Source organism: Gelidibacter pelagius (genome assembly GCF_017581925.1).
In the GTDB taxonomy this organism is placed as follows: domain Bacteria; phylum Bacteroidota; class Bacteroidia; order Flavobacteriales; family Flavobacteriaceae; genus Gelidibacter; species Gelidibacter pelagius.
Map to the genome: position 1 here is coordinate 173,015 of NZ_JAGEVG010000001.1, position 115,343 is coordinate 288,357.

The window sequence follows — 115,343 nt, forward strand, 5'->3', positions numbered from 1 at the left end:
AAGTTTGAAATTACCAGATTCAATAGGATATAGTTGCATAATTGTTACTTTAGGCTTTGTTAAACTCGCAAATTACTAAAACACTTAAAATTTGACCGTTTTGGTCAATGATATTGGCTGTTTTTTAACATATTGAAGCTAACTTACGACTCTGATAATTTGAAAGCACTAAAAATTATTTTAATTTTATAAAAAAGATTTATGAAAAGAATTGTTCCAGCGTCTCTAAAGCTAAGCAAAATTAAACTTTTGAGGTTTGGACGGGATTTCAAACCAGATCAAGAGGTTATTTTAAGAGATTATTTGGCCATTGAACGAACGAGATTGGCTAATGAGCGCACTTTATTGTCTTATATCAGATCCTCGTTATATTTAATGTTGGGAGGCATTGCTTTTTTTCAGTTAAAAAACTTTCCTGATTTTAAATATTTGGCCGTATTGTCTTTAGTTTTTAGCGCCATTTTTTTCATTATTGGCATCTATCGCTTTACGGTACTCAAAAAAAGCTTAAAAAGATTATATTACAATTCAGAATCAAAACAGCAGAAGAAGTAGGGAAAATTTATTGCTGAAAAGCTAATTTCCTTGCGGTTTTAGCCCATCATTTTTAATTTTATGATATTATTTGCGCTGTTTGAGTCAAAAAAAATAACTTTACCATCTTTCCACAGAAAATAAGATAAACTAAGTATATGATTGAATTATCAGGAATTGTCATATTAGGTATTTTGGCACAGTGGGTAGCATGGAAGTTGAAAATTCCAGCTATTCTTCCGCTAATTTTAATAGGTCTTTTGGTAGGACCATTTGCCGCAGAATACCTTTCAAGCGACGGAACGAAATGGATCCAACCCATATATAATGGCGAAAAGGGACTTTTTCCAGGAGAAAGTCTGTTTTATTTTGTCTCCTTAGCCATAAGTATTATTCTTTTTGAAGGCGGATTGACCTTGCGCATGAAAGAGATCAAAAACATTGGACCGGTCATTACTAAATTGATCACTATCGGTTCAACCGTTACTTTTTTTGGAGGCGCAGTTGCAGCACATTATATATTTTATCTCAGTTGGGAAATGTCTTTTTTGTTTTCGGCATTGATTGTTGTTACAGGCCCGACCGTCATCACGCCTATTTTACGGCATATTCCCCTAAAACAGGATGTTTCTGCTGTTCTGAGATGGGAAGGCATCCTTATCGATCCCATCGGCGCCTTAGTGGCGGTATTGGTTTTTGAATTTATCAGTGTTGATGCTGGTGGTGCGTTTACTAAAACTGCGTTTATTGAGTTTGGAAAGATTGTATTATTTGGAAGTACTTTTGGATTTGCCTTTGCTCACGGACTAAATTTTATCATGAACAAACGCTTGATTCCTCATTATTTACTTAATGTGTTTGCTTTGGCGAGCGTGCTGGGTGTGTTTGTACTAGCTGATGAATTTGCACATGAATCGGGTTTATTGGCCGTAGTAGTCATGGGGATGGTCTTGGGCAATTCCAATTCGCCTTATTTAAAAGAACTTTTGTATTTCAAAGAGTCCTTGAGCATTCTATTGGTTTCTATCCTGTTCATCCTGCTTGCTGCTAACATCAATATGGAAGATTTGAGACTGGTGCTTAATTGGAACATGGTCGCGCTTTTCGCCGTGGTAGTCTTTATACTGAGACCGATTGGTGTTTTCTGGAGTACTTTTAATTCCTCACTAAAATTCAATGAAAAGATTTTTATAAGTTGGGTCGGACCACGAGGTATTGTGGCTGCAGGTATCGCTTCTTTATTTGGTTTGAAATTGGCAAAAAATGGTGTTCAAGATGCTGAATTTATCACACCTTTGGTGTTTATGATTGTGTTAGGAACCGTTATACTGAATGCTACAACTGCACGGTACATTGCAAAACTATTGGGGGTGTTTCTCAAAAAAGCAAACGGTATTTTAATTGTGGGTGCGTCCAAATCATCCCGACTTATTGGTAACTATTTACAGAAAAACGGAAGGCGCGTGGTGCTTCTTGACAATAATCAAATCAATATTTCAAAAGCAAAGGAATTGGGCTTAGAGGGTATTGTTTCTAATGTATACGAAGCCTCTTTGGAGGATAATATTGAGTTGAATGATATCGGTTATATTATTGCCTTGACTGGAAATTCTGATATTAATCAGTTTGCCATCAATAGATTCGGTAAAGAATTTGGTCAAAATGGTGTCTTTAGATTGATTACATCAGATGAATTGAGTGATCCTAATTACGTTCCAAAAGATCATATTTTTATACAAACCGATGATTTTATTTCCTTGACGGAGACGACAAGAAAACATCCTGCCATTAACGAAATAGATATACAAGATAAGGAGCATCTTAAAAGTTTGATAGAATTGAGTGGAAAGGATGATAACATCATTCCTATGTTTTTAAAGGATGAACAGGGTGTATTGCACATCATTTCAGATGTCGACCCAGATGAAGAAAAGTTTACCGAAGGATGGAAATTGGTTTATCTGGGAAAGACCTATGATGTTGAGAAGATTCAAAAGGAAAAGACCTTGACTAAGGAAAAAGAAGCTGCCCCAAATCCGGATGACGATTAGTTAAAAGATATATTTTGAAACTTAAGACACGAGTGGGTTCTGATTTTTCAAATCATGAAATCCGCCATTAATTCATCGCTTTAAAAAACCTAAAAATTTAAGTGGAATCGTTAAATTGAGCTCATTAATCCAACTAAATATTATGAAAATATTTTTTTCCCTCACTTTATTTTTATCAAGTTTACTTGTTTTTTCACAAAAGAAAATCTTAGATCATGCTGATTTGGACCTTTGGAATACTGTTGAAAATGAAAGTATCTCTCCTGATGGGACACATGTTGTTTATGCGCTCCAAAAAGGAGAGCAAGATCAAACTCTAAAACTTAAGACATCCCAAGGAAAACAAGTTTTTGAATACGCCAGAGGAGAAAAAGGTGGGTTCACCTACAATTCTAGGTTTATACTATTCACCATTAAACCTTATAAAGACAGTATAACCGCGCTAAAACAACGAAAAACCAAAAAAGATAAGATGCCTAAAGACACTTTAGGTATCTATAATATAAATACCGGTGATCTTTCAAAAATCGCCAATATAAAATCGTATAAAAAACCTGAGAAATGGTCTGGTTATATCGCATATCAACTTGAAGACATAAAATCTGAAAAAGAAAAAGGTGCTGATTCTATAAAAACGGAAAATAGAATTGATAAAAAGAAGATCAAAAAAGTAAGCAAGCAAAATGGATACCACGTCGTATTGCGTAATTTGATGACCCAGCAGCAGGACACCATTAAGTTTGTAACGAGCTACATCTTTGCTGAAAAAGGAAAATATTTTGCATATACAGCCACTGGAAATGATAAGGAATCTGAAACACGGGTTGTGGTGATGAACCTTGAAAAAAGTGAAACTAATACCATTTATCAAACCAAAAAGGCAAAATATTATCAACTCGCTTTTAGTGAATCGGGTAAAAATTTGGGTTTTGTAGTAGATACGGATACTACCAAAATACAAATCCGTCCCAACGCACTTTTTTATTGGAAAGAAGGCAGCACAATGGCTGAAAAATTAGTAAGTTCCGCGTCTGCTCCTAAAAATTACCTCGTTTCTTCTAATGGAGAGATCCATTTTTCAAAAGATGAATCGAAACTATTTTTTGGATTGGCAAAACCACCAATTATAAAAGATACACTATTAACCGATGATCAAACTGTAAATGTTGAGGTTTGGACCTATAATGAACCCAGACTATATACTGTACAAAAACTACAGGTTAAAAACGATACTGTAAGATCCTATAAAACACTGATTGATTTAAAAAACAATAATAAACTCGTACAATTAGCTACCGCGCAGTTTCCTGATGTAGAATTAGGTAATGAAGGAAACGCTAGTTATGCCTTAGTTGCAAACTCTGAACCTTATGAATTGGAAAGTCAATGGACGGGAAATAGGGCTAAAGATTATGCGGTTGTTAATACAAATACAGGAGAAACAACAGCAGCACTTACCAAATTTACATCTGCAAATTTGAGTCCCAATGCTCAATATGTATATGGCTATAACCCGATGGATACGCTTTGGTTCAGTTATAATATTTCCAATAAAAGTTATAAGACATTAACTAAAGGTTTACAGTTTTATGACGAATTAAATGATGCACCAGATTATCCATCTTCTTATGGTAGCGCAGGTTTTACAAAGGATGACAAGGCATTGATTCTTTATGATCGGTATGACATTTTTAAATTTAATCCTGATTCAGGAGCTTATACAAAACTGACCAATGGGAGAGCATCAAAAACAATTTATCGTTATGTTAAGACAGATGCGGAAGAGCGTTTTTTAGATGACAAAAAAGAATGGTTATTGAGCATTTTCAATGAAACTACCAAAGAAGCTGGATTTGTTTCTTACAATCCAAAATCTGAGAAAATTAAAGCTTTAGTTTCTGGTCCTTATAAATATTCAAAGCCTAAAAAGGCAACTTTATCAGATAAATTATTATTTACCAGAGAATCTTTTCAAGAATTTCCTGATTTAAGGGTCACTGATCCAGATTTTAAAAACGTGAAGCAAATAAGTACCGCTAACCCCCAACAATCGAGCTATAATTGGGGTACTGTTGAATTGGTCAATTGGATCTCGTTAGACGGTCTTGAACTTACAGGATTGCTGGTGAAGCCAGAAAATTTTGATCCTAATAAAAAGTATCCCATGCTGGTCAATTTTTATGAACGCAGTTCAGATGGTTTACATTCGCACAGAGCCCCAATGGCGGGCAGATCTTCCATAAACTATAGTTTTTATAGTAGTAGAGGATATGTGATTTTTGTCCCAGATATTCATTATCGCGAAGGTTACCCCGGTGAAAGCGCCTTTAATTGTGTGATTCCCGGTGTAACCTCAATGATAGAAAAAGGTTTTATTGATAAGGATAATATTGGTGTACAAGGACACAGTTGGGGTGGTTATCAAATAGCTTATTTAGTAACTAGAACCGATATTTTTAAAGCCGCTGAATCTGGCGCACCCGTTGTAAACATGCTTAGTGCTTATGGGGGTATACGCTGGTGGACGGGCTTGAGCAGACAGTTTCAATATGAACATACCCAAAGTAGAATTGGAGGAACACCTTGGGAATATCCACAGCGTTACGTTGAAAACTCACCTATTTTTAACATGGATAAAATAAATACACCTCTTTTAATTTTACATAATGATGCCGACGGACATGTGCCTTGGTATCAGGGAATAGAGTTTTTTATGAGTTTGCGTCGATTGGGAAAACCATCATGGTTGCTGAACTACAATGGAGAACCACATTGGCCAGTTAAATTGCAAAATAGAAAAGATTTTAATATCCGTATGGCACAGTTTTTTGATTATTATTTGAAAGGTGAAGCCATGCCTCTTTGGATGTATAAAGGCGTACCTGCAGTAGAGAAAGGGATTAATCAAGGCTTGGAGCTGATTGAAAACTAGGTTTTTATACTAATTTGACTATAAGATGTCGTTAATAGCAATATGATAATGCCAATTACTCGTGATTGATTTTATGGGTTCTTTCCTCCTGTTTTTACGGTTTCATGTAACCATTCTTTCATAGATTGAAATCTTTGATTTTTTAAGCTATTCTTATCTATTGCCAGACTCGTTCACAAGGATTGAGTTCAGGGCTATACTGTGTGAGCTTCTTAAAAGACATATGCTGTCAGGAACGGCGATGTTCTTAGTTGAATAGAATCCAGCATTATTAGTAACAACGATTTTAAAGCTCTGGTAGATTATCAGAACCAAAAGTTACGACCTGAATCCAATGTTCTTTCTGTTATTGATGTTGAACAAATTAACGGTAAAGAGGGATGAGTGTATCAGAATAAGCGACTGCAACAATTGACTAAAGAACGGATAGATGAACTCAGATTCAGCTTTATTGGCGGCGTATTTGGCTTTCAAAAAGACGGTTGTGGACAAAACCAACATTATCGATCCTCGTGACATTGAAGATGACGAGTTTTTAATGACTGCAAAGATTGATGGTCATCATCAACAAAAATGAAAATATTTTAATGGGAAATTCTGTGCTAAAAGTGGTGAAAATGAAATCATCTATTCTAGCAATCTTAAGAACCAAATAACATTTTAATTCCTTTTAAGGAAACTACAGCAACAACCGTAGGCAATATAGAAATCAACTATCAAAATTTCATGATCAATCGACAAATAAAGGCTAATGGGTGGATAAGCCTAAATAATAGGAAGATAAAAAATCCTGTTTATGAGCTATTTTACTATCTCGTGAACAGGATTTTATTAAGTATTTTTTATTTTCAGTAAAGACCACAACTACATTGTATACCGCGCTGTTTAGATGACCGTTCCATGCGGAATTGTCGCACCTTTTTTGATGACGATAATACCCTCTTTTATCGCATAAGTATCTGTTTCTTCATCTTTTGAATTTTCGTCCACATTGATTCTTACATCATTTCCGATACAGCAATTTTTATCAATAATGGCATTCTTTATAAAGCAACGTTTTCCAATACCCATAGGAATTGTTGATGTGGATGTTACTTCAGAAAGGGTTTGATAAATATCACTACCCATCATATAGGTATTGATAATTGTGGAATCATGCCCTATTCTTGCCCTAATCCCAATGACGGAATTTTCTATTTTTGCTGCGTTAATGATACAACCTTCTGCAATAACTGCTCTGTTGAGGGTAGTACCACTAATTTTTGTGGTTGGCAACATCCGTGCTCTAGTATAAATTCGCTTTTTATTGTTGAACAGATCAAATTCTGGGATTTCATCGGCAAGACCCAGATTGGCCTCAAAGAAGGAGTCAACATTTCCAATATCCGTCCAATAGCCTTCAAATGGATAGCTCAATGTTTTATGTTTGTCAATAGACTGCGGAATAATTTCTTTTCCAAAATCATTGGTATCTGGATTGTTCATAAGATCAATAAGCAGCTGTCTATTGAAGATATAAATTCCCATAGAAGCCAAATGGTTTCGTCCTTGAGCTTTCATTTCCTTGCTTACTTCAGACGTCCAATCGGGCAACAAGCTGGCATCAGGTTTTTCTATAAATGACGTAATGATGCTGTTCTCATCTGTTTTTAAAATACCAAAAGAAGTGGCATCTTTTTCTACTACCGGTAGGGTGGCAATGGTTATTTCGGCTTTGCTTGCCACGTGCGCATCCAACATCTTATTAAAATCCATTTGATATAATTGGTCGCCTGATAATATCAAAGCATATTCAAATTCATGATTCAAGAAGTGGTGCATATTCTGTCGTACAGCATCTGCGGTGCCCTGAAACCAATTACTGCTGGTCATCGTTTGTTCAGCAGCTAAAACGTCAACAAATGCCTGACTAAAGAAACTGAAATGATAAGTATTTTTGATGTGCTTGTTTAAGGACGCAGAATTAAATTGCGTCAAAACAAACATACGTTTGATTTCTGAGTTGATACAGTTGGAAATGGGGATATCTACCAATCTATATTTTCCTGCGATGGGAACAGCCGGTTTTGATCGTGTTGCGGTTAGTGGATAAAGTCGAGAGCCTTGTCCACCACCTAAAATGATAGAAATTACTGAGTCGTGGTACATAGTTATAGAATTAGTGAATTATAGAGATTAATATAAGCTTGAGCTGAAGAATCCCAAGAATGGTCGATTTTCATGATTAAGTTACGATTTTTTTTGAATCTATCGGCATCATTGTAAAAATTAATCGCTCTGTGGATGGCAAAACTACCTTCGTGGACAGTCGCACCATCGTGCAAAATACCAAAACCGTTATCATCAAAATCTTGAACCGTATCTTTTAGTCCGCCAACTTTGTTAACAATAGGCACGGTGCCATAACGTAAGGCATACATTTGGTTAAGACCACAAGGCTCTACACGTGAAGGCATCACTAAAAAATCGGCGGCAGCGTACACAATATGTGCCAAACGCTCATTATAGCCAATGTAGTTGTTGTAATGACCTGGGTGCTGATATTTCAGTTGGTCCAATTGATGTTCTACTGAAGAATCACCAGAACCTAACATGATAATAGATAAGTTTTTATGAACGAGCGAATTATGGAAAATCTGAGGTAATAAATCCGCGCCTTTTTCACCTACCAATCGCCCAATAAAGGCGAATAATGGAAGCTCTGGATTGAGATTGAATTCTTTGCATAACCATTGTTTATTGGCTTTTTTACCAGAAACTACTGTTTTTAATGAATAATTTTGGATTAAATTGTCGTCCGTAGCAGGATCCCATACCTTGTCATCAATGCCATTTAAAATCCCGACACATTTACCGCTTTCGTAGCGTAATAAATCTTCTAAGCCGTTGGCTGCATATTTAAGTTCCTCCATGTAGTTTGGAGACACTGTGGTCACTTTCCATGCACATTTTATTGCTGAGGCGAGCGGATTTATGAGATGTTTCCAATCTAATAACCCAGCTTTAGAAAAATCAAAAGGAGGGATGAGATGTATTTTATTGTGACTGAACCAGCCTTGGTATTGCCCGTTGTGAATGGTGACAACGGTAGGCGTCGTTCTCAATTTATGGTAAGCATAAGATTGTGACATCATAAAAGGAATTAATCCTGTGTGATGGTCATGGCAATGTACAATATCAGGTTTTTTCTCTAATTGTACCAACCAATCCAATGTAGCAATCTGAAATCCTAAAAAACGATTGGTATCATTGGAAGAATACACATAGTCTGTATAAAGTAATTCTGGAATATGAACGAGATAAAGATCATAACCCAAAGTGTTATCCTCAAGTGTGAGGATGTCAAAACCAAAAGGCCTACCTAGATTGAAGCGACCACTAAAGACTCTTTTGAACGTATGGGATTGGGTAAACTTATTATTATAAAATGGCATGATGACACTGCTGGTCTCACCTATTTTATTCTGGTATTTTGGAAGTGCGCCAACCACGTCCCCCAAACCTCCAACTTTGGCAATAGGATAACATTCTGCACTGATATGATATATGTTCATTGGTTAGTTTTATTAGTTCTTTAAAACTACAAAATATTTGAGCATATAGTATACGAATAAAAAAAATAAATTTTAAGGCTTTAGAAAATCAGTAAAATTTGATGTATTAATCAGATTTACTTTGATATGAAGTTTCGAATGATTTAGGAATCTTTACCTTAGCTTTTTTGCCCCACTTAAATTCAAAAGCAGAAATTTCATTGTTGGCTACTTCAACATAATCTATTTCCTGTTGGCTCGTCGTACGCCAAAAATAAGATGTAGCTAATTTTTTATGATAATTATTGAGTTTTAATCGTTAACTGATTAAGAAATTCTCCCATAAGTAACCTTTGTCCTGTCTGGAATTAATGGGTCTAAAATCGTTTATGACGGCATTTCGTATACCATTATCATAAAAGTATATTTTTTGATTACGTTTAATTTCGTTTCTCAAGTTCTTGCTAAAGCTTGGAAGTTTAAAAACGACATCATTGTTGACAAGAATGTCAATATAGGTGCTTACCGTATTTTTGTCAATGCCTAAAAGTTGCGAAAGTTCATTATAACTGACCTCTTGACCCATTTGATAAGCTAAGGCTTGCAACAATTTTTCCATTACTTCTGGTTTTTTTATTGCGTGAAAAACCAATATATCTTTGTATAGGTAACTATCAGAAAGCGATTTTAAGATTTCAATTTCCTCACCTAAATTTATGATTACATCCGGATACATACCAAATAATAGGCGCTGTTCTAATTGTTGTATTGCTTTTAAATGCCCATTATAGTTTTCAAATTCTTCCCATGAAATAAGATAAAGATTATACTGCCATTTTCTTCCTGTCAGGGGCTCGTTGGTCAAATTTTTGATTTCAAATGCAGAAGAACCGCTGACCAAGAGTTGGACGGTTTTAAATTGATCGGTGATGAGCTTTAAGGTTAATCCAATATTTTCAATTCGCTGAGCTTCATCAACGAACACTAAATTATGACTGCCTATAGTCGTTCTTAACTGTTCTGTGTTGGCATTTTGAAGTAGATTCCTAACTGTTGGATCATCGTCATTAAGAAATAAATGTGTTTCACCTTTTAGGATTGAATTCAATAATGTGGTCTTGCCCACTTGCCGTGGACCGATAAGCACAATGGCTTTTCCTTTGCCAATTTTATTGATAATAGATGATTTTATGACGCGCTCAATCATGAAAAACGATTTCAATTCACCAATATTGATGTATTGGAGCAGAAATCTTAGGCTTTTAATAAAAAAATGAAGTTAATTGGTGCCGTACAAATTAAGTATTGTCTCTCAATCATGAGGTTTCTGCCTACTCCACATTCCTGCGAAAGCAGGAATCTTTAGGTTCAACGTAGTTAATCTTATTGTTTTAAAAAAGAAATGAAGTTGATTTGTGCTGTACAAGTCAAGTATCCTCTATCCATTATGATGTTCAACAAAGTTAATTTGAGCCTATCAAAACAAGTACTTGCTCTCCATCATGAGGTTCCTGCCTGCGCCACATTCCTGCGAAAGCAGGAATCTTTAGGTTCAACGTAGTTAATCTTGATGTTTTATTCGATAAAAGGGGTTGGTTTGAGCGGTACAAGTCAAGTATCGTCTCTCCATCATGAGGTTCAACGAAGTTAATTTGAGCCTATCAAAACAAGTACTTGCTCTCCATCATGAGGTTCCTGCCTCCGCCACATTTCTGCGAAGGCAGGAATCTTTAGCTTCAACGTGGTTAATCTCGTTTTAAAAAAGAAATGAAGTTGATTTGTGCTGTACAAAACAAATATTCTCTATCCATTAGGAGGTTCAACGAAGTTAATTTGAGCCTATCAAAGCAAGTGTTGTCTTTTTTATCATGAGGTTCCTGCCTCCGCAGGAACTTTGGAGGGTTAATCGTTCAATTTCAAAACAGCCATAAATGCTTGTTGTGGAATTTCAACGTTTCCTACCAATCTCATACGTTTTTTTCCTTTTTTCTGTTTTTCAAGAAGTTTACGTTTACGAGAAATATCACCGCCATAACATTTCGCGGTCACATCTTTACGAAGTGCCTTAATGGTTTCTCTCGAAATAATTTTAGCACCAACGGCAGCTTGAATAGGGATATCAAACTGTTGACGTGGAATCAATTCTCTCAATTTTTCACACATTTTCTTGCCAATTTCCTGAGCATTATCAGCGTGAATCAAGGCCGAAAGCGCGTCCACAGGTTGCGAATTCAGTAAGATATCCAAGCGTACCAATTTGGAAGTTTTCATTCCCATAGGATGGTAGTCGAAAGACGCATAGCCTTTTGAAACCGTTTTTAATCGATCGTAGAAATCAAAGACAATTTCAGCCAATGGCATTTCAAAAGTCAGTTCCACCCGCTCTGGAGTCAAATAGGTTTGATTGATGACAATACCTCTTTTTTCAATACAAAGAGACATCACGTTACCAACAAAATCAGATTTTGTTATTATAGTGGCTTTAATGTATGGTTCTTCGACTCTATTGATGGTTGAAGGGTCTGGTAAGTCAGATGGGTTATTGACGATAAATGGAACATCCGGATTCTTATTGGTATAAGCGTTGTATGAAACGTTTGGCACTGTTGTAATCACGGTCATATCAAATTCGCGCTCCAAGCGTTCTTGGATAATTTCCATGTGTAGCATTCCCAAGAATCCACAACGGAATCCAAAACCTAAAGCGGCTGAACTTTCTGGAATAAAAACCAAGGAAGCATCGTTAAGCTGTAGCTTTTCCATCGAATTACGTAGCTCTTCAAAATCATCATTATCTACAGGATAAATTCCAGCAAATACCATAGGTTTAACATCTTCAAAACCTTCCACAATATTAGTAGTTGGTCTTGCAAAATCAGTTATGGTATCGCCTACTTTTACTTCTTTGGCGGTTTTGATTCCTGTGATCAAATAGCCCACATCACCTGCTTTAACGCTTTGTTTTGGGATTTGTGTGAGTTTTAACGTCCCCACTTCATCAGCAAAATATTCTTTATCTGTAGCAACAAATTTAATTTTCTGTCCTTTTTTGATTTCGCCGTTAAATACTCTAAAGTAGGTTTCGATACCTCTAAACGTATTGTAAACCGAATCAAAAATCAGGGCTTGCAACGGTGCATCGACATCACCTTTTGGGGCTGGAATGCGTTCAATAACTGCGGCCAGAATCTTATCCACCCCAAAACCGGTTTTTCCACTAGCATGAATGACATCTTCCGGTTTACAGCCCAACAATTCAACAATATCGTCAGTAACTTCTTCCGGATTGGCGCTAGGTAAATCGACTTTATTCAAGATTGGAATAATCTCCAAATCATTCTCTAAAGCCAAATATAAATTAGAAATAGTTTGTGCCTGAATACTTTGTGCAGCATCAACAATTAATAAAGCACCTTCACATGCTGCAATGGAACGTGAAACTTCATAGGAGAAATCAACGTGTCCAGGAGTATCAATGAGATTGAGAACATATTTTTCACCTTTATAGATATAATCCATTTGTATGGCGTGAGATTTTATGGTAATACCACGTTCACGCTCTAAGTCCATACTATCCAGTAGCTGATTTTGTTTTTCGCGTTCGGTTACCGAACCCGTAAAATCCAATAATCGATCTGCCAGTGTACTTTTACCATGATCAATATGTGCTATAATACAGAAATTTCTAATGTTCTTCATAAAAAAAGGGCTAACTAATTTGCAAATATAACTGATTTATTACGCTTTTAGGTGATTTTTATTTATCTAAAAACATTCAGAACTACGGGAATACCGTAATCTTAAGTCTAAAACAATTTATATATTGCATGTCTAAACCAAATTTGATTTGAAACGCTTTTTGAATACCTACTTGTTTTTAGCCCTTATTCTTTTATCTTCAATAGGTTTTTCTCAGGATTACACTATTTCTGGATTTACAGAGGATATAGAGGGACGGCCTGTTGCATTTGCCAATGTCATTGTAATGAACGCTGCAGATTCTTCGATTGTTAAAGGGATTTCAACCAATGATAAGGGTTTTTTTCTTCTCGATAAATTAGCTTCAAATACCTACTTAATAAGATTCAGCTTTATAGGCTTTAATGATGTTAATAAGTCGATTTTGTTGGATCAAGAGCTTGATTTGGGAACCATAGTATTATATGAATCTTCAGAAGAATTGGATGAGGTCAGCATTATCGTAAAAAAACCTACGCTTAAAAAAGAAGCTGATCGGTTGGTATTCAATATTGAAAATACGGCATTGATTGAGGGCAATATGTTTGATGTACTGAAAAGCACACCCGGTATTTTGGTGATGGACAATAATATTCAAGTAAAAAATTCCGCGCCTACGGTTTATATAAACGATAAAAAAGTGCATTTGAGTAGTGAAGAGTTAGTTCAATTGCTCGAAAGTTCATCGGCAAATTCTATAAAATCAGTTGAAGTCATCACCAATCCATCCGCTAAATATGATGCTGAAAGTGGTGCCGTGATCAATATTGTAATGAGTAAAAATTTGGTCACAGGATACCGGGGCAACGTTTTTGCGAATTTCACCCAAGGCGTCTTTCCGCGTTACGATGGAGGTATGAGCCATTTTTTTAAGAACGATAAGATTGACTTTTTTGCCAATTACACCTATTCGCATGACAAAATCAATAGAGGTCAAGTGGATGTGATCAATTATTTGGACGGTGCCAATACTATCGACCAAACTTTTAAGTCCGAAACCAACCGGAATACCTGGTCAAGAACGCATAATTTCAATTTCAATTTCGATTATAGCATTAACGATAAAAATACTTTGAGTTTATCTTCGAACATATTGGTTTTGCCTTATTTTGAATATAAGATTAAGAACAAGACCAATGTTTATGATGCCAACCAAAATTTGGATTATTATTTTGACGCCAATAATCTTTCGGATGATGATAAGTACAATTTAGGATTTGATCTGGATTTTGTACATCAATTTGAGAAAGCAGGGGAGAAACTCTCGGCTAACGCCCATTTCACAACGTATAATTACAACCGGAATCAAAATGTAAAGAGTAATTATTTTGATAAGGACAATAGCTTTTTGGCAACGACGGCTTTTAGAACCGATAACCATCAAGACACTAAAATTTATACTGCAAAAGTTGATTATAACCTGCCCATAGGTGAAGCATCATCTTTGGAGATGGGTGCCAAAGGATCGAATATTCAGAGTGCGAGTAATATCACACAGTTTGATATTGTTAATGGCACAGAAACTATTGATCCTAATAATACCAACGCCTTTGATTATGACGAAACCATTTATGCAGGCTATGTCAATTATGCTAAAGATTGGGAAAAACTAAGTCTGACAGCGGGATTGCGGGCAGAAAAAACATTGGTTGAGGGTCATTCGGCTTTAGATAATCTCACCAACAAAAATGATTATTTAGAATGGTTTCCAACGGCGAGTTTGAATTATGCGTTTTCAGATAATTTTTCGCTTTATACCAATTATAAAAGAAGCATTGGAAGGCCCGATTATCAAAGTTTGAATCCGTTTCAATTTTATTTAAACGATGTGACCATCGTTACCGGAAATCCAAACTTGCAGCCCATTATTGTCGATAATGTGGTCTTGGGGACTTCTTTAGGCCAAGGCGTGTATACGATTGAGGCTTATTATAAAACCTATAGTAATAATATCTTTGAGTTGCCACTACAGGACAATGTCAACAATATTGTGACCTACACACCTTTAAACCTTGATAAAACGGTCGAGTATGGCCTTGACTTCATTACCTATTTCAATATTATTGATCCCTGGTCGGTTTATTTTGTGACCTCATTCTATAACGCTGAAGATCAAGGTGTAATTGATGGTTCTGAGTTTAAGAAAAACCAATGGTCAAATTACAGTGTGTTGAGCAACGATTTGACCTTTCTTAAAGACCGCAGTTTAAATGCCAATTTCACTTTAGTTTATTTGAGCAAAAGTATTAGTGGCTTTAGAGAGGTCAAAGATTTGTTGATGTCCAATCTATCAATTTCGAAAACCATTTTAAAGGATAAGGCCACTATTTCATTAGTAGCTACAGATCTTTTCAATACGCAAGATTATGATGTCAGATCGCGATATTTGAACCAGAATAATTCGACCTTCTTTGATCAAGATACACGCACCATCAAGTTAGGGTTTCGATACAAATTTGGAAACACCAACTTAGAGACCAACCAACGTCGGGTAATTGAATCCGAAACGGAGCGTTTGGAGAAAAAAGAGAATTAAGTTATATAGCGAATTTTGCGTAATTTCAAATCTGTTTTCCATATTTTTATTGAAACTTAAATCATTTAATATGACAACGATAACTGTTAAAAATGGCAGAAAACTATCCAAGACAAATTTTGACTCTTGGGAAGAAGTGCAAGCAGAACTCATATTGATGCAAGAAGATTTTGAACTTGGTAAAGAACATGCGAAAATCTTAAAAGAGAGAGAAAATGAAGCCGATAATGCAGTTGATGATGGTTATTCTTGGGAAGAGTTGAAAGCTGACTTTCGAAGAAAAAATGCATAAACTTTCATTTAGACCACTTGCCAAAGATGATGTTCAAAGCATTATCGAATACTATGATCTCATCAACCCAAAACTCACAGAAGCTTTTCTGATCGAACTGGAGGATTCAATAATTCACATTAAAAGTAGACCAGAAGCTTTTCAAAAACGTTTTGGAGGAGATAAGATTGGTTTCTCTAAAACGCTTTAAATTCGGCGTGTTCTATAAAATGTATGGAGAGAAAATAGTAGTTATAGCTGTCCTTCATACAAGCAGAGATCCAATGATTTGGAAAAAACGCTGATCTCTTAAACGGTTCAGTCTTGCCATTCTGCAACAAATAAATTGGTGTCATGACCGCCACCATTGTGTCTATTGGAAGAGAACATGAGTTTTTTGCCATCGTTTGAAAACACAGGGAAGGCATCAAAGGTATCGCTGTGGGTCACACGCTCCAAACCTTTCCCATCAATTCCGATAATATAGAGATTGAACGGAAATCCACGTTCTGCTTCAAAATTTGAAGAGAAGAGAACACGTTCGCCATCCGGTAGAAAAAACGGACTCCAATTGGCATTTCCAAGGTTGGTCAACTGTCTTAAATCGCTGCCATCGGCATTACAGATATACAGTTCCATCTCAGTAGGCTGAACCAAACCTTCTTTGAGCAAGCTTTTGTATTCTGCAATTTCCTCATCAGTCTTTGGTCGTGACGAACGAAAGATGAGTTTTGACCCATTGGGCGAGAAGAAGGCGCCACCGTCATAACCCAACTCGAAAGTAATCTGTTTGACATCTGAACCATCAATATTCATGGTGTAGAGATCGAGATCGCCATTTCTGGTGGACGTGAATACAATTTTATCGCCTTGTGGAGAGACCGTAGCTTCGGCATCATATCCAGGTTCATTGGTCAATTGTGCAGTGATATTCCCTTCTAAATCCGCTACAAAAATGTCATAGGAATCATAGATGGGCCAAATATATTTACCATCTTTTTTTAAAGGTGCATCCGGACATGCTTCATCACCTAAATGTGTAGAGGCGTAAACAATATGCTTGTTGTCTGGTAAGAAATAAGCACAAGTTGTTCTACCTTTTCCAGTACTGATCATAGGTGGTATTTTATCCTCAAAAGTATCGTCAGCGTTCATTAAAAACATCTGGTCGCAATTGACGTTCCAGTTGGGATTATTGGACTGAAAGACCAATTGTTTATCGTCAAAACTCCAATACGCTTCCGCATTATCACCTCCAAAAGTGATTTGCTTTAAGGATTTGAAATGCTTTTCATCTGGAAAAATTAGGGAGTCTGTAGCTGATCTTTCAATATTTTCAACAACTTCAGGACTGGATTTCTTTTCGTCTTTACAAGAGGTAATGACGATGGATAGGAATAGAATAATAAATAAGCGATTCATAAAATGATTGTTTAAATCTGTGGTTTGAGAATGATCAATTAAATATCCCGCCAAATATCGGGGCTGAACCATCAAAACCTAAAATGTTTCATTTTTACAATTTAGGTTTCCATACTAAAACGACAAATAATGTCTAATTTTGTATAAAATTAACATATATAATCATGAAATCCATAATAGCACTAATTTTTTTCGTCTTTATCACATCTTGCAAACAAGATACCGTCAAAGAAATCGGCATCAAAGATGATATTGCCATCTTGGCTTCCGACACTTATGAAGGTCGAGAAACGGGCACAAAAGGTGAGCAGGAAGCCGCCGAGTACATCTCAGAGCGTTTCAAAGCATTGGGATTGCAACCTAAAGGAACAGATGGGTATTTTCAGAGGTTTAGTTTTAAACCGAAATCCGATCCACATGGAGAGGTAACTTTTGAAAGCAAAGCTACCGACAGCATGATTACGGGTACCAATGTCTTGGGATATATTGATAATAATGCGAAAAACACGATTATTATTGGCGCCCATTATGACCATTTGGGATATGGAGGAGAGGGCTCATTGTACCGTGAAAAGGATAAAGCCATCCACAATGGCGCTGATGATAATGCCAGCGGCGTAGCGGTAATGCTGAATTTAGTTGCTAAATTGAAAAAGACCAACACCAAAAACAATTACTTATTTATGGCCTTTTCGGGAGAAGAGATGGGATTATTGGGAAGTAATTATTTTGTGAAACATCCCACCTTTGATATCAAAACAGCCAATTATATGATCAATATGGATATGGTTGGACGCTTAAAAGCCGATAGTACTTTGGCGGTCTATGGGACAGGTACTTCTCCGCGTTTCAAACAAGTCTTGCATGCGGTAAACAACGGCTTTAAATTGGTTGAAGATGAATCTGGCGTTGGCCCATCTGACCATACGTCGTTTTATTTAAATGATATTCCGGTGCTTCACTTTTTTACTGGACAACATGAAGATTACCACAAACCGAGTGACGATGCCGATAAGTTGAATTATGAGGGCATGGAGCTTATTTCAGATTATATTTTTGATGTGATTGCAGAGCTTGACAATAGCGGAAAATTAGCCTTTAGAAAAACAAAGGACGACAGTGGAGAAATGGCGCGATTTAAAGTGGGCTTAGGCGTGGTACCGGATTATTTGTTTGATGGAAAAGGCATGCGGATTGATGGGCTGAGGGAAGATACACCCGCCTCAAGAGCAGGATTGTTAAAAGGTGATGTGGTGATTAAATTGGGCGACAGCACAATTACCGACATTTATGGCTATATGCGAGCACTTTCAGTTTTTGAGGAAGGCGATCAGACCAAAGTCATTGTGGATAGGAATGGCGAAAAAATTGAAGCGGATTTGGAGTTTTAGGAAGTCACCTTATCACCTAGAGAAAGATGCAAAGAGCCTATTAGTTATTTATATACGATTTCCATGGCCAAAATTCATTCGGCGCTCATCGTCATATTAACGGCGAAAGTATATAGGTTTAGTTATCAGAAAAACAAGATTGGTTAAGAGGATATTAGAACTCCACATATTCCTAAACTGATGACAAGGTAGATCACGGCCAAAATAAAAAGCACCTTTGCGGCTTTTTTCTTTTGATTGTAATTAAGAATGCCACCAATAATGGCCAATACAATTGAAGGCCCTACCATTATTATAATAAGCACGGTCAACAAACCATCTAAATTCGGTTCGATAAACATCATAAAATTTCAGGTTTTAATGTTTCTTGAGGTTTTTTGGTATGATTGAGGAATTCAAGAACCCATCCCGCCACAAATACTCAAACTGATAATAACATAAACAACTGCCATAATAAAAAGTACTTTAGCAGCTTTTCTTTTTTTAGCGAACAATAAAATAAAACCAATAATTGCAAACAAAATCGCTGGACCAAAAAGTAAAAGAACGAGAATACCGACTAACCCATCTAAATTCATAAGGCTTGAGCTTTTAAAATTTCTAAATAGTCTTTTTTGTCATCTCTGTAAAACAAGTTCATGGTTTCAAAAGGAATGATCTTATAATCTTTGTTGACGATATGCACACAGGATTTTTTTATGGCACGCACATCAAAATTATAGGCATCAATAAATTGCATGATGATCACCCTAAACAAGTTATCATAACCTAAATTAGGTGCTTCAATATTGGGCAGGCAGCACATAATCGATTTTAGATTTTCTTCTGCAACTTCTACGGAATTCCCGGTACTGAACAACTCGATCATTTTACCGTGAAGCATTTCATCCTGTTCATAAACTATAGTATTCTTACTATTGTCCAATAAATCATTCGGATTGATATATCGGGTCAAAGGAAAGACTTCGTCACCTAATTTTAAGGCATAGCCCATAACCAAAGCATCAGGGTTGCAAGGCACAGGTAATAAATCATCACTGTTGAAAATCGCTGTCTGTTCTAAAATCTTGCGTCGCACTTCCGTTAAGGTCATCCGATCGGTTTCAGGATTAAAATGTTCTAGTCGGCCAGCAATTTGTGTGGGTTGAAGCGTTACGCCCCTCACGCATTTTTGTTTTAGGGCAAAATCTATAATTTTTCCTATTTCATGATCATTCAATCCTTTTTGAAGGGTAACGACCAAGGTTGTCGAGAGATTCAGTTCATTCAAATTATCCAATGCCTGCTGACGAATGGCTGCCAAATCCGCGCCTCTAAGTTCGCGCAATACGCTGTCCTCAAAAGAATCGAACTGTAAATAAATTTCGAAGTCTGGTGCATAGGTTTTCAATCGGGCAGCGAACGCCTTGTCCTTTGCAATTTTTATTCCATTGGTATTGAGCATCAAATGTCGGATGGGTAATGTTTTTGCATAATCTAAAATCTCAAAGAATTGTGGATGGATGGTGGGTTCACCTCCTGAAATTTGCACCACATCCGGCTCTTTTTCGTTTTTGACAATGACGTCCAGCATTTTTTTGATTTCTTCCAAAGTCCGATGGCGCCCGTAAGTTGGTGAGGAGCCCGCATAACAGGTCGGGCAGGTGAGGTTGCACCGATCCGTAACTTCTACAATGCTCAAACAGGAATGTTGCTCATGATCGGGACACAATCCGCAGTCGTAAGGACAGCCATAATGCGTTTTGGTGTTGAAAATATAAGGCGTTTCAGAGGGTTTGTTGTAGTTGCGGATGTTCTTATAATACTCAATATCATCAGCAATCAATACCTTACTGTTACCATGTTCATTGCAGCGCTTTAGCATATACACATTCCCATCTTCAAAGACGATTTTAGCATCCACACGTTTTAAACAGATATGGCAAAGACTCAAGGTGAAATCGTAATAAGTGTATTTTCTAAGGGGCATATTGGAACAGATTTATGATGGTTTTGTGGTAATAGAGCAAACAAATTAGACAAAGAATTTGGATACTGCTCAATCCGATGACAAAAAAGATATTAGGTTTGATGAATTCGATGAAAAATCGGAAGCTGAAATAGCTGATCATAAAATATTGGAAGAGCATGCCACTTTCTAAATTTTTATGTTTTTGGAGCTGTTTTAGGAAGAGGAACAACAGTATTAAAAACATCAGTTCATATAAGGCAATGGGATGTCGATTTAAGCCATCACCTAAATCCATTCCCATAAAGAAGGTGGTCACTTTACCATAAGTGAACTCATTGATTCCAGATAGAAAACAGCCAATCCGACCAATAAATAAGCCAGCAATAATTGGAAACGTAAACAAATCGCCAGAAGAGCTGGTTTCGCCAATGATTTTTTTTACCAACTCAACACCCAATAAACCGCCAAAAAGTCCACCCATAATGGTTTTGGTATTTAGAAGCTGAATGAGGTTGACTTGAGTAAGTTCAATCATCGGATTTTCTAAAAACCCAACCAATCGAGACCCTATCAAAGCACCAATAACTGCACCCAAAATGATGGATAAGCGATTCATAGAAGAAATGGAATCTTCAGTCCCTTTTCGCAAATACAAATAATATCGGAAACCAATAAAAAACGCCAAATACTCCAATATCAAATGGATATTGATTTGGTAACCGAAAATGATGGGCTCAAAAGGGATGGTCAAAATAACAATGTTTAGAACTTTGAAATTTAGACCAAATTTTGAAAACCACATTGAATTCATCTAGTTCTTTCGAGATCATTCCATTCCTTCTTAATGGAGATTTCATGATAAAAAGTATCAAAAATTAATTGTGATTTTTAAGGGGAGGTAGTTTTAATCCCTGAAAAGGAATTAAAGACGGAAGGATTAGAACACATGATCACTTTTATTAAAAATAAGCATTACAATTTCAATGGAATTTTCATTTTTTAAACGGTATATTAAGGAAATATGCTTATTGACAACGCACTTATGTAAATCTTTGAATATCGATTTTGGGCATATATGATTATGGAAAGATAGGTTATGAAGCAAAAGATTGACCTGATTTTCAAATCTTTCAATAATGGTTAAATTCTATGTATCAAATAGTTGCTCAATAATATTTAAGTAAGAATTTTTGGCAGCAAGAGACCAAGTTATTTGCATCAATTACTTTTTGAGTTGCTCAATTTTCTGTCTTGCCGCCAGTATGACTTCATCGTGTGTAATGGTTCTGCCATTCTCTAAATCGTCCAGACCTTTTTGAATTTGCTTTTTTTGAACTTTGGAAAGTTGCTCATACCAATCAGAATTGCTATCATTTTTGATGGCATATAATTGGGCGATGATGGTATCATCTTGCAATGATGTCAGCCAACTTATTAAATCTAATTTTTTAGCTTCTAAAGTCATAATATCAAATTTATGAAATATTATTATAAGGAAAAGAATTAAACATGAAAGGGTTAAAAAGTAGAATCTATTACTATAAACCAAACAGGTTTCCAAATCCTGATTGGTCTTAAATAACTGCATTTGGAGAAAAATAGCTAATTTTGCACTAAAATTTCTACAGTGATAAAAATAGGCGACATACAACTTCCAAATTTTCCATTGCTTTTGGCACCTATGGAAGACGTCAGTGATCCACCATTTAGAGCCTTGTGCAAAGAGAACGGTGCCGATGTGGTGTACACCGAATTTATCTCCAGTGAGGGATTGATTCGTGATGCAGCAAAAAGCATCATGAAATTGGACATCTACGAAAAGGAACGTCCAGTAGGCATTCAGATTTTTGGAGCCAACTTGGACAGCATGTTGAAAACTATTGATATTGTCCAAAAATCCAATCCTGATATTATTGATATCAATTTTGGCTGTCCAGTAAAAAAAGTAGTCAGCAAAGGCGCTGGTGCAGGAATTTTGAAAGATGTGTGCCTGATGGAGAAATTAACGGAAGAAATGGTCAAACGTACCAATTTGCCCATCACCGTAAAAACCCGTTTAGGCTGGGATCATGACTCCATTAGAATTGTTGAGGTTGCTGAGCGTTTGCAGGATGTGGGTTGCAAGGCTATTTCCATTCACGGACGTACGCGGGCTCAAATGTATAAAGGCAATGCCGATTGGAGGCCAATTGCAGAGGTAAAGAACAATCCGAGGATGCATATCCCTGTCTTTGGTAATGGCGATGTAGATACCCCAGAGAAAGCCATGGAAATGCGTGATGCTTATGGACTCGATGGATGCATGATTGGCCGTGCCAGTATCGGCAATCCTTGGTTCTTTAAACAAGTCAAACATTTTTTCAATACGGGTGAACATTTGGATCCAGTTTCGTTGGAAGAACGCGTGGATGCCGCAAGAAGACATCTACAAATGGCCATCGATTGGAAAGGTGAAAAATTAGGGGTTTTTGAAACCCGACGCCATTATACGAACTACTTTAAAGGCATTCCGAATTTTAAGGAATATCGCACCAAAATGGTAACGAGTGATAACGCTTCAGATGTATTTGCTGCGTTTGATGAGGTGCTGGGAGCTTTTGCTGGCTATGAGTTTGTGTAAATAGCTGGAAGCTGGGAGCACGAAGTTTGGAGAGGGTAGTGGGTAGAGGGTTAGAGTATGTATGTTGGACTTATAAATATTGATCACGATTGATGTTTTTGAAGATTTAATCGTAAAAAAAACAGTACCAAAAGAATTTTACCTTCCATACAATTGGAAAGTAAATGGTAAGTTTTTCAGTACCAAGTCACGCTCGAGCCGATAAAATTTATCCTGAATCCTGAATCCTGAATCCTGAAACTTGAAACTCGAAACCCCGAACCCGAAGTCTAATTCTGCATCAACTTTTCATTGATCCGTCCAGAGGCAATTTTGGAAGCAATCAGACCTAAAACCGCAATGGTTACCAAAACCAGAAGAATATTCACAACTTGGACTTTAACGGGATACGGTAGTGAGGGCGTAATCATTACCAATGCGAATTGCTGTTGTAGCACCACAAGTATAAAACCTATCAAAACGCCGGCAAATCCACCTAAAACAGTCATTAAACTACCCTGAAGGAAGAACACACGACGGATATCTTTAGTCGTAGCACCAATATTATACAGCGTGTTTAAAGAGCCTTTTTTGTCTAAAATCATCATGATCAGGGCGCCAATCACATTAAATAAAGCGATGATGATAACTAAAGTGAAAATGAGATAGACCACCAAATTTTCGGTATTCAACATTTTGTAGAGTGAATCGTTCAACTGTGCTCTGTTTTTGACAATAACAGCCGTATTAAAACCTTCTAAAATCGCTTTTCTAACTGTTTTTTCATCGACGTTTGGCTGGAGTTTAATTTCAATGCTGGTCACTTGATTGTTGGCGTAATCCATCAAGTAGCGTGCGTTTACAATATCAGTATAAACATAAGTGCCGTTGAGATCTTCATTCACATCAAAAACGCCAATATTGACCATGTTTAATGAATTGAAAGCTCCTTTTATTGAAGTGATTTGCCCCACGCCCGGCTTTGGAACATAGATGTTCAGGGCTTTTCCATAATCCAATACCCCAAAAGATAGTTTGTGCGCAATGCCCCAACCGGAAACCAATTGGCCACTGCCTTTTTCAAACCATTGCCCTTGGATGAGCATGGAATCAATGCTGGTCACCTCCAAATAATGTTCATCCACCCCTTTTAAGGAAGCCAATAAATTCTTATTATCGAATTCCATAATGATGCGTTCCTCAATGATTCTGGAATAAGATGCAACTCCCTCGATTTTTGATAACGCCGTAGAGTCTTTTTCCGTAAGTAAAAATGATTTTCCTTGAGCAGGAAGAATTTTGAGGTCAGGATCTACAAAAGAGGAAAATTCAAGGCTAAAATCCTTTAGCCCAGCAAATCCTGAAAGAACAATAAACAAAGCCGCAGCGGCGACCACCACACCAGAAGCGGCAATAATGGTCATGATATTGATGGCATTATTACTGCTTTTGGTAAAGAGGTATCGCTTAGCGATGTAAAGCGAAAAATTCAATTACTTTTTTTTACGTTTATCCAGTAAATCAGCGTCTCTTATTGGATCTTCTTCGCCTCTTAAAGATTTATCAATGCGCTCAATATACTCAAGAGAATCATCAATAAAAAACTCCAAATTGGGCATTCTACGCAGTTGATGTCTCGTGCGTTGCGCCAATTCATGACGAATCAACGCCGTGTTGGAACGGATTCCGACCAGCAAATCTGCAGCTGCCTTATTAGGAAAAATACTCAAATATACTTTGGCCAATGATAAATCGGCCGTTACACTCACTTTACTCACCGAGATAATAATACCGCGCATACCACCTTTAGTTGCTGCACCTTGAAGCACGTCAACCAAGTCTTCCTGCAAAATGCCTCCTATTTTTTTCTGTCTATGACTTTCTTCCATGTTTCGTTTTTATAAAAAAGAGCATCAACTCTTGATTTAATTTATTAAATTAAAGCCAAATAGGGCTTATCACCTGCAAAAATAGAGCATATTTAAGGAATATTGTATTTTTGAAAGCATAAAGTTGGAATGAGTACTGTTGTAGTGCTATGTTTTTGACTTTTGATTAATTGAAATAGAATTCCACCACTGTTTGCTGAAAACAATGCGTGGGAGATTAATAAGATACCTGCCTTCGCAGGTATATAAAGAGATTCCCTCCCGATAGCTATCGGGATCGCGGGAATGACAAGCCTTCGCGGGCATTACTATGAAAAAAATAGAACATATAGGCATAGCGGTAAAGGACTTAGATGTCTCAAACGACCTATTCGCCGCACTTCTTGGAAAACCACACTATAAAATTGAGGCCGTGGAAAGCGAAAGCGTTCGCACCTCATTTTTTGAGGCAGGCCCAAATAAGATTGAATTATTGGAAGCAACTTCAGTTGATAGCCCCATAGCCAAATTTATAGAAAAGAAAGGGGAGGGGATCCATCATATCGCCTTTGCTGTGGATGATATCGAGGCGGAAATTGAGCGGCTTTCAAAAGAAGGATTTGTTGTATTAAATAAAACGCCCAAGAAAGGCGCAGATAACAAGTTGGTGGCTTTCTTACACCCAAAAAGCACCAATGGTGTTTTGATTGAGTTATGCCAAGAGATAAAATCTTAAAATTGTTGTAAGATTTTAAAATTAGTAGTAATATTGCATCCTCTTAGCCGGTCCTATAGCTCAGCTGGTTAGAGCACTTGACTCATAATCAAGTGGTCCCTGGTTCGAGCCCAGGTGGGACCACAATCTACAGTACCTAAAGCCTTGATTGTCAATTAGATAGTCAAGGTTTTTTTTGTTGAGCTAAAACATATGCTCAAACCTTTACCGAAACCCTTACTGTCATTGGCTTTCTACACATAAGGTAGTATCAAAAGATTATTATTATTATGAAGAAGTGATTAAGCTTTGTTGAAAGTAAATTTCATCGCTCCGCTTTAATATACTGTACCTAAAGAGGTGTAGAATGTTTCCGTTTTCGGCAATGGTTGGTTTTGACTACTTTTGATTATTAGTATTATCAAGTAGTCTCACACAAGTCCTGTTTTTTGAATTATGAGTAGAAGATATTCGAGAATAAACACTGCGATAACACAGATTCCAATTGTTTCTGCGGTGAAGGTATTTAGTTTTGTAGATAAATTATTTGAGAATAAATTTGACAAACATTACTTCAAGGACCATTTCTGGAATTATAACACAGGAGAACAGCACTTTATTTGCTACTATTTAGAACTCTATTTGAACAACTCTGAAAGAACTTCATTTTTAAATAATTGGCTTAATCAACAAGAACGCATTTATCATGATGCTGGCGCTGCAGAGGAATTTCTCGATTACAAAGAGGAATTTACGCTTAATAAACAACACTTGGTAGCAATACTCGATTCTTATAAAAAAACAGCAGAGAGACGCTTTAAAATGCTTTTGAAACACAAAGTCTCATTTGATCAATATTCGGATTATTTTAATCAAGGACAGATTGACTATAAAATTCAGCTTCATAATAAACCTTCTGATTTTAAATTATTCTTTTTGGATGCAATGAATGACGTAATGACAGAACAGGATGCTCTTGCGTTTTTCTTTAATGCGTTTGAATTTGGTACAAATCTCAATCATGCTAAACTACTTTTCATTGAGTTAGATAACCTTACTGATATTAAAGAGAGGATTGATTTAGTTAAGAAGCACTATGATGAGGAGTATAAATACGTGTTGGAAAGCAAACTTAAAGCATATAATCAGAAGATAGATGAACAGATGAGTTCAAGGAAAAGTCTATCGGAGAAACAAAAAGAATTCTATACGAAAAGGGGGTTAGAACCTCCGACCCTCACCGATTTTGCCAAAATCATGTATAATGCTTTTCCTGAAGTTCGCGATAGAGCTATTGGGAAGAACTTAGACCACTTCTTAAAAAACTATGGTTCCAATCTTTTGGACAGAAAATAATTATATCTCGTAATAAGTGTAAAAACTCAATAAGATTACGAGAAGGGCGAGCACGCCCAACTTCACCCTAATTTTGATCCAGAATGTACGAGTTATGGATCAGAAAGCACTACAACATCATGTTTTAAAGGTTTTTTCGGAATTAGAAAGCCGAATAGCACAGCGTATTATCGATGCACTATCCCAACAGCCTAATGCCGTTACTGGGACGCTGGTAGCGAGTGAAAACCTTTTAAAAGATGGTCAGTTGTGCGAAGCTCTTCAGATTTCAACTTCACATTTTTATAAAATGAAAAAAGCTCACAGAGACTTCCCTGTTTATAACGTACATGGCGCCAAGCGATATAAACTTTCCGAAGTAGAGCAGTTCATCAAATCCTTAAATCAATAACATTATGAAAATGAGTTTACCATCAGTAAATCAAATCGCTTTTAAACCTTGGTTCGTAATTGAGGAGGGAAAAGACGTTGGAAAGGTTAAAATACCAACTCTAAACTTCGTCAAATTTCTTGGAGAACTCGGTTTTCGATATGCACAAATAAATGGTGCTTATCAAGTCGTCAGAATCGAATGCAAGGTTGTCTACACAATTAAAGATCATTCTGAAATTATCACTTTGATAAAAAAGTGGTTAAAAGATAATTCAGAGAATAACATCATAGATGGTTTGTTTGTTGACCAAATCGAAAGTGCTTGGATCAACAAGACACCACAATTATTCAGTCCACTTAACCTTAAGTTTTTGCCAACCACCGAAATCAAAACACATTTTGATTCAGAAGACAGTTGTTTTCTTTACTTCAAGAATACAGTAGTGAAAATAACCAAACATGATTATGAACTTCTCGATTACAGAGAACTAGATGGCTATATTTTTAAAGAGCAAATCATTAATAAACATTTCAATCCGAAAAAAACCAAGGGACTATTCAGAAGGACCAATTTTGCTCAATTCGTTTACAACATCTCAGATCAGAAGATGAAGCGTTCTAAGGCTTTTTTATCACTTATAGGATATTTGCTTCATCGCTTTAAAAAGGCTTCAAACACCAAGGCTATTATACTTCTAGATCAAACGATAAATGAGCTGAACGCTGCACATGGTGGAACAGGGAAAAGTCTTCTAATAAAAAGCTTAAGCTATTTCAGAGAATTGTGCGAGCTGCCAGGTAAGGATTTTACTAGCAACAGCCAATTTTCGTTTCAAAGAGCGACATCAAACACAAACATCATATCAATCAATGATGTTAGAGCCAATTTCGATTTTGAGATTATGTACGGGCGTATAACGGATAACTTCACGATAAATAGAAAATACAAACAAGAAATTGAAATCCCATTTGAGCGGTCTCCTAAAATCATACTGTCATCCAACTTTATGATTAAAGCACCTTCTGGACATAGTACCGAACGCCGTAAATATGAGATAGAACTTTCGGAGTATTACGGACCACATTTAACGGTGCGTGATGATTTTAATCAACAGTTTTTCGAAGACTGGAATGATTTTGACTGGAACGAAGTAACATTATTTATGATCTTTTGTGTTCGCTACTACCTAAATCATGGATTGGTAGAAGCTGAGCCAATTAACCTATTACAGCGTAGACTAATTAGTGAACTAGGCTCCGACCTTTTGGAGTTCTTGGACGAAAAATTTTTTGAAAAACTTAAACATCATAAGAAGGAACTATTCGATGAGTTTAGAAATGGTGGCTATGGGGATAAACGCTACGCACCTACTCAGCGCACCTTTACAGTGAAACTCAAGAAGTACTGTGAGTACAAGAATCTTAAATACAAGGAAACACCGTCAAATTCGAAAGCTTTTTTTGAAGTCATAAAGGATACTGAACATTGCCTGTTGACGATGGATGATGTGGATACCAATTATAAAACAGTGGACACTCCAAACAAAATGACGCGATTGGTTAATAAGATGACACGACATTTTGAGGACAATCCAAATGAAGTCTTGGCCATTGATTTGGAAACTACAGGTTTGGACTGTTTTCAGGATGACATTGTGTGCTTGGCATTGACCTTCGAAAAGCGAACTGGTTATAACGTGATTTTTCCAAAGCATAAAACCAAAGTATTATCCTTTATAGAACCCCTAATTCCATTTTTGAGTGCAGAGCATATCACTAAAGTGCTACACAATGCGAAATTCGACCTAAAGTTTTTACATCGTTATGGCATCACCGTATTAGGACGTATTGAAGATACCATGATTCTTGATCACTTCTTGGATCCTAACCGAAAGACACATGGCCTAAAGGAGATTTCAGTAATGCATTTGGGCTATAAGCAAATCAATTTCCAACAGATGGCAGGAGAAAAGTTAATTACTGAAGTACCTATCGATGAATTGACCACCTATGCTTGTGAAGACACGGATCTCACCTATCAATTATACCATTATATCACTAATCAATTAAATCAATAAAGAATGGACCAAAATATACTGGACTTAGAATATAAAACACTCCATGTGGTTATGAAGATGGAGCTTGACGGTGTGAAAATAGATGTTAAAAAGTGTGAACAAACACTTAAAGAGCTGAAGAAGCTTCGTGAAGTATTTGTCGAGCAAATTAATGAGTTTTCTAAAGATGAAATCAATCTAAAGAGTCCTCAGCAGTTGCATAAGCTGTTGTTTGAGACACTTCAGTTACAGCCTAAAATAGATAAAGTGGGTAAGAACGGATGCTACTCCACAGACAAATCACACTTGAGAAAATTAACGGATCAGCACAAGATTATTCAATTATTGCTCGATTATCGTAAAACGATTAGTCTGATTAATTTCTGTAAACAGTTACAAAACATAAATCCTGTAACTAAAAGACTTCACGGACAATTTAACCAAATAGGTACAGCAACGGGACGCTTTAGCTGTAGTAAGCCTAATCTACAGAATATTCCCAATGTCAAGGTAAAGAATGGCGAGACCAATCGGCTAAAAATTCTGGAATCTTTATTCAGAGAGATGTTCATTCCTAAGAGAGGATGTCAGTTTGTTTGTGCGGATTATTCTCAGATTGAAATACGCGTCGTTACTGAAATGAGTCAGGACGAGTTTCTTTTAAAAGCATACACTACTAAAGATCAATATGGAAATAATTTAGATGTTCACAGATTAACTGCCGCAGAAATTTTTGGTATAAAGTACTCTGAAGTTGTTGATGAACAGCGCTCAATAGCAAAGAGCATCAACTTTGGGCTGATCTATGGTAAGACTGCTTTTGGATTGTCTGCATCACTAACAGAAATAACAGACAAGCCACATTCTGTAGAACAGGCGCAAGAGATTATGTCTAAGTATTTTGAGAGATTTAGCGGTGTCAAGCGATGTTTAGATGATTTAATAAACTGTGCTGATAAACATGGTTATTCAGAAACCGTATAAGGTAGACGACGTCCAATTCCACAGTTATCATCGAGTAAATTACTTGAGCGTGAAGCAGGTAAACGGTTAGCTATGAATTCTCCTATTCAAGGTACAGCAGCAGATATTATCAAAATGGCTATGGTTGCCTGTGATAATCAAATTACAAACAGAAATTTGAAATCCAAACTTATACTTCAAGTTCATGATGAGTTGGTGTTTGAGGTGCCTGATAATGAAATGGAGATCATGGAAAAGTTGGTCAAAGACACAATGGAAAATGTTGTAAGACTGTCTGTACCACTTGAGGTGAGTTTAGAAAAAAGGATCAAATTGGGCTATGTCCCATTAAACTGAATTATTAACCAATAAATATTAGAACAATGGAAGTGTTATTCAATTATCAATATGACTATATAAAGCTTAAGCTTTATAACGTCGATACGAACATTATAAACTGGTGCAGTTTAATACCACATGAAAACTTAAAGAGACATTATACACTCAATTCTAACGGTCAGTATTTCGATAAAAATTTTGATTTATTTATAGACAAAGGAAATAATATTACAATCCGCACAAGCATTCCGTATTTGGTTTATGGTCATAATTTTAAATCGTTCGATTCGCAGAGTTTATCAAGAACTCTTAATTCGTTAACGGACTTATTAGGAATTGATCTATCTCACGCAAAGATTCACGAGTTAGAATTTGGGGGATATCATAAAATTAAGGATTCATCGCAGAGTTACATTAAAAACCTTGTTGGTATAAAGGACTATGAAATAGAGAAATCAACTTCAACAATGAAGATGTTTGGCGATAGCAGAGGATTTCATTTTAAGGTATATGATCCTATTGCTAATGCAAAATCTAAAAGAACGTTTTCAATCAGTCAGTATCCGAATAAATCTTTGATTAAATATGAATTAAAGATGTCAAACTCGAAAGACTTTACAGTGGAGGAATTGTGTACTCAAGAAACATTTGAAGATTTTAAACTAAAGTTAAATTCCGAGATAGGCAACCTGATTATTCAGGAAGAATTGAAACATGCGCCTCTTGAAACTTCAATAATCCATATTCTGTATGCAACACTTAAAAATATGGAGCAGAAACTTGGATTGAGTGTTTACTCACAAATTTCTAATGTATTGGATAAAATGAGATTAACACCTTCTCAAAAGAGCAAGCGTAAGAAAACATTATTCACATTAGAAACCACATATAACTTACAAAGTAATAAAAGATAACCAATTAATATCAAAACTAGGGACCTCACATAGATATATGGTGTAAGGTTGGTCCAATTAAAACTGTAAAATTATGGCAACATTAAAATTTGTATTAAACAAATCGCAACATCAGAAGAAAGTTAAAAGCCCAGAATCAATGCTTATGCTGAGGTACACGCACAAGAAAAAGGTAACGTACTTTACTTCTCACAAGAACATGCGAGATGAGCATTGGGATGCTAAAAACCAAAAAGTAAAAAGAAGTTATTCAGGTTCGGATCGCTTCAACATTTATTTATCTACTATCAAACAGAAAGTAGAAGATATAGTAAATGGTCTTTTGATAAGTGGAGAGGATCCCGCTACCACTTATGTTAAGCGTTTATATAACGAAACGAAGGTTGAACAACTTAAGAAAACGCAATATACATTTTTCGAATACGCAGAGCATTATCTACAACAAAGCAAAAAGAGCAAGAGCGAAGGTACCTTAAAGACTTATCGAACAGTATTGAACCAATTAATAAAGTATAAACAGTATTCAGGAATCCAACTTGATTGGCACAATATTGATATGGATTTTTACTATGACTTTCAAGAGTTCTATACTGGCGTTCAGGGTTTTTTAAATAATGGTTTTGGTCGAGTAATAAAAAATTTGAAGGTTATACTGAATGATGCTACTGACAGGGGTTATAACACGCATTTAATGTACAGAAATAAAAATTTCAAGACTGTTAGGGAAGAAGTTAATAACATTTATTTAACTGAGGATGAGTTGAAAAGAATGATTGACCTCGACTTAAGTTATAACAAATCAATGGAGCGTGTTAGGGATCTGTTCATTGTTGGGTGTTATACAGGGTTGAGATTTAGTGACTTTAGCAGACTCAAGAAAGAGAATATTATTGGGGAGACATTTAAAGTTAAAACGATTAAAACTAATGAATGGGTTACAATACCACTGATGGACATTGTAAAAAACATCATGGAGAAGTATAAGGACAACCCAAACAGTTTACCTAAATCTTGTGTTAATCAAACAATGAATAAACACCTCAAGGAAATTGGTAGACGCGCAAAAATCAACGATACATTCCTAAAAGTGCGTACCAAAGGTCGGAATCGCCAAGAGATCTCTTATAGGAAATATGATTTAATTACTACTCATACGGCTAGACGCTCTTTCGCCACCAACATGTTTAAGCGTGGTGTCCCTTCTCATGTAATTATGAAGATTACAGGGCACCGAACTGAAAGGGCATTTTTAACCTATATAAAGGTGTCGCAGGATGAAAATGCGGAAATAATGCTAAGGTTTCTATCGCAGTCGGCATAGGTTGGTATCGCGTAGTGCATAAATATAAAAGCAGACGGAGCAAAATTCCATAGTAAATCCTCAAAGACTTTACACAATGAGCGTAAAAAGAGCAGATTTTGAAATCATGGAACAAGAGACTTTGTTGCATACTTGGATGATTGTGACATATCCTATTCAAAACTTAAGCACGTCCCTTTACTCTGTTTAAGCATCACTGATATTAAAACAAATTTCATGTCATAAAACACTATAGGCAGGGATTATTGAATATCCCACAATAACTGATTACCCTCAAAATACGATCATGGAATACAGTATTTAATTGAAAAAAGTGTATTGAGTGATTGATTGAAATTTTTAGTCATAAGTTCTATGTATATGACCGAAAGATGAGAATTAACCTAAATAGTTTATTAACTTTACGATTGAAATATTAAAGATATAGCGTTAGCTATTTATTCTGACTCGAGAAAACTGGTAATTTTTGAACGTGTACAAGATAAATGGACTCAACGCTCACGCTTTGGCGTGGGCTTGGTTTATTTGTACACGGGTATACCAGTACCTCTCGAACGGTAAGCTAAAGTTCCACGCTTTTTCGTTTGTAAAACTCTCTATTCGGAACTATAGAGTCTAAATTCCTTAATCATGAAGAAAGTAATTATTGTCGCTTTCCTTTTATTCGGTCTAAATTCATTTTCTCAGCAGAAAAAATTAATTGATTACTTTTTTTCAAGCGAGTATTCTGAAAAAGAATTTAAATGGAATATCGGGGTTTCGGAGCTTCAGATGCTTAAAAAGGATAGAGAACTCATTGCCTCTGCTATCAAGAGATACTTACCTAATGGATCGGAAATAACCCTAGTGGAATACTATCAACCTTATAATAACAAAATTGTACACACAGTACAAAAAACAAGTTTGACAAATCAATTCAAACGAATTGATGAAACTGTTATGCAGTACCCAGATTCTGACTGGGAAATTTTATCTGATAAGTACAAGAGTACTTTTACTTCAACTAAAACAGATTACAACGAGTATATTGACTGTATTGCCGTAAGCAAACATTCTAATGATTTCGGCTTAAACACTGTAACAAAATATTATGCTTATGGCATTGGGCTGGTAAAAGAGGTTGCTTTTGATTCTAAAGACAAGTTGGTCTATAGTAAGCAATTAGTTGATAAAAGAACACCTCCATCTGATGAGAGCGTAACAATTGAAAGAAAATTAGATTCGTTAAGAAAAAATACATATTCTTTTAGTGAGCAGCATCCTGAATTATTTGATGAGTTCGTCAAGAAATATACTGATGAGGTGATTTTAAGATTAAAACGTTTGCCGCAAATGCAATTGAATACACGTGGAAGTTATTGGAAGTATGCTTTCAAGCCGACTGAGAAAATAGATGAGCAACCAACAATAAAGTATGAGAGGTTTTATAACAGAGTTTATTCTGATGTTTCTCCATCAATTAAATACCTCAAAGACCGTGAAATTAACAAACTACTTAGAGTTGCCATCAAGGATGATGAATTTCCTTTGGTATGTCTTAGTTTTCTTGGAGAGAATGACTGTTTTAAAATGTCAACAATTATAGATATTGAGAACTTCAGGATTGCGCTAAAAAAGGGTGTAACTATTATAAAAAAGTCCTCTAAAGATAAATTTAGATTTTTTGAAAAGAGTTTAGATGAGAATGTAAAGTATAAGATCGAGGATTTGATGAAAGCGCATCAAAAAGGAAAGTATCTCGTCAGTTATTATATTGGTGATGTAAATAATAAAGATGCGTCAGAGATTGCAGTTGAGATTATGAAATAAAGAGTTTCTTTCAGTGTCTTTTTATTAGAGAGGAAGGCACTCAAAGAAACTTCGGAAGATCAATGATTTAATCTAAGTTCTCCGTACGAAAGAAATACGACATAACCTCTTGAAAAGCTAACTTGCAAGTTATTGCTGCTTCTTTTTGTAAAGGCCGGTCTATTAGAAAAGATACGCAACAGTTATCTTATATGAATATAAATGGTGAAGGTTACCAAAACTTTTATCATGGATATTTTTGACGAAACACCGCAACAAAGAGAAATTGCAGACCATAATGTATACTTACAGCTAAAGGATCTTAACTATACTAATGAGGAGATTGCTAACCACATGAGTTACTCAAAGGAGAATTTGGGTTATCTTATCAGTAGGTTCACATTCATTAATAGTTTAGAATATAAACTTCAAGAAAAAGAGGGTACCTATCAATTCAATGGAAACTTCTACATCACTCAATCAGTTCGTAATTTACTGGATGCAGAAGAGATATTGGAAATCTATACCTTTACACAAGACTTGGTCAAACAACATAAAGGGGTAGATTATTTACAGTCGTTTTATCATATTGAGCAAGACTGTGAGCTTTTTTTTATTGATCAGCTGAGTAAATCGATGAAGGATACTAATCAGTATTCTGAGGATGACAATTACTGTACATTGATGTTAGCAAGTGATTATTAATTTTTTCAAAAAATGAAATGCGGATAACTGGCTGTTGTTAGCCGAAGGCGTTACAACAAGTTATTCGCCAATTCTTCTTTTTAATTAACTACTTAACTAAGTATTTAATTATAAGTGCAAAATTGGTGTTATTGAAATGCACAATTGGTCTTTAATAAAGTGCGAAATTGGTGTAAATGGAGTGTAGGATTGGTGTTTTTTCAGTCCTATAAATCTGTTCAATAATATTGGGGTGCAAAATTGGTGGTTTTGTAAAATTTAAGGAAGGTTACATAGGAACTAAAAAGGAAGCGTCATTTTGGGTCGACAGCTTCCTTTTTTAACAAACCATAAAAATATGTACAACCATCTCCTTTCTAAAGAGAACAAGCAACTTGTTCTAAAAATTCCGGCAACAATTCTTTCGGATTGTCAGTTATCGTTTAATGAGAAATTAATTCTTGGTTTGGATTATACTTTTCAATCCAAGAAGGGGTATACCCAACTATCAAATTCCAAAATTGGTCAGCTTCTCAATCTTCATATAAATATAGTGGCATACAGCCGCAAAAATCTTGTTCAGATGGGATTTTTGTTAAAGGAGGGAAGGAAGTATACATTAACGGATAAGCACAAACAACTTGAAGTTGATGATAAAAGAGAAATTTATTTGCCTTATGAAATTTATAGGCATGAGGACTTATTGACGGGATCGAAATTGTTATGGGGTGAATATAATTCTTTAAGTAAAGGACGAAGAGAGTATTTTGCAAAAAGGAGCTATACCTCCAGGCGTATGAATGCCAGTGTGGAGAGTATCACAAATTGGACAAATCAGCTTAATGATTATCGATTATTTAAAAAATACGAACATAGGAAAGGGTATTGTACAAGTCAGAAGGTTGTCATCACTTGCGAGTTTAAGGATGGACAGAAAATTTTAGATATCACCCACATTCAAAACCCTCGTGGAGAATGGGTTTTAAAACGAGCTAAAATGCTTGGATTAGACGAATGGGAATAAAAGGTCAATACTTTGTGGACCACTTAACACCATTGTTAACCCGCACCAATAATGAATTTATTATTGCTGACTTGGGAAGAGCTCAAGTATATGCTAAAACTTGGTAATAGAAATGATTCTTGAGGGTCGATTTTCTATTATCTTAAAATTCTATAGGAAGATTGGTTGTAAAAACAAAATGAGTTCTTTATTGCGTAACTTCTCCTGCGGCAAGGGCATATGTGGTTGCGATATCTGAAAGTCTATCACGAATATCTTGAGCATTCTGTGGAGTCAACTCAATATTTGGGGGTAGATGCAGTTCTAGCCTTGCTAAAAGTCTAGGTTTAGTAATTTCGAGATTGTTTTGATTGACTTCTGGAGCGGCGGAAATTTCGATAATCGTTGGCATAAATTAAATATTTTAAGTTGTTATAAAGGGAGCTTTACCATTTATTGGTTCTCCTGTTTTTAAGCTACAAGAGCTGTATTTTTTAAAACGTTATAAGCTGTTCTGTTTATATAAGACAAAACATTATCTGTCATAATATCTCCATATTTTTCAGGGGATTTGGACATAATTGTATCTACAAGTTTATTGGTTAATTGCTCTTTAATAATTTCATTGTATACTTTTTCAGCATCTTTATTTTTATTATTTAGCATTATGGAAATCAATATTTGATCATTCGCTACATTTTCCAAAAATTCTCCAACGATCGCAACACCTTCTTCTCCGATCTCAGATTTAAAATTAAGATTAATTTCTTCAATAACTTCCTTAACAGTTTTTGTGACTCTTACTCTCGTTACAGATCCATGACCTCCTGTACTACCTCCACTTGAATTGTTATCATCTTCCTCCTCGGGATCTATTTCAACTTCAGGAATAGAAAAGTTAACAACACTTACATCTCTTAGCTCCTTTTCTAAATCTTTATTACCACTATTAGACAGCTTATTACTAAGATAAATACAGAAAAGTTGAAATTGATGTAATTCTTTATCTCTTAAGTTAAACAATGCATTTATATACTTGAAGATTCCTAAATACCTTCCTAAGAGTGTTCTAAACTCGTCTCTTTTTTCCCGTGTTAAATTGCTTTCAAAGTTTGACTTTATTCTGAAAGTTAACCCTGCAATAGCAGGCATATTTTTACCGTCACCTGAGGTAGCTAATTCTAAGAGTTTTGTAACATCATCTTCAGAAAAAATTTCAAATTTTATTAATGCTGCTTTTAATTCATGTAATTGATTCGGATCACTTGATTTGTTCGATGTTACATCTTTTTGGTATTTCTTATATGCTTTTATAATTTGCTTATATGAATTTGTAAAATCGATTGCTAATGTATCTACTTTGCCTGGATGCATTCTGTTTAATCGACTTAAGGTCTGAACTGCATTTTTGTCTCTTAGTGGTTTGTCAACGAACATGGTGTGTAATAGTGACTCGCTAAACCCTGTTTGGAATTTATTAGCAACAATTAAAAAACGGATATCATCGGTTTCCTCAAATAAATCTTCTATTTTGAGATTTCTTGGATTGAGCTCTTTGTTCAAACCATCTTCAGTGAATTTAGATCCTTTTAAATCGTCAATTCTTAATTGTTTAAGCTCATCATCAGTCAATTCTAATTTATCTACATCTACTCCACCTGAAAAAGCGATTATGGTTTTATAATTTAATCCTTGTTTTTTAATCTCTTCATCCATAAACAACTTGTATTTACATGCAGCTATTCTACTACTTGTAACCACCATTGCCTTGGCTTTTCCGTCTATTTTATGTGCAGACTTATTTTTAAAAATGTTTACCATTCGGTTACATTTCTCTTTTATTATTCCTGTGTCTTGAAAAGCTTTTTGACGGAGCGCTTTACGTACCATCATTGGTAGATATTCCTTTTTTGTGTCTACTCCTTTATTTAATTCATAGAGGGTATTATAGCTATAGATATGCTTTGCGACATCCATTATATATCCTTCTTTTATGGCTTGATCCATGGAATAAACATCAAATGCTTCCCATGTTTTATTTCCCTTCTTATCTAAAATGATTTCTCCATTCTCATCCTTTTTGGCAACCCCAAAGTGCTCTAGTGTTTTATCACTAGGTGTTGCAGTAAGTGCAATAAATGCCATGTTTGGAAATTCCTTTCTTGAAATTTCTTCAATCAATGCATCTTGTTTATCTGGTGCGACTAATTCTACGCCTTCTTCATCTGTTTGAAAAGTATCTGTTAACCCATCATGTAGTTTTCCCTCTTGGGATCTATGTGCCTCATCTATTAGTACACAAATTCTTTTATTGGTTTGGTCTGAAAGTTCCTTAAGATGTGAGAACTTGTGTATGGTAGAAATAATTACCTTTTTATTTTGTTCAAGTGCTGTTTTTAATGCAGCTGTATCTTCTGCATACTCTGCAACGCCAGGAGTTAAAATCGCTTTTTGAAAATCTTTAGATATTTGATCGTCTAAATTAATTCTATCCGTAAGCACGACAACACTATCAAAAATAGTATTATCGCCATCAAATGCATTACGTAGGTTCTGAACCAACCATACAATAGTGTTACTTTTTCCTGAACCTGTTGAATGTTGGATTAAGTAATTTAAATTCAGTTCACCTGTTTCTGCAATTTGCTTTTTAATATCCTCAACAACATTACGAGTTGCCCGTTGCTGGTGGTATCTAGGGAAAATCCAACTATTGCCTTTACCAGGATATAAATAGGATTCTAAAAAATTTAATAAACTGTCTGGAAGTAAAATATCGTGATACAAATAATGAACAGGATACTCATGTTCATTAGGTGCGACGTTTACCAAATCCATATTAAAATCACGGAAATTACTGTCTGAAGGTGGCTTACCAAAGGCAGCAGCCATTTTTACCTTATCATTATCACAAACAATGTGTAAGAATGGTTGACGAAATATTGGTAAGTCTAAATCTCTGCCTAAATATTGTTCTATAGCTTCTTCAATAGTGCCACTTGTACCTTGATTTTTAAGCTCAATGGTTACAATAGCAAAACCATTGACCAGTAGTACAATGTCTAAACTTTTATTTTGTGCTTTTCCTTCGGAACCAAATGTCCATTGGCGAATGGCTGTAAAACGATTTTTTTTATATAATCCACTTTGAATTGTATTTGATTCTTTGTTGGGCTTAAAATAAATTAGATCGAAATGTAAATCATTTACTTCTATTCCATCTTGCAAAACCTGAAACAACTGTTTTGTAGCAAGTGCTTGTTTAAAATGGTTTTGAAACTCTTCTCTCCATTTTGTATGATATTGCTCTTGAAGTTGCCTTAATTTTTCTTCTTGGGTATTATATAAAAACTCTTCTAAATCATTTGGGTAAAGACAAAGTTCTTTATTGATAAAAACATCTCTGTTTTTATCTAAACGGTATTTACCAAAAACTTCTAATTGATGACAGAAATGTTTTTCAAATTCCGTTTCGTTATCAATAACTAAATCTTTTTTCTTTGCCATACTATGCCACTTTAATTTTACCTGTTACTGCATTGTAAATCTCAATTTTACGTATTTCTTGTAATTGTTTTATTTGATTTTTAAGATTGCTCGTTAATTGATCAATCTTACTTGTTCTATCTAATAAATGATCAGTAATATCATGTTGCTCATTAATTGGAGGACAAAGTACTTTAATAGCTCCCAACGCCTCTAAAGTTAACTTAGGTTGAGCAGAACCTGTTACGCTGACAGTATAATCAAGCATTTCTAATTGAAAAGTAAAAAATGATATGTTTCCATTTTTTGGTTTTAAAATATGAGCGTGATTATTTACCCAAAACTTACCGCTGGCAATAAAAGCAAGAGGACTGCTTCTTGCTAGTAAATTTGCTCCATCTTCGCCAATAAGAATATAGGTTCCGTCAAAAATAAAATCTTCAACCTTGTCAATTACACCCGAAGCGCCATAGTAATCATATATACGTTTTTCCATTGAGCCTCTTACTTCAGAACTTAAAGGAATACGAACATTATTGTGAAAATTCAAAGCATCCTTAACCCTCTTTACTTCCCAATGCTCAGGAATACTACCTAACCACTCTATACCAGACGGTTTTAGTCTTGCATTTGGGTTTAAGCCTTTAGTAATAGCTGTATTTATTTCTATTTGGCGTACTTCTTTAAGCCTTTTAATTTGCTTTTTTTTGTTACTAATTAATAGATCTAATTTGCTTGTTTTTTCATCTAAATAATTTGCGATTGCGGTTTGTTCTTTGATCGTTGGAACGGGAAAAGGCATTCTTTCAAAAACATTTTGATATAAATGAAGAATTGTACTACCAGATTTTGTGTACTCATTATACTGATAGAAAACTTCTGAATTTAAAATCCAATAGAGAAAATGAGTATGAAAAGCGGATGTTGTTGGTCTAATTAACATTATGCCACTATTTAGAGTTGCTTTATAAGGCATATCAGTTACTCTCGCCACTTTACCTATGGTTCCATCTTTTGTAATTATTAAGTCACCTTCTTCTAAATGGATGTTGTGATCAATCTCATATCTCTCTTCAGTGACTCTATAAGGAGATTTCCAATTAATAATTCCATCTTTAAAATCCGTTCCTGTAATGCAGTACGGTCCTTCTTCAACAAATTCATCTGCTCTTAGGTTCTGCCAACCAATTCTGCCTTTAAGGTACGTATTTTGCTTAAGTCGTTTGATTTCCCAATCCAGTGGGATTTCTCCTATCCAATTTATGTTTGTAGGCTTTAATTTTGAATATGTACTCATAGCTTTAAACCTAAACCGTTCAACAACTCAACATTTCCAATGACACCTTCTTCTTTATTTCCCCTTTCTAGGTTTTTAAACTCATCCAAGACAGTTTCTAACTGGCGTAGGGGGTGGTACACATAAAACTCACGTGTAAAAGGTATTTCATAACCTTTCTTCTCATCCATATAGGTCCATTTTTTTTCAACTTCTTTGTTGAGCCATCTGGTCATATCCTCTTTCCAAGGAATAATCTCCGTATCTCTAACAATAACTGGTACGTTAATAAAGGCGGTTAGTTTTAGTTTGTTACCATCTACAGCTTTAATAACTTCAATTTCCTTATCTTTAGTTCTATTTTTAATAGCAAAATCACTATCGATTTTAAGCTCAAAAGAAAATATCTCTTGTTTAGTATTCTTTTTGTCTTTTAGTACTTTAATTTGTGCAGGTGTCGCTTTTAAAATTTGTGCTAAAGCATTTTGAGCAACTGTTACTTCTTTCTTTTCAAACAGCTGATTACCTTCTTCATCTAATTCCTCTAACTCAATAGTCACTTTACGATATGCAAAATCGTCAAGATCAAAAATCTTACTATATTCTTCTTTTTGGAAATCTTTATGGATTTGCACTATTTTTTCTACATCAGGATCTGCAATAAACCGTCTTTTATCTCCTAAACTCTTCTTCATTGGTGTCCAAAAATCAATTGCATTTATCAACTGTATTTTACCTTTACGTTCAGCAGTTTTATTGTTTCTAATAATCCAAATATAGGTTGCAATACCTGTGTTGTAAAACAAGTTGGTTGGTAGGGCAACTATGGTTTCTAGCATATCATTTTCAATAATATGTTGACGAATAGTACTTTCTCCACCACCTGCATCACCACTAAATAAAGGAGAGCCATTATGTACAATAGCAATTGCAGAACCTCCTTTTTTAGGATCTTTCATTTTAGAGATCATATGCAGTGTAAACAATAATTGACCATCTGATGTACGAGGTTGGGCAATCTCGAACCTGCCATTACTATTTGCCATTACTTTTTTCTTAATCTTAGACCAAGATTTACCATAAGGCGGATTAGAAATCATGTAATCAAACTTCTCATTAGGGAAGCCATCTTCAAAAAGCGTATCACCATTTACTACTTTAGCGTCTTCTCCTTTTATCATTAAGTCGGCTTCACAAATAGACCAAGTTTTATCATTTACTTCTTGACCATATAGGCGCACGTTTGCTTTTTCATTTACATTCACCTCAATGAACTCTTTTAAAGCTGTTAACATCCCTCCTGTACCGCAAGCAGGATCGTAAATGGTTATTAATTCGCCATCTTTAAGTTTACGCTGATCAATATCCAGCAAGTGCGTCATTAAATCAATAACTTCTCTTGGGGTATAATGCTCTCCAGCTTCTGAGTTATTGGCTTCTGAAAAACGTCTTACTAATTCCTCAAAAATATACCCCATTTTAATATTGGAGACTGTTTCAGGCTCTAAGGGGATATTTGTAAATTCTTCGATTACAGAATACAGAATATGGTTTGTATTCAACTTATCTACATGTTTCCTAATTCCTGAAAACTTGATAACATCTTGAATCTTGTCTTTATCTTCCTTTTTTGCTTTCTTGCTTTGGAAACCATTTAAATAGCTTATAAAGTTGTTCTTGATGCTTTTTTCTCCTTCGTCCTTTAGCCCTTGTAGCGTAAAACCCGAATTGTTAGTAAAACCAACTCTACTAAAAAGCTGATCATTAATAAATTGTGCAGCTGCATTTTCAGTCATTCTAGATATACCATCATCAAACTTCTTTTCAATCTCTTTTATCTCAGATTGTAGAACGCATTCTAATCGTCTGATTAATACCATTGGATAAATAATGTCTGGATATTCTGTTCTTTGAAAAATATCTCTTAACACATCATTTGCTACTTGCCATATTAGACCAGCTTCTTTTGATACGTCTATATCTCTTTTTTTAGTCATGTAATGTCTTTAATTATTGCTGATTGCAGTTAGGGTATGGATAAATCGGAAGAGTCTAATCCCAATTTTACATATCCTACAAATCTAAAGAATAACTTATATAAATGACACTTTAAGACATAAACATAATTAATGTGATAGGTAGGCATTGTCTTTTCTTGAATATGCTTGGATGGACTTCTATATTTATGATAGAAATTAAGTTAAGTCAGGTTTGAGTAATTCGAGAGAATAATCAACCATCTTTTAATAGATTAGAAATATTTTCATGATGAAAGATGTGTAATACCAAGCTTTTATTTGCATAGTTAATAGAAACTGGCATCCCAAATAATATTTCGTAATTAAAAACAGTTCGAAATCTATATTGAATTTTTGAATTCACATTTTGATTTCTTAATATAGCGTATAATTGTGTGGTTTTTCTTTATAATGAAAGTAAATTCGAATTCAATAAATCCCATATAAATAATAAGTGGAGAACGATGCTAATGATAGTTTGATGTATATAAGCATGTCATGAGTTCTCAAATAAAAAGATAATATGCCAAAAGGAAAAATAATCCTGAAATATGACAAATTGGGTTATATTGAATACGATGTAGATTATAGGGTGTCATATTTGGTCGAGGATTATTTAGACTTCAGTATAGGTGAGAAGGTAGACTTTGATCTCATAAAAACTCGTGTTCCTGGTACGGAAAATACTTTTAATCGAGCAATTAATTTAAGGTCGATAGAACATAAGAGTGGTTTAGTAGAAAGTGATTCTACCAACGGGGAGATAGTTAAATCCCGTGCTATTGTTGGGGAAAGAGGTTCAATCATAAACACCAAAGTCATTGAAATTCTAAAGCCTTCTGCAATAATATTAGAGTTTTTCGATGAAAGAATAGCCATACTACCGTTGCAAAACATTTCTTGGAGTCTTCCGAGTTCTGAAAAACGTTTTAAGAAGTATAAAGTTGGAGACAGGACTGACATAGTGGTCTTGGAGAACGAACCAAATAAACCAGCTATAGTAAGCAGAAAGCATTTAGATCCTAGACCTAGCGAAGCAAAAGTATGGCAGGATTTAAAAGTTGGTAATACTATAAAAGGAACTATTGTTCAGGTTCTAAATACAGAAGTGGTATTTAGTTTTCCTAGTGATCTTTACGGGACTGCATCAATTTCTAAAGACTTTTCCAATAAGATAGGTGACCAGATGGAAGTTCAAGTGCTTTCGAAATCTGTAGATAGATTTTTACTTAGTACTACTTTTTCTTTCGAGCCTGAAAGGTCAGAAATCAAAACTACCCAGAAATTTAATGATGATTCTCTTTTAAAACCAGAAATCACGTATGAACATGGAGATGAATCTTTAAAAGACCAGGACTCTTTTTTTAATTCTCTGTATTACGATTTTTGCGAAGAGAGTGAGTCTAATAACGAGAAAAAGTTTTTCCAGGAGGCATTTGCGGAGAATCATAATTTGTTTGATTTAGCAATTTCATTAAAATTGCCACTATACATCCAATTTACTTCTACGAGCTGGGAAGGAGACTTCAAGACAAAACTATTACCATATTTATCCAGTCTTTTTTCGGAGATTGACTCTGAGAAAGAAGCGATTGATTACCTAGTTGAACAGAAGTATTGGATTAATATTAATTCCTCTAAAGACGATAGGCACTTTTGGACATTATTCAATGATGAGTTATACATTTCGGGTTTTGTTACAGAAGAGCCAGATGAACATTTCTTTTTTGTAACTAAACTGGAGATAGGTAGAAAAAATAAGGATTCATCATACTATAAAGAGAAATCACAAAAGAATGGGTGCTTTTTGTTTGAATCTCAAATATTATTTTTAGGTCTTCAATCTAATAGGCCAATAGATAAACCTTTCGAGAGATTATTCGATTTATTAAAAACAAAATCTGAAGCATTTTTGCTTTACGGAGAGCTTAAAAAGAGAGCTGGTGCGATTTTAATGGAAGAGGGTGAGTCCTTGAAGATTTTTGATAAATTTTTAGAGTTTCAAATTTTTACAGAAAAGGAAAAGAATAAGCAGAAAGCAATTTGGATTTCAGGACAAATTTCAAAAATTCCTGCAATTGATTGTGAAGCATCTATCGAAATATTAGCTACTGAATCTTTAAAGGATATCTACGAGGCAAGTGAGTTTGAAAAAATATTAGTGTCAATAAAGACTTCTACGGGTTCCTTGAAAGAGAAGAAGGATGGAAATGAGCTTGTGTGGTTCTATGATGCTGAATTTGAAATTGTGGATAATATTGCTCGTTTTCATTTTTCCGAGATGGATAAAAGTATTGAAGACTTAGAAAGTGGATTTTATGTAGAGCCTAAAGTTTCACTTAAGCAGTGGCTGGTACAACGAAAGGTTATACAGGACTTTTTTGATAAACGTATTAATATTTCTCATATTGAGACAATGTTTTTGAAGCCAGATAAAATTGAAGCTCCGAGAATGGAGTCGTTTAATTTCAGTAATCCATTGCTGAATAAAGCCCGAATAGAAACTCCTGATAACAATCAAGTAAAATCAGTTATCAAAGCCGTTGGAAATAAAAATATATTCTTAATTCAAGGCCCCCCGGGAACTGGAAAGACGACTGTGATTGCTGAAATTGTTCAACAATTAACGAATAAAGGAGAAAAAGTATTAGTTACAAGTCAAACTCATATTGCAGTAGACAATGTTTTAGATAAATTATCAAGTTTAAGTCATTTGACTTTAGTTAGATTCGGAAATAAAAAAAGAATTATGTCTGGATTAGAGGGTTTTCATATTGATAATCAAGTTGATTCTTTAGCAATGTATTATGGAAGTGTAGTCGAAAATAATATTAAGCTTGTTTTAAAGAATATAGAATGTATCGATTTATCAGACGAAGAAATAACTAAAATTTTATTAGAGCATATAAATAATTTATCGGTTTATTATCCATCAAATTTTAAAAAGAGACTTACAGAGTTAAATAAAGATTTTATATCAGCACTCAAAGGTCTAGATATTGACCGATTAAGAGATTTAATTAATGTTCTAAAGAGTTGGCAAAATGAGATAGCTTTAGGTCTTGAAGATATTGCACGTCCAATAATTTATGATTCAATGAATGTTGGTTTTGCTACTTGTATTGGTGTTCGTATAGACAAAGGCTTATCGGATAGAGACATAAAATTTGATACTGTTATAATTGATGAAGCTGGTAAAGCAAATTTATCTGAATCTATTGCAGCGGTTTCTATGGCGAAAAAAGTAATTCTAGTTGGAGATCATATGCAACTTCCTCCATATATAGATAGTACTTTAATTAACCCTAAAGATAAAGACAGCTTTCCAAATAGCGTTAGATTTAATAGAAGTAAATTTGACCAAGAAGCAATAAATCATGCATTAACAACTTCTTTATTTGAGTACTTAGTAAATAAGAATAAAGCTAATTTATTTCCGTCCACTAATATTGAATTACTGAATTTCCAGCATAGAATGCACCCAGATATCGGAGAGTTTGTATCTAAAGTATTTTATGATAGTAATATCCAAATGGGGGCATCAACTTCAAATAATACATTGCCTTTATCTTTTCCTTTTGATAAACAAGTAATATTTATTGATACAGCCAATAGTAAAACGCCATATGAATCAAAAGAGGGTATATCTTATAAGAATGATATCGAAGCCCTCTGTATATCGGAAATAGTAATTCCAAAGCTATTTGAAGAAAAAGTAGACAAAGACAGGTTTGCTGTGATAGCTCCATATAAAGCCCAAGTAGCCAACATAATTGATAAATTAAAAAAGAGTAATATAGGCGGTGTTGAAGTTTCAACTTTAGACTCCTTTCAAGGAATGGAATTTGACATTATCATATTTAGCTTTACCAGGTCACAAAGGTCAAGTAAAGTAGGCTTTTTAGATGATGCACGTAGGTTAAATGTGGCGCTTTCAAGAGCAAAAAAGAAATTAATACTTGTAGGTAATAGTAAGACTTTAATGGATTGGAGAAGTCATTTTGATGAATTATTCAACTATACTAAAATGTATAGAAATCTTGTGAAACTCAGTAAGAATGAGGAAAAAGGAAACTTCATAGATATTAATAATCTTTCAGGCGTAAGTCCTTTTGAAAAGGCTCAGAGGATTCTAAATATAGGAGCAAAATATTCTTGTATTTACAAGAACAGTATAGATTCTAAGGGAGGAAGTGTAATTCACTTTTTCAATGTAGATGGTTTAATTGATGGTAGTTTATATGATTATGAAGGAACAAAATCATTCATAAAAGGCGAGGAAACTATGCTTTTGATAAAAGATTTAGATTCAAAATCAGAAAGGGTATATCTAAAGGAAAATTCAGGAAATTTTAAAAAGAAAATTCAGAATAGCTCATATAAAAAAACGAGAGATTCTCAACTCAGAACAAAAGCGTTTCAATTGAAGTTTTTTCTTGAAAAAAAGGTTGGGGATAAAGTAATGTGTCGCTATAAAAATTACACAGAAAATCTTGGTCATTTTTTTATTATTTATAATGGTTTTGATGGACTTCTTTATGATCCAAATAATAAAGAAAAGAGTTATATAAATGACATTGAATATGAGATGATTATCCATAGTATAGATAAGTCTAAACGACAAGTTTCTCTAAAAAGCAAAAAATAACGATGGCAAACTATAGACTAGACATAGCGCGTTTTATTGATTTAGAATCTGAAGCTAATAATAACTTAAAAGCAGTTGTAAGTATTCAATATCCTATTTATTATATCCATACTGAGATAGTTGACACTAAACCTCATATTCTTTATGGATTAGATAAAGTAGTTTTAAATAGTTCTAAAATCTATCGATCTTTTAATGATGATGACATAGCCAAGTTACTTTCTTTACCGTCTTCTGTCATTTCCAGCAGAAAAAGCTATATGCATAAAAATGAATATATAGATAAAGACGATGTGTTAACTAATTTAGGTCTGAACTATATTAATATCGAGGAAGAGAAAATGGAACATCATGTCTCTCAAGATTTTATTATTGATGGGATAAGCCTTAAACCACTTCCTAAAGAGCTTTATGGTATTAAATATAAAGAAGAATATATTTTTGAGAGTGATTATAATCACTTCACAAACAAGAATGGAGAGACTGTTTCCAATAGACCATTTTCTCCAGACTTAACTCATCAGCCTATTCAAAGGCAGATTATCGAAAAAAATCTTTTAGACGTGCAGATAAATGAACGAGGCGACTATAATATTCCTTTAGGGTTAAAAACATTATCTTCTCTTACTTACAGCGTATGCACCTTACCTGTTTTTATTGGTTTGTTTGAAAATAACGGTGTTTTAAAACGTAAGTTAATTAACGGTTTTGATTCTTTAGGAAAAGATGATCACCTCACCGTATTTCTTCCAAATTTAGAAAAGAGAATTAAGAATTTAGAACTTAGATTAGATGAACGAAATTCGAGAGACGGTAGTACTCAATATAATTTTGAATCGAATTGGAGAGAAATAGATTTAATAAGAGATGAGGATAGATTGTTTCTTTTTTCTAAAGAAGACTTAAAAGGTTTCTTTTGTAAGCAATATCAAATTGAAGACTTAGAACTAACAGATGTTAATCGTGAGTCAAATTCTATTGGATTAAAAGTTACCAAGGAAGTATTTCAAAAAACAAAGTTAAAAAAGAAACTTCTTGAAAATATAAAACGAGGTACAGATTATTTTTTAAAAAACAAAATAACATCCGGCGTTTGGATCATATTCTTTGATTTCATTGCTGACGATGATTTTATAAAAGATGCTGTTGAGCTTTCTATCCTTGTCGATGATTTAACTAGCAAACGCTTTCCTGAAGAAAAAATACTGCTTAAGATTATGGCTTATAATAATCATAGACATATTTTAGTTGCATTAGAAGAATACAGATTATTGGAAGAAATAGATATATCTAATCATATGTTAAACCTAAAAAATGAATAACAGCTTAATAGATAAAGAGATTTTTGAAGGGGGTTATTTTGTCTTGAATGATAATAGAACACAAGCTAAATTAGGAGAGTACCCTAACTTATTATTCACACTTGATGGATATCCTCAAATTAAAAACCATATAATTAAACTTATAAGAAGTTCAGTTAAAGTAATTAAACTGTGTTCTTTTATAATTAGTGATGAGGAAATTGCTTTTGAGTTATTAGAGAAATGCAAGAATACAGATGTGGCTGTTTTTTTACTTACTCAACTAGATGATAAAAAATTCAATTTTGACTTTTTACCTGAAGAAGTATCTTCTAGACAAGGTAAAGAGCATATGTCAATTATTACAAGGCTTTATGGTCTTGGTGCACACGTGAGAGCGGCAACTTCGGCACATGCAAAGTTTATTGTTTGCGATAATTGTGACGCACTACTTATGAGTGCGAATATTACATCTCCATCTTTAAATACGAATCCAGAAACAGGTGTTATTCTCAAAAAAGAGAAAGGCTATAGAGAGTTAGATAAGCTTTTTGATATTCTTTTTCAAAAAGGAACAGAGTATGTCGGTTTTACAACATCAGGAAAAAAGCAACTAATCTCATCGCGTTCTACACATATTACAGAAGAAATACTCGAATTAATTGATGAATCAAGCATAAAATTCACTTGGGAAAACTTAAACAACTCTTTGTACGAAAGCATTGTTCAATTGATTAAAGAGGCTAAATCCGATATTTTTATTTCAACGTATTCTGTTGTAGGATTAGATGAAATTTCTGAATTTGTAGAAGAGCTCAGAAAGGCTAACAATAGAGGCCTTGCAATAAAACTATTTTGTAGAGCAATGAATCATAGAAAGGATCATTTAGAAAGTTGTTTGAAATTAAAGCAAATCGGAATCGAGATTTATGGAGATTACTTTAATCACTCAAAAGGTATTTATTCAGGAGACAAAGGCATTTTGTTTACGGCAAATATTGATGGTAATCACGGTCTAATAAATGGTTTTGAGGTTGGCGCAATAATACAGGAGAACCAGCTTACTGACTTTAAGAATTTTGTAGAATGGCAAATTGAAACGGCACCTTTCTATTTTACTATTAATCCTTCTAAGCAAACATATTATGATATGTATGATGTTTATGCAGGATTTAAAAACATCGAAAAACCTAGTTTTCCTTCGAGCTGTATAATCTATACCGATATTGAGATTAAAGATGAGGTTTTTAAAAATCCTATATATTTATTAACTGATGAGGATAAAAATGTTTTGAAAATGAGAATTTCAGATATCGAGTACGACGTGGAAATGGAGAGAAGTAATATTAATGTTATTAATAAATCAAAAAATAAAAGTTACAATATGCAATCTTACTTACTAAAGTATAAAGAAATAGATGTAGTAAACAATTAAATGGAAAACACACTTAAATATCTAGAAGAATGGCGTGATTTGGCAAGCCAGGGTAATTTTAAATTGGCTGAAAATTTATACTATGAGAAATTATTTCCCGAGGTAATTTCTATTTTTTGCGATAAATACCAATCTGAGTTTTCAGAAAGTGGAGTCTTAATATCATTACTAGGCTTTTCTCCTGAGCCGCTTATATTAACTGCTAGAGCGGTTAAACCAGCTCATCATTATATTTTGACTACGGAGATTCGAGAGGATATTCTTGATCGCATCCACCAGCATCTGGATGATGATTTTGAGCTTATTATAGTTGATTCTCCGGATTTTCAATCTATTTACAAATCGTTGAAAGAAATCTTGTATAAAGTAAATACGACAAATATTACTCTTGACATAACAGGAGGCAAAAAATCTATGGTTGCCTCAGCCGCCATTTTTGGGAAAGACTATAGATTTAGAATCACATATGTTGATTTTGAAGAGTACATAAAAGAACTCCGTAAACCGCTACCAGGATCCGAGATATTAAAGACTGTATATAATCCTGACGTAGACCAACCAGAAATATTTTTAAAGTAATGACGCATCAAATTGTTTTATTAGGAGGTCAACTTCTACCTGTATATCTTGGTGTGCTTGAAAGGAAACCGAAAGTTGTTCATATTCTTTATACGAAAGAGACAGTTAGACATAAAACTCGTTTAGTTAGATTGTTTGAAGGTGTTCGGATATTTGACTATCAAATTGATCCTTATGACTATGACTCAATTCAAGAAACAGTTACTGATATAATTTGTAATTATGAGGGTGTTGATTTTGAATTAAACTTAACCAGTGGAACCAAGTTAATGGCATTGGCCAGTCAACAGGTTTTTAAGAGTTTAGACTGTTTTAGTTTTTATGTTGATCAAAAGCAAAATATTATCGATTTATCCGATGGTTCCAAAACCAAAATAAGTTCCTTAATTTCGACTAAAATGTTTCTTTCCTTATCTGATCATAATAATTTCACCTCATCTACTTTGAAAGCATTTAATGAAGAAGAGATGAAATTGGCAAACTCAATATTAGAGTTAAGGAAGGATAAGTCTGGGATAGGTGAATTATTCAAGTTATTTAGATCCTTGAGAATAGATTCTGAGTTGAGGAATTTTTCTTTCTCTAATTCAAAATATGAAATCTCTTGGAGATCTAATATCCTTTGTGTAAAAGCACCAAGATTTAGCCTCAATGCTGAGGGGAAAAATTCCTTTAAGATTTTGACAACTGGGTTATGGTGGGAACTAATTATAGGTATGGCTATCAGTAAATGGAAATCGGCTGTGGACGTACATATGAGTCTGGCTATTAAGTCAAATAAGGATGCGAATATGGACAAAAATGAAATAGATATTCTTGTTAATACAGGTCACAATGTTTTTTTTATTGAGTGTAAATCAGGTATTGTAACTCAATCAGATTTAAATAAAATTAGAACTGTTAGTAAACTTTATGGCGGTCTTAGTTCAAAATCAATACTTGCTTCATTTTTTAAACCGAAGGATCATCTTTTAGAAAAATGTCAGGATTTAGGTATAGAGGTATTTTGCTTGAACGGAGATTCAAATATTCCTGTTGAGCTGAATTCAATTTCAAAAAGTTTGGATCGATTATTAAGTCGAGTTGAGTTATAGGTAAGTTGCAATACTATAGCTTCTTTACCATAAAGTTCAATTGCTGTGTTCGAATTAGGGATTATAAAGAATAGTAGAGCGCGTCATGGTTTGGCGATGATAAATATTAATTTGACGAAAAACTAGAAAGAATGAATAATCGACTGGCAACAATATATACATATTTAGTAGATAATAGAAAACATGAACTAACAGCTTGGCATAATGAATATAGAGAATTTACAACGGACGTTCAGAGGATAAGAACAGCTTTAGAGTCAGGTAAAAAACTTCGTGATAGCTCTACATATGCTGATACCATTTTCGGTAAAGAGGAATCTCCTTTTGATGCTTTTATTAAAAAGCTACTTTACGACCAATCTAATGGCATTTCGTCTCGAGGCCAGTCAGTGCTTAGTGAGAATTATCTGCAGAAGTTTAAAGATTCTGTTAGTTTTGATGAGGTTATTGAAGACCTTATTCTTGATCCAAATTCCGAGACATATCAAAAGCTAAAGGACTTCTGGTCATCCACAAAAGAAAGTAAAAATCCTGTATTAGTTAATAGGGCAATTGCGGCATGCACTTTAACTGTAACTAGTACTGTTGATGAGGGTAAATTTAATCAAGTATATAGATGGCTCGAAGATCAAGAATTGGTCGAACCTTATCCTCAAAATGCTCCCTTCGATTGGTTTAGCAGGAGTCAGTTTGTAATGGAGCATCTTAAAAGCAGTTTAAGCAATGTTGCAAAAGTTGATGATTATTGGATTAGTCTGTTTTATTGGGAGATGTATACAAATCTTTCAAATCCATTTAGTCTAAAAAAACAAATTGTAAAGTATGGGGCTCCAGGAACTGGTAAGACCTATAAGGCTAAAGAAACATGTAAGCTACAATTCAGAATTTGGAAAAACAACTATCCTGAGTTGACTGACATAACTATTGATGACGTCATTGAGACAGTTCAATTTCATCCCTCATATTCTTATGAAGATTTTATAGAAGGACTACGTCCAAATTTGGAAGGAAAACTGACCTTAGAGAATGGTATTTTCAAGAACATATGTATCGAGGCGGGGAAATGGGAGGTTGATATGGCTAAAATTGATGTAGAATTTGAATTTCATAAAGCAACTGTGAGCGATATTATACCTTATAGAGAAAAACTCTCTGGAGATTACTGGGAATTTATATTTTCTGAGAATCCAAATAAAAAATTGATTGACGTAGTGCCTCCATATTTTATTGTAATCGATGAGATAAATCGAGCCGAGATCAGTCGAGTCTTTGGAGAATTAATGTATTGTTTGGAGTATCGAGGGGTTGCAGGTAAATTAAAAACACAGTATGCTCAATTAAATTCTGAGCATTCAGGTATGATTAAACTTGGAAATGGTTATCAGTTTTTTGTTCCGAATAACCTTTATATTATTGCAACCATGAATACAATAGATCGTAGTGTAGAAAGCTTTGATTTCGCCTTACGTAGAAGGTTTAGATGGGAAGAGGTAATACCTGATACTCAGCTATTAAAATATCATTTAGAAGAATACAATAAGAAATGGGTCGACTTGTCTAAAAGCTTAAAAGCACTAAATGATGCAATTGAGAATGAGCCTTTGCTTGGCAAAGACTATTGTATTGGTCATGCCTATTTTTGGGAACTTCCTTATGCTGAAGATTTATCATTATCGGAGGTTAAGAAAACAATTTGGAATGATAGCTTATGTTCTCTACTTGAAGAATATTTAAGAGGTACAGGTCGCAATGATATTATGTCAACATTGTCAAGTAGCTTTGGAATTAGATAATGCAGGATTGGCTATTTAATATACTGCACAATAATACACTTGTTGATAATCAACGATACGAAGTCTTAGATGCAATTTTTACCAATCAGAGGTTATTTAAACCTATTCGATTAAATAAAAAAAGTAGGGGACAATGGACCAATAAATGGAATAACGAAGACTCTATATGGCAATTTTTGAATACTGTCAATTCAGAAGTGAATTCTGCTATTAAGGGTAATAAGGAGACGTCAATTATTCTATTTAATAATAAGGAATATGAGCATAACACAGATGATGATTTCATTAATGTACAAGGCATAAATATTAATCAATTTACCTTAACCACAGGTAATTTGATTGGGTTTGTTAAACAAGGTGATAATAGCTTAAAGATTTCTTCGCGCTTCGGAGATAGCTTTTTAAGACAAATCATATCTGATGCAGATGGCTTTGTTGAGGCCGATAATCTGGGTGGAACTTCAGGCTATGAAGGTTTTGAATGGTTATTGGTTTATTTATGGAAGACAAAGCTTAAAAAGGCGTTTCGTTTAGGATTGCCCAAGCAATATATTAACAAGAAGAGTCGATTAAATAAAGTCAAAGGTCAATTAGATTCATTAGACTATTACATGTCCAGAGATGGTAAATATCTATGTAATTATCGTGAGCATAGCTATAATAATAGGGCTGCACAATTGATACTTGAGGTGTTTAATCAAAAGAAAGGTAGTCCGTTTTTGGAAGATTTGAATTCTGTTAAAAATGCTTTTGTTTCTGCAACAGAGGGAAAGAGGTCAACCCTTCGAGACTTAATAAATACTCCATATTTCTCTAATCCATTTTATAGTGATTACAATGATGTAATTGATCTGTCCAAACTTCTAATTAAACAACAATCAACAGAATTTGGTAATGCCGAAAATAACAATGCTTTCTTTTTTGATGTGTCCATGTTATTTGAATATTTCATTCGAAAACTTCTAATTCGCAAGAAGTTTCATGTCAACAGTAAGTTTGATAAACGATTACAAATACCTACAGGAAATATAGATTTTAAAAGAAAACTTGAACCCGATATCATAATCGATAGTGATAAAGGGAGATTTGTATTTGATGTGAAATACAAGTCATTTGATTTTAGGTATGGGGCTAATCGAGAGGATCTTTTTCAATTACATACTTATGTTGGTCAATTTGGTAACAAACAAAAGATAGGCGGTTGCGGGTTTATATACCCAATTTTAGAAGATAGACTTAAAACTGCTGATTCCGTAATTACAGAATACATGAGTGTAATGGGAAAGGAAATACCTTTTTATGTTATTTTTTTGGTCATTCCTCCTTCTGAGAAAGATTATAGTATCCTATTTAAAAGAAGTAGTTCTTCTTTTATAGATCAAATGAGTAAAATTATTTTTTAATCGAAAACCTATTTTTAAAAAAATGCAGTCTTACTTTCAACGGATTAAAAAGTGGCTGTGTGACAATTTAATGGATTTTTGAATATATATTTAAGGCTGATTGTTTAATTTATACTACTTGTGAAATGGTTTTAAGAAAAATAGATCCTAACATGAACGAAGATCATTATTTAAATTCTCTACAAGAAAATAACCAGAGTTTTATAGATCAACTGATAGAGGACGATTTCCACTTACCTCAAGAGCCTCCAGTGGAAATTCATCCTTATTTAAGCGAAATCAAGCTAAAGGATTATGATAAGTATATTGTAGGAACGTTTCCACCAATCAGTTATTTGAATGACAATCAAATTTTGGTAAATAACGGTTTGGACATCTTATTTAATGCCAATGAAGGAATAATAACTAAACCTGCTATTCCTTTCTTTCACGGTAATTCACCTCAGGCTAGTATGTGGAATTTATTGTTGGATAATGTTTTTGAAAATCCAAATCGACAAGATGCAAAACATTCACTAATTGATTTTCTACAAAATAATGAAATTAATTATTCGGATATAATTTATTCAACCAAAAGGATGGATTATGGGCATGAAGATAGCTACTTAAGAAATATTCAGATTTATAAAGGATTGTTAAAACAAATTATCAATAACATTAATTTGAATAGAATTCTATTTAACACTTCCAGTACATTTAGTGTTAGAGGGCTATCTACACATGCAAACAATGGGGCCAATGCCCTTGTTGGGAGGATAAATGTTAATTCACACGCAAATGCTTTTGATTTATTTGTTAGAGGTCTACAGGATTTGGGTTGTTCAATTCAATTTTTTTTGGAAGATAATAATGGTCGAATAAGGCTTAATTGGGCCGAAGCGAATATAGACAACAGGATTATAGTTCGAAATATTTTAAAGACAAAAATCATTTTTCAAGCAAGAGTTATAATCCCTCCCAATCACGGACTATTTGAAAACGATAGGGTAATAGAAAAAATTTTTCATGTAGTGACACCTTTTAGCATGGCAGCACGAGGTAGAGTTGAATTAAATCCTATTATAAACAATTGGAGAGAGGAGAATAATAATCTTGAAAGAAATGTTTTGCTTAGACACATCTATCAAGCATTTGTAAGATTTAATGATGTGGATGTCAATTTTCTAAATGGATTAAACGCTTTCTAAGCTAAAATTTCAATTGATGCTCAAACCTTTGTACGCATACTGTTACGCCTATTGCTGTTTTTTATTAATCGAATTCAAGTAATCACTCCGTTCTAGTATATAACACTCTTTATTGGTCTATTAGTTTGAATTCAGGTGGGACCACATCAGTAAAGACAAGCCTTTCAAGAAATTGAAAGGCTTTGTTGTTTATGCCTCTGTACAATATGAGTACAACAATACATCTTTCTTTTGCTTTCATTTATTCTTATCTTTATGTTGTGGAACGCTTAGGAGAAATATGTGCCAATTGGCTATATCAAAGTAAAGGTGATCTGAAATTATTATGTTTAAAGCATGGTACTTTGACAACCAACAGACTTTCTTTTCTTCGTAATATGCGTTTTTGGTATAGTGCCGTTGACACTTTATTTCTTAATTTCAGGTAGCGATTATTCGATAACACAAATTATAGCAAGCTATATTTTCGTTTCTTTATTGTTCAGTTTATCCCTCTTGCTTGTAATTACTTGGTTCAAGTCCGAGAAATTATTTAAGAATAATGTCCAAGGATTTTCTTTTTTGTGCCATTTACCCCATCGAGAATCGATACCGTTTTTTTTGGTTTTGACAGTAATGATGTAGAGAACTCACTTCGACTCATTAATGGACTACCAACAGAGCAAAAAATCGTCATCAGGGAAATCCCAAAGAACAAACAATCAGGAAACATTAGATTTCTATTTACATTTTTCGACCTGATCGTCCGAGGTGGCATCTTTAGAATGGACACTAAACCCAAGGAGGCGTTGAACATGCTTATCTGCGAACGTTTTACCTTTCAGAATGCCGAAATAAATCTGAAAACAATTCCCACAAGTTATTCCAAATGGTCTTTAGTTATCCATGATGGCGATTATGACGATGTTCGAAAGGAAGTCTCAATAGCATTAGCTATCATCTAATAATTTCCCAATTTAATTTTTTTATAAAGAAAACATTAGAGGAATTCTAAAGCACTCGTTATTTCCCTATTGTTGCTGTCCAATAAAAAATATAGATCATGAAAACATCAACTTATATCCGGTTGGGTACGACGTATTATAAATTGATGCAAATTCCAACCATCGCCTGACACTTCAACGAGACAATCGTCCCCTATTCCATGGAAACCATCCGGTAGGATTATGGAAGAAGTTTATTGGAATGATCAAAAAATATGATGGGTTTACCTGTCTTCTCAGCAATCTTAACTTTGTAAGGGAATGCATGGGTTCTATAACATATATTCGCCCTTGCTCCACCAACCAAAAGAAGGTGAGTTTTTCTATACGATGCGACTGCTGGAACATGTTTTTGGTGAGCAGCTCAACCTGGGACTGGATTATGGGCAACTGTTGATTGAGCAGCCGATTCAGATCTTGCCCATTCTCTGTTTGTTCTTCAAAGAGCAATCTACGAGCAAAACCACCTTACTTAAATGGTTTAAAATTGTTCTTGACAACAAACATGAGCTAATTGACCAACGGCAGCTTCCGTAGCCAGTTCAACGCAGATTGGGCGAACAAACTCTTGATCTGCATAGATGAAGTGCTTTTCAATAAAGAAGAACTACCGAGGGGATCAAGTACTTGAGCATGACGAATTTCAACAAATTGCAAACCAAGGGTAGGGACAAAAGGAGATAGAGTTCTTCGGGAAGTTTATCTTTTGCAACAATTAATTTGTTTTTACTGTTGTTCTCGTGAATTTAACATGCGTGTTAACTCCAATGATAGAATTTAGTTTTAAGTTTAATCCTGCCTGATATGCTTCTATTTAATATCTTTGTTTTATGGTCAATTGCTTCTGATTTTTCATAGTATAAAATTTATGATGTGGACTTGAATTCTGAGAATTTACCTTAAGTTTTCAAGTTTTTAATCGCAAATTATGGTTGAATTAAGAAGATTCAATAAATTAACAAATTATATGTTTTTTTGATTCTTAATAAAGAAATCTTTTTTACAACTTTGCTGAATACGTGAGTATTTTTAAATTCATATTTAATGGAAGGGAGTTTTGTAGGGTAAATGGAAAAAATAGAGAGTATATATAAGAAACACGTGGATGATTTATATGCTTATGGTCTACACCTTGGTTTTAATAATAGTACAGTTATGGATGCTATTCATGACGTATTTCAAAAACTGCTTAGTAATAAGGGGCTAAATTATAAAAACAATTCAAAAGCTTACTTATTAAAAAGTGTTAGAAACGAACTTTTAGATGAATATAAAAGAAGTAAAATTTATTCAGTATATGACCTTGAAAAAAATGATTTGCCTTTTGAATTTGAGGTTAATATCGAAGATGTATTAATGGATCAAGAGTATAAAATATTTCTAAAAACTAAAATGCAAGAGGTTTTACAAAGTTTGACCCCCAGGCAAAGAGAGATAATTTATTTACGTTTTACTCAAGAATATAATTACCTGCAAATTTCTGAAATTTTGGAAATCACCCTACCTGCATGTAGAAACCTAATGTTGAAAGCATTAAAACATCTTCGTAAAAATAACATTGGTAATTTTTACCTATTCTTAACCTGTCCCAAGAACTAATTCCTCCCCTGATTTTATTTTAACAAATCATTAACGTTTAAATAGGTGATATACTAGTGATATCTCAGTCTTGTATATAGAGTGAAAACTTTTTAAACAAGGACAACCAACAAATGACCGTAGAAGACTTCTTAGAAAATGATGTTTTTATTTTCTATATGCTTACTAAAGATCCTGATTCTGTATGTTATTGGGAAAAGCACCTAAAGAATCATCCTGAGGACAACTCCAATTTTGAGAAGGCTGTTGCTATTTTGAATACAGTTAAAGTCAACAAGGAGTTTATACCGTCTGAGGATCGTAAGCATTTACATAACAGAATTTTTAAAGAACCAGCCACACATAACATTATAAAACGACGCAAGCGACGAAAATCTTTGTTTGTGGCCACCGCTGTTGTTTTTGTTTTTCTGTCGTTAGGGATCTTTACAACATTAAATCAACCAAAAGATTTTGAAGTTTTGGTTGAGAAATCTAATGAAAAGCTTCCTGTACAGTTGATTACAAATAATAAAACCTTTTTGTTTTCAGATAATGAGGTGTTGACCGTAAAAGAAGAAGGTGTCATAAATTTACAAGGGGAGAACATAGAATTGAGTGATACCACCACGTATAATATTTTGAAAGTTCCATTCGGGAAGCGCTCCGAATTAGTATTGGCCGATGGGTCAAAACTGTGGATTAATTCAGGCTCTACCGTTAAATTTCCTTCCAAATTTAATGACAGCACTCGAAATGTTTATATAGAGGGTGAAATTTATATTGAAGTTTCAAAAAATCAATTAAAACCGTTCATAGTAAATACTTCTAATTTTGATGTCAATGTGTACGGAACGGCATTTAATGTAAAAGCTTATGAAGGTTCTGAAAACCAAAGAGTCGTTTTAGTAGAAGGCTCTGTGAATGTTACTGCGCAGAATGATATGAGTTCTCTTATGACGCCCAACGAATCTTTAGAAATTACACCATCACAATTGGTGAAAAAAGGGGTTGATCCTAAATTCTACACCTCATGGAAAAATGGCTATTTGGAATTTGATGAAACACCTATAGAAGATGTTTTGTTAGAATTATCAAGATATTACAATGTTACTTTCTTAGAGACTGAAAATGAATTTATTGGTAAGACCTGTACCGGTAAAATTTATTTGTCGTCAAATCTTAGAGATGTATTAGAAACACTTTCCACATTATCAAACACCTCGTTTAAAGTGAAAGAGAAATAGGCTATTTAACTAATATATAAATGTCACTTAGAAACCATTAATAATGAACCAAAACCTTCCAAGCAAATTTCTTTTCAATATGTTACCATCTATTCATAAAAGGCTTTTAAGTCATTGTTTAATTCTATTGACTGCAACATTATCAACTTTACATGCCACTTCAGCAAATTCACAGTCGGGTAAAATAACCTTAAGCATTCAGAAGGGAACTATTAAAGATGTTATTGATGAAATCGAAAAGACTTCTGGTTATGTATTTGTCCAATCTGGTTTAAATACGTCAGATTTAAGTCAAGAAGTAAGCTTTAATGTGATCGATAAAGATATCACAAGTCTGTTGGGGATAATCCTAATCGGAACAGATATTAAACATCGTGTGGTTGGTAAACAGGTGGTGCTTTATAAAAATGAAAGTCAGAACACGAAAAATATTTTCAGCAAACTTTTCCAACAACTATTTGACATTTCTGGTGTTGTAACGGATGTTTCTGGTGAACCCTTGAGTGGCGTAACCATTGTGTTAAAAAATGATACAAGTAAATGGGCCATTACCGATTTTGATGGAAATTTTAGTATTAAGGGCGTTTCTACAGGGAGTGTGTTGCAAATAACCAGCATGGGTTTCATAAATCAAGAATTAGTAATCAATGATGCGACAGAAAAACGTATTATCCTAAAAGAAGATGTCCAATCTCTTGACGAAGTGATTATTACCAGTAATTATGGTACCACTCAAAAGAAATCTAATTTAGTATCCAGTGCCTATCAGATTACCTCAAAGGACATATCCAACCTGCCACAACAACGTATCGACCAATTATTGGAAGGTATAATTCCGGGCTTGGAAATAAAACCACAAAGCACTGGCGCGTCGAGCGCGAGGCCAAGATACTCTGTAACTGTTCGAGGAAAAGCTTCGTTAACTGCATCTAATGAACCTCTTTGGATTGTAGATGGGATCCCAATTAATACGGGAAATAACACGAATATGATCTCAGGTATAGAAACGAGCGTGAGTCCATTATCATTTTTAAATCCAGATGATATTGAGTCGATGACGGTACTCAAAGACGCATCTGCTACCACGATATATGGCGCCGATGGTGCCAATGGTGTGATATTAGTCACCACAAAAAGAGGCAAAGCAAATAAAACTCAAATAAATCTGTCTTTAAAATCGGGAGCGTCATTTATTAATAGAGGAACACAGTTTAAGGTGCTTAATGCAGACCAATATCTGACCTTGGCTAAAGAATCGTTCGCAAATGCAGGAAATCCAATGGATCTCTTCCCCTTCACAGATAATGACTTGAACAGTTATTCAACTACAGATACAGATTGGTATGATGTGTTTTTTGATGTGGGCACAACATCCCAGATAAATTTATCAGCTTCTGGCGGTAGTGAAAAATCAACCTACCGTATCTCAGGTTCATATTTTGAAAACGATATGGCACTAAAAGGAAATAAGCAACAACGTATGTCTTTGCGGTCTAACAATAATGTCAAATTATCAGATAAGTTAAGTTTGGATTTTTCATTGGTTGGATCTTATAACATTAATTCAACGTTTACACCACGTGAGGATTATCACAGTGCCTTACCCATTATTTCGCCATACAATGCAGATGGGACCTATAGACAGATGTATAAAATTATAGATGGTAGAAATCCAGACGGAACTCCAAGATGGATAGAAAGAAAATTTTTTAATAGACTTGCCGAGCGCGAACAAAATGATAACGGACAAAACGCATTGGCCTTACAGGCTGCAACACAATTAAGTTATAAAATTAATGAGGTGTTTACCTTGAGTTCTCAAATTGGAGTGGACTATAATAATTATATTGAGAACATTTATAAATCCATGAAAAACTGGTCTGGAATTAATTTGGAAGGGAAACCTGAAGGCTATGCTTACGCTTCAAATTCAAACTTTTTAAAGTGGAATGTTATCAATAGAGTGAATTTTAATAAACAATTTGATAAGCATGAAATTTCTGGAGTGGCAGGTCTTGAATTTGGGGCAGATCATTATTCAACTATCGGATCTTATGGATCAGGTTTTGTCAATGACCATATTAGGGAGGTGAGCTATGCCTCGTTCAGAAACGGAAACAGTAGTAAAAGAAAAACAACCAAAGCATCCTATTTAGGTCAGCTATCTTATAGCTACGATAACCGTTACAATTTATCTCTAAATGGTAGAAATGACGGAAATTCTAATTTTGGACAAAATGTGCGTCGTGCCAGTTTTTTATCCGCAGGTGCTTCTTGGAATATTCATAAAGAATCATTTTTCAATAGTAATGTTATAAATATTTTAAGTTTAAAAGGGAGTTACGGAACCAATGGAAACTCAAGATTTGGAAATCAAGATCCGGAAGGCGTATATGTTATCAATGATTCTTATCAATACGGTGATTTAAATGGAGCAGGAATTTCTACGGGTGCAAATCCTGATTTGAGTTGGGAGACTACTTATATGACCAATATAGGTGTTCGAATTGCCTTATTAGAAAATCGTTTAGATATTTCAGCAGAGGTGTACCAAAATAGAACTAAAAACTTAATCAGCAAATTGGATGCGTCAAGATTAACAGGTGTTACAACAATGGTTAGGAATGTCGGAGAACTTGAAAACAAGGGAATTGAAGTCACTGTTGAAACCAAAAACATAATGACCAAAAACTTTAATTGGCAAACACGCTTGATTGCTTCCCATAACCAAAATAAGTTATTGAAATTATATAATGATGTTCCTAAAAATTTAGGCAACGAACGTTTGGAAGTTGGTAAAAGCACAGACACTTACTACTTAGTTAATTGGGCAGGAGTAGATCCTCGTGATGGGTATCCGATGTGGTATGATGCTCAAGGAAATATTACTAAAGAATTTAGCAATAACAATAGAGTGGCTGAAAAATCATCCAATCCAAATGTCTTTGGAAGTATGACGAACACTTTTTCCTATAAAAATAGAGTTAGTTTTAGTATAACTGCTGGGTACACCATTGGTGGATACAGTTTTAGTTCATTTGCAAGAAGTGTAAATTCGGACGGTTATAGTATTGATAGAGCAAATCAATCTATTAATCAATTAGACAGATGGCAAAATGAAGGGCAACTTGCACTGGCTCCCAAACCAATGTGGGGCGTAAGTACAGGATCAGTTAGAAACTCTACACGATTCTTGTACAGTAAAACCAATATCAAAATACAGAATGCCGCGTTTAACTACAATTTTGATGATGGTCTCACCAAATCATTGGGTCTACAATCATTAGCGGTATCACTGATCGGTAATAATTTGTTGGTTTGGACACCTCATGATAAGAAAAACAGAAACTCATACAAAAGCAATATAGGAGGATATCCTATGGAAACAGAAATTTCTTTGGGTATTAATGTAACTTTTTAAAAGGAAAAAAATGAAATATATAAAGACCTACATCGCCATTTTCAGTGTTCTTTTATTCAGCAGCTGCAATGATTTTTTAGAAGTTGATCAAACCGGAAAATCTACCATCCCTGTCTTCTTTTCTGATATGGACGGTGTTCGAGCAGCGCTCCCTGGGGCCTATAGTTCGGTTTATAAATACTATGGCGAAGAGTTTGTTCTCTATCCAGATGTAGCGGCAGACATGCTTGATTTAAACGCCGTGGGAGATAACTCGATGATAGCCCAATACAATTATGATTCAAACCCTGATCAAGAAATAACTGCTGTAGGAGGTATTTGGACCGATGCCTATGAAGCATTGGTGAACGTCAATAATATCCTCTACTATTACCCGTCCTTAGTTGAAGCTTACCCAAAAAGCGAAGACGAATTAAGGATTATCAAAGCAGAGGCCCTCTTTTTAAGAGCGCTTATTCACTTTGATTTGGTAAGAGTGTATGCACAACCGTATAATTATACTACAGACGCCAGCCATATAGGGATTCCTGTTTTATTGAAAACGCCAGGTTCAGATGATGATGTTCCAAGAAGTACTGTAAAAGAAACCTATACGCAAATTCTGAAGGATTTAAAGGAATCTGAAACTCTTTTTGCTGATAATTTAAGTGGCGAATCTACTTATTACGCTTCAAAAAATGCAGTGTATGGTTTGCTGGCACGTACCTATTTATATATGGAAAACTGGGCTGAAGCTGTTCAGTATTCATCTTTAGCTATCGCAAGCACACCATTATCAGAGGGGCAAGAGTATTTGGATATGTTTTTAAAAGTGCCTACTAAGGATGAGTCGTTATTTAAATTGAATGGAAAATTAAAGAACCCTGAAATCATTAAATTTTATAATCTGCAAAGTCCTTCAGGCTATGCAAGTGATAAACTAATGGGCCTTTTAAATGAAAACCCTGACGATATTCGATTTCAATTATTAGAATTAAATACACTAAATAATTTATCCGGCACTTTAAAATATGTGAAAAAGGATATGCCCACTGCCGAAAAATATTATAACATCATCGTATTGAGAACCTCTGAAATGTACCTGATAAGAGCAGAAGCCAATAACAATTTAAACATTATTGATGTTGCAATTGATGATATCAAAACACTCTTAGCTCGTAATTACCAGAAAGATGTTGGTGACATTTCTATCTCGGAAAACACCAAAGCGGAGGTGGCACGTTTAATAGACAAAGAACGAGCAAAAGAATTAGCTTTTGAAGGTCACCGATTATACGATTTAACACGGACTAAACAAGATATGATTCGTAATGACAATACAACCTCCAGTGTAAAAGAGGTGCTGTACCCAAGCCACAAATTTATCTTACCAATTCCTCAAAAGGAAATGGATGTCAACACAGCCATGATACAAAATGAAGGGTATTAACCTTGTTTATAATGTATACGAAATAAAAAAATAAACCCATGAAAAATATAGTACTGCCAATATTGGTTTTATGCCTCACATTAAGTTCTTGTAATAAAGATGAGATATCTGTATTTGATGAACCTTTTGTACATATCAACTTCAATAATGTATCTACGGCAAATATCAACTCAAGTAGAAGAGATATTGCTTCTTATTATATCTACTTAAGCTCAAAACCGCTTGAGCAAGATATGCAATTAGATTACTCCATAATTGTGGGTGACGGCCTAAAGGAAAATGTAGATTTTAAAATTTTAACCACGGAGTATCCTATGGTTTTTCCTATAGGAATCAACAGACGCCCTATTCAAATTCAATGGATGGACAATGTTGTAGATCCTTCAAAAGATAACACTTTGACCATTCAATTAAATTCTAATAACTTAAATATAACAGTTGGGTTTCCAGGGCCAGATGCGAATCAAAGTAAATTGGTATTAGAAAAAGTTAATAATTAGACTATGCGCAACATCTTGAGTTTTATAATATATTTTATTGCTCTATCAGGATTTTCACAGGGTCTGGTTCAAGACAGTGTGCTTATAAAAAAGCAATTGAATAATGGTTTGACTTATTACATCTATCCAACAGATAAGGTTGAGGGAGAGGCTCATTTTCAGTTGTTTGTAAAAGTGGGCTCCTTACAAGAAACAGAAGACCAACGTGGTTTAGCACACTTCTTGGAACACATGGCCTTTAATGGAACAAAACATTTTGAAGCCAATGAACTCATAGAGTTTCTTGAAAACAAAGGTTCAAAATTTGGTCATGATTTAAATGCACACACGTCTTTTGAAGAAACAATTTACAAATTAAAGATTCCAACAAAAGATGTGACTGTAGTGGACTCTACACTGACAATAATGTCTGATTGGGTGAATGGTTTATTATTGGATCCTTTAGAAGTGGAAAAAGAACGGGGTGTTGTTTTGTCTGAATGGCTTTCTAAACAATCTCCTAAAATTCAAAGCACTCAAGTGTTTTTGGATGTATTGTTGAATAAGTCCTTTTATAGCGAAAGAAAAGTTATTGGAGACACGACGAGTTTAAGGCATTTTAAGATAGAAGAATTAAGAGCCTTTTATGAAAAATGGTATGATCCATCTTTAATAGCCGTTGCGATAACCGGAGATATCAATCCCAAAATGATAGAGCAAGCTATCATAGAAAAATTTGCGGACATACCTTCAAAAAAGCCAGTGCCCACCATAGGAAGCATTCCTGATTATACCATAGACAGCTTAATTGTTTATAGTGATCAATGGACAAAAAAAACAGAATTGAATTACATTCAATTACAAGATGTTTTTAAAGGTGTCAATACTGAAACTGCCTATGAGAATTACTTGATGCGTAGTGTTTTAAACAAACTAACTTCAGAACGATTGGCAAAATTATCTTTTGATGATAACCATTATACTCAGGGAAATATTAGTATTGGTAATTTTTTAGAATCTAAAGGTGCATTAGTCGCTACAATTGAATTAAAACCAGAAAAGGCTTTAGAAGGCATTAATGAATTCAACACCCATTTTCAGCAAATTTTCCAGTATGGTTTTTCATCCTTAGAAATAGAAAAAATTAAAAAAACCATGCTTGGTTCTTTTAAACGGTCAGTATCTGATCAAAAATCAATTTCAGCATCAGGTATGATAAGGCAAATGTATCAGGATTTCTTTTACGGAAATATGATTATATCCTTAGAAGATGAATACCAATTAATGAAAAATAGCTTTTCAAAATTAGATTCTATTCAAGTTCTGAAAGCGCTTAAAGCAAACAAAAAAGATACGCCTTTTCATTATCTACTGACTACAAATAGTGACGATTCAAAACGCTTACCCAATAGGCAAGAGTTAATAAGTGCAGCAAAAAAAATCAAAACACAAAAAGCAACTCCCTATAAAGACACTATCGATGTTCCTGAAGTATTACTAAATGAAACGCCAAAGGGTGGTACTGTTCAACGTGTTGTAGCTATCCCGGAAATTGATGCGCAAGAAATACATTTAAGTAATGGAGCAATGGTGGTTTATAAAAAATCACCTCTAGATCAAAATAAAATTTTACTGGCTGGATTTAGAAAAGGTGGTTTTTATGCTGTAGATAGCACCAACTACCTTAATGCGCAATACACAGCGCCTACGGTTTCAATGAGTGGTTATGGCGACTTCTCCAGAGAAGCATTAAGTTATTATTTAGCAGGTAATAGCGCGAAGGTTCAGTTCCTGATTGATAGAACACGATCTGGCCTTTTTGGAAGTACCAATACTAAAGATATTAAAACATTTTTCGAATTGTTTTATTTGAAAGCCACACAGCCAAGAGTAGACAGTCTGCTTTTTAACCAATTAAAAGAAATGGCCATAGCTAAGATCTCAAATAAACCAGAATCTGCTAAAGAGAAATTTCAAGAAGAGTTTAAATATATAGTTCGCGGAAAAGATTACACAACCGTATCACAGTCTAAAGAAAGCTTAGAAACAAACTTACAACAGCAGGCAATAACAGACATTTATAATAACTATTTTGGTGTTGCAGACAATTATGTACTGACACTTATTACAGATAAAGAACTGGAGGACATCCTACCGTATATAAAAACCTATATTGGAGGCATTCCAAAAGGAGAATTTGACAATTCTTACAAATATAAACCACACCCCATTCATAAGAAGGATGTTGATTATATAAAACACAATGGCGATTCACCTAAGGCGGTATTCTCATTAGTTTTTCAACAAGACCACAAGTTAAAAGACATTCCAAACTTGGAAGTACAGAACCAACTTTTAGAAGCAATATTAAAACTAAAACTTAATAAGCGACTACGTGAAGAGTTGGGCGTTGTATACGGGGTCAGTGTATCCATAAGTGCTACAAGCCATCCTACGCCCTTAAGCAGACAAACCATTGCTTTAGTTTGTGATCCTTCAGATGTAGACATGATCACTACTGAAATAAAATCCATTCTAAAAGGTGTCGGTTCAGGAAAAACTAACATCGCACAACATCTGGAAACAGTAAAAACAAATCTAATTAAGAACTTCCACATTAATAAGCAAAGAAATTCTTTTTGGACAAAGAGTATTAGGGATTATTATTTTAATCAGTATGATAATTGGGAATTCGTTACTGATTATGAAGCATTAGTAAACAAAGTTTCTGCAACAGATTTATCAAAAAACGCTAAAACATATTTTTTAAAGACACCGCGAATTAAGGCCGTCTTATATCCAAAAAATTATTAATTATTAACCTTTATAAATTTAACAGAATGATTATGAAAAAAACACTCAAACATTTTTTTGCTTTAACAGCAATTTTTTCGCTAGCAGTAAGCTGTAGTAGCGACGATGATGCGACAGATCCGGTACTTCCAGCAGAAGTGGGGATGACAAGTTTTGGTTTTTATGCGAACGACAATTCAGGAGTCTTGCTTAGTGATTATGTTATAGAAAATATAACATCGACCGAGATTAGTATATCTCTGCCTAATGAGACTGATTTGTCAAGCTTAGTAGCAAGCTTTACCACGACAGAAGGGGATGTTGTGAAAGTTGGTTCTATAGTACAAGTTAGTGGTACAACGGCCAACGATTTTTCTGCCGCGGTAGAATATTTAGTTACCGAAGGTACCACCAATAAAATTTACACGGTATCAGTAGGTAAGATGGCGAGTTCTGTGTGGAGTCTGTTCTCTTCTTATACTGAAGATGACATATCAGATATTTCATTAAGAATTAACCCATCAAACTCTTTGCCTTACATTGCTTATATTAGTCAAAGGGAAAGCCCTGACGATCGAAAAATGAATCTTATTAACTATGATGGTACTACATGGAGCAGAATTGGAGCTAAAGATTTTTCAAATTTCAGAGCGCGATCTGTTGATTTAGAATTTAACTCAACAGGAACACCTTATGTCAGCTTTATGGAAGATACAGACATCAAGGAAGCGTCAGTAATGGCATATGAAAGCGGCTCATGGGACTATGTAGGAGGCGTTCCCTACACGGGCACTAAGGCAGGTGACAATACATTAGCTATTACTAGTGATAATACAATTTATGGCTTCTATGTACACGACGAAAGAGATGATGATAGACGAAGTGTGTTTTCGAAAACTTTTTCTGGTGGTGCATGGTCAGATCTTACCATAACTGGAAGAACTGGAGCAGCAAGAGTTGTTAAATCTAAAGTAGTCAATGATGTGGTTTATCTTGCAGCACTAGACTTCGGAAACCTTCAATCTGTATCAGTATATAAATACGAAAATGGCGCATGGACGACATTAGCTGATAAAATGAAAGAAAATGAAGAAAACACCATTTATTCATATGATTTAGAATTGGATGTTGACCAAGACGGCAACGTTTATTTAGCCTATGCTGAAAATAACGGACCAAGTACAGATTATCAAATTCGTGTTAAAAAATACGATGCCGAAGCAGCTACTTGGAGTACGCTTGGTGATTTAGTAGTGACGTCTCAAGTTAGAGATTTTGCTCTTGCGGTAAACAAGTTCAAAGTTCCAATGTTATTGTATCAAAACGATACCAAAACACCAGTTTTTCTACCATTTGATAATGATGTTAATAACTGGGGAACTCCGGTAACGTTTGCAGCATCAGATGCGAGTAGCTTAAAACTTGAAGTGGCACCTAACGGAATTTCGTATGCGTCATTCTTAGTAAGCAATCAATTAAGTTTACATAAATTTGATTCTCCAGATAATCAATAAAGTAGTCTAATGCAATAGTATAAAATAAGCGGGGTACAATAAACTCCGCTTATTTATTTTTAAAATAATAGATATGGACTTCATTTTTAAGTTTCTTATTATATGTTTCTTATCATTAACTACCTTTTCTCAAGCTCAAAATTCAGTAAATTGGGCTAAGGGAAATGTATTAAAATATACCAAGTCATTAAAAAAAAGTAAGGGACTCAATAATGTACTGGTTTCTAATGGTGATACGATTGTCGAGACCAATAGAAAAGGAGCATTTAAAATTCCAATAAAAGCTGGACAGGTAATTTTTCCTATTCTACCTTCTGGTTATAAATACACCAATCCAGAAAAATGGTGGTTTAATGTACCCGATAGTTTAGAGGGAGAGTCATACATTGATATAACTTTTGGACTGCAAAGAGTTAAAAAGAAGAAAAAGTTTAAATTCTTGGCAATAGGTGATATTCAAGTTGGAACCAATGAGGAGTTAACCCAAGCCACAAAATCTATATTGCAGGAACTGCTTAATAGAAATGATTATGATTTTAGTATCTATTTAGGCGATTTAGTAAATGATTCCCCAGAATTATTTGTACCTCTAAAACAATTAATAGATCATGTCCCTCAACAATCATGGGTAGTTTATGGCAACCATGATAGAGATTTTACGGGCGATAAAACAAAACAACCTCAAAAGTTTAGAGAACATTTTGGATCAGAAACCTATGCCTACTTTTATAATAAGGTGCTGTTCATTTCATTAAACAGTATCACGCCTGAAGGAAAATTTGGTTATTCAGGTAGATATCAAAATAGTCAACTTCGATTTTTATCCCAACTACTAAAAACAATAGACTACGAGTATCCTATAGTAATTAATCAACATATCCCCCTTATGTGGATGAAAAACAAACAAGATGTCCTCAATATCTTAGACTCGTTTAAAAACGTTTTGTTTTTAACAGGACACTCTCACACTGTATTTCAAAATAATATTGAAACACCATCGGGCAATACTATTCACGAACTTACAGCTGGTGCTGTGTCCGGGAACTGGTGGACAGGGCAGAAAGATTGGCAAGGTATTCCTGTCTCTTTAATGAGCTGTGGGACGCCAAAGGGGTATTTTGAAATCGAATTTGATAAAACAGAGTATAAAATTAATTACAAGGGAGTAGACTTGCCAAGTAACAAGCAGTTTAGTGTTTGGCTTGGCGATATGGATGCAGAGCCATTAGCATCCTTGTCAAAAAATAATGAGTTTTATATCAATGTTTTTGCTGGTTCAAATAGTACACAGGTTTCTATAACATTACCCAATGGTGAAATTATTTCATTAAAAAAGGACTTCGTTGTTGATCCTCATGTGAATTACATAAGACGTTCTCAAATTGAAGGGGACAGTCCAGATAAAAACAGTAAAAAAGCACCTTACCTAAGGAGAAAATCACATCATATATGGAAGGGAGTGTTACCAGATAATATAGCCGCAGGCTATCATAAAATTGAAATTTTAATCCAAGACCCTCATTTATCGACAATTAAACAGTCTTTTTGGATCCAAAAGTAATAATAGCAGTTTATATCCTGTTAGAAATGAATTTCAAGACTTAGATCCTTGATTTAAATTAATCTCTTGAATTTTGTGATATCCCATTTCCAGCTGCCAGTTTTCTCATCGCGTAAATCGGTTAACAACTGTCACTTGGCAATTTCGGTATCCTAATTCCAAGATGTTTTTTTAGGTTCTTTTCTCCGCATTGCTTATGATTATTGAAAGAATGTAATTGTATTAGGCCCTGTCACTATTTTTAGCGCAAAAGTCCTTCAAATAGGCGTGAACAAGCCATAGCTTACATGCTTCTTAAAGACTTAATAATTCATAAGCCCCAACGAGCTCGGGCGATTCAAATGGGTTTTGGTAGTACTCAATTTCTTATGCCCTAAACTAACACTGATAATTTCAGTGGAGCAACCATTGTTCCTCATGGTATTTGTTAGGGTATATCTTGCTACCTAACTCGTTAACCTTCCAGTAATGACATATAGTTTTCCGATTTTTTTAAGTCTTTATTAAATGTCCTTAAAACTTTATCCTTTCTATTTTTGATCTGTATGGGACTAATCTTTTCTTTTAAAAGGATCGGAAGTACATAATGACTTAGAGAATTTTAAGCTTTATATGAGTCTAAAATATTTCTTATTGGCTCTATTATTTTCATTGAAAAATGAGCTTGAGTTTTGGATCTCGTATAAAATATTCTACCGTCCGAAACGTCTGATCATACGAGTTTTAGCATATCAGAAAAGTTCATTCTTCTGGTGTAGAGGCTAAATAAGAAGTAATCATGGGGTACCTGATTTGAGATAAGGTATGTCCACAAAAAATCTTCACATCGAACGATTTTTTATTAACACCAAATCCTATTTTCCTATAATTGCCAATCCTCAATTTCCCTTCAAATACTAATTCATTCCTGACGAATACTAAAACACCACCAACTCAAGCAAAACATCATACTACTTTAGAGGTAAATAAAATATAAACCTTTAAAACATAACAGTATGAAAACCTTAAAAAACAGTATGTTCATCGGATTGCTTCTCTTGGCAACGTCCGTATTTTCACAAAACAAAGAAGTAGAATTTGACATTTACACCACGTCAGCCTCCAAGGCTTCCCGCTACCTTTTGGCAGATCATGTGGCGCTTAGAGATTGCCCTGCAACACAGTGCCAACAATTGACCACCATTGCCATTGGTACCAATGTGCGATTATTGGCAAAAAGCGAAAGCCCACAAACCATTGATGGCGTTACCAGCAGATGGTATAAAGTAAAAATGGGGCCTCAGATAGGATGGATTTGGGGTGGTTTGATTTCCCAAAAAACAATGGTCAGTAACACTAATCCTGAAATTAGATTCGTTTTTGGTGAAGCAGGGTTGGACAGTAATTCGCAACAACAATTCCAAATTAGAGCCATCAAGAATGGCGTTGAATTGGATAAAATTTTGCTCAGATCAAATACCTTAACGTATTCTGGAATAGAACTACTTAAAAATCAAGATCAGGATATCATCAGTTTGAGCTCAAATGAAGAAGGCAACTTTAATGTGATCGACAGTCCAATGTTCGTGGTTTTTAAAGACGACAGATTACAAAAAACGACCTCTTTAACAAGTTCAACGGAAGTACAAAACGATGCTTTTAAACTTTAAACTTCAGAATCTGAGAATTAAAATCAATTGGCCTATGGCAAAAAAGTGCTGTTTCATTTTTGAAACAGCACTTTTTTATTAGTTATAGATTGGAATTTTTATTTTAGAAAACAATAAAAGAACAAGTAATAAATGATCTATTGATTTGAAAAGAAATGTTTAGAAAATCAAAATAATCAAGTCTATGTATTTAAGATTATGATTGTTAAGAATATAAATCTTCTACTAAAAAGGCATATATTTAATTTATAATTAAAATGGATTTAGAACGAATGCTATTTTATAGTCTTTCATGTTCTTTAATTATCCAAATGCAAATTGGAGATTATATTCGGGATGCATTTCATTAAAAATTGCGCGGGGAGAATCAATTGTCTACTCTAATATTTAAATTATCGCTTATCCTAACTGTTATAAACACTTTTATGAAATCTTCAATCCATCTTTATTTGTTTCTCATAATTCCCATATTTTTTTCATGTCATCAGATCAAAAAAAATCAAAAAATAAGCACCGATAAACCGACTGAATTCTCACGTGTTATAGTTGGAGCGGAACAATTATTTTCATCAGAATTCTTTTCTAAAATTCAGAATAAACGAATTGGCTTAATTACAAATCATACAGGCTTGTTGCCCGACGGTCAGCATATCATAGATGTTCTTTATAAACATCCAGAAGTTGAATTGACTTTACTCTTTGGGCCTGAACATGGACTACGAGGAGAGGAAGATACTCACGTTGAGCATGGCGTGGATTTTGAAACTGGTTTAAAAATTATTTCACTTTACGGCAAAACACGTAAACCTACCGCTGAGACGTTAGCCCATGTAGACGTCCTGATTTTTGACATACAAGACATAGGTGCAAGATATTACACTTATATAAAAACCATGTTGTGGGCCCAAGAGGCGGCGGCGGAACAAAAAGTACCATTCATCGTCTTGGATCGTCCAAACCCTATTGGGGGAGAATATGTAAATGGACCGGTTGAGCCGATTGCCGAAAACGGATCGATTCCAATTACCCATGGCATGACCATTGGGGAACTTGCACTCATGTTCAATGAAAATCGAAAAGATAATGGACTTGCAAAAGCGGACTTAACAGTCATTCCCATGAAAAACTATGGCAGACAGCAATGGTATGACGAAACAGGGCTGCCTTGGATAAAACCTTCTCCAAATATGCTTACTCTTAAAACCGCAACGATGTATCCTGCCACCTGCTTAATTGAAGGCACCAATGTATCGGATGGTCGGGGAACGATGCGTCCATTTGAACAGATAGGTGCGCCATGGATAAACGGCACTAAATTGGCCGAACATTTAAATAGTTACCAATTGGATGGAATAGAATTTAAACCAATCCGCTTTGTACCGGATAGTATTGTAGATGGCATTAAAATTTACCCTCCAAAATTTCTGGGTGAAGAAGTGGAAGGGATTGAAATGATAGTAACTGATAGGAATACATTCAAATCGGCCCATGCAGGCATCTATATCTTACACGCGTTAAGAACATTATATCAAGAACGACTTGAACTAAGACCGCGAAGGTTAGATGGTTTGCTCGGTACTCCAGAAATTCGTTTGAAATTAGAGGCTGGCGAATCCCCAAAAACAATAATAGAGGACTGGGCAATCGAAGTCGATAGTTTTAAACAAAAAAGAAAGCGTTACCTACTTTATTAGCTATTTGATATTTTATTATGGATGATGGCTTCATGCATCGAAGTATTTTACCATTCAACAAAAGAAATCCCCAGACCCACGGTAGTTTGATAGTGGTTATAATCGATCAGATTTTCGCCATAACCGCTAAATATCTGTAAATGGCCTCTCAGGTTATTTCTGATCGGGTACATATAATTAAATTGAACGCTCCCATGATTGTCCTTAAACGACAATGAGTTACGTAACAAAAGATTCAAACTATGGCCATTTTTTCTATAGATAACGTTGGCTTCAGCACGTCCAAGATAATCTTCAATCTCTGGATTGTCATCTTCTTCAGAGCCCCCGCCAACCCTAATCCAAGGTTTTACATAAATTTGGAAATTATCATGTTCCATTGCAAAATGAAAAATTAGTCTATTCCAGCTCCTTGAAATAGGATCAGGTCTTCCATTCGATTGATGATTAAAAGCAAAACCAGCCATTTTAGCTTCAAAACCTAAAAAATTAAAATTAAGAGGATAGTTGAAAATAAGCTCAGGTTCGTAATTGAGTTCTCTAAAAGGTCGTGATAATTGCTTGTTATAAACTTGCCAATGGGCTATTTGTGTATAGCCTACCCAAATGTCTCCTTTTCCAAATAAAAACGATTGGATCAACTTGGTTTTGAAACTGATCTGAAATTTAACTTCGGTAGAATGAAGTCGAATCGGTTCGTCAAAGGCGGGCTCTTGTCCCACGCTTTGAGGCTGTGTATTGATGCGATTGGTCCAATGTACGGGCATCACGTAAAAGGGTTGGTAGGAATTCAACCTGAAGGTACCATTTCTATCTTTGCGATCGAGTTCCCAAGCTTGCGATAGGGTCTGGGTAACTATGGAATCTTTTTTCCTAAATAAGCCTTGGGCTTTTATATTGGTAGTAACTGTTACAAAAATGATAATAAAAGAAAGTCTTATAAATGGCATAAAATAGTGGTGATGATTACGTTATTATGTCGCTATTTCACAAACTCAGCCAAATATTTATCTCTTATTATTTGTCCAACAGGTTTGTTCTCAATTTTGCTTTCCAACCATGAAATGATGTCTAAATACAAAAATGCGCGGCGCTCATAAGGATGATCCTCATAAGTTTTTAAAGTTTTGTGAAGTTCAATGAATGCGTTTTTCAAATCGTGCGGATAAATATCCTGCAAGCCTTTGATAAACTTTATCATTTCCTTTTGAACTTCATACAGATCGTTAATTTTGATAAGGAACTTATAGGTGCTTTTCAATAGACTATCCATATGATAATCCACTCCAGCCTCATAATGTGCCACCAAATTTAAAACGCGGGCAAAAGTCTGCAAATCTTCACGCATGGACAGTGATTTATTAGAAATAATCTTATCCAAATAGAAAATACAAGCTTTGTTATTTCCTGCTCCAAATTGTAAGCTTGCAAATTTATAGTAAAAAATCATTTTATGGTGCTCATCCAGACGATTGTTGTACTTTTTTAATTTATTTTCAATTCTTGGGATGAGGTTCAAGCCTTCATCAAAACTGCCGTCAATAAAATGCTGATTGATTCTGTGAAAATTCAAATATAAAAAGACCAATGCATCCACGTTTTCGTCCTTAGGGAAATCTGGTGCTTCCAATTGATCTTCTAAAATTTCAAGCTGTTTTAAAAATCTCGGCTTATTTCTGATGAAAAATAGGGCTTCCAAAAGGTAATTATTTCCTTTTAAAAAGAATACGGGATTCAAGCTGATCATGTGCGGATTGTCATAAAACAAATGCACCCATTTTGAAGCGTATTTATAGCAGTTTAAAAAGTCCTGCAACAAAAAACTGTACCACAAATAGGAGTTATAGAGCCATAATTTCTCTCTGAAGCCAATCTGCGAAATTTCAAATTTTGGCAATCGATCATTGAAATAGGTTTTTATTTTTTGTCCTTCTTCTGCATTTTTTACGTAACCCGTTTTTAGGATAATACTGTACAATTGCAGTGATAAATTGGAGAGCTTACTGGTTATAACATTCAATTCACTCAATTCTTTAGCTTGAATGGTGAGCTCATCGGCACGGGTACTGATGCTTCGTGTAATGTACTGTGACTCGATAATTTTTTCGAGTTCAACAATCTCATAGGCGAGATTTTTCTCTTCATTTTGCATGGCAAGCTCTTTAGCCTTGTCGAGAATTCTTAAGCTTTGTTTATAGAGGCCTTTATGATATAAAATAGAGGCAAAATCAAGCTGTTCGCGTATCTGTGATCGAATATTTTGATGGGAAGGATTGAGTTTTAAGCTGATTAAAATCTGCTTATATAAATGTGCCTTCACATTCGCCAATTGTTGCTTTTTGACAATTCCCGTTTTTATGATTGCCGGTTCATCATAGCTCTTGGCTTTGTCAAAATAATTGAAAAGGTTTAAAAACTTAGAGTCAGCATTAACATCAAGCCGCCCAACATACAGTTTAAACTGTCGCTTCTCGGACTTGGTCAATGATTTTACCAACTGAAATAAATTATCTTTTTGCTCTTTAGTCATCACGTTAAAATGGCACTTAAGTACATGAATATCAATTATATAAAATATTTAAAATCGACTGAACGTCGTAAAAGTAAAAGCATTGCTCGGCTGAATTTAAATACAAAGTATAAATTAGCTTGTCAATACAAAAATAATATGCAACAAATGTCTGATAATAATGTTCAAATTTTCGACACTACTTTAAGAGATGGCGAGCAAGTCCCTGGATGCAAGCTAAATACCAATCAAAAATTGGTTATAGCTGAGCAACTCGAGCATTTAGGCGTTGATGTCATTGAAGCTGGTTTTCCGGTTTCAAGTCCTGGCGATTTCAAATCTGTTGAAGAAATTTCGAAATTAATAAAAAACACAATTGTTTGCGGATTGACACGTGCGGTTGAAAACGATATCAAAGTTGCCGCAAACGCACTAAGATATGCAAAGTATCCGAGAATCCACACGGGTATTGGTACTTCGGCATCGCACATTAAATATAAATTCAATTCCAATCAGGATGCGATTTTGGAACGTGCCTTTGAAGCAGTCAAATTTGCAAAATCATTCGTAGAAGATGTTGAGTTTTATGCGGAAGATGCAGGCCGGACGGATAACGAATTTTTAGCCCGTGTTTGCGAAATGGCCATTAAAGCTGGAGCAACGGTCTTAAATATTCCTGATACCACTGGGTATTGTTTACCAAGTGAATACGGAGCAAAAATTAAATATCTAAAAGAAAATGTCAAAGGCATTGAGAAGGCTATTTTATCCTGTCATTGCCATAATGACTTAGGTTTGGCAACTGCCAACTCTATTGAAGGCGTGATCAATGGAGCAAGACAAATTGAATGTACCATCAACGGAATAGGGGAGCGCGCTGGAAATACTGCACTTGAAGAAGTGGTTATGGTATTAAAACAACATCCTTATCTTAATTTGGATACCAATATAAACACTCAGCATTTATATGGAATCAGTCAACTGGTTTCGGAAAGTATGGGTATTTATACTCAGCCGAACAAGGCCATTGTTGGCGCTAATGCTTTTGCGCACAGTTCAGGAATCCATCAGGATGGCGTGATTAAGAACCGGGAAACCTATGAAATTATCAATCCACTCGATGTTGGCGTTACAGAGTCTGCCATTGTGCTGACTGCCCGAAGTGGTCGTGCAGCATTGGCATATCGCGCTAAAAATGTGGGTTATGAATTGACAAAATTACAGTTGGATTCAGTTTATGCCAATTTCTTGGATTTTGCCGATTTGAAAAAGGAAGTTGATGATAAAGATATCCATCAGATTATCGAAACCAGTAAAGTATACCAACAAATAATTTCAGCTTAAGATGGGAAAAACATTGTTTGATAAAGTTTGGGATGCACATGTTGTTGATACTATTGATAATGGGCCACAAATTCTTTATATCGATAAACACCTGATTCATGAAGTAACGAGTCCACAAGCTTTTAATGAACTTGAAGAACGCAACATTCCAGTATTCAGACCGGATCAGATTGTTGCAACGGCCGATCATAATACGCCTACAATCAATCAGCATCTGCCAATTAAAGATGAGCTTTCCAGAAAACAGTTGGAGCAGCTTTCTGAAAATTGCAAAAAAAATAATATTACGCTCTATGAATTAGGCCATAAATACAACGGCATTGTACACGTCATGGCGCCAGAATTGGGCATCACCCAACCGGGAATGACCATTGTGTGCGGTGACAGTCATACTTCAACCCATGGTGCTTTTGGAACCATCGCCTTCGGAATTGGGACCAGTCAAGTGGCGCAGGTTTTTGCGAGTCAGTGTTTATTGCTTACAAAACCGAAAAGTTTGAGAGTATCGGTAAATGGAAAGCTGAAAAATGGCGTACTTCCAAAAGATGTCATTTTATATATCATTTCAAAAATCGGTACCAATGCCGGTACAGGTTTCTTTTGTGAATATGCAGGTGATGTGTTTGAAAATATGTCAATGGAAGGTCGTATGACCGTATGTAATATGAGTATTGAAATGGGCGCGCGTGGTGGCATGATCGCACCAGATGAGACGACATTTGAATACGTAAAAGGTCGAAAATTTGCTCCAAAAGGTGAAGCATTCGATAAAAAAGTTGTGTATTGGAAAACGCTTCCAACCGATAATAATGCTGTTTTCGATAAAGAATATCACTTTGATGCCGAAGATATTGAGCCAATGCTTACCTATGGTACGAACCCAGGAATGGGAATCAAAATTTCAGAGTTTATACCTGAAACCAGTGATGCTTCTTTTGAAAAAGCCTTGGATTATATGAACTTTAAGAAAGGTGAAACCTTGATTGACAAACCTATCAATTTTGTTTTTATAGGAAGTTGTACCAATTCGAGAATTGAAGATTTTAGAATTGCGGCAAATTATATCAAGGGAAAACAAAAAGCAGATAACGTAACGGCATGGTTAGTTCCTGGAAGTAAACAAGTGGAAGCCCAAATTATAGAAGAAGGCCTAAAAGCCATTTTCGATGATGCTGGATTTGAACTGCGTCAACCGGGATGTTCTGCATGTTTGGCCATGAACGATGATAAAATTCCACAAGGTGAATATTGTGTCTCTACCTCCAATAGAAATTTTGAAGGCAGACAAGGTCAAGGCGCACGTACTATTTTAGCAAGTCCATTAATGGCTGCTGCAACCGCCGTAGAAGGAAAGATAATTGATATTACGAAACAGTTGAATTAGAAACTCAACCTGTCAGGTTTTTAAAACCTGACAGGTTTGAAAAAGACACAGGAAAAATATTAGTGAAAATAATTTAATAAGATACCCGCATTCGCGGGCATTTAGATGGAAAAATTTAAAACATTAACAGCAACAGCAATCCCATTGGATATCGAAAACGTCGATACGGATCAAATTATCCCTGCGCGTTTTTTGAAAGTTACCAATAGAGATGGTTTTGGCCAAAACCTATTTAGAGATTGGCGATTTCAAAAAGATGGTTCGGTTAATACCAATTTTGTGTTGAACCAGCCTCAATTTGATGGGCCTATTTTAGTCGCTGGAGATAATTTTGGATGTGGCAGTAGTAGAGAACATGCGGCATGGGCATTAACCGATTATGGATTTAAAGTGATCGTCTCAAGTTTCTTTGCAGATATCTTTAAAGGGAATGCGCTTAACAACGGATTACTTCCAGTTCAGGTCTCTCCCGAATTTTTAAAAGAATTGATGACAACGATTCAAGCAGATCCAAGGACTAAAATCACTGTGGATTTAGAAGCGCAAACCATAGGTGTTGATGGTTCAAATCATTCAGAAGCTTTTGAAATTGATGCCTACAAAAAAACCTGTATGATCAATGGCTATGATGATATTGATTATTTATTGAGCAAAAAAGAAACGATCGAAGCATTTGAGAAGACGTTGCAAGCGTATTAAAAAAATAGGCTTTAAACCAACCTGCAAGGTTTTAAAAACCTTGTAGGTTTGAGAAAGACAAAAAAAGAAAGATAATCACTAAAATAAATGAAGACAGGACGAGATTCCTGCCTTCGCAGGAATTTATGAAATTAAAAATAGCTGTATTGCCAGGAGATGGCATAGGACCTGAAGTAACCGCACAAGCTGTCAAAGTGTTGAAAGCGATTGCGCAAGAATTTGATCATTCGTTTCAATTCAAATATGCGCCGGTAGGTGCTGTAGCCATTGATGAAACTGGCGATCCATTACCAAAAGAAACACTCGATTTATGTAAAGCAACTGATGCTATACTATTTGGCGCCATTGGTGATCCAAAATATGACAATAATCCGGATGCTCAAGTGCGCCCTGAACAAGGCTTGCTAAAACTGCGCAAAGAATTGGGTTTATATGCCAATATCAGACCTGTTAAGGCGTATGATACGCTTTTGGACAAATCGCCCTTAAAGAAACAATTTATAAAGGGCACTGATATATGTATCTATAGAGAATTGACTGGAGGTATTTACTTCGGTGAAAAGACGCTTAGCGAAGACGGAAATACAGCCTCTGATTTATGTGTGTATTCACGATCAGAAATTGAGCGCATCACCCATTTGGCATTCAAATCGGCACAATCGAGAAAGCGAAAAGTGACCTTGGTAGATAAAGCCAACGTTTTGGAATCGTCGCGTTTATGGCGAAAAGTGGTGACAGAAATTTCACAGGAATATAAAGACGTCAAACTCGATTACTTATTTGTTGATAATGCAGCGATGCAAATCATTTTAAATCCGAGACAATTTGACGTTATCTTGACTGAAAATATGTTTGGTGATATTATAAGCGACGAGGCGAGTGTGATAGGTGGTTCTATTGGGCTATTGGCTTCTGCATCGGTTGGAGATTACTTCGCCATGTTTGAACCAATTCATGGCTCTTATCCGCAGGCAAAAGATTTGGGGATTGCCAATCCTATTGCTTCAATATTATCCGCAGCCATGTTGTTGGATCATTTTGAATTATTTGAAGAAGCAGAATTAATTAGAGAAGGCGTAGAGCGTTCGTTAAAATTAAACATTACCACACCAGATTTAAATACCAAATTCAATCATATTTCAACGACCAAGGTGGGCGATTTCATTGAAGATTTTATAAATAATCCAAAGGACACTAATATGAATTTCACAAACATTCATTTAGGACAATCTACTATTATTTAAAGTTAATTTAGTTAGTCAGAATTATTAAATAGTAGCTCTTCAGAAAAGCATCCTTTACGGATGCTTTTCGCGTTTTGGATACTTTGCTTTGATTTCTTCTAAGCATAGATTCCCCATGCTGCCTTTATGCGTGTGTTCTTTTGATGTATCCGGTTTATAAGTGCCTTCCTGAACCTGTTGTCCAATAACTTGGTAAGCTTCTCGGAAACTCATACCACCTTCAACCAAAGTGTTCATATTATCTACCGTAAATAAATACTGGTATTTTGCATCGTTTAAATCGATATCCTTGACTTCTATTTGCTGAATGGCGTAGTTGAAAATTTCCAGGATATCCTTAACGTCATTGATGGCAAGAATCATATTCTCCTTCAACAACTGATAATCGCGGTGGTAACCACTTGGGAGGTTATTGGTGATCAGTATCATTTCAGTTTGAAGCGCTTGAATTTTATTGCACTTCCCACGAATTAGTTCAAAGACGTCAGGATTCTTTTTATGCGGCATAATACTGCTTCCCGTGGTCAATTCATCCGGAAACGTGATAAAGCTGAAATTCTGGCTCATATACAGGCAAATATCCATTGCAAAACGCGCCATAGTGTTGCACAAACTGCCTAAAGTCAATGCGATGGTACGTTCACTTTTACCGCGAGCCATTTGCGCGGCAACCACATTGTATTTTAAAGTCGAAAATTGTAATTCCTTAGTCGTCAATTCCCGATCAATTCCGAAAGAGCTCCCGTAACCGGCCGCTGAACCCAACGGATTCTGATCGACGGTTTTTAAAGCTGCGCTAAGCAAATACACATCATCAATAAGCAATTCGGCATAAGCAGAAAACCATAAACCAAAAGACGAGGGCATGGCCACTTGCAAATGTGTGTATCCAGGAAGTAATGCTTTTTTGTGGGTTTCGGCCAAGTCTAACAAGGTGTTGAAAAACACCTCAGTTTTATCGTAGATTATTCCGATATTTTCTTTGTAATAAAGTTGTAGAGCCACTAAAACCTGGTCATTCCTTGAACGCGCCGTATGGATTTTTTTTCCAACCTCGCCCAAGGTTTTGGTCAGTTCAAATTCGATTTTAGAGTGCACATCTTCAAATTGTGGATCGATGGTAAAGCTGCCATCTTCAATTTGTTGTGCTAAAGTTGTTAAGCCCCCTTGTAATTGCACTAATTCGTCCTTCGATAAAATACCGATGGATTGTAACATTTTGGCATGAGCCAAAGACGCCTGAACGTCATATTTGGCAATGTGTAAGTCAATTTCCCTGTCGTTTCCAACGGTGAATTGCTCAATCTTTTTATCAATACTAATACCTTTATCCCAGAGTTTCATAAATTCCTGCGAAGGCAGGAATCCCACCTACACTTCTTTTTAATTATTATTTCTTATCAATTTCAAAAGTAAAAAATCCATCGCACTGTCACATTGAGCGCAGTCGAAATGCATTCATGGTTTTCAATGCTCTTGGAAATAATGCCGCTACTTAACTTTTAGACAGTCATCTACTTTACGATTGTAATTTTTCTAGAACCAAATTTAAACCCATTCCAAATCAAGTCTATATTCTTGGTTCTATATTCTTGCATCTTTTCTACAATATTTCCCGCAACAACTTCACATACAGCTCAATCCCTTCCTCAATCTCACTAATATAAATAAATTCATCTGCGGAATGTGATCGGGTACTATCGCCAGGGCCTAATTTTAACGACGGACAGGATAAAACCGCTTGATCTGAAAGTGTCGGCGACCCATAAGTTCCACGACCCAAAGCGATGCCTGCTTGAACCAAAGCGTGCTCTTTTGGAATGGACGAGGAACTCAATCGTAAACTTCGTGGGATGATGCTATCGCACGGCGCTTCCTTTTGGAGAATGGCCACAATTTCAGCATTGCTATAACAATCATTTACACGCACATCCACCACCAAATCCACTTCTGCAGGAACGGCATTATGTTGTTTTCCGGCTTTTATTTGTGACACCGTCAATTTAACTTCACCTAAAGCCTCTGATGTTTTCTCAAATTTATAATCTTTAAACCATTGCAGCACGTTGATGCAATTGTAAATGGCATTATCATCGTTTGGATGTGCCGAATGGCTTGGCGTTCCTTTTACCTTGGCGTCAAAAACCACAAGACCTTTTTCGGCGATGGCCAGTTGCATTAAGGTTGGTTCACCAACAATGGCCACATCAACTTTCGGAATGATTTTTAACATGCTGTTTAGCCCGTTCGGCCCACTACTTTCTTCTTCTGCGGAAGCGACAATTACCAAATTGTAATTAAGGTCCGGTTGCTCATAAAAGTACGTAAACGTCGCGATTAAAGAGACCAAACAGCCTCCGGCATCATTACTGCCCAAACCAAATAATTTGGTGTCTTCCACAATAGCCTTAAAAGGGTCTTTGGTGTAAGCAGTATTCGGTTTTACGGTATCATGATGAGAGTTGAGCAACAACGTAGGTTTGGACGCATCAAAATGTTTATTCAACGCCCAAACATTGTTAACGGTTCGTTTGTAATCAATATTATATTTCTGAAACCATTGCTCTATTAAGTTAGCAGTTTTGTCTTCTTCAGATGAAAAAGAAGGGATTTCAATCAAGTTTTTTAACAATGCAATGGCATCTGTGGTCAGTTTTTGTATCATTTGGTAATGGTTGTAAAATTAGCCTGGGTGTCAAATAGCATTTCTGGTTTTCCGATGCAGACTTTATGTACGTTTTTTTCAATGGCATGAACACAATTGTTCAGTTTTGGGAGCATGCCGTCCACAATGACTTTATCATTAATTAAATTTTGATAGGATTGGGTCGAGATGTTTTTGATCACTGAGTTTTCATCCGTCACATCTCTCAGAACGCCACTTTTCTCAAAGCAATAATATAACTCCGTTTGATAGTGTTTGGCAAATCCAATGGCCAATTCAGAAGCGATGGTATCGGCATTAGTGTTTAAAAGTTGTCCTTTTTTGTCGTGGGTCAACGCGCAAAATACGGGAGTCACCTTGTGTTCCAATAATACTTGAAGTGTTTTGGTATTCACCTTTTTGACATCGCCAACAAATCCGAAATCGATGGACTTAACGGGACGCTTTTTGGAAATAATGGTATTTCCATCGGCGCCAGAAAACCCGATGGCATTACAATTTTTTGATTGCAGTTGTGCCACGATATTTTTGTTGATTTTTCCGGCATAAACCATGGTGATGAGGTCTAAAGTGGCCTTGTCGGTAATCCGTCTGCCATCAATCATTTTTACTTCAAGACCCAATTGATTGGCCAATTGTGTGGCTAATTTACCACCACCGTGAATCAGAATCTTAGGCGAATCGATAGCTGCAAATACATCCAAAAATGAGGATAATGCCGCTTCATTATCGATGATATTACCGCCTATTTTAATGATTTTTAATGTTTTCATAATATGCCCGTGAAAACGGGTATCTCTAAATTTTCCATCTTATATTTAAGACCTCACAGGTTTTTGAAACCTGTCAGGTCTCTACAAGCTTTCTAATATTTGTTTCAAAACCACCTGCGCCGCAAAGGTCCTATTGTTAGCCTGCTTAATCACGATCGAATTTTCACCATCTAAAACGGCATCTTCTACCACCACATTCCGTCTTACGGGTAAACAGTGCATAAATTTTGCCTTGCCCAATTTCTCTGTCGTCATCATCCAATTAGGGTCCTGATTTAAAACTTTTCCGTAATCTTTATAATTGCTCCAGTTTTTCACATAAACAAAATCGGCATTTTTCAAAGCTTCTTCTTGATTGTGATTAATTGGCGTGTTTTTAGTAATTTTCTCATCAAGCTCATAACCTTCAGGATGTGTGATGGTCAAATCGACGTCCATCTTTTGCATCATTTCCACAAACGAATTGGCGACCGCTTGTGGCAAGGCCTTTGGATGCGGCGCCCATGAAAAAACGACCTTTGGTTTACGTTTCTCAGAAAGTTCGGTTATGGTAATCGCGTCTGCCAAAGCTTGTAACGGATGTGCTGTAGCACTTTCCATATTGACAATGGGCACTGTAGCGTATTTTATAAAACTATTTAAAATATATTCTGAAGCGTCTTTAGCTTTATCTGTTAACGTAGGAAATGCACGGACCGCGATAATATCGGCATATTGTGAAATCACCTGAGCAGCTTCCTTTATATGTTCTGAACTGCCAGTATTCATGATGCTACCATCTTCAAATTCAATATTCCAAGCGTCATTGATATTTAGAATACTCACGTGCATCCCTAAATTTCGCGCTGCTTTTTCTGTACTCAAGCGTGTTCTTAAGCTTGAGTTGAAAAACAACATGACTAAAGTTTTATGTTTTCCTAATTCCGAAAATTCAAAAGGTTGCATTTTGAGTAAAATAGCTTCCTTTATCACTTCGGAGAGGTTGGAAATGTCTTTTATTTCGGTGAATTTTTTCATCTTTAGGTCCCACGGAGGCGGGAATCTCTTTTAGTTAATTTTCTGTTCGATCCTACTTGCAGGTTGATATTCCGTCCCTACAGGACTTTAGTTGTTTGTTAATTCGTTTTCTATTGATATTCCGCCCCTTAGGGGCTGCTCTCTAACCTCGCGATTCCGATAGCTATCTGGAGGAAATCTTCTTATTAAACTTTAATCGTTTTTAAACCTGAGAGGTTTTCAAAACCTCTCAGGTTTTTTCATTTTAAGCACCATTCATCATCACCAACTCCTGTTTCAAGGCTTCAAAAAACACATCGATATGTTCTTTTTGAATAGTTAATGGTGGAAGGATCCTGATTAAATTAGGGTTTTTGGCGCTTCCAGTAAATATCTTGTGAGTATGGATGAGTTTTTTTCGCAATTCGGCTACTGAAAAATCAAATTCCAATCCCAGCATCAATCCACGTCCCTTAATGCTTTTTAAGTGGGGCAGGTTTTGAGCTTTCTGAATAAAATAAGCTGACATCTCCTCCGCATTTTCCATCAAGTTTTCCGATTCCAAAACCTTTAAGACCGCTAAAGAAGCAGCACAGGCCAAATGATTGCCTCCAAATGTAGTTCCTAATAATCCAAAAGAGGCTTTAATATCTTGATGGATTAAGATGCCACCAATTGGAAAACCGTTGCCCATGCCTTTTGCCATGGAAATAATATCTGGTGCCCATCCGTATTTTTGAAATGCGAAGAAATCGCCGGTTCTTCCAAATCCAGATTGGACTTCATCTGCAATTAACATCGCATTGTACGTCTTGCATAACTTTTCCAGACCTTGGTGAAATTCGGTGGTACTTTCATCCAATCCACCCACACCTTGAATGCATTCAATGATGACAGCACAGGTTTCACCTTGTTTTAGGATGTTTTCAACCGCTTTTAAGTCTCCCAAAGCCACAAAATCTACGTGTTGTTGTGCGTTTAATGGGGCGACAATTTTTGGATCGTCAGTGGCGGCAACCGCTGCGGAGGTACGTCCGTGAAAAGAGTTCTTAAACGCAAGGATGTTCTTTTTTCCTGTGTGAAAAGACGCTAATTTGAGCGCGTTTTCATTGGCTTCAGCTCCAGAATTACACAAAAATAACTGGTAGTCCTTACACCCGGAAATACGCCCAAGTTCTTTGGCTAAAGATTCTTGCAACGGATTTTGAATCGCGTTGCTATAAAAACCCAAGTTTTTTACTTGATTGGAAATGGCCGACACATATTCTGGATGTGAATGGCCTATGGAAATCACGGCATGCCCGCCGTATAAATCTAAATACTCGACGCCTTTGTCATCAAAAACGGCAAGGTCTTTGGCACGCACTGGCGAGATGTCAAAAAGCGGATAGACATTAAATAAGCTCATACTTGTTCTTTTCTAATATTACTGATTTTGTTATAGGAAGCAATCATGCCTTGGATCAAGGACGAACTTAAGCCTTTGTGTTCCATTTCATTTAATCCTTCAATAGTACAGCCTTTTGGAGTGGTCACGCGGTCAATCTCCTCTTCAGGATGATGTCCATTGGCAATTAGTAAGCTTGCAGCACCTTCACTGGTGTACATGGCCAATTCTTGAGCTTCTTTGGCGTCAAAACCTAATTGGATGGCGGCCTGGCTTGTTGCGCGAATCAATCGCATCCAAAAAGCAATCCCACTGGCGCAGACTACTGTGGCTGCTTGCATTTGCGACTCCGGAATGGCCAATGAGTGGCCTAATCTGTTAAAAATAGCCTCCGCCACTTTTATGCGTTTACTACCTTTAACATTGCTACAGATGCAGGTCATGGATTTTCCAACGGCAATCGCGGTATTTGGCATGGCTCTGATGATAAATTGATCAGCACCAACGATCGTCTCAATTTTCGCAATGCTAAACCCAGTAACCGTTGAAATCAGGACGTGATTTTCGGTGATTAGGGATTTGATGTCTTTTAAAACACCTTCCAGATGTGAAGGCTGAACGGCTAAAATTATAATATCTGAGTTTTTAACGGCCAATGTGTTGTCCGTAGTGAGAGTCACGTTTTTGTATCCGTCAAATTCAGCGATGCTGTCCGTATTTCTTTTAGTAAGATAAAGTGTCGTGATCGCATTAGTGGTGATCAAACCTTTTGCGATTGATTTCCCTAAATTTCCTGTGCCGATGATTGCTATTTTCATATTTATGCTTGTATTTCGACTCCGCTCAATATAAACTTTGACGGGTATCTTTTTAATTAAACTTTAGTATCCATAACGCTTTCAGGGTTTGAAACCCTGAAAGCGATTATTAAAAAAAATTTGCTTTAAGCAATAATCCTTCCGATTCTTCAAAGCCAAACATCAAATTCATGTTTTGAATCGCTTGTCCTGAAGCACCTTTCAATAGGTTATCCACAGTACTCGTGATTAATAATTTGTTGTTGTGCTTATACAAATGAAGAAGGCATTTATTGGTATTGACCACTTGTTTTAAATGGATCTCTTCATCAGAAACAATTGTAAACGCCGCTTCTTCATAATAAGTGTTGTACAAGTTTTTGGCGTCTTCCAAACTTCCGTCAAAATGAGTATAAGCAGTTGTAAAAATTCCTCTTGAAAAATTCCCTCGATTGGGTACAAGAATGACTTCTGAAATGGCATCTTTTTGCAACTCGTGAATACTTTCATTGATTTCTCCCAAATGCTGATGTGAAAAGGCCTTGTAGTGTGAGAAATTATTGTCACGCCATGAAAAATGGGTTGTATCTGACAATGACGTTCCTGCGCCAGTTGCACCTGTAACGGCGTTGACATGAACATCACTCTTTAATAGATGGTGTGCTGCCAATGGCAAAAGAGCCAATTGAATACCTGTGGCAAAACATCCAGGGTTTGCAATATAGCTTGCTTTTTTAATGGCCTCTTTGTGTAGTTCAGGCAATCCGTAAACAAAATGCATGCCTTGGAAATCACGATCTTTTTCCAATCTAAAATCATTGCTCAAATCGATGATTTTAGTTTTAGAAGAAAATTGATGACTTTCCAAAAATGCTTTCGAATTGCCATGTCCCAAGCACAGAAACAGAACATCTACCTCTGGATTGATCGTACTGGAGAACTCCAGATCGGTGCTGCCCACCAAATCCTGATGTACTTTGTGCACTTTATTTCCAGCGTTGGAAGTACTATAAATAAAATCGAGTTTTGTTTTTGGATGGTTCAAAAGTAATCTGATCAGCTCACCAGCAGTATATCCTGCACCTCCAATAATCCCAACGTCAATCATGATTCTGAATTTACTTGGTGATAAATTTTATTCTGATTTCCAATGATTTTAATAAATCCTTTGGCTTCGTCTGCAGTCCATCCCTTATTCATTTCGCCATAACTACCAAATTTTGCATTCATCAAATCATGTACAGAGCTGATGCCATCTAAAGTGAAATGGTAAGGTTTTAAGGTTACAACGACATCTCCCGACACGTTTTGTTGGCTACTTTCTAAAAAGGCTTCTATGTTGCGCATGACAGGATCTAAATATTGTCCTTCATGCAAATGCATGCCGTAAAAACTGGAGAGGTATTCCTTATGCTGTAATTGCCATTTCGTAAGCGTGTGCTTTTCCAATAAATGGTGTGCTTTTACCGTGATGAGTGCCGCAGCGGCTTCAAAACCAACACGGCCTTTAATGCCTACAATAGTGTCACCAACATGGATGTCACGCCCAATAGCATAAGCCGAGGCAAGTGTGTTTAACGCTTCAATGTTTTTCTCGGGTGTATTCGACTTCCCATTGAGGGCTACAAATTGTCCTTTCTTGAACGTCAAGCTTACTTTTTCTGAACCTTGTTTTTCCAATTGAGACGGATAAGCATGATCTGGCAAAGGTTTTTCTGAAGTTAATGTTTCTTCTCCTCCAACGCTCGTTCCCCAAAGTCCTTTATTGACCGAGTACTTGGCTTTGTCCCATGACATGTCCACACCATTACTTTTGAGATAATCAATTTCTTCCTGTCTGGACAACTTCAAATCTCGAATAGGTGTGATGATTTCAATATGTGGTGCCAAGGTTTGAAAAATCATATCAAAACGGACTTGGTCGTTACCTGCACCTGTACTGCCATGGGCAATATATTGGGCATTGATACTTTTGGCGTATTCAACAATTTCAATGGCTTGAATGATACGTTCTGCACTTACAGATAATGGATAGGTGTTGTTTTTTAACACATTTCCATAAATCAAATATTTGATGACTTTCTCATAGTAAGAGGCCACAGCATCAAGATTCTTATAAGTGGTAACACCCATTTTATAAGCATTAGACTCGATGTTTTTGATTTCGTCAGAAGTAAATCCGCCAGTATTCACACTTACCGCATGTACTTCATAACCTAAATCCTTACTCAAATGAACGGCACAGTAAGACGTATCCAATCCGCCACTATAGGCTAAAACTAATTTTTTGCTCATGATTTATCTTTTTTTAAAAACAAGCTCTGTTTGATTTGTTTTAATCTTTGAAACGTCTTTGTTTTTACTTCTTTTGGTTCGTCTCTATCTTTAGCTTTTGGGTCGTATAGCATGCCTGTACACAAGCACATTCTTTGCTCCATACGCTGAAGGATATCATAGTTTTTACAGGTTTGACACCCGTTCCAGAAACTCTGATCATTCGTCAATTCTGAAAAGGTCACGGGTTTATAGCCCAATTCGCTGTTCATTTTCATAACGGCTAATCCCGTTGTGATACTGAAAATTTTGGAATCTGGAAATTTTTCTCTGGAATGCAGAAAAACACGCGCTTTTATTTTCTTGGCTAAGCCTTGCTCTCTGTAATCAGGATGAACGATCAATCCGGAATTGGCAACAAATTTGCCATGGCCCCAAACTTCGATATAACAAAACCCAGCGAAGGTGTCGCCATCCAAAGCGATTACTGCATTCCCATTTTCCAATTTGGTGATAATATATTCAGGTGTACGTTTTGCAATACCTGTACCTCTTACTTTTGCTGATTCTGCAATGGTGCCGCAAATGATATGAGCATAAATAGCATGAGATTTATTAGCAATAACAATGTCCATTGTTTTGATGTTTAGATTAAAAATAATTTAAGATAATGTTGTCGAGAAAAAGAACCGGACTCACCTAAGTTCCAAAAATAGTGCGCACCCTTAAGGGCGACGGAACAAAACAGGACATATCCTAATACGGTTGCTATTTGTAACAACTGAATTTGAAAAGTAAATTATGTGTGGTGATGTGATCAAGGTAAAAAAAATAAATATACGTTAGTGACTTCTTTTAAGGTTAGAATGCACAGCGTCTGCGCAATACCATTGCGGGACTTGATGGACGTATTTTATTTTTCATTAGAATCATAGATCAAAAGTAACAATTAATTTAATATTTCAAATAATTTTTAACCTTTTTTAAAGAATATAGTCCGTACTCATGAAATTTGAGGCTTTGCTATCTAATAAATTCTTTAAAATGGTATTGTTATAAGCATTGTCTTTTGAAGCTACAAACGTTCGTATTGAAAATGAACGTAAGGCATCATGGACACTTAAGGTTGCAACAGCAGAATCTTTTCTACCAGTAAACGGATATACGTCGGGTCCTCGTTGACAAGAACTGTTTAAATTGACACGACATACCAAGTTCACCAAAGTGTCAATCAAAGGGGCCAAGGTATTGATATCACTACCAAATAAACTGACTTGCTGACCGTAGTTCGATTCCGCCATATCATTTAATGGTTCATCGATATCCTTAAAAGAAAGCACTGGAATTACAGGTCCGAATTGCTCTTCCTGAAATACGCGCATCTCCTTGTTCACAGGGTACAATACCGCTGGGAAAATATAATTTTCAGTGGTTTTTCCGCCTTTCTCATTTAATATTTTCGCGCCTTTTTCAAGTGCATCATCAATTAATTCTTGAATGTATTGCGGCTTATCTGATTCAGGAAGTGGGGTTAATTTAGCACCAGCTTCCCAAGGATTGCCAAATTTTAAAGCATCGACTCTTGCAGAAAAGCGTTTGTTGAACTCATCCACAATGTCTTCATGTACATAAACTATTTTGAGTGCAGTACAACGCTGCCCATTGAATGAGGTGGTACCGGCGATACATTCGTCGATGGCCAAATCCAAATCGGCATCCGCAAGAACAATGGCTGGATTTTTAGCTTCCAAGCCTAAAACCAATCGTAATCTATTACTTTTTGGATGTTGATTTTGAAGGGCATTGGCCGATTTACTATTCCCGATAAGTGCCAGAACATCAACTTTCCCAGACTGCATAATTGGAGTGGCTACCGTCCTTCCACGCCCATAAAGAATATTAACGGCGCCTTTTGGAAAGCTGCTTTGAAAGGCTTCCAATAATGGCGAGATCAATAGCACGCCATATTTTGCGGGCTTGAAGATTACTGTGTTTCCCATGATCAATGCTGGAATCAACAGCGCAAAAGTTTCATTTAAAGGATAGTTGTAAGGCCCTAAACATAAGACGACACCAAGTGGCCCTCTTCGGATATGGGCATAAACACCATCATTTTTTTCAAATTTGGCATTATCGCGATCTAATTGTTTGTATTCTTCAATGGTATCGTAGATATAATCGACCGTTCTGTCAAATTCTTTCTCTGAATCGGGTAAGGTTTTGCCAATTTCCCACATGAGTAATTTCACAATTTCTTCTCGCTTGGTTTTCATTTGGGTGACAAACTTTTCCATGCATTCAATTCGATTTTTGACTTTCATGGTTGGCCATAAACCTTGACCTTTATCATAGGCATTTACCGCAGCATCTAAAGCTTCTAAGGCTTCCTTTTCGCCTAAGGTAGGAATGGTGCCCAATAATGTTGGTTTATAGATTTCAGTGGAAGAGATGGTGGAATAGACTTCTGAGCTATCTCCAGACCAGGGTTTTAATTCGCCATCTACTAAATAGCTGTTTTGATGGATTAGTGATTTGATTTGAAATTGTTCTGGAATAGTATTCATAAGATTGTTTTATACTAAAAATTGAAATAAATCTGGTTTATCGTTGAGGTAATCACCGTAGAAATTGTGAAGCTTCATTTTGGTAATCAGAGGCTCTAAATCATTGGCTGATTTTAACTCCAATCCCACTACGGCAGCACCGTTGTCACGATTTGTTTTTTTCGTGTATTCAAAATAGGTGATATCATCATTTGGGCCTAAAATATCGACCACAAACTCCCGTAACGAACCTGCACGTTGTGGGAATTTGATAATAAAATAATGCTTGAGATTGGCGTATAAAAGGGCGCGTTCTTTTATTTCAGCAGTTCTGGTGATATCATTATTACTTCCGCTGACAATGCAAATGACGTTTTTGCCTTTGATTTCATCGGCATATTGCTCTAAAGCCGCAATACTTAAAGCGCCTGCGGGTTCTACAATTATCGCGTCTTTGTTATAAAGGTCGAGCATGATTTCACAAACCTTACCTTCATCTACGGTAATCATGGCATCCAAATTCTGCTGACAAATAGCAAAATTTAAGTCACCTACGCGTTTTACCGAAGCCCCATCGACAAAATTTTCGATCTTGTTTAACTCAGTATTTCGTTTATTCTGAATTGAGGTGGACATGGACGGAGCGCCTTTAGGTTCCACCCCGATAATTTTTGTATTGGGGGATAATTCCTTAAAAACAGAAGACAATCCAGCCGACAATCCGCCGCCGCCAACAGGAACAAATACATAATGGATAGGATGCTGGGCCTGATCAATAATTTCAAGAGCCATAGTGGCTTGCCCTTCAATCACTTTTTCATCATTAAACGGATGGATAAAGGTTTTGTTCAAGCGTTCACACTCTTCCATTGCAGCAGCGTTGGCATCGTCAAATGTGTCGCCAACTAAAACCACTTCGGTATATTCCTCGCCAAACATATTGACTTGCTCAATTTTTTGTTTTGGGGTGGGTGCAGGCATGAAAATAGTGCCTTTTATTTTCAATAATTTACAAGACAAAGCTACGCCTTGAGCATGGTTTCCAGCACTTGCGCACACGATTCCATTTTCAATTTGTGTAGGGCTCAACGATGCCATTTTATTGTAGGCACCTCTAACTTTGTAAGAACGCACCTGCTGCAGATCCTCGCGTTTAAATATTATGTTTGATTCAAATTCCTTTGAATAGCGCTTGCTAACGGTTAACGGTGTTACTTCAGCAACATCTTGTAGTTTTCGGGCGGCTTCTTCAACAGCGGCCATACTTGGGTAATATATTTTGGTTTCAACCTTCATCACAGTTCTTTAGAGGCAGGAGGATTCTCCTGCCTTTTAAATTAAACACATCCATAGGATGCTAAGATTTCTTTTATACTAAAACTGAATCTTCAATTTCAGAATCAGCTTTTATAACTTTCATGGCGGTCATTGCTGCTCTTAATCGTTTTCCAACCGTCTCGATAGGGTGGTTTCTGATAGCATCGTTAACGGCAATCAATTCTTGATTATCAATGGCATTTGATGTTGAAAAAGAAGTTCCGATAGTTTTTGGATCAACATTCTTCATGAAATCTACCAATAGAGGTTTGGCGGCATGGTCAAATAAGTAACAACCATATTCGGCCGTATCAGAAATAACACGGTTCATCTCGAACAATTTTTTTCTTGCGATAGTATTGGCAATCAGCGGCAATTCGTGTAAAGACTCATAATAGGCTGAATCTTCAATAATCCCCGCACTCACCATAGTATCAAAAGCTAACTCTACTCCAGATTTCACAAAGGCTACCATGAGGACTCCGTGATCGAAATAGGTTTGCTCTGAGATATGATCTGATGTCAGTTCTGTTTTCTCAAAAGCGGTTTCGCCGGTTGCAGCACGCCATTTTAAAAGATTGACATCATCATTGGCCCAGTCTTCCATCATGGTCTGTGAGAAATGTCCAGAAATAATATCGTCCATGTGTTTTTCAAATAATGGCTTTAGAATAGTCTTTAATTCCTCGGCCATTTCATAGGCTTTGATTTTGGCCGGATTTGACAGTCGGTCCATCATATTTGTTATCCCACCATGTTTCAAGGCTTCGGTAATGGTTTCCCAACCTAGCTGAATCAATTTAGCAGCATAATTGGCATTGACGCCTTCTTCAACCATTTTATCGAAGGCAAGGATAGAGCCAGTTTGAAGCACGCCACAAAGAATGGTCTGCTCGCCCATTAAATCACTTTTCACCTCAGCAATAAAAGAAGATTCCAAAACACCTGCTCTATCACCTCCAGTAGCAACCGCATAAGCTTTTGCCTGATCCAAACCTTTTTGTTCTGGATCATTTTCAGGATGCACGGCTATTAACGTTGGAACACCAAAGCCACGCTTATATTCTTCGCGTACTTCTGTTCCAGGACATTTTGGTGCTACCATAATAACGGTAAGGTCTTCACGGATTTTTGTGCCTTCTTCTACGATATTAAAGCCGTGAGAATAGCTTAAGGTTGCGCCTTTCTTCATTAGTGGCATCACGGTTTTTACGACATCGGTATGTTGCTTGTCCGGCGTTAAATTCAGAACTAAATCTGCTGTTGGAATCAATTCGTTATAGGTGCCAGCGGTAAATCCATTGGACGTTGCATTTTTATACGATGCACGCTTCTCTTTAATGGCGGCGTCACGTAAGGCATAAGAAATGTTCAGACCGGAATCGCGCATGTTCAAGCCTTGGTTTAAACCTTGGGCACCACAGCCTACAATAACTATTTTCTTTCCTTTAAGTGCGTTGATGCCATCTTCAAATTCTGAGGCCTCCATAAATCGGCACTTTCCTAATTGCTCTAATTGTAATCTTAACGGTAATGTGTTGAAATAATTTGACATTTTAGTTTTATTTTTAATGTTGAAATGCTTCGAGCATTTTTGATATTTTCATTTCGTCCTTGGTCACTGCAATACGTCCTGAACGGGTAAACTGCATGATTCCGAAAACATTTAATTCACGATGTAATAACTCTAATTCTTCTTTTAGTCCAGATTTTTCGATGACGAAAAAATCTCTGTTAACGGTCACAATTCGGGCGTTGCTTTCTTTTATAATGTTTTGAACTTCACGTTCGTCGTAAAGTAAATTGGTTCTAAGCTTAAATAAGCAAGACTCTTGGTATATAGTCTCTTCTTCGGTATGGTAGTACGCTTTGATGACTTCGACTTGCTTTTCTATCTGACCGATGACTTTTTTCATTCGAACTTCTGTAAGCTTTACAACAATGGTCCATTTTGATACATTTTCAATTTCAGAAACCGATGAGTTGATGCTCTCAATATTGATGTGACGACGCTGAAAGATGGCCGAAATTCGGTTTAATAACCCGATATTATTTTCCGTGTAAATGGAAACGGTATACATATTTATTTCACTCATAGTTGTCATATGATTGTAGAGGTTAGTGGGTAGACTTACAATTTAAATTGTGCCAAAGTCATATTTATTCTCTTCTTTTTACTCAGTTATAATTATTTTTCTTCATACTTCCATCTTCAAGCTTATTCCAGACGAATATCTGAAACGCTTGCACCTGTTGGAATCATAGGGAAAACATTCCCCTCTTTTTCTACTCTTACTTCTAAGAAGTACGGGCCTTCACAAGCCATCATCTCAGCAACAGCTTTTTTTAAATCCTCTCTTTTGGTAACTTTTTGTGCATCGATATAATAGCCTTTTGCAATAGCGACAAAGTCTGGATTGGTCATTTCGGTAGATGCGTACCGTTTTTCAAAAAACAGCTGTTGCCATTGGCGAACCATTCCTAAAAATTCGTTATTCAATACAACAATCTTTACTGGTACTTTTTGCTGAAAAATGGTGCCTAACTCCTGAATGGTCATTTGGTAGCCGCCATCGCCAATAATTGCGACGACATCGCGTTCTGGAGCTGACATTTTGGCTCCGATAGCTGCAGGAAGTGCAAACCCCATTGTTCCCAATCCGCCAGACGTAATATTACTTCTGGTGGTTGTAAATTCAGCATATCGGCAAGCAATCATTTGGTGCTGGCCAACGTCGGATACAATAGCAGCATTTCCTTTGGTCTGAATATTGATTTCCTTAAGCACTTCGCCCATGGTCAATCCTTCTTTTGTAGGATACAGATCATCCTTGATGACTTTTTCGTATTCTATGGTGTACAAATCTTTAAATTGTTGATGCCATTCTGTATGTGAATTTGGTTTTAATAATGGTAACAATTGTGATAAACTTTCTTTGGCATCACCTAAAACCGACACGTCTGTTTTTACATTTTTATCAATCTCAGAAGGATCAATTTCAAAATGAATTATTTTGGCCTGTTTTGCATAAGTCTCTAATTTACCAGTAACCCGATCGTCAAAACGCATGCCTATTGCAATTAAAACATCGCATTCATTGGTCAACACATTAGGCGCATAATTTCCGTGCATACCTACCATACCAACATTTAATGGATGTGCAGTAGGTACCGCGGAAGCACCGAGAATAGTCCATGCCGCAGGAATCCCTGCTTTTTCAATAACGGCTATCAATTCTTTTTCGGCTTCACTTAATATGACTCCTTGCCCCCAAACAATAAACGGTTTTTTGGCGGAATTTATTAAAAGGGCTGCTGCTTTTACATCATCAATGTCCGTTTTTGGAATTGGATTATAGCTTCTGACACCTTTGCATTTTTCATATGAAAAATCGAATTCTTCAAATTGGGCATCTTTGGTAATATCAATCAACACCGGTCCTGGACGTCCACTTCTAGCAAGGTAAAATGCTCTGGCAATTACTTCTGGGATTTGCGAAGCTTTGCTAATTTGGTGGTTCCATTTGGTCACTGGTGTAGAAATGCCGATAATATCGGTTTCCTGAAATGCATCACTGCCCAACAAATGAGATGCTACTTGGCCAGTAATACATACCATTGGCGTAGAATCTATTTGAGCGTCTGCAATTCCTGTGATGAGGTTTGTTGCTCCTGGACCAGAAGTCGCGATAGCAACACCAACTTTTCCTGAAATCCGTGCATAGCCTTGCGCAGCATGAGTAGCACCTTGTTCATGACGTGTAAGTACATGGTGAATCTGATCTCTAAACTTATAAAGCTCATCGTATACAGGCATGATAGCACCACCTGGGTAACCATAAAGGATGTCCACGCCTTCAGCGATGAGGCATCTTATAATGGCTTCACTACCAGAGATACGCATAGTAGTAGGGGTTGTTTTTTCCACTTTATTTAATGTTTGTGTGTCTTTCATATTGAAAACTTTTTTAATTCCTTTAATCCCGATAGCTATCGGGAGGAATCTCAACAATCTTTATAGTTTTATTTATGGCTTCCCAGATCAAAGATTCCTGCCTTCCTGTCTGCCGACAGGCAGGCGCAGGAATTTTAGAATTCATCCGTTACACATCCTTTAGATGCTGATGAAACTGTTCTTGCATATTTATATAGAACGCCTCGATCAAATTTTAACGCTGGTGCCTGCCATTTTGATCGTCTTTCTTGAAGTTCTTCTTCTGATACTTCTAAAGTAATGGTATTGGTTTCGGCATCAATGGTGATCAAATCGCCATTTTTCACCAAAGCAATCGCACCGCCTTCTTGCGCTTCTGGAGTGATATGTCCAACCACAAAACCATGCGTGCCTCCTGAAAAACGACCGTCGGTAATCAATGCAACATCTTGACCTAATCCTGCGCCAATAATGGCTGCGGTTGGTTTTAACATTTCAGGCATTCCAGGACCTCCTTTTGGACCTTCATAGCGAATAACCACAACATCACCTTTTTCAACTTTTCCATCTCTAATGCCATCATTGGCGGCATATTCTCCTTCAAACACCTTTGCTTTTCCAATAAACTTCAGACCTTCTTTCCCGGTTATTTTTGCCACACTTCCTTCTGGAGCGAGATTGCCATAGAGCATGCGTAAATGACCAGAGATTTTTATCGGGTTTTCTATTGGCATAATGACGTCTTGGCCTTCTTTTAAATCGTCGACGTCCAATAAGTTTTCTGCCATGGTTTTTCCGGTAACCGTCATACAATCGCCATGAAGCATTCCTTTTTTCAGGAGATACTTTAAAACTGCAGGAATGCCGCCAACAGCGTGTACATCTTCCATTAGATATTTTCCGCTTGGCTTTAAATCTGCTAAAAATGGCGTATTGTCACTTATATTTTGAAAATCTTTAAGTGTAAAATCTATTTGTGCCGCTCTTGCGATAGCTAAAAAATGAAGTATTGCATTCGTTGAACCTCCAAGGATAGTTACCAGCCTAACCGCGTTCTCCAGAGATTTTCTGGTAATGATGTCTGAGGGTTTGATATCTTTTTCCAATAAGAGCCGCATAGCTTCGCCGGCCTTAACGGATTCTTGTTGTTTATCCTTGCTCAAGGCAGGATTTGATGAATTGAACGGTAAGGTCATTCCTAAGGCTTCAATAGCCGAAGCCATTGTATTTGCAGTGTACATCCCACCACAAGCACCAGCTCCAGGGCACGCTTTTTCTACAATTGTTTGGTATTCGGTTTCTGACATGGTACCGGCAACCTTGCTGCCCCAAGCTTCAAATGCCGAAACAATATCCAATTTTTTACCATTATGACATCCTGAATCGATGGTACCACCATACACTAAGATACTTGGTCGATCTAAACGAATCATCGCCATCAACGCTCCAGGCATATTTTTGTCGCAACCTACTACGGTTACCAAACCATCATAACTCATGGCTTGTACTACGGTTTCCATGGAATCTGCAATGATGTCACGAGAAGGCAAAGAATAACGCATCCCAGGAGTTCCCATTGAAATACCATCGCTTACCCCAATCGTATTGAAAATCAGTCCGATGATATCTTCATTTTTTGTGCCTTCCTTCACCAATTTTGCCAAATCATTCAGGTGCATGTTGCACGGATTGCCTTCGTAACCAGTACTGGCAATTCCAATCATGGGTTTGAAAAAATCTTCGGTAGTCAATCCAATGGCATGCAACATGGCTTGTGCTGCGGGTTGCGTTGGATCTTGCGTGACTGTTTTACTGTATTTATTTAGATTACTCATAGTGCTTTTGAAAGTTTGTTTTTTCGTTGTCCTAAAACTTCTTGTTGGTACAACTGCATTAATTTAAATCCTAATGAATCTGTCCATTTTAAAGGAAATTCATAATCATCCAATGATTTGAGCCCAACAACTTCCGCGGCCGTTCCCGTAAAAAATGAACTGTCTGCTTGTTTTAATTCTTCCAATTTGAAATGTTTTTCTTCAACTGGAATACCTTCTTCACGGCAAATTTCTAAGATGGTAGAACGTGTAATTCCGGCCATGATACTCCCTTTTTTAGGCGTATATAACTTTCCGTCCTTTTCCATAAAGATGTTTGCTCCTGAACATTCTGCAACATTGCCATGCATATCCAATAACAATGCTTCATCAAAACCTGCATCTTTAGCTTCATTGGTGGATAAAATGGAGTTGATATAATGTCCCGTTACTTTGGCTTCAACAAAACAGGATTTTGGATTTGGACGTTCAAATGAAGAGGTCATCACTCGCAGTAATTTATCACCCATCAATTTTCCCCATTCCCAGCACTGCATGGTCAATATGGAGTCTTTTGAAGTATATAATCCCATATTGGCACCGGTAGTGATTAAAGGACGGATATAGGCGTCTGCCAAATTGTTACGTTCCAAAAGATCGTAGGTGATGGCCGTAAGCTCTTCAACAGTATAGTTGAAGGGAATACCCATAACCTTTGCGCCATATTGTAGACGCTCGTAGTGTTCTTTAGCTTTGAAAATCTTGGTGCCTTCAGGAGTTTCGTAAGATCTAATGCCTTCAAAAACCCCATTGCCATAATGCAATGTTTGGCTGTATAAACTGCCCGTTGCCGATTCGGGTTTTAAATACTCACCGTTGTGGTAAATAATAGTTTGGTTGTTGGAATACGCGTTCATAATCATTTAAAGTTTTAAAATTACAATATAAGATTGTTTCAAGGTTTTGAAATTGGTGTTTAAGACTAAACTCAGTGTTTCTCTTTGATATGTAAAATGCTGATAATCAGTTTTATAATTCAATTTATTTATGACGTTCAAAATGCTAAACTTTTAAATTAAAAAAGCCTGTATCTCAATTGATACAGGCTTTTATGGAAATAGCATACTGTATCAACTAACAGGAGTTAATAATAATCACGCTAATAATGATAATATTTTGATTCATACTTTATTAATCTAGGTTGAAATTGAGATCCCGCAAAAAACGCGGAATTAGTTCAACTATCTGTTTTGAATTCATTGCTTCGCAATTCTTTAAAACCGAGTTTTACAAAAAAAAGCCTTCCAATTAAGAGGAAGGCTTTAGTTATATTTTTAAACTTAATGTACCATTCCTCACCGTTGTGAAATAATCACAGCGCTAATAATAGAAATAATATCTAAGTTTTGTTTTTTCATTTGTCCGTCAAAAATCAAAATTTATTATTTCAAAACCTAACATTTTTGTGAAGAATGTGTGAATCTATTTTTCATATTGATTGTTTTCTTATAAAGAATCAAGAACAAAGACTTGATTTTAAATGATTTAAAAATAGTTGTCGTTAAAATTGCCGAATCACCTCTCCTTAGAAATATTTTTTAAAATCCTCAAAAACTTTTGTTTTAAATAGGCTTATTAAGTCATTTTAGTTTTTACTGGAAACTATTGTCTTATTTTAAAGGCTCTAATCATTTTACAGAAGGAAACCTTCAAAGTATGAACTCAAATCTTTAGGCCGAATTCCTACTCGCATTAATATTTCCAAATAAAGAACGCATGACGATCTTTTCGTAAACTTTTATCTGCGCTTCATCCCGCGGTGATTCTTTCTCCAATTCCTGAATTTTCTTTAAGGCAAATTGCTGGATGGTCAAAAGCGGTAATACAATAGATTCCCTTATGCTAATGGAAGCTTTGCCTGAAGGTTCTTCTTGCATCAATTCAGTGTAGCCTGTTAACTTAAGGATCAGACGTTTTGTGATAACGTACTCATCATGGATGATATTCCAGAATTCACCATACTCAGCGTCGTCAGACATGTATTTCGTCAAATCAAAGAAAGATTTAGAGAGTGACATCATGCTGTTTTCTATCAGGGTTTTAAAGAAACTCGAGGTTTTGAAGAGGCGCTGTACTTTTTCAAATTCATTGGCATCTTCATAGTGTTTTAAAGCTGTACCAACACCAAAGAATCCAGGGACATTTTGCTTGAGTTGGCTCCAAGATCCTACAAATGGGATGGCTCTTAAATCTTCAAAAACAAGGCCTTCCGATTTGCCACGTTTGGTTGGCCTACTTCCAATATTGGTTTTGGAATAATATTTTAAGGTACTCATATTCTCTAAATAAGAAATGAATTTTGGATGCGCTTTAAAGTCCGCGTAAGCTTTATAACTCAAGCTTGCCAAATTACCCATGACTTCTCTGTTTTCTGGTTTCATGCGTAAATCGGTATCGCTTAAGCTGTTATATATACCAGAACTGATCAGTTGTTCCAAATTATATTGTGACGAATCCAAAGTTCCAAAATTAGAACTAATGGTCTGCCCTTGTATGGTCAATTGCACTTCTTTGTCTTCAATTGTAGGGCCTAAAGACGCATAAAAATTATGTGTTTTTCCACCACCACGTGCAGGTGGGCCACCACGACCGTCAAAGAAAATAGCGGTGACATCATACTTACGTGAAATTTCAGTGAGGCGTTCTTTTGCTTTGTAAATGGCCCAATTGGCCATTAGATAGCCACCATCTTTGGTACCGTCACTAAACCCAAGCATGATGGTTTGTTTGTTTTTTCTCGATTTTAAATGGGCGCTGTAAGCAGGATTGGTATAAAGCTCTTCCATTATCAAATGCGCGTTTTCCAAATCGGTTATTGTTTCAAAAAGAGGGCCGATATCCACGGGCATCTCCTCTTGAAATGAAACGAGTTTTAACATCGCAAACAATTGCATGACATGTAGTGTGCTTTGGGTATTACTGATGATATATCTGTTGCAAGCCTGTTCGCCATTATTTTCCTGAATAGTTTTAATGGCTTCAATGATTTGTAAGGTTTTGAGCGTTTCTTCCTCTTTAATCAATGAGAAGTCAATTTTACCCTTAATCTTTGAGAGCACGTCCACTTGTTCTTTATGTGAAAGATCAAAATAGTTTTTTGGAAAAATAGTGTTGCCACCATCTAATAATGTTTGCACTAAATCGGTAAATACCTTGTCGTGCGCGCGACTGTCCTGACGGATATCCAAAGTTGAAAAATGAAATCCGAAGAGGTGAATTTTGTTGAGCAAACTGTTGATTTCGGCAACATATAGAGATTGGTGTTTTTGGATGATAATGTCCTTAACCGAATTCAATTCTGCTCTTAAATCCTCTAAAGTCAATTCAGAGGGATTGCCAATCATAAGTTCATAGAGTTCTTTTTCAAGGAACGACATGCTATCTTCTATACCTCTAAAAGTTAGCTTTCTTTTTAAACTTCTAACGTCGCGATAATAATTCTTAATGATGGTTTCTTTTAAACGTGCTGCTACTTTGAGCGTGATTTCAGGGGTTACGAAAGGGTTTCCATCGCGATCGCCACCGGGCCAAAATCCGATATTGATAATGTTGTTGTCTATTTGCTTACCATCAAAAACATTTTGTTGGATATAATCGAAGATGTCTCCAAAGGATTTATAAAAAACATTTTCCAAATACCAGATTAAGCTAACAGCTTCATCGTAAGGGGTCGGTTTTTCATGTTTAAAAAATGGTGTTTTCCCTAATTGAGCGAGTAAATCGTTGATGCGAAGCAAATCGTTTTCCTTAATGGCTTCGGTCAAATCTGTAATAATTCCTAAAACAGATCCTGGATAAAATTGTGTAGGATGTGCGGTTAGGACGATCCGAACTTTAAATTCTTCCAAATATTTTTTGAGGAGTTCCAGCTTATTGTCAGCAGAGACACTTTCCTTCAAACTTCTTAAAGTACCAATCCCGTCCATATTATTGACTATGGGAAATGCCGCATCTTCAATGGCATCAAACAAAACAACCTGTCGTTCAATGTATTGAATAAAGCGAAATAACAAATTAATCTGGCTTTCTGGAGTACGTCGGGCTTGGTATTTTTTGAAAAAAGAATTGACTATAGTGGTAGGGTCATCTCCGGCACTAAAGCCTTTTTGGCAGGTTTCATGAAACAAAGGCAATAAGACACCCGTTTTTGTGACGGCATCAAATGGCAGGGTCATGAAAATTCCGTTATAGATTTGATATTTTGATAAAACACTTTGATTAAATCGTGTTAATTTTGGCTGTTTTGACATTTTTAAAAATTTGTTTGAAACTTTAAAATTACTAAAGCTAAGTGTAACCGCTTGCCATATTTGAAATTTTTACCGAATAACGATATTAGAGCAGACTACTTTTAGGATATCGCAATATAATGGAACTAAAATGTTGAAATCATAGACCATTGAGCATTGTAGATAATAGAAGCGTGCCTACAACTAACAAGATAATTGACAATAATCCTCCTATAATTAGGAAGTGTCTGAATTTATAGACCCCAGTTCCATAAATTAAGGTGTTGGTCTGGTATCCCATTGGCGTAAAAAAGCTAAAATTGGCAGCAAACATGACCGCAAGAATAAATGGCTTTGCAGGTAAATCCAATCCAGCAGCAAGCGTGATGGCTATTGGGGTTATGATGACTGCAGTGGCATTGTTGGATATAAAACCACTTAGGATCATGGTAATCGCAAAGAGAACACCTAAAATAATAATGTTATTCTGACCTGTGAGGAAATTGAGTAGAACCTCAGTGATCCAAATATCTGTTTTGGAGTTGTGCATGGCAATCCCTAACGGAATCATGCCCGCCAATAAAAAAATGATCTGCCAGTTCACCTTTTTGTAAATCTTCGATAAGTTGATGCAGTTTGTTATTAAGAGTAATCCAACTCCAGACAAAGCACTTGATAGGATGGATAGCAAACCACTTGCTGCCAAGCCAACTACCATAATTAATGACAATAAACTTATGATTCTTTTATAAGGATTGATATTATAATCTTCCTCATGATGCATTAGTACAATAGTATTGTTTATAGAATAGAGATGTTTAATTTCCTCTTCTTTTGCTTTTAAAAGCAGTTTGTCTCCAGCTTGTAAATTGGTGTTTTTAATAATTTTTGGAAGATTTAAACGCATTCCCTTTTGGAATTGTCTTCTGTTCTGTATTCCCAAAGGTCTTGCGACATTAAAGAGCAAATTTTTAATTTCAGAAAAGGATTTGTCAATAAACTCCGATCCGGGAAGAATCAATAATTCCACATAGCTGTAAGCGCTTTTTTTGGTATCCTTTTCATGATCTGGATCAAGATCTTCCGGAAGGGCCAATTCATTCTCAGCAGTAAGTCTAAAATCTTCTTTCGAGATGGACGCGTAAGCTTTGACATCACTTAAAACCACTAATTTATCATGAACTCTTAATGTGGTATTAGGCCCAGGATTATCATTGACAATATCATTGCGAATCAATTTTAGCACACGGATATCTGGGTTTTTATAAAATTTAGCATCCGAAATTGGCGTGCCAATAAGTTTAGACTCTGGTTTTACGGTCAGCGAGAACATGAACGTATTGTCAACTAATGTTTCAGTAAGATCATTATTATTGGATTTTGGTAACCATCGGCTCGCAAAGGTCATAAACACAATGCCGACCGCTAATAGGATCACGCCATAGAAGGTAAATTCAAAGAATGAAAACTGTTCTGCACCTAATTTTTGGGCGACCGAATTCACCAAGAGATTCGTGGACGTTCCCATTAAGGTACAGCTACCCCCTAAAATACCTGCAAAGGAAATAGGCATCAATAATTTTGGAGCAGAGAAATTATACTTTTCTGAAAGTTGGGCTATAATCTTTATGAAAATGACTACAACTGCCGTAGTGCTTATAAATGACGAAATAGATGCCGATATCAACATGAAAACGGGAACCATCAATACCATGGGTAAAATTTTCAATTTCTTGATGGATTGGGTCAAAAGATCAATCACGCCATTGTCTTCGAGACCAATGGCCAAAATCATGAGCATGAGGATAGTAATGGTGGCCGAACTTGAAAAACCACTAATGGCCTCCTCTGGAGAGGTCAAGCCAGATAAAACAAGTGCTACGATGATCAAGAATGCAATCTTATCTATCGGCAAAGCTTCTGTTGCAAAGAGTAGGATAGTTACTCCAAGAATGATGAATACAAGGATGATTTCAAAACTCATAGCAACATATATTTCAACAAATTAATTAAAAACCAAAACCTAAGCCTACCTGTATGATGGCATCTTCATCTGATACAAAATAACCTGCATTCACTGAAAACGCATTTAAACTGCCTATCCAGAACCCTCCGCCAAAGGAATTGTGCCATGTGTTTGACGCATCTTCAGACAACCACACACGACCATAATCAAATCCACCAAACACGCCAATGGTTATTGGAGTTACTGCAGTGACGTAACGTTTTAAGCGCCATTTAAGATCTGTACTCTGATAAAAGGATGTTTTACCTGCAAATCTATTATTTCTATATCCTCTTAAACCAGTGTCACCTCCTATAGACTGAGCATGATAGAATAAATAATCATCTCCAAAATTGGTTCTAATCTCGGCTTTTGAGCCCAAAACCAAATCTCCGGAATGAACTAATTTCTTGTCAAAGCCTAATTTGAAGGCAGCATATCCGAATTGGTTATTATCCAATTTTAAGTTTTTCTTGTACCCAAGCACTGCTTTAAAATAAAGCCCACGGGTTGGAAAGTCCATGGCATCAACGTTTTCATACAATATGTCTGCCTCAGCCCCCACGTAATTTTGAGTTTCGAAAACGTCTTCTCCAAAATTGTCGGTATTAAAGAATCGATCTTGATCTTCCTCCACACTATAGTTCTCAAAAAGAGCATGAAAATGGATGCTTCGATAAGCAATTCCACTTCTTAATTTAATTTGTTTGATTCGTGCTCTGTTAAAATCTTTGCCTACAGCATCTTCATCATATTCAGAATCATTACCATAGCCAAAAAAGTTACTGGCAAATTGGGAGCTGGCATAATAACCAATAGCTTCAAAATTCCAATTTGGGATGATATTGGCAAAAATGCCTGCATATTCAACTTCTACAGCACCAAAATTGAAAAAATAATTGGCTGAAAGCGTGTGCTTGTATCTAAAATCCTCACCATTAAAACCATGGTTGGTATAAGTATCTTTCGCTCCGAAAAATACGCCTTCGTCTGTTTTAAATCCTAAATTAGGAAAAAATACATTACTGTTCTCTTTAAACTCACGATAAATGAAGGTGTTGGTTTCATAAAGAGGTGTAAAATGTTTTGCCGGTGTTTTATCTGTAAACTCCGCTTTTTCATGTTTCCAATCGTACACTTTCAATTTTTTGCGATTGTTGATCTCAAACACATCATCGCCATGGCCACCAACTAGGCGTAACATGATTTCACGATCGCCTTCACCAGAAACTTCAAATATGTCGTCATCATTTAAACCGTAAATCCAGAGTTCTTTTGTGGCTTCTCTATCAAAAGTACGTTCAAAGAATATAGGGTTTGGAGCATCGGTCTTTAGTCGTTTCAAAACGACTTTGGTTTTGCCTTGTGGCAATCGCGTAATTTCTATTTTATCATCTTTGTTGGTGCCGTGGATCACCACAATTTGTTGCATTCTGTCGCCATAGCGTTTGGCAATCGCATCAAGGTTTTTCAATCGGCCTTTGAGTTTGTTTTTGATGTCTTCAGATGCTTCATCTTGGACTTCAGTAGGCAAACGTTGGAAAGCTTGGTCAATCACCTCGTCAGTCATGCCCGATTGGATTATTTTGGCTTCTTCCACCCAAACCGATGCATCGTGCTTGTTCAAAAATGCAACGTCCAAATTATTGCCCTCACCGTTAAACCATTTTACATTTTTTATATCCGTATCATAAGATTGCCAAAACCTGACATCAGGCATTAGCATTTTAATAATTGGAATGGCCACGCCATCAAATTTGGAAAAGGCCGCATCTCTGTCTCTTGGAATTGGAATAAATCGTATATCGTCATCGCTGATTTCATATTCTATCCAACGCCATTGATCTTCATGACGATCCCAATCGCCAATGAGCATATCAAATAATCGCGCGCGAATGTAGGCGCGTTGATCAATGGTGTATTTTTCATCTTCGTTCAATTTTTCGAGAACATCTGTGGTGCTTTCAAAATTGACAGCTTCTCCCTTTTCTTTCGGATTTGCTCGGTTGTAACCCTCAAAGTCTTTTTGTTTGTCCATTGGGCGCTCCTCAATAAAATACAATTGGTCGCCGTAATCATCTCCCAACATTTTGAAACCAGGTTGCTTTGGCAAATAGTACAATTGGGTGTTGGCATGATTGATACCAGCTGATTTTGCCAACGGATCAATGACCAATTGCATATACGGATGTGTGGTGCTGAAAAAATCATAAATCATTGTTTCGACAAAAGTTCCTTCAAAATCTTCTTCCACATAGGCAATTCCGGGAACCTTAAAACGCAAGAACTTGAGCGCATCTTTCTGTAGGCCTCTCATGGCATATTCTCTGCCTACTTCATCTTCAAGTCGTGCCGAAAAGGATTGATGTCCACCGCCTTGTTTGGTGATTTTCATTCCAGAGTATAAAGTGTCCAGTATGCCAATATCTGCAGTAACGGGTTTCCCAAAATAACTGCGATAGCGTTCTCCCCATATAAATTTATAAAATCCTGACTTATCGAGCTTGTCCTTATCTGTCGTAATAGCCAGTGTTTTTGTAGGCTCAGAAAATGTTGGAATTGGATATTCATTCTCTATTTCAGGAAATTTGTCGTTGAGTTCAAAGGAGAACGTGTCTTCCTCAGTAACAAACTTGACGTCCGAAGTGCCATCTTGATAGTAGTTGATAATAGCAAATCCTTTTTCGCCATAAGTGAATTTGCCATCAAAATCTAATGAACCCCCAATATTGGCGATGGTGCCCTTAGACATTTTGGTCCCTGTTCGACCACCCAATGAACCACTAATAATTTGACGAATGTTCTCACTGGCAAGGTATTGTAAGCTTTCCTCATGTCCTGATACAATAGTCACACGCTCATTGTCCTGCACCAAGGAGCTGATGACAGTCCGCAAGTAATTATACCGATGGGATTTGAGTCTTTGTCTTGAAAAACCTCCCAAATCAATAACTTCATGAACAATATTCCCTACTATTGGCAATGGCGTTATACTTTCTAAAAACGTGTTATTTCCTGCATATTTACCATTACTGAAAATTGGATGATGCATCACAATCAGTAGATTTTTCCCTCTTGAATCTTTTATATATCCTTCAAACTCTTCATTGAATCTGCGCTTGGTATTAATATCGGTACATTTTTTATTCATGCCTTCAATATGATCCCAATTGATGGAGAACCAGTTGGAATCTACATAAAGAATATCGAGTGTTTCATTGACTTCAACATACTCTAATGGACATACATTTGTTGGCTGTACTTCAAAGTTTGTGATGTTATTGTCTTTTAGGTAGTCTTCTACCCATTCGATCTCTGAGGTGTTTTTACTGCTCCATTCGTGATGTCCAGGAATGAAAACGGTCTTGCCCTTAAAATCTTTGGCGATTTCGATTTGGGCATTTATATACGACTTCCTTGTGCTTTTATCAGCCTTTTTTGCAAGGTTATCGCCAGTGTAAAGCAAGGTGCTTTCGTTGCTGGCTTTGTCTAAATATGACTTAAGAAGTTTTTGAAGATCAGGATTGGAGCTCGGCTCTGCAGTTCCCAAACCACCAGCAACAAAAAATGTATGAATCGGTTTTTTTGTAGAACTGTTATCCTTTGCAGGAATTTTAGATTGTGGATTATAAGTGGCGCAAGCTGAAAGGGCAAGAACTGACAAAAACATCAAAATCTTGTTGGTTGGGAGCTTCAAAATATTTGTTATCATAGAAAATATAGCATCTTAATTAGAGAATCCTTACTTAAAACTGTAGAGATTCCGGGATGTGTGCATATTATAAATTGTTTCAAACATGGGCGTACCCATTTGAAATAATTGTTGACTGCAATGTTTATAAATGAAATCTCATGGAGTATTGAAGTTTATTCAATTGATGAATTCAATACTTTTTTGAACGACCGTCTTTAATGGTTTTGGAAGCGTACTGTCTTGCCAAGGGTGTGATGCTCCAAAAACATGGTCGCTTTTTTCTATAGGAAATAGGATGCTTTTAGGACTCCAGGTGTGTAAGTCTTCAGCTTCACTGTATTTGACCGAAGGATCTTCTTTTGCGTGGATGATCAGGTGTGGGATGTTGAGCTTTTTAACCGCTTGTTCTATGTTTAAGCGTGCCTCGTTCGCTTTAAAATCTTCGTAAAACTGATAATTATGCGGCATTTGTTGTTTAGTTCTGCCGTTAAGCACGTATTTAACACCGTCTTTTTTCCATTGTTCGAGTTCCCCAGAAGTTGCTGTTCTTCTTCCAAAATCGCTCACACTTGCCCAAGTAATCAATTGGGTGATTCTTTTGTCTTCTGATGCTTTAATGGTGGCAATGCCGCCGCCGCGGGAATGTCCAATAATAATGAGTTTGTTGGGATTGATTTCAGCCTGAAAAGGATTGGATGTAGAATGCAGAAATTTGATAAGATCATCCAAATCTTCGAGTTCTTTTGAGTAGTTATTTTCCGCAAAAGCTTCCAAATCCGGGAAATCGATGGGTTGATCCATCGTCCCACCATTATGCGAAAAGTTGAATTTCACAAAAAACAAATTCGCTTTGGCAAAAGCTTCTGCGACTAAATCCCATGCGCCCCAATCTTTAAAACCTTTGTACCCATGACAAAATATGACCAAAGGCTTTTGGGTATCCGTTGCGTTGAAAAACGCATCCCAAAGGATGGGCTTTTTATGTTCTCTTTTTAAAATAATGTTTTTTTGTGTCATGATACCTATAAAAATAGACCATTATTTCCGTTTATCAATGACGAGAATGGGTTTTCGACTTAATTTAGGAAAACGCAAGGTGTCGATCACGTTTTTATCCGTCCATTCTATCATGGGAGTGACCCGTAATTTGGCTCTAAAATGATCTTTTATTTGACCTAATAACTGATCCGTTGGGTTCGCTGAGGCAATTCTGATCAAAATTTCATCTGTTCCAATCGCATTATGGCTGATTTCAATAACGAAACATTCCAAAGTGTTGAAGTTATTGAGAATGTTTTCCATGGCTGGTGGATATAAAGTGGTGCCCTTATATTTGATCATTTGTTTCTTTCTTCCCGCAATTGGCCCCAGTCGCAACGTCGTTCTTCCGCAGGAACAGGGCTGGGTGTGGGCCTTCATCATATCACCCGTTTTAAAACGCAATAACGGCATGGCTTCAATTCCTAAGGTGGTGATGGTGAGTTCACCGATTTCGCCTTCTTTTACCGGTTGATTATGATCGTCTAAAAGCTCGGCAATGATGAGCTCAGGATGGAGATGGCCACCTTGCTGTGCTTTGCACTCGGTAAAGGCCGTGCTCATTTCAGTGGAGGCATAAGTCGAATACAAATCGATTTGCCAACGTTCTGTGATTTTTTCGCCTAAAGTATTTAGGGAGAAATCGTCGTTTCTGAAAGACTCTCCAATGCAAATGGCGCCTTTAATGCCTGAAGCATTTAAATCGATGTCATGCTGTTGGGCATATTCGATCAGTTTCAACAAAAACGATGGCACAACGATGAGGTAGGTGGGTTTGAACTTTATAATGGAATCCCATTGCAATTCTGGAACCCCAGCACCGACTCTAATAATGCTGGCTCCTAATTTTCTGACCCCTAAAAAATAGGCCAAGCCTGCCATAAAGCGACGGTCTATGGTGGTCATTAATTGTAATACATCACTTGAAGTGACACCTGCACAAGCAAAAGAAATGGCTTCGTTATAAGCCAAACGCTCCAAATCGGCGTCAGTAAGGGCGAAGGTCACGGGATCTCCCAAAGTTCCGGAAGTGGTTACATAATCAATGATTTTGGATTTTGGCACGCAGATGAAATCATCATTAAATTGTTGGAGGTCATCTTTAGTGGTCACGGAAATTTTTGTCAGATCCTCAAGCGTTTTAATTTCTGAAACTGTAATCTGGTGCTCATCAAAATGCCGTTTATAAAAAGGAGAATGCTCTGAAAGATAGTTCAGGGCGATTTTGAGTTTAGCTTCCTGAAACGATTTTATTTCTGCTGCAGATTTGGTTTCTATGTCAGGAATCATCTTGATTTTCTTTTGGATTTTCTAAGGTATTTAGCAACTTTTTCTGCGTCAGGCCGGGTTGTTATTTCCTTGCTGGAAGCTATTTCAAAGTTTTTGAATGCTTTATTATAGTCTTTATGATTGTAAAAATAAAGTCCTGCAAGATAATAGGCTTTCCAATAATTCGGGTTCAATTCTGACAAATTCTCAACAATCCCATCGTCGAGTTTTTCTTTCGCGTTCAAGGCATGTTCTACTTTAGCTTCTAAAGTTCGATAGACTTCGTAATTTTTATAAGCTTCTGTATATAAAAAAGGATCTTCTGGAATGTTCAAATCTTGATATGAAATGGTTACTGCCGAGGGATTTTCTGATCTGTCATTGAAAACCGTATTTAAATCATAAGCCACAAATTCACCCAATTGATACGGATTGGCGGACACCCAAACTTTTAATTCTTCAGGCTTGAAAATAATGCCATGATGTGCCAAGAGTTGATTTAAAGCCTTTTCATTACCATAGCCAATTGCCTTGTCGTCTAATCCTTCTGTGTTTCTTAATATTGAAACCGCTTTCTCCGGATTGATTTTATCTTTTTCTGAAATCAATTGTGCCATCCGATCATATCGGTATTGCGAATGGCTATTTTGAATGGTCTTTTTATTTCGACGGTCTTTTTTATAGGTATCACTTTGGAAATGGTTGGCACAAATTAATTCATCTGAATTTTCGATATCATAAACACCAAAATCCTTAGGCGATACTTCTATCAAAACTGCTTTATGGTCGATTGCGCTACCCACCATAATGGCCTCTGATACAAAAACTTCGCGCTTTTTGGCGATGGCAATGGCTTCTTCAATGTTGGAGGCATATTGTAAAATCTCTCGCGTTACGATGGAGATTGGTGTTTTAGCAATCCATGGGATTTTGGATTTTCCTGCGTTAATGGTCACGGTCAACCCTTTTTCATTCATTCCAGAAACGACTCCTATAAACCCGCTCCAAGAAATGGACATGAACTTGTAACCTTCGTCTGGGTTAATGAAGGAGACCACTTTGTTTTCTGCGAAAGCATCGCCAGCATAAAAGTCGAAGTTTCTGCCGATTAAAAGTCCGCCGTCCTCCGTTTTTTCATCCCAAGCGGCAAAGGAGGTGCAGCCAACCAAGGCGAGATCTTTCAGGGCATGAGCAATATCATGGGCGCCATGAAGATATAAAGCCCTTAAATAGGGGGGAGCAATGGCATCATAATCTTCCGACATATATTGCGAAATCCCATAAAGTTCAGATTGATATTCCTCGGGGACATGTTTGTACATCTTTCGGTTGTACCAAGACAGGAATTTTCTGAGGAATTTTTGTTGCCCTTCTGATGGCACCAAACTTTTTATTTTATTCAAAAAAACAGCCTCTTGTTCATACATCAATTCTTGAGATAAACGTCCGGAAATTAAGCCACGTACCAATGGATCGCCTTCCACATAGAGTTCCCAAAGGCCTTGTTTGTTTTTAGTCAGAAAATTATTCCCAACAAAATATGTGGAATCATTTATTATTGTGCGCTCTGGAATTTCAGCATTATAGCTGCTGAGATCCGGTAAGGTATGAAGCGATTTTTTAATCCCACAGGAACTGAGAGTTAAAATTAATAAACTACTAAAAATTAAGGTCGCTATGTGATGCCTGTTATGCATCCGGATGATTCTTTTTATAATTTCTGTTCATGCGTTTCACCATTCGGTTTTCTTTATAATCTACCCAACCTTGACCGATGGTCCGTCGCATTAAATTTTCAAAAGTCCGCATAAAAACAATATTAGAAAACAGTTTGGCCAAGCGCCCCACTTTTCTTGGAAAGGCACGTAGAGTGATGGAAAAGCCGCCATCCAAGTAGGTGATATAATGCCAATAGCCACTTGGCATATACAGGGCATCGCCATGTTTCATCTCAACAGAAATGCCTACTGCCAATTGTAAAGCTGGATATTTTTCAAAATCGGGCTGGTCCATATCAATCGTTTCCAAATTGTGGACTGTAAATGGAACCTTATAGAGATGCTTCGCTTGATCTGGAGCAAAAAGTGTCACTTTTTTATGGCCATGGAAATGAAAATGCACTAAATCTGCCAAATCCATATCATAGTGCGCCAGAACTTTGGAGCCTTTACCCCCAAAAAACATGACGGGTAATTTTTTGAAAAATTGCAATCCGATGTCAGGATAACTGAAGTCGTTGAGTAACTGTGGCATTTTTTGAAGTACGTTATAAAAAAACATCCGCAAATCTGTAGGTTGTGTTTTTAAGATTTCGATATAATCGTACAACTTCATTTTTTTTGCTGGAACGACGGAGTTTTGACGGCCTTTGGTGGGCTCATTATTGTATAAAGGCACAATTTGATCTCCTGCCAAACTTTGGATATAATCTAAATTCCATTTTTCATAAGCGGGCCAATCCT

At 36.0% G+C, this 115,343-nt stretch carries 83 protein-coding genes, 1 tRNA gene and 2 pseudogenes (2 of these 86 running past the window's edge); 44 read left to right on the forward strand and 42 right to left on the reverse strand.

Translation table 11 applies throughout. From position 1 onward, the window contains the following. Positions 1-39, reverse strand: partial view of an MBL fold metallo-hydrolase gene (locus J4051_RS00775; RefSeq protein ID WP_208231705.1) — the beginning only. 825 nt of this gene lie to the left of the window's left edge; the window shows 39 of its 864 coding nt (coding positions 1-39); the start codon lies at positions 37-39; its stop codon lies beyond the left edge, outside the window. A 162-nt stretch (positions 40-201) separates the two neighbouring features. Here J4051_RS00775 and J4051_RS00780 point away from each other — a divergent pair, with 162 nt between their 5' ends. The 4 genes from J4051_RS00780 to J4051_RS00795 all read left to right on the forward strand — a co-directional run bounded on the left by J4051_RS00780 (position 202) and on the right by J4051_RS00795 (position 6,094). Beyond that, positions 202-555 carry a DUF202 domain-containing protein gene (locus tag J4051_RS00780; RefSeq protein ID WP_236027135.1) on the forward strand — a complete coding sequence of 118 codons (354 nt, stop codon included), beginning with the start codon at positions 202-204 and terminating at the stop codon, positions 553-555. A 137-nt stretch (positions 556-692) separates the two neighbouring features. Continuing rightward, the gene (locus tag J4051_RS00785; protein ID WP_208231706.1) at positions 693-2,585 is read left to right on the forward strand and encodes a cation:proton antiporter; all 1,893 of its coding nucleotides are present in this window, start codon (positions 693-695) and stop codon (positions 2,583-2,585) included. A gap of 142 nt (positions 2,586-2,727) precedes the next feature. Continuing rightward, a complete protein-coding gene (locus tag J4051_RS00790; protein ID WP_208231707.1) occupies positions 2,728-5,517 on the forward strand; it encodes an alpha/beta hydrolase family protein in 2,790 nt (929 codons plus the stop codon). 430 nt (positions 5,518-5,947) lie between these two features. Next, positions 5,948-6,094, forward strand: a complete 147-nt coding sequence (locus J4051_RS00795) for a hypothetical protein (RefSeq protein WP_208231708.1) — start codon at positions 5,948-5,950, stop codon at positions 6,092-6,094. Positions 6,095-6,402: 308 nt separating this feature from the next. Here the strand turns inward: J4051_RS00795 and J4051_RS00800 are convergent, their stop codons facing one another. From J4051_RS00800 to lepA, 4 genes and pseudogenes are all read right to left on the reverse strand, one after another. After that, complete coding sequence (locus tag J4051_RS00800) at positions 6,403-7,665, reverse strand: glucose-1-phosphate adenylyltransferase (RefSeq protein WP_208231709.1); 1,263 nt, start codon at positions 7,663-7,665, stop codon at positions 6,403-6,405. A 2-nt stretch (positions 7,666-7,667) separates the two neighbouring features. Next, positions 7,668-9,071: a glycogen synthase gene (locus tag J4051_RS00805; RefSeq protein WP_208231710.1), complete on the reverse strand. Its 1,404-nt coding sequence runs from the start codon at positions 9,069-9,071 to the stop codon at positions 7,668-7,670. A 106-nt stretch (positions 9,072-9,177) separates the two neighbouring features. Continuing rightward, positions 9,178-10,257, reverse strand: a pseudogene (locus J4051_RS00810) (ATP-binding protein). A gap of 695 nt (positions 10,258-10,952) precedes the next feature. Continuing rightward, positions 10,953-12,749 (reverse strand): translation elongation factor 4, encoded by a 1,797-nt coding sequence (gene lepA / locus J4051_RS00815; RefSeq protein ID WP_208231711.1) that lies wholly within the window; start codon positions 12,747-12,749, stop codon positions 10,953-10,955. Between the two features lie 148 nt (positions 12,750-12,897). Between lepA and J4051_RS00820 the strand changes: the two genes are divergently transcribed. The 3 genes from J4051_RS00820 (at position 12,898) to J4051_RS00830 (ending at position 15,806) form a co-directional block, all read left to right on the forward strand. Continuing rightward, the gene (locus J4051_RS00820; RefSeq protein ID WP_236027139.1) at positions 12,898-15,324 is read left to right on the forward strand and encodes an outer membrane beta-barrel family protein; all 2,427 of its coding nucleotides are present in this window, start codon (positions 12,898-12,900) and stop codon (positions 15,322-15,324) included. 70 nt (positions 15,325-15,394) lie between these two features. Then, complete coding sequence (locus tag J4051_RS00825; protein ID WP_208231712.1) at positions 15,395-15,616, forward strand: hypothetical protein; 222 nt, start codon at positions 15,395-15,397, stop codon at positions 15,614-15,616. Next, on the forward strand, positions 15,609-15,806 hold the full coding sequence (locus J4051_RS00830) for a hypothetical protein (RefSeq protein WP_208231713.1): 198 nt from the start codon (positions 15,609-15,611) through the stop codon (positions 15,804-15,806). Before J4051_RS00825 ends, J4051_RS00830 begins: the two co-directional genes overlap by 8 nt. A gap of 107 nt (positions 15,807-15,913) precedes the next feature. Here the strand turns inward: J4051_RS00830 and J4051_RS00835 are convergent, their stop codons facing one another. Beyond that, complete coding sequence (locus tag J4051_RS00835) at positions 15,914-17,017, reverse strand: TolB family protein (protein ID WP_208231714.1); 1,104 nt, start codon at positions 17,015-17,017, stop codon at positions 15,914-15,916. Positions 17,018-17,181: 164 nt separating this feature from the next. Between J4051_RS00835 and J4051_RS00840 the strand changes: the two genes are divergently transcribed. Further along, entirely contained in the window at positions 17,182-18,408 is a 1,227-nt protein-coding gene (locus J4051_RS00840; protein WP_208231715.1) for a M20/M25/M40 family metallo-hydrolase, read from the forward strand. A 143-nt stretch (positions 18,409-18,551) separates the two neighbouring features. Here J4051_RS00840 and J4051_RS00845 read toward each other — a convergent pair whose 3' ends face one another. The 5 genes from J4051_RS00845 to J4051_RS00865 form a co-directional block, all read right to left on the reverse strand. Further along, entirely contained in the window at positions 18,552-18,752 is a 201-nt protein-coding gene (locus J4051_RS00845; protein ID WP_208231716.1) for a hypothetical protein, read from the reverse strand. A 51-nt stretch (positions 18,753-18,803) separates the two neighbouring features. After that, on the reverse strand, positions 18,804-18,986 hold the full coding sequence (locus J4051_RS00850) for a hypothetical protein (protein ID WP_208231717.1): 183 nt from the start codon (positions 18,984-18,986) through the stop codon (positions 18,804-18,806). Further along, positions 18,983-20,377: a radical SAM protein gene (locus J4051_RS00855; RefSeq protein ID WP_208231718.1), complete on the reverse strand. Its 1,395-nt coding sequence runs from the start codon at positions 20,375-20,377 to the stop codon at positions 18,983-18,985. The genes J4051_RS00850 and J4051_RS00855 overlap by 4 nt, the downstream gene beginning before the upstream one ends. Then, positions 20,367-21,110: a prolipoprotein diacylglyceryl transferase gene (locus tag J4051_RS00860; protein ID WP_236027140.1), complete on the reverse strand. Its 744-nt coding sequence runs from the start codon at positions 21,108-21,110 to the stop codon at positions 20,367-20,369. The genes J4051_RS00855 and J4051_RS00860 overlap by 11 nt, the downstream gene beginning before the upstream one ends. A 471-nt stretch (positions 21,111-21,581) precedes the next feature. Next, positions 21,582-21,824 (reverse strand): hypothetical protein, encoded by a 243-nt coding sequence (locus J4051_RS00865; protein WP_208231719.1) that lies wholly within the window; start codon positions 21,822-21,824, stop codon positions 21,582-21,584. A 162-nt stretch (positions 21,825-21,986) separates the two neighbouring features. Between J4051_RS00865 and dusB the strand changes: the two genes are divergently transcribed. Then, positions 21,987-22,979, forward strand: a complete 993-nt coding sequence (gene dusB, locus J4051_RS00870; protein ID WP_208231720.1) for a tRNA dihydrouridine synthase DusB — start codon at positions 21,987-21,989, stop codon at positions 22,977-22,979. A 269-nt stretch (positions 22,980-23,248) separates the two neighbouring features. Here dusB and J4051_RS00875 read toward each other — a convergent pair whose 3' ends face one another. After that, complete coding sequence (locus tag J4051_RS00875) at positions 23,249-24,451, reverse strand: ABC transporter permease (RefSeq protein ID WP_208231721.1); 1,203 nt, start codon at positions 24,449-24,451, stop codon at positions 23,249-23,251. Beyond that, complete coding sequence (gene rbfA / locus J4051_RS00880; RefSeq protein ID WP_208231722.1) at positions 24,452-24,847, reverse strand: 30S ribosome-binding factor RbfA; 396 nt, start codon at positions 24,845-24,847, stop codon at positions 24,452-24,454. Between the two features lie 310 nt (positions 24,848-25,157). Here rbfA and mce point away from each other — a divergent pair, with 310 nt between their 5' ends. The 11 genes and pseudogenes from mce to J4051_RS00940 all read left to right on the forward strand — a co-directional run bounded on the left by mce (position 25,158) and on the right by J4051_RS00940 (position 36,359). Then, entirely contained in the window at positions 25,158-25,562 is a 405-nt protein-coding gene (mce, locus tag J4051_RS00885; protein ID WP_208231723.1) for a methylmalonyl-CoA epimerase, read from the forward strand. Between the two features lie 49 nt (positions 25,563-25,611). Beyond that, positions 25,612-25,685 (forward strand) — tRNA-Ile (locus J4051_RS00890). Between the two features lie 312 nt (positions 25,686-25,997). Beyond that, positions 25,998-26,897, forward strand: coding sequence for a hypothetical protein (locus J4051_RS00895; RefSeq protein ID WP_208231724.1), 900 nt, complete (start codon positions 25,998-26,000; stop codon positions 26,895-26,897). Between the two features lie 94 nt (positions 26,898-26,991). Next, positions 26,992-27,288: a helix-turn-helix domain-containing protein gene (locus J4051_RS00900; protein WP_208231725.1), complete on the forward strand. Its 297-nt coding sequence runs from the start codon at positions 26,992-26,994 to the stop codon at positions 27,286-27,288. Positions 27,289-27,292: 4 nt separating this feature from the next. Further along, positions 27,293-29,347, forward strand: a complete 2,055-nt coding sequence (locus J4051_RS00905; protein WP_208231726.1) for a DUF5906 domain-containing protein — start codon at positions 27,293-27,295, stop codon at positions 29,345-29,347. A 57-nt stretch (positions 29,348-29,404) separates the two neighbouring features. Beyond that, positions 29,405-30,646, forward strand: a pseudogene (locus J4051_RS00910) (DNA polymerase). 26 nt (positions 30,647-30,672) lie between these two features. Then, the gene (locus J4051_RS00920) at positions 30,673-31,542 is read left to right on the forward strand and encodes a hypothetical protein (RefSeq protein ID WP_208231728.1); all 870 of its coding nucleotides are present in this window, start codon (positions 30,673-30,675) and stop codon (positions 31,540-31,542) included. A gap of 73 nt (positions 31,543-31,615) precedes the next feature. Further along, the gene (locus J4051_RS00925) at positions 31,616-32,863 is read left to right on the forward strand and encodes a site-specific integrase (protein ID WP_208231729.1); all 1,248 of its coding nucleotides are present in this window, start codon (positions 31,616-31,618) and stop codon (positions 32,861-32,863) included. Between the two features lie 630 nt (positions 32,864-33,493). Continuing rightward, entirely contained in the window at positions 33,494-34,672 is a 1,179-nt protein-coding gene (locus tag J4051_RS00930) for a hypothetical protein (RefSeq protein ID WP_208231730.1), read from the forward strand. 201 nt (positions 34,673-34,873) lie between these two features. Continuing rightward, complete coding sequence (locus J4051_RS00935; RefSeq protein WP_208231731.1) at positions 34,874-35,356, forward strand: hypothetical protein; 483 nt, start codon at positions 34,874-34,876, stop codon at positions 35,354-35,356. A 337-nt stretch (positions 35,357-35,693) separates the two neighbouring features. Continuing rightward, complete coding sequence (locus J4051_RS00940) at positions 35,694-36,359, forward strand: hypothetical protein (protein WP_208231732.1); 666 nt, start codon at positions 35,694-35,696, stop codon at positions 36,357-36,359. Between the two features lie 187 nt (positions 36,360-36,546). Here the strand turns inward: J4051_RS00940 and J4051_RS00945 are convergent, their stop codons facing one another. Genes J4051_RS00945 through J4051_RS00960 form a run of 4 tightly spaced genes read right to left on the reverse strand, consistent with a single transcriptional unit; the run spans position 36,547 to position 43,097 of the window. Beyond that, on the reverse strand, positions 36,547-36,750 hold the full coding sequence (locus J4051_RS00945) for a hypothetical protein (RefSeq protein ID WP_208231733.1): 204 nt from the start codon (positions 36,748-36,750) through the stop codon (positions 36,547-36,549). 59 nt (positions 36,751-36,809) lie between these two features. Further along, the gene (locus J4051_RS00950; RefSeq protein WP_208231734.1) at positions 36,810-39,845 is read right to left on the reverse strand and encodes a DEAD/DEAH box helicase family protein; all 3,036 of its coding nucleotides are present in this window, start codon (positions 39,843-39,845) and stop codon (positions 36,810-36,812) included. Between the two features lies 1 nt (position 39,846). Continuing rightward, on the reverse strand, positions 39,847-41,121 hold the full coding sequence (locus J4051_RS00955) for a restriction endonuclease subunit S (protein WP_208231735.1): 1,275 nt from the start codon (positions 41,119-41,121) through the stop codon (positions 39,847-39,849). Next, positions 41,118-43,097, reverse strand: coding sequence for a class I SAM-dependent DNA methyltransferase (locus tag J4051_RS00960; protein WP_208231736.1), 1,980 nt, complete (start codon positions 43,095-43,097; stop codon positions 41,118-41,120). The genes J4051_RS00955 and J4051_RS00960 overlap by 4 nt, the downstream gene beginning before the upstream one ends. A gap of 544 nt (positions 43,098-43,641) precedes the next feature. Here J4051_RS00960 and J4051_RS00965 point away from each other — a divergent pair. The 20 genes from J4051_RS00965 (at position 43,642) to J4051_RS01060 (ending at position 74,906) form a co-directional block, all read left to right on the forward strand. Further along, entirely contained in the window at positions 43,642-47,766 is a 4,125-nt protein-coding gene (locus J4051_RS00965) for an AAA domain-containing protein (protein WP_208231737.1), read from the forward strand. A 2-nt stretch (positions 47,767-47,768) separates the two neighbouring features. Then, positions 47,769-49,088, forward strand: a complete 1,320-nt coding sequence (locus J4051_RS00970) for a hypothetical protein (RefSeq protein WP_208231738.1) — start codon at positions 47,769-47,771, stop codon at positions 49,086-49,088. Continuing rightward, positions 49,081-50,502: a phospholipase D-like domain-containing protein gene (locus J4051_RS00975; RefSeq protein ID WP_208231739.1), complete on the forward strand. Its 1,422-nt coding sequence runs from the start codon at positions 49,081-49,083 to the stop codon at positions 50,500-50,502. The genes J4051_RS00970 and J4051_RS00975 overlap by 8 nt, the downstream gene beginning before the upstream one ends. Beyond that, positions 50,503-51,081: a DUF1887 family protein gene (locus J4051_RS00980; RefSeq protein ID WP_208231740.1), complete on the forward strand. Its 579-nt coding sequence runs from the start codon at positions 50,503-50,505 to the stop codon at positions 51,079-51,081. It abuts the gene before it with no gap. Then, positions 51,081-52,175, forward strand: coding sequence for a Card1-like endonuclease domain-containing protein (locus J4051_RS00985; protein WP_208231741.1), 1,095 nt, complete (start codon positions 51,081-51,083; stop codon positions 52,173-52,175). The genes J4051_RS00980 and J4051_RS00985 overlap by 1 nt, the downstream gene beginning before the upstream one ends. A gap of 131 nt (positions 52,176-52,306) precedes the next feature. Beyond that, positions 52,307-53,968 carry an McrB family protein gene (locus tag J4051_RS00990; RefSeq protein ID WP_208231742.1) on the forward strand — a complete coding sequence of 554 codons (1,662 nt, stop codon included), beginning with the start codon at positions 52,307-52,309 and terminating at the stop codon, positions 53,966-53,968. Then, positions 53,968-55,371, forward strand: a complete 1,404-nt coding sequence (locus J4051_RS00995) for a 5-methylcytosine restriction system specificity protein McrC (RefSeq protein WP_208231743.1) — start codon at positions 53,968-53,970, stop codon at positions 55,369-55,371. Before J4051_RS00990 ends, J4051_RS00995 begins: the two co-directional genes overlap by 1 nt. Before the next feature lie 152 nt (positions 55,372-55,523). Next, complete coding sequence (locus tag J4051_RS01000) at positions 55,524-56,558, forward strand: hypothetical protein (protein ID WP_208231744.1); 1,035 nt, start codon at positions 55,524-55,526, stop codon at positions 56,556-56,558. Between the two features lie 563 nt (positions 56,559-57,121). Further along, positions 57,122-57,502, forward strand: a complete 381-nt coding sequence (locus J4051_RS01005; protein ID WP_208231745.1) for a hypothetical protein — start codon at positions 57,122-57,124, stop codon at positions 57,500-57,502. Positions 57,503-57,802: 300 nt separating this feature from the next. Next, a complete protein-coding gene (locus J4051_RS01010) occupies positions 57,803-58,078 on the forward strand; it encodes a hypothetical protein (RefSeq protein ID WP_208231746.1) in 276 nt (91 codons plus the stop codon). Positions 58,079-58,609: 531 nt separating this feature from the next. After that, on the forward strand, positions 58,610-59,140 hold the full coding sequence (locus tag J4051_RS01015) for an RNA polymerase sigma factor (protein WP_208231747.1): 531 nt from the start codon (positions 58,610-58,612) through the stop codon (positions 59,138-59,140). 113 nt (positions 59,141-59,253) lie between these two features. Then, positions 59,254-60,366: a FecR family protein gene (locus J4051_RS01020; protein ID WP_208231748.1), complete on the forward strand. Its 1,113-nt coding sequence runs from the start codon at positions 59,254-59,256 to the stop codon at positions 60,364-60,366. Positions 60,367-60,445: 79 nt separating this feature from the next. After that, a complete protein-coding gene (locus J4051_RS01025; protein ID WP_236027141.1) occupies positions 60,446-63,787 on the forward strand; it encodes a SusC/RagA family TonB-linked outer membrane protein in 3,342 nt (1,113 codons plus the stop codon). A gap of 10 nt (positions 63,788-63,797) precedes the next feature. After that, positions 63,798-65,216, forward strand: a complete 1,419-nt coding sequence (locus J4051_RS01030) for a RagB/SusD family nutrient uptake outer membrane protein (RefSeq protein WP_208231750.1) — start codon at positions 63,798-63,800, stop codon at positions 65,214-65,216. A 38-nt stretch (positions 65,217-65,254) separates the two neighbouring features. Then, the gene (locus J4051_RS01035; RefSeq protein ID WP_208231751.1) at positions 65,255-65,716 is read left to right on the forward strand and encodes a hypothetical protein; all 462 of its coding nucleotides are present in this window, start codon (positions 65,255-65,257) and stop codon (positions 65,714-65,716) included. Positions 65,717-65,719: 3 nt separating this feature from the next. Beyond that, positions 65,720-68,509: a M16 family metallopeptidase gene (locus tag J4051_RS01040; RefSeq protein ID WP_208231752.1), complete on the forward strand. Its 2,790-nt coding sequence runs from the start codon at positions 65,720-65,722 to the stop codon at positions 68,507-68,509. A 32-nt stretch (positions 68,510-68,541) separates the two neighbouring features. After that, the gene (locus tag J4051_RS01045; RefSeq protein ID WP_208231753.1) at positions 68,542-70,002 is read left to right on the forward strand and encodes a hypothetical protein; all 1,461 of its coding nucleotides are present in this window, start codon (positions 68,542-68,544) and stop codon (positions 70,000-70,002) included. A gap of 73 nt (positions 70,003-70,075) precedes the next feature. Then, complete coding sequence (locus J4051_RS01050) at positions 70,076-71,563, forward strand: calcineurin-like phosphoesterase C-terminal domain-containing protein (protein WP_208231754.1); 1,488 nt, start codon at positions 70,076-70,078, stop codon at positions 71,561-71,563. A 995-nt stretch (positions 71,564-72,558) separates the two neighbouring features. Beyond that, the gene (locus tag J4051_RS01055; RefSeq protein WP_208231755.1) at positions 72,559-73,212 is read left to right on the forward strand and encodes an SH3 domain-containing protein; all 654 of its coding nucleotides are present in this window, start codon (positions 72,559-72,561) and stop codon (positions 73,210-73,212) included. 425 nt (positions 73,213-73,637) lie between these two features. After that, positions 73,638-74,906, forward strand: a complete 1,269-nt coding sequence (locus J4051_RS01060; RefSeq protein ID WP_208231756.1) for an exo-beta-N-acetylmuramidase NamZ family protein — start codon at positions 73,638-73,640, stop codon at positions 74,904-74,906. A 47-nt stretch (positions 74,907-74,953) separates the two neighbouring features. Here J4051_RS01060 and J4051_RS01065 read toward each other — a convergent pair whose 3' ends face one another. Together J4051_RS01065 and J4051_RS01070 are read right to left on the reverse strand one after the other, a co-directional pair. Next, entirely contained in the window at positions 74,954-75,856 is a 903-nt protein-coding gene (locus J4051_RS01065; protein WP_236027142.1) for a phospholipase A, read from the reverse strand. A 32-nt stretch (positions 75,857-75,888) separates the two neighbouring features. After that, complete coding sequence (locus J4051_RS01070; RefSeq protein ID WP_208231757.1) at positions 75,889-77,436, reverse strand: hypothetical protein; 1,548 nt, start codon at positions 77,434-77,436, stop codon at positions 75,889-75,891. Between the two features lie 147 nt (positions 77,437-77,583). Between J4051_RS01070 and J4051_RS01075 the strand changes: the two genes are divergently transcribed. The 4 genes from J4051_RS01075 (at position 77,584) to leuB (ending at position 82,086) form a co-directional block, all read left to right on the forward strand. After that, complete coding sequence (locus J4051_RS01075) at positions 77,584-78,759, forward strand: 2-isopropylmalate synthase (protein WP_208231960.1); 1,176 nt, start codon at positions 77,584-77,586, stop codon at positions 78,757-78,759. Position 78,760: 1 nt separating this feature from the next. Beyond that, the gene (gene leuC / locus J4051_RS01080; RefSeq protein ID WP_208231758.1) at positions 78,761-80,143 is read left to right on the forward strand and encodes a 3-isopropylmalate dehydratase large subunit; all 1,383 of its coding nucleotides are present in this window, start codon (positions 78,761-78,763) and stop codon (positions 80,141-80,143) included. A gap of 105 nt (positions 80,144-80,248) precedes the next feature. Further along, positions 80,249-80,842 (forward strand): 3-isopropylmalate dehydratase small subunit, encoded by a 594-nt coding sequence (gene leuD, locus J4051_RS01085; protein ID WP_208231759.1) that lies wholly within the window; start codon positions 80,249-80,251, stop codon positions 80,840-80,842. A gap of 125 nt (positions 80,843-80,967) precedes the next feature. Beyond that, a complete protein-coding gene (gene leuB, locus J4051_RS01090; protein ID WP_208231760.1) occupies positions 80,968-82,086 on the forward strand; it encodes a 3-isopropylmalate dehydrogenase in 1,119 nt (372 codons plus the stop codon). Between the two features lie 54 nt (positions 82,087-82,140). Here leuB and argH read toward each other — a convergent pair whose 3' ends face one another. The 23 genes from argH to J4051_RS01205 all read right to left on the reverse strand — a co-directional run. Then, positions 82,141-83,430: an argininosuccinate lyase gene (gene argH / locus J4051_RS01095; RefSeq protein WP_208231761.1), complete on the reverse strand. Its 1,290-nt coding sequence runs from the start codon at positions 83,428-83,430 to the stop codon at positions 82,141-82,143. Between the two features lie 259 nt (positions 83,431-83,689). Next, complete coding sequence (locus tag J4051_RS01100) at positions 83,690-84,751, reverse strand: M20 family metallo-hydrolase (protein ID WP_208231762.1); 1,062 nt, start codon at positions 84,749-84,751, stop codon at positions 83,690-83,692. Continuing rightward, entirely contained in the window at positions 84,748-85,524 is a 777-nt protein-coding gene (gene argB / locus J4051_RS01105) for an acetylglutamate kinase (protein WP_208231763.1), read from the reverse strand. The genes J4051_RS01100 and argB overlap by 4 nt, the downstream gene beginning before the upstream one ends. Before the next feature lie 81 nt (positions 85,525-85,605). Then, complete coding sequence (locus J4051_RS01110; protein WP_208231764.1) at positions 85,606-86,541, reverse strand: N-acetylornithine carbamoyltransferase; 936 nt, start codon at positions 86,539-86,541, stop codon at positions 85,606-85,608. Between the two features lie 244 nt (positions 86,542-86,785). Beyond that, the gene (locus tag J4051_RS01115) at positions 86,786-87,928 is read right to left on the reverse strand and encodes an aspartate aminotransferase family protein (protein ID WP_208231765.1); all 1,143 of its coding nucleotides are present in this window, start codon (positions 87,926-87,928) and stop codon (positions 86,786-86,788) included. Further along, on the reverse strand, positions 87,925-88,725 hold the full coding sequence (gene proC / locus J4051_RS01120; protein WP_208231766.1) for a pyrroline-5-carboxylate reductase: 801 nt from the start codon (positions 88,723-88,725) through the stop codon (positions 87,925-87,927). Before proC ends, J4051_RS01115 begins: the two co-directional genes overlap by 4 nt. Before the next feature lie 109 nt (positions 88,726-88,834). After that, positions 88,835-89,812, reverse strand: a complete 978-nt coding sequence (argC, locus tag J4051_RS01125) for an N-acetyl-gamma-glutamyl-phosphate reductase (protein ID WP_208231767.1) — start codon at positions 89,810-89,812, stop codon at positions 88,835-88,837. Further along, positions 89,809-90,999, reverse strand: coding sequence for an argininosuccinate synthase (locus J4051_RS01130; RefSeq protein ID WP_208231768.1), 1,191 nt, complete (start codon positions 90,997-90,999; stop codon positions 89,809-89,811). Before J4051_RS01130 ends, argC begins: the two co-directional genes overlap by 4 nt. Beyond that, positions 90,996-91,613, reverse strand: a complete 618-nt coding sequence (locus J4051_RS01135; RefSeq protein WP_208231769.1) for a GNAT family N-acetyltransferase — start codon at positions 91,611-91,613, stop codon at positions 90,996-90,998. Before J4051_RS01135 ends, J4051_RS01130 begins: the two co-directional genes overlap by 4 nt. 348 nt (positions 91,614-91,961) lie before the next feature. After that, complete coding sequence (locus tag J4051_RS01140; protein WP_208231770.1) at positions 91,962-93,542, reverse strand: NADP-dependent glyceraldehyde-3-phosphate dehydrogenase; 1,581 nt, start codon at positions 93,540-93,542, stop codon at positions 91,962-91,964. Positions 93,543-93,551: 9 nt separating this feature from the next. Continuing rightward, positions 93,552-94,817, reverse strand: a complete 1,266-nt coding sequence (gene ilvA / locus J4051_RS01145) for a threonine ammonia-lyase IlvA (RefSeq protein WP_208231771.1) — start codon at positions 94,815-94,817, stop codon at positions 93,552-93,554. 73 nt (positions 94,818-94,890) lie between these two features. Then, complete coding sequence (gene ilvC / locus J4051_RS01150; RefSeq protein ID WP_208231772.1) at positions 94,891-96,393, reverse strand: ketol-acid reductoisomerase; 1,503 nt, start codon at positions 96,391-96,393, stop codon at positions 94,891-94,893. A gap of 13 nt (positions 96,394-96,406) precedes the next feature. Continuing rightward, positions 96,407-96,934, reverse strand: a complete 528-nt coding sequence (ilvN, locus tag J4051_RS01155) for an acetolactate synthase small subunit (RefSeq protein WP_208231773.1) — start codon at positions 96,932-96,934, stop codon at positions 96,407-96,409. Between the two features lie 122 nt (positions 96,935-97,056). Next, a complete protein-coding gene (gene ilvB, locus J4051_RS01160) occupies positions 97,057-98,793 on the reverse strand; it encodes a biosynthetic-type acetolactate synthase large subunit (protein WP_208231774.1) in 1,737 nt (578 codons plus the stop codon). Positions 98,794-98,927: 134 nt separating this feature from the next. Then, positions 98,928-100,607 carry a dihydroxy-acid dehydratase gene (ilvD, locus tag J4051_RS01165; protein WP_208231775.1) on the reverse strand — a complete coding sequence of 560 codons (1,680 nt, stop codon included), beginning with the start codon at positions 100,605-100,607 and terminating at the stop codon, positions 98,928-98,930. After that, positions 100,604-101,503 carry a branched-chain amino acid transaminase gene (locus J4051_RS01170; protein WP_208231776.1) on the reverse strand — a complete coding sequence of 300 codons (900 nt, stop codon included), beginning with the start codon at positions 101,501-101,503 and terminating at the stop codon, positions 100,604-100,606. The genes ilvD and J4051_RS01170 overlap by 4 nt, the downstream gene beginning before the upstream one ends. Before the next feature lie 813 nt (positions 101,504-102,316). Further along, entirely contained in the window at positions 102,317-104,896 is a 2,580-nt protein-coding gene (locus J4051_RS01175) for a phosphoenolpyruvate carboxylase (RefSeq protein ID WP_208231777.1), read from the reverse strand. 139 nt (positions 104,897-105,035) lie between these two features. After that, entirely contained in the window at positions 105,036-106,859 is a 1,824-nt protein-coding gene (locus J4051_RS01180) for an SLC13 family permease (RefSeq protein ID WP_208231778.1), read from the reverse strand. A 25-nt stretch (positions 106,860-106,884) separates the two neighbouring features. Continuing rightward, complete coding sequence (locus tag J4051_RS01185) at positions 106,885-110,592, reverse strand: ShlB/FhaC/HecB family hemolysin secretion/activation protein (protein WP_236027143.1); 3,708 nt, start codon at positions 110,590-110,592, stop codon at positions 106,885-106,887. A 159-nt stretch (positions 110,593-110,751) separates the two neighbouring features. Continuing rightward, entirely contained in the window at positions 110,752-111,591 is an 840-nt protein-coding gene (locus tag J4051_RS01190; RefSeq protein WP_208231779.1) for an alpha/beta hydrolase family protein, read from the reverse strand. A 21-nt stretch (positions 111,592-111,612) separates the two neighbouring features. Then, on the reverse strand, positions 111,613-112,902 hold the full coding sequence (locus J4051_RS01195; RefSeq protein WP_208231780.1) for a phenylacetate--CoA ligase family protein: 1,290 nt from the start codon (positions 112,900-112,902) through the stop codon (positions 111,613-111,615). After that, on the reverse strand, positions 112,899-114,578 hold the full coding sequence (locus J4051_RS01200; RefSeq protein WP_208231781.1) for a C45 family autoproteolytic acyltransferase/hydolase: 1,680 nt from the start codon (positions 114,576-114,578) through the stop codon (positions 112,899-112,901). Before J4051_RS01200 ends, J4051_RS01195 begins: the two co-directional genes overlap by 4 nt. After that, on the reverse strand, positions 114,571-115,343 hold the 3' portion of the coding sequence (locus J4051_RS01205) for a cupin-like domain-containing protein (RefSeq protein ID WP_208231782.1). It continues 112 nt past the right edge of the window; 773 of the gene's 885 nt are visible here — the last part of the coding sequence; its start codon lies off the right edge, out of view — the gene reads right to left on this strand; its stop codon occupies positions 114,571-114,573. Before J4051_RS01205 ends, J4051_RS01200 begins: the two co-directional genes overlap by 8 nt.

What these genes read in the sequence shown, in the direction of transcription:
- J4051_RS00865 (WP_208231719.1), bottom strand. Translation starts at nt 21,824, where the DNA reads ATGACTTTAGAAGCTAAAAAATTAGATTTAATAAGTTGGCTGACATCA.
- J4051_RS00920 (WP_208231728.1), top strand. Translation starts at nt 30,673, where the DNA reads ATGGAAGTGTTATTCAATTATCAATATGACTATATAAAGCTTAAGCTT.
- rbfA (WP_208231722.1), bottom strand. Translation starts at nt 24,847, where the DNA reads ATGGAAGAAAGTCATAGACAGAAAAAAATAGGAGGCATTTTGCAGGAA.
- J4051_RS00935 (WP_208231731.1), top strand. Translation starts at nt 34,874, where the DNA reads ATGGTGAAGGTTACCAAAACTTTTATCATGGATATTTTTGACGAAACA.
- J4051_RS01200 (WP_208231781.1), bottom strand. Translation starts at nt 114,578, where the DNA reads ATGCATAACAGGCATCACATAGCGACCTTAATTTTTAGTAGTTTATTA.
- J4051_RS01075 (WP_208231960.1), top strand. Translation starts at nt 77,584, where the DNA reads ATGTCTGATAATAATGTTCAAATTTTCGACACTACTTTAAGAGATGGC.
- J4051_RS00950 (WP_208231734.1), bottom strand. Translation starts at nt 39,845, where the DNA reads ATGGCAAAGAAAAAAGATTTAGTTATTGATAACGAAACGGAATTTGAA.
- J4051_RS00925 (WP_208231729.1), top strand. Translation starts at nt 31,616, where the DNA reads ATGGCAACATTAAAATTTGTATTAAACAAATCGCAACATCAGAAGAAA.
- J4051_RS00965 (WP_208231737.1), top strand. Translation starts at nt 43,642, where the DNA reads ATGCCAAAAGGAAAAATAATCCTGAAATATGACAAATTGGGTTATATT.
- leuC (WP_208231758.1), top strand. Translation starts at nt 78,761, where the DNA reads ATGGGAAAAACATTGTTTGATAAAGTTTGGGATGCACATGTTGTTGAT.
- argC (WP_208231767.1), bottom strand. Translation starts at nt 89,812, where the DNA reads ATGATTGACGTTGGGATTATTGGAGGTGCAGGATATACTGCTGGTGAG.
- mce (WP_208231723.1), top strand. Translation starts at nt 25,158, where the DNA reads ATGAAAAAAATAGAACATATAGGCATAGCGGTAAAGGACTTAGATGTC.
- ilvN (WP_208231773.1), bottom strand. Translation starts at nt 96,934, where the DNA reads ATGAGTGAAATAAATATGTATACCGTTTCCATTTACACGGAAAATAAT.
- J4051_RS01065 (WP_236027142.1), bottom strand. Translation starts at nt 75,856, where the DNA reads ATGCCATTTATAAGACTTTCTTTTATTATCATTTTTGTAACAGTTACT.
- J4051_RS00845 (WP_208231716.1), bottom strand. Translation starts at nt 18,752, where the DNA reads ATGATGTTTATCGAACCGAATTTAGATGGTTTGTTGACCGTGCTTATT.
- J4051_RS00955 (WP_208231735.1), bottom strand. Translation starts at nt 41,121, where the DNA reads ATGAGTACATATTCAAAATTAAAGCCTACAAACATAAATTGGATAGGA.
- J4051_RS01025 (WP_236027141.1), top strand. Translation starts at nt 60,446, where the DNA reads ATGTTACCATCTATTCATAAAAGGCTTTTAAGTCATTGTTTAATTCTA.
- J4051_RS00785 (WP_208231706.1), top strand. Translation starts at nt 693, where the DNA reads ATGATTGAATTATCAGGAATTGTCATATTAGGTATTTTGGCACAGTGG.
- J4051_RS00835 (WP_208231714.1), bottom strand. Translation starts at nt 17,017, where the DNA reads ATGAATCGCTTATTTATTATTCTATTCCTATCCATCGTCATTACCTCT.
- J4051_RS01110 (WP_208231764.1), bottom strand. Translation starts at nt 86,541, where the DNA reads ATGAAAAAATTCACCGAAATAAAAGACATTTCCAACCTCTCCGAAGTG.
- J4051_RS00850 (WP_208231717.1), bottom strand. Translation starts at nt 18,986, where the DNA reads ATGAATTTAGATGGGTTAGTCGGTATTCTCGTTCTTTTACTTTTTGGT.
- J4051_RS01180 (WP_208231778.1), bottom strand. Translation starts at nt 106,859, where the DNA reads ATGAGTTTTGAAATCATCCTTGTATTCATCATTCTTGGAGTAACTATC.
- J4051_RS00990 (WP_208231742.1), top strand. Translation starts at nt 52,307, where the DNA reads ATGAATAATCGACTGGCAACAATATATACATATTTAGTAGATAATAGA.
- J4051_RS00780 (WP_236027135.1), top strand. Translation starts at nt 202, where the DNA reads ATGAAAAGAATTGTTCCAGCGTCTCTAAAGCTAAGCAAAATTAAACTT.
- J4051_RS00970 (WP_208231738.1), top strand. Translation starts at nt 47,769, where the DNA reads ATGGCAAACTATAGACTAGACATAGCGCGTTTTATTGATTTAGAATCT.
- ilvA (WP_208231771.1), bottom strand. Translation starts at nt 94,817, where the DNA reads ATGAAGGTTGAAACCAAAATATATTACCCAAGTATGGCCGCTGTTGAA.
- argB (WP_208231763.1), bottom strand. Translation starts at nt 85,524, where the DNA reads ATGAAAACATTAAAAATCATTAAAATAGGCGGTAATATCATCGATAAT.
- J4051_RS00825 (WP_208231712.1), top strand. Translation starts at nt 15,395, where the DNA reads ATGACAACGATAACTGTTAAAAATGGCAGAAAACTATCCAAGACAAAT.
- ilvC (WP_208231772.1), bottom strand. Translation starts at nt 96,393, where the DNA reads ATGTCAAATTATTTCAACACATTACCGTTAAGATTACAATTAGAGCAA.
- proC (WP_208231766.1), bottom strand. Translation starts at nt 88,725, where the DNA reads ATGAAAATAGCAATCATCGGCACAGGAAATTTAGGGAAATCAATCGCA.
- J4051_RS01045 (WP_208231753.1), top strand. Translation starts at nt 68,542, where the DNA reads ATGAAAAAAACACTCAAACATTTTTTTGCTTTAACAGCAATTTTTTCG.
- J4051_RS01100 (WP_208231762.1), bottom strand. Translation starts at nt 84,751, where the DNA reads ATGATACAAAAACTGACCACAGATGCCATTGCATTGTTAAAAAACTTG.
- J4051_RS00855 (WP_208231718.1), bottom strand. Translation starts at nt 20,377, where the DNA reads ATGCCCCTTAGAAAATACACTTATTACGATTTCACCTTGAGTCTTTGC.
- J4051_RS00905 (WP_208231726.1), top strand. Translation starts at nt 27,293, where the DNA reads ATGAAAATGAGTTTACCATCAGTAAATCAAATCGCTTTTAAACCTTGG.
- J4051_RS01170 (WP_208231776.1), bottom strand. Translation starts at nt 101,503, where the DNA reads ATGAACGCGTATTCCAACAACCAAACTATTATTTACCACAACGGTGAG.
- J4051_RS00975 (WP_208231739.1), top strand. Translation starts at nt 49,081, where the DNA reads ATGAATAACAGCTTAATAGATAAAGAGATTTTTGAAGGGGGTTATTTT.
- J4051_RS00960 (WP_208231736.1), bottom strand. Translation starts at nt 43,097, where the DNA reads ATGACTAAAAAAAGAGATATAGACGTATCAAAAGAAGCTGGTCTAATA.
- J4051_RS01050 (WP_208231754.1), top strand. Translation starts at nt 70,076, where the DNA reads ATGGACTTCATTTTTAAGTTTCTTATTATATGTTTCTTATCATTAACT.
- J4051_RS00930 (WP_208231730.1), top strand. Translation starts at nt 33,494, where the DNA reads ATGAAGAAAGTAATTATTGTCGCTTTCCTTTTATTCGGTCTAAATTCA.
- J4051_RS01000 (WP_208231744.1), top strand. Translation starts at nt 55,524, where the DNA reads ATGAACGAAGATCATTATTTAAATTCTCTACAAGAAAATAACCAGAGT.
- J4051_RS01010 (WP_208231746.1), top strand. Translation starts at nt 57,803, where the DNA reads ATGCATGGGTTCTATAACATATATTCGCCCTTGCTCCACCAACCAAAA.
- J4051_RS01030 (WP_208231750.1), top strand. Translation starts at nt 63,798, where the DNA reads ATGAAATATATAAAGACCTACATCGCCATTTTCAGTGTTCTTTTATTC.
- J4051_RS01190 (WP_208231779.1), bottom strand. Translation starts at nt 111,591, where the DNA reads ATGACACAAAAAAACATTATTTTAAAAAGAGAACATAAAAAGCCCATC.
- J4051_RS00995 (WP_208231743.1), top strand. Translation starts at nt 53,968, where the DNA reads ATGCAGGATTGGCTATTTAATATACTGCACAATAATACACTTGTTGAT.
- J4051_RS00985 (WP_208231741.1), top strand. Translation starts at nt 51,081, where the DNA reads ATGACGCATCAAATTGTTTTATTAGGAGGTCAACTTCTACCTGTATAT.
- J4051_RS01055 (WP_208231755.1), top strand. Translation starts at nt 72,559, where the DNA reads ATGAAAACCTTAAAAAACAGTATGTTCATCGGATTGCTTCTCTTGGCA.
- J4051_RS01185 (WP_236027143.1), bottom strand. Translation starts at nt 110,592, where the DNA reads ATGATAACAAATATTTTGAAGCTCCCAACCAACAAGATTTTGATGTTT.
- J4051_RS00800 (WP_208231709.1), bottom strand. Translation starts at nt 7,665, where the DNA reads ATGTACCACGACTCAGTAATTTCTATCATTTTAGGTGGTGGACAAGGC.
- J4051_RS00830 (WP_208231713.1), top strand. Translation starts at nt 15,609, where the DNA reads ATGCATAAACTTTCATTTAGACCACTTGCCAAAGATGATGTTCAAAGC.
- J4051_RS01195 (WP_208231780.1), bottom strand. Translation starts at nt 112,902, where the DNA reads ATGATTCCTGACATAGAAACCAAATCTGCAGCAGAAATAAAATCGTTT.
- J4051_RS01040 (WP_208231752.1), top strand. Translation starts at nt 65,720, where the DNA reads ATGCGCAACATCTTGAGTTTTATAATATATTTTATTGCTCTATCAGGA.
- J4051_RS00945 (WP_208231733.1), bottom strand. Translation starts at nt 36,750, where the DNA reads ATGCCAACGATTATCGAAATTTCCGCCGCTCCAGAAGTCAATCAAAAC.
- lepA (WP_208231711.1), bottom strand. Translation starts at nt 12,749, where the DNA reads ATGAAGAACATTAGAAATTTCTGTATTATAGCACATATTGATCATGGT.
- argH (WP_208231761.1), bottom strand. Translation starts at nt 83,430, where the DNA reads ATGAAACTCTGGGATAAAGGTATTAGTATTGATAAAAAGATTGAGCAA.
- J4051_RS00790 (WP_208231707.1), top strand. Translation starts at nt 2,728, where the DNA reads ATGAAAATATTTTTTTCCCTCACTTTATTTTTATCAAGTTTACTTGTT.
- J4051_RS00940 (WP_208231732.1), top strand. Translation starts at nt 35,694, where the DNA reads ATGTACAACCATCTCCTTTCTAAAGAGAACAAGCAACTTGTTCTAAAA.
- J4051_RS00795 (WP_208231708.1), top strand. Translation starts at nt 5,948, where the DNA reads ATGAACTCAGATTCAGCTTTATTGGCGGCGTATTTGGCTTTCAAAAAG.
- J4051_RS00900 (WP_208231725.1), top strand. Translation starts at nt 26,992, where the DNA reads ATGGATCAGAAAGCACTACAACATCATGTTTTAAAGGTTTTTTCGGAA.
- J4051_RS01140 (WP_208231770.1), bottom strand. Translation starts at nt 93,542, where the DNA reads ATGAATACTATTCCAGAACAATTTCAAATCAAATCACTAATCCATCAA.
- J4051_RS01130 (WP_208231768.1), bottom strand. Translation starts at nt 90,999, where the DNA reads ATGAGCAAAAAATTAGTTTTAGCCTATAGTGGCGGATTGGATACGTCT.
- J4051_RS01060 (WP_208231756.1), top strand. Translation starts at nt 73,638, where the DNA reads ATGAAATCTTCAATCCATCTTTATTTGTTTCTCATAATTCCCATATTT.
- J4051_RS01015 (WP_208231747.1), top strand. Translation starts at nt 58,610, where the DNA reads ATGGAAAAAATAGAGAGTATATATAAGAAACACGTGGATGATTTATAT.
- ilvD (WP_208231775.1), bottom strand. Translation starts at nt 100,607, where the DNA reads ATGAGTAATCTAAATAAATACAGTAAAACAGTCACGCAAGATCCAACG.
- J4051_RS01135 (WP_208231769.1), bottom strand. Translation starts at nt 91,613, where the DNA reads ATGGACATTGTTATTGCTAATAAATCTCATGCTATTTATGCTCATATC.
- J4051_RS01070 (WP_208231757.1), bottom strand. Translation starts at nt 77,436, where the DNA reads ATGACTAAAGAGCAAAAAGATAATTTATTTCAGTTGGTAAAATCATTG.
- leuB (WP_208231760.1), top strand. Translation starts at nt 80,968, where the DNA reads ATGAAATTAAAAATAGCTGTATTGCCAGGAGATGGCATAGGACCTGAA.
- J4051_RS01175 (WP_208231777.1), bottom strand. Translation starts at nt 104,896, where the DNA reads ATGTCAAAACAGCCAAAATTAACACGATTTAATCAAAGTGTTTTATCA.
- J4051_RS00840 (WP_208231715.1), top strand. Translation starts at nt 17,182, where the DNA reads ATGAAATCCATAATAGCACTAATTTTTTTCGTCTTTATCACATCTTGC.
- J4051_RS00805 (WP_208231710.1), bottom strand. Translation starts at nt 9,071, where the DNA reads ATGAACATATATCATATCAGTGCAGAATGTTATCCTATTGCCAAAGTT.
- J4051_RS01115 (WP_208231765.1), bottom strand. Translation starts at nt 87,928, where the DNA reads ATGAGCTTATTTAATGTCTATCCGCTTTTTGACATCTCGCCAGTGCGT.
- J4051_RS01035 (WP_208231751.1), top strand. Translation starts at nt 65,255, where the DNA reads ATGAAAAATATAGTACTGCCAATATTGGTTTTATGCCTCACATTAAGT.
- J4051_RS01020 (WP_208231748.1), top strand. Translation starts at nt 59,254, where the DNA reads ATGACCGTAGAAGACTTCTTAGAAAATGATGTTTTTATTTTCTATATG.
- J4051_RS00895 (WP_208231724.1), top strand. Translation starts at nt 25,998, where the DNA reads ATGAGTAGAAGATATTCGAGAATAAACACTGCGATAACACAGATTCCA.
- J4051_RS00980 (WP_208231740.1), top strand. Translation starts at nt 50,503, where the DNA reads ATGGAAAACACACTTAAATATCTAGAAGAATGGCGTGATTTGGCAAGC.
- leuD (WP_208231759.1), top strand. Translation starts at nt 80,249, where the DNA reads ATGGAAAAATTTAAAACATTAACAGCAACAGCAATCCCATTGGATATC.
- ilvB (WP_208231774.1), bottom strand. Translation starts at nt 98,793, where the DNA reads ATGAAAGACACACAAACATTAAATAAAGTGGAAAAAACAACCCCTACT.